Source organism: Azospirillum cavernae, from assembly GCF_003590795.1.
GTDB classification, from domain to species: domain Bacteria; phylum Pseudomonadota; class Alphaproteobacteria; order Azospirillales; family Azospirillaceae; genus Azospirillum; species Azospirillum cavernae.
Genome location: NZ_QYUL01000001.1, coordinates 2,256,992 through 2,369,255 on the forward strand (window position 1 = coordinate 2,256,992; position 112,264 = coordinate 2,369,255).

Sequence of the window (112,264 nt, forward strand, 5' to 3'; positions counted from 1 at the left end):
GTTGCGTTGTTCTTCGCCGGATTGTTTGAAATCGGCTGGGCCGTTGGCCTGAAACACACCGAAGGCTTCAGCAAATTCTGGCCCAGCCTGTGGACGGGCGCGGCGATGCTCGTCAGCGTTCTGTTGTTGGGCTACGCCTTGAAAAGCCTGCCGCTGGGCACCGCTTACGCGGTGTGGACGGGGATCGGCACGGTCGGCACGGCGGCGTTGGGGATGATTCTGTTCGGCGAACCGGCGGGGGCCGCGCGGCTGTTGTGCATCGCGGCCATCGCCGGGGGAATCGTCGGGCTGAAGCTGTTGCCGGGCTGACGCGCCCGGCTTCCGCGTCAGGGGGCTTCGACCACCTCGAAATCATGGGTGATCGTCGCCGTCTGCCCCAGCATGATGGAGGCGGAACAGTATTTTTCCGCCGACAGGGCGATGGCCCGCTCCACCTTGGCCGGGTCCAACCCGCGCCCGGTCACGGTGAAGCGCATGTGGATCTTGGTGAAGACCTTCGGGTCGGTCTCGGCGCGTTCGGCCTCGATGCTGGCGACGCAGTCGGTGATCGCCTGACGGCCCTTTTCCAGGATCATCACCACGTCGAAGCAACTGCACCCGCCCATACCGATCAACAGCATTTCCATGGGGCGAATCCCCATGTTGCGCCCACCGGATTCCGGGGCGCCATCCATCACCACGGCATGACCGCTGCCGGATTCGCCGACGAACATCTTGCCGTCCACCCAGGCGACGCGCGCTTTCATGATCCACACTCTCCCAAAACAATCGGTTGACGGGCCTCATCGCCCGTCCGCGCGACGACACTAAGCGGAGCGGCGGCGGTTCGGCAACGCTTTGCCCTTGCCGCGCCGCAATGGCTGGCGATAATGCCGACAGAGTCCGGTCGCCCGCCCCGACCGACCGCCCATCCGTTCCCGGAGGTGCAATGATGCGCCGCTTTCTGACCACCGCCGTTGCCCTGCCGCTCGTTCTCGCCGGAACTCTGACCGTCGGCGCCGCCCAAGCGCAAGAGGTCCCGACCTTCACCGAACAGGCGGTCATCTCCTGCCTCAGCGGGGCCACCGTCAGCGGGCTGACCAGCGGGTTGATCCTGATGCCCTTGGTCAACAGCGGGGTCGCCACCTCCGTCGCCGTGTCGGCGGTCGCCGCGTCCGCCACCATCGGCTGCGGCGCGGGCGTCGCCTACATCGCCGCCTACGCTGGCTACAGTTGGGCGTGGCATGGCATGGGCGAGAAAGCCACGACACAGCCGACAAATCCGATGCCCGCCACAACCGTCAAGGGTTTGATCCATGCCGCATGGTGACGATCACGCTTGCGGCCACGATCATGGCGCCGACGACGCCCACGCCGGTCACAGCCACGCCAAGCCGCATGCGGGCCACTCCCACGGTGGCCACTCGCATGGCGGGTTGGGCGGCGGCCATCACCACGGCCCGGTCTCCTACGACCGTTCTTTCGCGTTGGGCGCGGCGCTGAACATCGGCTTTGTCGTGGTCGAGGCGGTGTATGGCCTGATGGCCAACTCCACCGCGCTGCTGGCCGACGCCGGGCACAATCTGGGCGACGTCATGGGGTTGTTGATCGCCTGGGCGGCGGTGTGGATGGGACGGCGGGCGCCGAACGGGCGCTACACCTATGGATTGGGCAACGCGTCGATCCTCGCCTCGCTGCTCAACTCCATGATCCTGCTGATTGGCGTTGGCGCCATCACCCTGGAATCCATCAGCCGTTTGAGCGCGCCGGAGCCGGTGGCCGAAACCACGGTGATGATCGTCGCCGGTATCGGCATCGCCATCAACGGTTTCACCGCGCTGTTGTTCATGGGCGGACGCCACCAGGACATCAACATCAAGGGCGCCTATCTGCACATGGCCGCCGACGCGGCGGTGTCGCTGGGCGTGGTGCTCGCCGCCGCTTCGATCGGTTTGACCGGCTGGCAATGGTTGGATCCGGCGACCAGTCTGGTCATCGCCGCCGTCATCACCGTGGGCACCTGGGGCCTGCTGCGCGATTCCACCCGGCTGGCGCTGGCCGCCGTGCCGGACGGGGTCGATCACCCCTCGGTCGAGCGCTACCTCGCCGGGCTGCCGGGCGTGACCGCCGTGCACGACCTGCACATCTGGCCGATCAGCACGACCGAAACCGCCCTGACCGCCCATCTGGTCCGCCCCGGCGACGCCCCGGACGACAGCCTGCTCGACAGCGTCGCCAAGACCCTGAAGGAGCGCTTCGGCATCGGCCATTCCACCGTGCAGGTGGAGCGCGACGGCGCCTTCTGCCGCTTGGCCCCGCCCGACGTGGTGTAAGGGTCGATAGGGCGTGAGGGTCGGCAGAATTCTGTCGATGGCCGTCCGCAGGCGGGCTATGTAGGGGGATGACGACAACCGCCCCCACCCCCGCCGATCTTCTGGAACTTTTCCTTGTGACCGCCCCCGGTCTGGAACCCGCCCTGCTGGCGGAGGCCCAAGCCAAGGGTTTCGCCGACGCGGTCGCCATCAGGGGCGGAGTCACCGTCACCGGCGGCTGGCCGGAGGTGTGGCGGGCCAATCTGGAGCTGCGCGGCGCCACCCGCGTGCTCGCCCGCATCGCCTCCTTCCGCGCCCTGCATCTGGCCCAGCTCGACAAGCGGGCGCGCCGCGTGGCCTGGGGCGACACGCTGCGCGCCGACGTTCCGGTGCGGGTGGAGGCCTCCTGCAAGGCGTCGCGCATCTACCACGCCGGGGCGGCGACGCAGCGGATCGAGCGGGCCATCGCCGAGACTCTCGGCGCGCCGATCTCCGCCGAGGCGGACATCTGCGTCAAGGTGCGGATCGACGACGATCTCTGCACCATCAGCCTCGACACGTCGGGCGAATCCCTGCACAAGCGCGGCCACAAGGACGCCGTCCACAAGGCCCCGATGCGGGAAACGCTGGCCGCGCAGCTTTTGCGCCTGAGCGGTTACGACGGGCTGGAACCCGTGGTCGATCCCATGTGCGGGTCGGGCACCTTCGTCATCGAAGCGGCGGAGATCGCCGCCGGTCTCAATCCGGGCCGCACCCGCAGCTTCGCCTTTGAACGCTTTGCCAGCTTCGACCCGGCGGTGTGGGAGCGGATGCGCGCCGCCACTCCCGCCACTCCCCCCACCCAACGCTTTTACGGCAGCGACCGCGACGGCGGCGCCATCGCCATGAGCCGCGCCAACGCCGAGAAGGCCGGGGTGGCCGATTGGGTCCAGTTCGACCAGCACGCCGTCAGCGATCTGCCCCGCCCGGACGGCCCGCCGGGTCTGGTCATCGTCAACCCGCCCTATGGCGCGCGCATTGGCGACCCCAAGGCGCTGTTCCCGCTGTATCAAGCGCTGGGCCGCACCCTGCTGGCCCGCTTCGGCGGCTGGCGCGTGGCCGTGGTGACAAGCGACGCCGCCCTGGCCCGCGCCACCGGCCTGCCCTTCGCCCCCACCCCGCTGTCCTTCACCAACGGCGGCCTGCGCGTGGCGCTCCACACCACGGGGGCTTTGCCGACCGAGGCGACGGCAATCGAATTGGTGGAGCCGGAAGCCACCCCCGAAGACGTGGCTTCAGGTTTGACCGCCTAAGCCAGAACCGCCGCGACGGGCCGCCGCGCGGAAAAAGGCCGCGCGGGGCCGTAGCCGAAACGCATGACAAGGTCAGGGCGGCGCCCCGATACGCCGACGAGCGCCGCGAGTTCGGGCCGGAGGCTGGGAACCTCGACCGGCTGGTTGATGAAGGCGTGTTTCATGCCCAGCGCCGTCGCCTGCAAGGCAAAGCGTTGGCACGCGCGCCCGGCCAGAACCCAATGCTCAGGATCGTTCTTTTGGGCGACGAACACCGCGACGCCAGCGGACGACGCGATCTGACGGGCGTATGTGGCGTTCTCCGCGTCCGCCTTGAAGACAAAATCAAGCAGAAGCGGGCCAAGCCAAGCGGGAAGCGCGGGATTGCCGCTTGTCGCGCTGAACAGGCCATCGCCCGTCTCAATCGCTTGACGCGGGCTGAAGCGAAGCCAGCTCTTCAGCTCCCGCAGGAACGACGGGTCCGCCATTTGCGCGCTGTTGCCCGCGATCACCAGATCGCGGATCCGGTCGATCTGGGCGCGTTCCGTCACCAAGACCAGATCGACGCCCGGAAGCGCCGCCGCCCTGGCAAGCATGGCCAGATCATCGGCGCTGACCGGCCTGCCGTCAAAATCGCCCCGCGTTGATTGCCGTTTCGGGATCGCGTCAAAAAGAGCCGCCTCTCCCGTCGAGCCGTTGCCGAAGGCGAGGGAGACAGCGCCGCCATCCAAGGGGTTGAAGCGGATCGGACCCGATTTCCCGCGCATCGCGGTTGCGATCGCCAGATTCTCCGCCGCGCAGCCCAAACTTGCGAACAGATGATGGTCGTCCGGATCGACGGCGGCCAAGCGCCGCGTCAAATCTGGAAGGATGTCGATGCGGCCTTGATGGACCTTGAAACGCCACGGTTGCGTGTTGTGGCTGTTGGCCGCCAGCGTCGCGCAACGGATGAAATCGCGCGCCTCGGGCGCCTCCACCAGGGCCGCGCGCGTTTCAGCGACGGAATCGTTGTAATCCGTCATCGACCCCATGTTTTGCAGGGCGGCGTACGCCCCGCCCGCCGCCGCGACCGCGACAACGCCCCCACCCAACAGAATTGACCGTCGGTTGACCATGTCCGTCCCCCTTCCCACTCCCGGCCAAACGCCAAGCATAGCCATGAGCAAATGGCTTACAGCAATCGACCGTCAGCCTTCTCGGTTCGGAATTCACTCACGCGGAATGGTCATGCGCGTGAACAAGGAATTTCCATTTTAGAGCGCGTTGATCCGTCTCCAAGCTTTTTTCAACGGTGGGTTTCCTCCGTAATTTATGATATTAAGAGTTACTCGCAACTGATAAGGAATAGCCAAAACCTATCGGTCCCCGAAAAACAATCAATTAGACCTTTGCCGTTGGCGCGCCCATCTTTGGTCCATCGCCCATGTCCCACGACCGTCGCCAGCGTCGTTCAGGAGTTTCCAGCGTGACCGCTTTCTCCCCCACCGCAGGACGCCCCGCCCCCGCTTCGGCTCCGCCGCGCCGGTTTTGGACGATGATGGGACCGGGCTTCGTCGTCGCCGTCGGCTATATGGATCCGGGCAATTGGGCGACCGACATCGCCGCCGGGTCGCGCTTTGGCTTCGCGCTGCTGGCCGCCGTGCTGCTCGCCAGTCTGGCCGGGATGTTTCTGCAAGCGCTGATCGTCCGGCTGACGTTGGCGAGCGGCCAGGATTTGGCCCGGTTGATCCGCAACCGCTTTCCCCGCCCGGTGTCGCTGGCGATCTGGGGCGTGTCGGAACTGGCGATGGTCGCCACCGATCTGGCCGAACTGTTGGGCAGCGCCATCGCCTTGAAACTGCTGTTCGGCGTGCCGATTTTGGGCGGCGTGTTGATCGCGGCGGCGGCCACCTTCGCCATTCTGGCGTTGCCGGGCGCGCGGGGCCGGGCGCCGGAGCTGGTGGTCGGCGTGTTGATGGCGGTGGTGGTGGTCTGTTTCGGTTGGGAGCTGTTGATCGCCAAGCCCGACGCGGGCGCGCTGTTGGCCGGTTTGGTTCCCAGCCTGGACATGGCCCGTGACCCGGAGATGCTGTATTTGTCGCTGGGCATCGTCGGCGCGACCGTCATGCCGCACAATCTGTTCCTGCACTCCGGTCTGGTCCGCTCGCGGTTGGCGGCGGAGGCGAGTGACGCCGAACGGCGGCGCGCCGCCCGTTGGCTGACCATTGATCTGACCGCCGCGCTGGCGCTGGCCGGGCTGGTGAACGGGGCGATTTTGGCGGTGGCCGCCGTCGCCTTCCAGGACGTCGCCGCCACCGGCGCCGTCCCCGGCATCGAAGACGCGCACGCCCTGCTGAGCGGCAACATCGGCGGCGGCGCGGCGTTGATCTTCGCCGTCGCCTTGCTGGCCGCCGGGCAAAGCTCCACCACCACCGGAACCATGGCCGGGCAGATCGTGACGGAGGGCTTTCTCGACATCCGTCTGCGCCCGCTGGTCCGCGCCGCCATCACCCGCAGCGCGGCCCTGGTCCCGGCCTTGGCGATTTTGGGGAGCGCGGGCGATGGCGCGGTCGATGAGTTGCTGGTGATGAGTCAGGTGGTCTTGGCCTTGACCCTGCCCTTCATCCTGCTGCCGATGCTGCTGTTGCTGCGCGACCGCGACGTGATGGGCGGGTTGGCCATGGCCCCGCTGACCCTGCGCTTCGCCAACATCCTGGCTCTGGTGTTGACCGGCCTGTCCGGTTGGATGGCCGGAACCACGGCGCTGACGTCGTAAGCCCGGCGCTCAAAACAAGCGGGTGACGGGGGGCGGGGAATGGTCCATCTTGCCGCCCGCTCTCCGCCACCGACTGGATCCCGCCGCCATGGACCCCGCCCTTGAACTGCGCCTGACCGATCTGGAAAGCCGCGTCGCCCATCACGAGCGCATGGCCGAGGAGATGTCTCAGGTGATCTTCCAGCAAGGCCAGATGATCGACCGCATGACCGCACAGTTGCGCCGCCTGCGCGACCAGTTGGCCGACGCTGAATTCAGCGGGGGCCGCTCCCCACAAGACGACCGGCCCCCGCCCCATTACTGACCCCGGTCAGGCGTAACCGTCATAGACCAACTCCGTCATCATGCCGGTCGCCATGTGCAACAGATTGTGGCAGTGCAGCGGCCAGCGCCCCGGATTGTCGGCGTCAAAGGCGACGGTGACAGTCCCGTTCACCGGCACAAGCACGGTGTCGCGCACCGCCCCGGCGAAGGGCCGCCCGTCGATGGCGACCACCTGGAAATGATGGCCGTGCAGATGCATCGGATGAGACATGTCCGACGCGTTCTCGAACGTCAGAACCACCCGCTGCCCCGGCGAGACGCGCGAGGGCGCGTGCGTGCCGAACGCCCGGTCGTCGAGGCTCCAGGCGTAGGGCGTCATCGAGCCGGTCAGCCGCACCCGCCCCGTCAGATCCGCCGGACGAGCGGCCAGCGACGTCACGGCGGTCAAGGACCGCTCCAGCGCCAGATCGAGCGCGCCGCTGGCCGCCATTGACAGGCCCGACAGCTTGCCCACCGCCGCCCCGGCGGTCGCCAGGATGATCCCGGTGCGCTCCGCCGCCCCCTCGCGCAGCGCCAGAATGGGGAAGGCTCCCCCTTCGGCGGGCAGAGTCAGACGAATGTCCAGCCGCTGGCCCATCGCCATGCCGAAACGGTTGCCCGTCACCGGCTGAACCGGCGAACCGTCCACCGCGATCACCTGTCCGGTCAAAGCCCCCAAATCGATGTGGAAGGCCGTCGAGGTCGCGCCGTTGATGAGGCGCAGCCGCACCCGCCCGCCCCGCTCCACCCGCAGCACCTCCGGGTCGTCGAGCGTGCGGTCGTTGGCGAGATAGGCGTCATACTCCACATCGTTCATGTCCATGCCGGGCATGGAATGACCGGCCATCGCATGCCCAGACATCGAATGACCCACAGGCGGAGCCGCTTTCGCCGCGCCATGCCCCATGGCGCTGTGATCCATGGTTCCGGCGTTCATCCCGCCATGCCCCATCGCGCCATGCTCCATCGCCATCGCGCCGCCGGTCAGCCCGGCCAGCAAGTCCGCCGGGTCGCGAAAGGTGAAGTCGTGCAGCAGGATCACCACCTCCTGCTCATCGGCGCGGAGATCCTCGTCCGTGCGGACGATCAACGGAGCGGCCATCAGCCGCTGTTCCTGCAAACCCAGATGCGAGTGCATCCAGTGGGTGCCGGGCCGCGCCGCGTAATCATAGGAGGCCGACGCTCCATCGCGGATCGCCGGGCGGTTGACGTCCACCACCCCGTCCTGAACATAGGGCGGCGTCTGGCCGTGCCAGTGGATGATCGTGTCCTCGCCCGCCCGGTTGGCGAGATCGACGCGGAAGCGCTGCCCCGGATCCAGGACCAGCCCGGCGGTTCCGTTGGGCTGGCGGATGCCGAACATGGTCGCGGCCTTGCCCTTCACCTCCAACACGCGGCGTTCAACCGTCAGACGGACAGGAGTTTGGGACTCGGTGGCCGACGCGGCCAAGGCGCGGCGCGGCAAGGCGGGCAAAAGCACGGCGGAACCAACGAGCGCCGACGCCGTCAGCAGACGACGGCGGGAAACGGTGAGAGCCATGATGGCCTCCGGCAAACAGGGATGGGGAGTAAGAGAGGCGCGGAACCCGACGCGGGTCGCGCGCGGCGCTTCATCCCCGTCGCGGCGGCGGCAGATCGGGCGGCGCCGCGACCCCCGCGAACAACGGCCCAGCCGCCGGACGATCCGGCGCGCCCACCCCCGCCATCAGCGGAAACAGGCCGACGACCATCAGTCCGACATGCATGGACAAACAGTTGGCCCCGGCGCAGCAAGGCGGAACCGAAGGGGCGGGAGCCGTGTGGCAGGGCGCGCGGTCCATCTCTCCGGCCCAAACACGGACCATGGCCGCCTCGACCGAAACCGGGACGCTGACCGCGTGATGATGCCCCGCATGACCGTCCTGCGAGACATTGCCCGCCAAAGCCGGGCCGGACCACAGGGCAAAGCCCAGCGCCAGCGCGATCATCAGCGCCGCCGCCGCCCCCAGCCGTCCGAACCACGAACCCAGCCGCATCCGCGCGTTTCTCCGGTCTTTCCCCTTCGTCACATAGGCCCATCCGCCCGGCGGGTCAACCGCCCCTGCCCTTCGGCCATGCGGTGAACCGATTGGTGATAGGCGTTTTCCCGAGCATGAAAATGAAACAGTCCGCGCCTATATTGCGGGTCTCTTGAAACCACAGCCTTTGCTCGTCATGTCCAGTTCCGCCCGCAAGGGTCCGATCCCAACCCGTCAACTGCACTGCGCCTGCTGCGGTCGTCCGTTCGTCCGCCCGTCGCTGCGGGGACCGGCGCCGCTTTACTGCTCGCCCGATTGCCAGAAGCAGATGCGCGTCCGTTCACGGGTGTGGAGCCTGTCGCAAGGCGAGACCGCCCCGGCGCCCCGGCGCGCGCGCGCGCTGCTCAAAGCCTCCTGAGTTTCATCACCGCACATCCACCAGGGCGCTGTCGCTGCGCCCATCCGCGTCCAGCACGGTGACGCGCACCGGCCCCGGTCCTTCGGGCCGCCACACCACCTCGCGGGCGATGGGCGACAGGGCGATGCGCCGCCCGTCGATCAACCAGGACAGCGGACGCCGCCCGCCCGTGGCCGAGAAGGTCAGCGGATCGGCCCGGCCATCCGGCCCCAACGCCTCCACCACCATGTCGCCGCCGGGAAACACCAGCCGCAGCCGGTCGGGTTGGCGCACTCCAACCGCTTGCCCGGACTCGCCCGCCTGCAAACGGCGCAGCAGCTCCGGCGGCGCTTCGGCGGTGACGGGACCGGCGGGACGGCCACGGTCGGCGGGCAGCAGATCGAACAGTTGGAACAGCAGCGGGGCCGCCGTGTTGCGGCCATAGCGGTCGGGGCTGGGCGTGCCGTCCGGGCGACCGACCCAGACGCCGACGGTGTAACGCTCCGTCACGCCAAAGGCCCAGGCGTCGCGAAAGCCGTAGCTGGTCCCCGTCTTCAGGGCGATGGGACCGGCCCCGCGCAACGCCTGCGCCTGGACGATTCCGGGCGGCGGCGGGGAGCCTTCCAGAATCGCCCGCACCTGCTGCGCCGCCGAGGGGGAGAGCAGCCGGACGCCCCCCTCTTCCGCCGCGTCGGGCTGAAGCCGCAGCGGGGCGACCATGCCGCCGCGCGCCAAGCCGCTGTAGAGCGTCGTCATGTCCCACAAATTGATCGACGCGCCGCCCAGCGCCACCGGCAGCCCCGGAACCGCGTTGCGCGACGGCAGAACCAGCCGCGCCCCGACCCGACGCAGCGCGTCGGCGAAGCGCAGCGGCCCGACCCGGTCGAGCACCAGCACCGCCGGGATGTTCAGCGAGCGCTGCAACGCCTCCTCGATGGTCAGATCGCCGGTGAATCCCCGGTCGAAGTTGCGCGGGGCGTAATCGCCAAAGCGGGTGGAGACGTCGGCCACTTGGGTCAAGGGGTGGATCAGGCCATCGTCAAAGCCCAGCCCATAGATGAAGGGTTTCAGCGCCGACCCCGGCGAGCGCACCGCCCGCACCATGTCGATCGGGCCGCGCCGGTCCTCGTCCAGCGCGTCGGAACTGCCGAGATAGGCCAGAACCGCGCGGGTCCGGTTGTCCACCACCAGCGCCGCCATCCCGGCCCGCTGGTTCAGCGGCGCGACCTCCCGCCGGGCCAGCGCCTCGACCGCCCGTTGCAGCCCGCCATCCACGGTCGTCGTCAGGATCGTTTCGCCGGAGCGCCGCGCCCGCAGCGCGTCGGCCAGATGGGGGGCGGAGGCGGGCAGCGGTTGGCGGACCGACGGAACCGGCTCCGTCTTCGCCTCCGCCGCCGCTTTGGCCGAGAGAGCGCCCGCTTCGACCGCGCGGTCCAGCACCTTGTCGCGCGCTATCCGCGCCCGTTCGGGGAAACGGTCGGCGCGCAAACGGCTCGGCGATTGCGGCAGCGCGACCAGCAAGGCGGCCTCCGCCGCGTCCAGCTCGGTCGGCGCTTTGCCGAACAGGGTGAGCGCGGCGGCGCGGACGCCCTCGACGTTGCCGCCATAGGGGGCCAGCGTCAGATACATCCCCAAAATCGCCCGCTTGTCGTAGCGCCATTCCAATTGCGCGGCGCGCGCCGCCTCGATCAGCTTGGCCGACAGGCTGCGTGGGCGCGGCTCCAACAGGCGGGCGACCTGCATGGTCAGGGTGGACGCCCCCGACACCACCCGCCCGGCCCCGAGATTCTGGCCGAACGCGCGGAGCGCCGCCAGCGGATCAACCCCGGCGTGGCGGTAGAAGCGCCGATCCTCATAGGCCAGCAGCAGATCGAGGAACAGCGGGGCGACCGCGTCGGCCTCGACCGGCAAGCGCCACGCCCCGGCGGCGTTGGTGTAGACGCGCAGGGGCTGGCCGCTGCGGTCGGCCACCGTCACCGACAGATCGGCCAACCGCTCCAGCGGCGGCGGACACAGCCGGTCGAGCAGCAGCGCCGCGCCCGCCAGCCCGCCGACCGACAGAACGGCCAGCGCCGCGACGACGCGGCCACGGCGCCGCAAACCCCACCCGCGCAAACCCCAGCCCGGCAAGCCTCACTCCGCCGGATGCACGGTGATCCGCCCGACGGCTTGGCGGGCGAAGAAGCGCGGCTTGTACATGTCCTCCACCGACGCGCCGGGCAGCTCATAGACGCCCGGCGTCACGGCGCGGACGATGAAGGCCAGCTTGAAGGACGCCGCCTCTTCCGTCAGATCGAGCGCGGCGACGAAACGGTCGTCGCGGGCCTCCACGCTGTCGGGAAAGGTCAGCTTGTCCAACCACGGCAAGTCATCCGTTCCGCCCGCCCCCAGCTTGGCGTTTTCAATCTCCCAACCGGCGGGCAGCGGGTGGGTGATCGCCAGTTGGTGAAACAGCTTGGTGTTGGCCTCCCCCTCCAGCACGACGACGAAGACGTCGTTCTGGCGAATCGTGTCGAGATTCAGCGGCTCGCCCTTGCGGGTGAAGAAGTTGCGCTTCACGCGCAGCCCCTCGCGCGCCGCCGGTTGGGCGACGGTCGGAACGCCCGACAGCGACACCGCTTGCCACAGCGGCGCGCTTCCACTGTTGACCACCGGCAGCCCGGCGGTCAGTTGCGCCAGGGTGGGCCGCAGATCGACCCGCGCGCCCGCGCGCTTCTCGCCGTTGGGCAAGGTCACGCTGACGCTGGACGGCGCGCCGCGCGCCAGCGCCTCGGCGGCCAGCACCGCCCAGGCCTTTTCCTGCGTGTTGGTGCGGTTGACGGCGAGGTCGGACGCGGGCAGCCGGTCAAGCAAGGCGGGCAGCCGCTTGCCGGTCATGCCGACCTCCGACGCCAGCACGATCAGCGCCGCCGCGTCGCGGATGGTGGAGCCGTAATCGACGTTCCATTCGGCGCGGGCCAGATGATCGACGGCGGAATCAAAGGCGCTCGCCGCCCGTTCGCCGTCGCCCATGCGGGCCAACGCCGCCCCCAACTGCCCCTTGGCCAGCGGCGTCGGCAGCTTGTCGATGGCGGTGTCGTGCAGGTAGCGCGCCGGTCCGGGCAGCGACACCCCACCCAACGCCAGCGCGTGCAGGGCGTAGGCGCGCACCGCCAGTTCCGCCGGTTCGCTGGCCGACGCGATGGCCCGCTTGCGCAGCCAGCCAAGCGCGTCGTTCAGCGGCTTGTCGGGAACCGCGTTGCCCTTTTGCTTGGCGCGAATCAGGAACTCCGTCGCGTAGGCGGTCAGCCATTCGTCGGCCTCGCTCTGGGCGCTCCACAGGCCAAACGCGCCGTCGAAGCGCTGCTTGTCGAGCGTGCGCGACACCGCCTGTTGCACGCGGCCGTCCAACCCGTCGTCGGGCTTGCGGTCGGCCCCCAAGGCCAGCTCGACGTCGCGCACCGCCAGCAGCGGCAGGGCGCGGCTGACCGTCTGCTCCAGGCAGCCGAACGGATAGCGGTCGAGCGCGCGCAAAATGCCGCCGACGTCGAAGGGCGGCGCGTTGCTGAAGCTGACCGACCAACCCGCCGTTCCCGGCACATAGGCGGCCAAATCAGCCGCGCTGAAGCGCATGGTGTCGCCGGGGGGAACCTGCCGGGTGACGAGTTGCGTCTCCACCGCGCGCGCCGGGCGGACGGTGATGGCGTAGTCGTGCGTCACCGCCAGATTGTCCGGCCCGGCCACCGCCAACGACACATGACCGATTCCCGCCCCCACCCCCTTCAGGGGCAGGATCAGCGTCTTGCGTTCCCCCTTCGCCAGCGCGACCGACAGCGCGCCGCCGTCGACCGACACGGCGTCGCGGCCCGTCACGGTGACGGCGTAGGTTCCGGCGGCGGCCTCGACATTGTGCAGCGACAGCGTCACCCGGCTGTCGTCGCCGGGGGCGAGGAAGCGCGGCGTCACGGCGTCGGCCACCAGCGGATCGCGCACCGTCACCGGCCCCGCCGCCGACCCGATCCGGCTGCGGCTGTAGGCCACCGCCATCAGGCGCAACTCGCCGTTGAAGTCCGGCACGTCGAAGGCGATGCGGGCGGTTCCGTCCGGCCCGACCTTCACCGGCCCCTGGAACAGCGACACCACGGTGAAGGGCACCACCGGCAGCCCGACGCCGCTGGAATCGCCGCCCTGGCGCAGCGCGCCGAACGGCCCGTCCAGCGCGTCGATCAGATGGCCGTAATCGTCGCGAATGTCCAAACCCAGCGTGCGCTTGCCGTAGAAATGCTTGGCGGGCTGCGGGCTGACGAAATCGGTCAGCCGCAGGATCCCCTCATCCACAGCGGCGAGCGTGACGTAGACATCCTCCGCCGCGCCCTCGCCGGGCCGCGTCGGCTTGACGCTGACCCCGACCTCCAGACGGCTGCGCGGGCGGATCGTCGCCGGGGCGTCCAGCGCCACGTCGAGCGTGCGCACCGCCGGATCAATCCCGACCCAGGCGACGCCGACGGCGCGCACCGGCTGGCGCTCCTTGCCCGTCACCGGCGGACGGAAGACCGTGGCGGTCACATAGGCGCCCGGCCCCCAGGCGGCGTTGACCGGAACCTCCACCGTCGCCCCGTCGGCGGGAACGCTGATGTTGCGGACCTCGAACAGCCGGTCGGTCGCCACGGTCAACAACACCTCTCCCGCGAAGGGCGGGGTGATGCGGACGCGCGCGGTGTCGCCAGGGCTGTAGGCGGGCTTGTCGGTGGCGATCTCCAGCTTGTCCGGCGTGTTGCCGCTGTCATCCTCGTTCTGCCAACCGGCGGCGAAGCGGTAGGAGGTGGCGACGCCCGCCGCCTTGTCCGTCACCTCGATCCGGTAACGCCCGAACTCCCGCCGTCCCAGCGCCAGAGTCACCGGCTTGTCCGCCGTCGCCGCGATGGTCCCCGACGACAGCGGCACGTTGCGCGTCACCGCGTTGTAGCTGTAACGGCCATTTTGCCGATACCATTGGTAGCTGACCCGCTCCTCCACCAACTCCCAGCTCAGATTGGGCTTGGCGATGGCGGAGCCGTCGGGGGCCAGCGCGACCAGATCGAAGCTCGCCTCCTGCCCCTCGCCGATCCGGCCATCGGAAAAGCGCGGGCGCAGGCCGATGGCGTGCGCCTTGGCGCGGATGGGAACCGTCACCGCCTTGTGGACCGGGCGCCCGCCCGGCTCCGACAAGGCGACGCGGATCTCCGCGCGCAGCGGGCGGGTGGTGTCGGGCAGCGAGGGCAGCGCCACGGCGACGCGCGATTGCCCTAGCCCGTCCGTCACCGGAAACTCCAGCGTGTCGAGCTTGGACTCCACCGTCTCCTGCGTCCGTCCGAAGCGGTAATCCTTATAGGCCGGGTACGGCGTCGGGTCGGGCTGGATCGCCACCTCCGCCGTGCCGGACAGACCGGCGGCGGGCGGGCCGTAGAGGAAACGCCCGTTGGCGACCACCTCGAACGGTTGGCCCGGCGTGAGGACCGGCGCGCTGGCGGTCAAATCGAGCGCCAGCTTGACCGGGACGAAATCCTCCACCTGGAAGGCGCCGCGCCCGACCGGCTCGCCCTTTGGGTCGCCATAGACCAGCACCTGCCAACCGCCCAGCGGCGCCGTGCGCGACAGGGTCAGCGGCAGGAAGAAGCCGCCCGCCGCCTGCCCGGTCAGCGGGCCGGAGAAATACTCAGTGCCGCTGGGGCGCAAAATCTTGACGGTCAGCGGGAAATTCTCCACCGCCTCGGTCTTGTCGTCGCGCAGCAGGATCGACAGATTGACCGTCTCGCCCTGCCGGTACACGCCACGGTCGGCGTAGACGAAGGCGTCCATCGGACCCGGCGCGGCGCGCCCGCCGACCCCACGGTCGCTGAGGTCGAAGGCCGCCCCGGTCAGATCCTGCATGGCGAAATCGGCGCCGAGATAGGCCATCGCCATGTCCGGCGTGTTGCCGCCGGTCTTCAGCAGCCCCGGCGCGAAGCGCGCCCGGCCCAACTCGTCCGTCGTCGCGCGGGCCAGTTCGGCGTTGTTGCGGGCGACCAACGCCACCTCGACCCCGGCCAGCGGCTTGGCCGTGCCGTAGGAGCGGGCGAAAACGGTCAGCCCATCGGCGCCGCGATAGCTGGTCAAGCCGATGTCGGACACCAGCACCCATTGCGTCGCCAGATCGTTCCAGGGGTCGCTCGGCTCCACGTCGGTGGGTTGGGCGGTGACGGCGTAGAGGCCGGGTTTGGGCTGCTCGCCCACGGCCTGCCGGAAGGGCAAGGCCGATTGGGTCTGACGGTTGCGCTCGCCCTTCACCTCCAACGAGCCGGACCACACCAGCTCGCCGTTGCGGTCGGCCAGAGTTTCGGCGGAATTGCTGGTCAGCGGGTTGAACAGCCGCCCGTCGGCCATGCCGGGAACCAGCGCCCGGTCGGTGACGCGGTAGACCGACACCGCCAGCTTGTCCGTGTTGACCGAGACGATGGGGATGCCGTCCGGCCCGCTGCGCGGCAGGATGAAGGCCGATCCCTTGAAGGCGACCATCGGCGAGCGATCCGGCACGCGGACGCGCTGGGTCTCCTCGGCCTTCTGCTCCACCCCATCCTCGCCGGGCAGGCCCTGGCGCAGGGTGACGGCGTAGCTGGCGCCATGGGCGACGCCGCGCAGGCAGAGCGTGTTGTCGCGCGCGTCCACTGACAGCTTGGTCGGCGGCTCCACCCGCAGATAATCGTCAAAGCGCACGCCCTTGCGCGTGCTGAGCCGGTCGGAGAATTGGAAGCAGACCCGCGCCGCCGCGTCGTCCGAATTGACGGTGACGTCGCGCAGCGTCAGCCCGGCCTTGCGGCGCAGGGCGATCCAGCGCTCCTCCAGCTTCGGGGCCAGCGCGTCGAGAACGCCCGGCTCCAGCTTGTCCGCCATGGCGCGGATGGCCCCCAGCGCCTTGGCCGCCTCGTCCGGCTTGCCGAACGACTCGTCCATCAGCGCGGCGACGCGCAGCAGAACCCCGACCCGCTCATCGTCCTTCGGCTCGCCGATCCCGGCCTGAACGGCGCTTTGCAGCGCGCGGTCCTTGTTGGGGGTCGGCAGCGCCATCCAGGCGGCGCTCAACTCCAGCCAGACCGACGGGCTGGCCGCGCCGTTGATGATCGCCTGCTCGTATTTCGGCACGGCGGCGGCGCCGTCCTTGCGGGCCATGGCGGCGCGCGCCTGCTTCAGCGCCGCCTCGCTGACCTGCGGGGCGGGCTGCGGCGGAGCCTTGGCCGTCAGGCCACCGACATAAAGCGTGGTGTCGACCCAGTTCGGCACCGCGTAGGGCTGCCGTTCGGAGGCAAGGGAGGGAACGGCGGTCGAGAGGGCCATCGCCATCACGACCCACGCCAAAGTCAGCAACCGCCTCATCGCACCGCCCCTGCCCGAATTTGCCGATCAGCCCTTATACGCCTGACAACAATCGCTTGACGACAGCGGCGGCGGGCGGATGACCGGATTTCCGCAAGACGGACTGTCCGTCACCCCCGACAGCCGACTGTCGGCGGCGGCGGACAGGCGCGCCGCCGTCACGGGCCGTCCCATCCGGTCAAACCACGTCGGTTCAATGGGTTGCACCGTGGGTTGCAAGAACAACCCATGCGGCATGGTTTTTGCTGCCTACAATCCGCCTTGCGGATGATGGAAACGCCGCCGCAAGGCGCAACGACAAGAACCACCACGCGCGAGGACACCATGGGATTGTTGCGAAGCGTCATCGTCGGGGCGTTCTGCGCCGCCGCGTCCTGGATCGCCATTGGCAGCGGGCAAGAGGCCAAGGCGTTGAGCTGCGGAGGCTTCGCCTACCCGTACTGCCAGGGATCGCAGACGCAATTCGCCGGGGGCTTCGCGCCGGGCGTCGGCTCGGGCGGGTTCGGCGGGGGAAGCTGCACGGCGACGCGCACGCCCATCGTGTTCGTCCATGGCAACGGCGACAGCGCCATCGGTTGGGCCAGCCCGGCCAACACGGCGCCCAGCGGCTACGCCGCGCCGGGCCAGTCGGTGTATGATTACTTCAAGGCCCAGGGCTACAACGACTGCGAGCTGTTCGGCGTCACCTATCTGGATTCCAGCGAGCGCGGGACGCCCGCGCTGAATTACCACTCCTCGGCCAAATACGCGATCATCAAGACCTTCATCGACAAGGTGAAGCTCTACACCGGCAAGACGCAGGTGGACGTCGTCGCCCATTCGCTGGGAACCTCGATGGCGCTGGCGACCTTGAAGACCTACGGCAACTGGTCAAGCGTGCGCCGCTTCGTCAACATCGCGGGCGGGGTGCGCGGTTTGAACTCCTGCCTCTACACCGGCTACGCCAACGCCTACGCCACCACCTGCGGGTCGGAAAACCTGTTCAACAGCAGTGTTTTCGGCTTCTACCCCGACAGCGGCGTCTATGGCTATGGCAACAACCGCTGGACCGGCGCCGGGTCGTCGGGCCTGCGCAACCTGCCCGCCGTCGGCGCGACGGTGCAGTTCTACACCATCGGCGCGGGCCAGCAGGACCAGATCCATTGCTCGACCGCCGCCGGGTGGAGCAGCTGCGCCGCCGGTCCCACCTTCACCGCTCGGTCGAACGTCGTGGCCCAAATCAACATCGGCGCCGGATCGACGGCGGCGGCCATCGACATGAATCTCAGCGACAATTTGTGGACCAACGCCAACGGCGGCGACACCAACGGCGTCGGCCATTTCAAGGCGCGCAACAACAGCGCGACCATCATCCACCGGATGCTGACGACCACCTGCGCCGGGCTGTCCTGCGCGTCGGCCTACAGCTTCGGCCCGAAGGTCTCTTACTGAGACTGAAACTTACGCCGCGCCGTCGTCCTCCAGCGCCAGCCGGATAAAGGCCCGTTCGGCGGCGCTGCGGTGACGGTCGCGGTGGCGCAGCAGATGAAAGGCACGTTCGGGCAGATCCAGCCCGTCCAGCGCCACCACGCGACCGTCGCGCAGCGCGTCGTCCACCACCAGATCGGACAGCACGCTCACCCCCAAACCGGCAAGCAGAGCGTGGCGGATCAGCGCGCCGTCGGGCAAGGTCAGGGCGACGGTCAAGGTCGCCGGGTCCAGCCCAACGGCGCGGATCGCCCGCTCAAACAAAGCGCGGGTGCCGGAACCGGGTTCGCGCAGAATCCAGCGCGCCGCCGCCAGATCAGCGGGCGACGCCGCGCCCCGCATCGCCGCTCCCTCGGTCGCCCAGGGATGATCCCGCCCAGCCAGCAGCAACAGCCGGTCGCCGGGAATCGTCTCGGTCATCAAGGCCGGGTCGCTGACCGCGCCCTCGGCGAGGCCCAACTCGGCGCGGCCATCGCGCACGGCGTCGGCGACGTCCTGCGTGTTGCCGATGGACAGATCGACGCGGATGCCGGGAAAGGCGGCGGCGAAGCGGGCCAGACGCGGCGGCAGCCAGTGATGCCCCACCGTCTGGCTCGCCGCCAAGCGCAGCGCGCCGCGCGTCAGCCCGGTCAGCTCGGCCAGCATCGACCCGGCGTCCTCGACCTTGCGCAGAATGGCCCGCGCCTCGGTCCGCAGCAGATCCCCGGCGGCGGTCAGCTCCACCCGGCGGCCAATGCGGTCGAACAGCCGCAAGCCATGCTCGGCCTCCAGCGCGGCGATGGCGGCGCTGACGGCGGGTTGCGACAGGCGCAGGCTTTCCGCCGCGCGGGTGAAGTGCAGAAGATCGGCGACCGTCACGAAGATCCGCAATTGCTCCAGGGTCATCGGCGGCGAACGCTCCACGGGGTTGGCCTCACGCCAGCCACACAATGCCCAGCAGGCTGAAAGACGCAAGGAACAGAGTCGCCCCCACCCCCAACAGCAGCGGGCGCGGCCCGCGCGCCCACAGCTTGGCCGGGTCGGCGTCCAGCCCCATCGCCCCCAGCGCCATCGCCAGCAGAAAGGGCGCGGCCTGCCCGGCCCAGCCGCGCGCCGTCTCCGGCACCAGACCGACGCTGTTCGCCGCGATCAGGATCAAAAAGCCCGCGACAAACCAAGGCAGCGGCGCTGGGCGCGGCCCCGCCGCCGGGCCGCTCCCCACGCTCCGGGCCAGCGTCGCGCCCATGCCGACCACCACCGGGGCCAGCAACGCCACCCGCCACAGCTTGGCGATGGTCCCGGTCTCCCCCGCCTCCCGCCCATCCTGAAAGGCGGTGGCGACCGCTTGGCCAACCTCGTGGATCGACGCGCCCGCCCACAGGCCGAAAACATGCGGGTTCAGCGCCAGCGCCTCGGCCAGCAGCGGATAGACCAGCATCGACAGGGTGCCGCACAGGGTGACGCAGGCGATGGCGTAGGCGACGTCCTCCTCCTCCGCGCCGGTCACGCTGTTGACCGCCAACACGGCGGACGCGCCGCAGATCGAGGTTCCCGCCCCGATCAGCCGGGCGAGACGCGGCTCCACCCCCAGCGCCCGGCCCAGCCACCCGGTGAACCACAGGCTGGCGAGCAACGACGCGGCGACCACCGCCAGCCCCGCCCCGCCCAACGCGCCGATCCGTCCAACCGTCACCTGCGCGCCCAACAGCACGACGGCGACGCGCAACAGCGGGCGGACGGTGAAGGCCACCCCGGCGCGCGCCGCCTCCCGCCCGCCTGGACCCAGCAAGCGGCGCGCCGTCATCCCCAGCAGCACCGCCAGCACCAGCGGGCTGAGCGCCCGCCAGCCCAACGCCTGGGCCAGCGCGAAGGCCGCGACGGCCAACCCCGCCGACAGGGCGACGCCGGGCGTGACACGAGCAAGAAAGGTGGGAACGGCGCGGAACAGGGCGATGCGGATCATGATGACGGCCTCCAATTTCACAAGGAAACTGGCGGGAAATCGTCAATCCGTCCAATTGATTGAAATTACCGTTTCGATCAGAATTTCAGATCAATCACGCTCTTGGCTCCGTCAGGCGAACAGCCCGGTGAAGGGCAGGAAATCGACCAGATCGCCGGGCTTGATCGCCACCGCCTCGGCGGGCATGTCGACCAGCCCGTCGGCCTCGACCATCGAGGTCAAAACGCCTGAGCTGTTGCTGGGGAATTTGATCGCCAGCGGACGGCTATCGGGCGCGCGCTCCAACCGGGCGCGCAGGAACTCGCGCCGCCCCGGCTTTTTGGTGAAGGAGAAACCGGCCACCACCAGACTGCGCGGGGTCGCCGCGCTCGACGCCCCCGACAGCCGCAACACCAACGGACGCCCAACCAGCAAGAACGTCACCATCGCCGACACCGGGTTGCCGGGCAGGCCAAGGAAGGGCGTGGTCCCGACCCGGCCCAGCGCCAGCGGCTTGCCGGGCTTGATCGCCAAGGTCCACAGATCGATGGAGCCAAGCGCGCTGACCGCCGCTTTGACATGGTCCTCCTCCCCCACCGACACGCCGCCGCTCGTCACCAGCAGATCGGCCCGCTCCGCCGCCTCGGCCAGCGCGGCGCGGGTGGCGTCGGGACGGTCGGGCAGGATGCCAAGGTCGATCACCTCGACCCCCAGCGCGTCGAGCTGGGCGGCCAACGTGTAACGGTTGGCGTCGTAGATGGCGTGGTCGGGCTTGGGCGTTCCCGGCTCCCGCAGCTCGTCGCCGGTGGAGAACAGCGCGACGCGCAAACGCGTGCGCACGGTGACGGTGGAGCGCCCGACGGCGGCGGCCAAGCCGATTTCCTGCGCGCGCATTCGCTGGCCCGGACGCAGAACCACCGACCCGGCGGTCATGTCCTCCCCCAGCGGGCGGATGTTGGCGCCGGGCTTCAGCCGGGCGGGAACCCAGACCGCCACGCCGTCCGCCTCGGCCCGGCAATCTTCCTGCATGGCGACGCGATCGACGCCGGCGGGAATCGGCGCGCCGGTGAAGATGCGCACCGCTTGCCCCGGCGCGACGACGCCCGCGAAGGACGATCCGGCGGGAACCCGCCCGGCCACGCTCAAGCGCCGCTCGCCCTCGCCCATGCCCTCGCCCGCCGCGAAGCCCCAGCCGTCCATCGCCGACACGGCGGCGGGGGGAACGTTGACCGGGGCCGTCACCTCCTCCGCCAGCACGCGGCCCAGCGCGGCGCGCAGGGGCGCCGCCTCCGTCCCCGTCACCGGGCCATAGCCCTGGTCGATGCGGGCCAGCGCCGCGTCCAACGACAAGGCGGTGGGGCCGTGAGCGGTGCAGTCGTCCATCAGAATCGTCCTTATGCCGGGCAAGCGCGGCGGGTTGCGGGTCCAGCCTCTTTAACGCACAGCCGACACCGGCCCCTTGTCCAAGGTCAAGCCCTCAGACTCGCGTGTCTGGGGCGAATCGGCGGAATGGACGCCCCCAACCTTGCCGAGTCTGGATTGTCTCCCCATACTCCTCCAAACAGCATAATGTCGGGCGTTGGTTTTGGAGGGCAGTCTGTGGTTGGTCGTGTCGTGTCGGTGGTTTTGGCGGCGTTCATCGCCCTGACCGCGCCCGCTGTTTTCGCGGCGGAGAAACCGGCGCCCAACGTCGCCCAATTGGCCGCGCCAATCACGCCCATGGCGGCCAAGCGCGTGTCGGATTGCGAGGCCGCCGAACAGGGCGACCCCAACGCCGCCTATCGTCTGGCTCGTCGCTATCTGTTCGGCATCGGGGTTGGCCGCGACCGGCGGCTTGGCACGGCATGGCTGCGCGCCGCCGCCTCGCGCGGGCACAGCGAAGCCCGCCGCATGGTCAATTACGTTCCCGGCGGCATGGGCCGCATCCGCCCCTGGTGCCGCCCCGGCGGCGCGCCGGTGCGCAACGTCGCCCCGCCCCCGGCGGAAATCGTCCGGTTGGTCGAAGCCATCGCCCCTCGCCACGGCGTCGATCCGGCCCTGGTCCTGGCGGTGATCCAGGCGGAAAGCGCCTTCCGCACCGACGCCGTGTCGCCCAAGGACGCCGCCGGTCTGATGCAGTTGATCCCCGGCACCGCCGACCGTTTCGGCGTGTCCGACGTCTTCGACCCCGCCCAGAACATCACCGGCGGCGTGCGCTATCTGCGCTGGCTGCTGGCCTATTTTCAGGGCGACGTGACGCTGGCGCTGGCCGGTTACAACGCCGGAGAGGGCGCGGTGGACCGTTACAAGGGCATCCCGCCCTATGAGGAAACCCAGAATTACGTGCGCATCATCCGCCGGATTTACGGGGCGACCCATCACCCGTTCGACCAGCGCGTGGTCGATCCGTCTCCGGCCCTGTCCGGAGAGGCTGCGGAGTTGCCACGCACCGGGAAATCATCGAAAAAGGGCTGAGCCGTTTCCGTTCCCCCCTGTTGGGAGTTCCCGCCCCGTGCCGATGTCCGAACGCAGCTTTCTCGGCCTCAGCGCCGCCGGGTTTCACCGGGTCGCCTACACCCAATGGGGCCGCGACGACGCGCCCGCCGTCCTGTGCGTCCATGGCCTGACCCGCAACGGGCGTGATTTCGATCCGCTGGCCTTGGCGCTGGCCGACCGCCGCCGGGTCGCCTGCCCCGACGTGGTCGGGCGCGGCAAAAGCGCTTGGCTGCCAGTTCCGGCGCTCTACGGCTACCCGCAATATTGCGCCGACATGGCGGCGTTGATCGCCCGGATGGGGGTGGATCAGGTCGATTGGGTCGGCACCTCGATGGGCGGCTTGATCGGCATGACGCTGGCCGCCCAACCCAACAACCCGATCCGTCGTCTGGTCATCAACGACGTCGGCCCGCTGATTTCCAAGGTCGGGTTGCAGCGCATCGCCGATTACGTCGGCAAGGACCCGGTGTTCGAGGACGTCGCCGCCGTCGAAGCCTATCTGCGCTTCACCCTGATGGGCTTTGGCCGTTTGACCGATGGGCAATGGCGCCATCTGGCCGAGCACAGCGCCCGCCAGCGGCCCGACGGCCTGCTGGGCCTCGCCTATGATCCCGGCATCGCCGACGCCTTCAAGGCGCAGCCGATGCAGGACGTCGATCTCTGGGCCTTGTGGGACCGCGTGACCTGCCCGGTTCTGGTGCTGCGCGGCGCCGAATCCGATCTGTTGACGGCGGAGACCGCCGAGGAGATGACCCGGCGCGGCCCCGGCGCCCGGATCATCGAGATCCCCCACACCGGCCACGCCCCCGCTTTGATGAGCGAGGAGCAAATCGCCGTCGTCCGCTCCTTCCTGTTGGACGCGTAGGCCGGGCGATGGGAGGCGGGGCAATGCGGCGCGCGACATTGATCGGCGCCCTGCTGGGCGGTTTGGCCGCCGCCCCGCCCGCCGCCCTGCCCGCATTGGCGCAGGACGGGCCGAAGCGCGACGCGCTGGATTGGCTGGCCGGGGAGCCGATGACCCTGCTGGATTGGGGAATCGCCCGGCTGCGCAACGATCTGGATTTTGCGGCGGCGGACGCGGCGGCGGCGGGACGCTCCACGCTGGGGCGCAGCGGCGTGTTCTACCGCCCGCAGGACCGCAAGATCGTCGGCTACGCCAGCTTCGTCGAACCGGCGGCCAACCGGACGGACGCGGTCTGCGTCGAGCTGTTCGCGCGGGTGGTCGGCGCGCTCGTCCATGGCGCGCCGCAAGGATCGGGCGGGGCGAGCTGGTATCTGGAAAGCCTCTTCGGGCACGAGACCCGCACCGCCACGCGGCCCCAGGATTTGGGCGACCAGATGGCCGAGCGCGTCGCCCTGCAAATCACGGTCGGCCCCCGCCCCGCCGCCGCGTTCGAGGATTCCCGCCGCGTCGTCTGCACCGGGCGACTCGACTCGCCGCCCGCCGGTCTGGCCTTGCGGATCGAGGGCTGAACGCAATCCGGCTGCTGACGCGCGAGCGCCCTTGGGCTTATAAGACGGGATGACCGACCCGACCGCTCTTCCGGCCCCTGCGCCGACGTTCGACCCGCACGCCTTGCCGCCGCTGCGCGAGGTGATCGCCCGTTTTGGCCTGGACGCCAAAAAGTCGATGGGACAAAATTTCCTGCTCGACCTGAACCTGACCGGACGCATCGCCCGATCCGCCGGGTCGATGACGGGAATCACCGCGATTGAGGTTGGTCCCGGCCCCGGCGGCCTGACCCGCGCGCTGCTCGCCACCAACGCCCCGCGCGTCATCGCCATCGAGCGCGACCGCCGTTTCATCGACGCGTTGCAGGATGTGGTCGAGGCCTCCCACGGGCGCTTGACCATCGTCGAGGCCGACGCGCTGACCGTCGATCCCGAACAATTGGCCCCGGCCCCGCGCGCCATCGTCGCCAACCTGCCCTACAACGTCGCCACCCCGCTGCTGCTGGGCTGGCTGGCGCGGATCGAGGCCTATGTCAGCCTGACCTTGATGTTCCAAAAGGAGGTCGCCGACCGGCTGGTCGCCAAACCGGGCAGCAAGGCCTATGGCCGCCTGTCGGTCATCACCCAATGGCGGGCCGACGCGCGGGTTCTGTTCAACCTGCCGCCGCGCGCCTTCACCCCGCCGCCCAAGGTGGAATCGACCGTCGTCCAACTGGTGCCGCGCGCCAACCCCGAACCGGCGGAGTGGCGGATCCTGGAAAAAGTCACCGCCGCCGCCTTTGGCCAGCGCCGCAAGATGCTGCGCCAGAGCTTGAAATCGCTGGGCGACGCCGAAGCCCTGCTGGAGCAGGTCGGCATCAGCCCGACCTCGCGCGCCGAGGAGGTGGACGTCGCCGGTTTCGCCGCGCTGGCCCGCGCGGTCCAGGCGCGAGAGGCCGCAAACCCGCCATGCCCCTGATCCGCGTCACCCACCGGATTTCCATCGACGAGAACGAGTTGGAGGAATCCTTCGTTCGCGCCTCGGGTCCGGGGGGCCAGCATGTCAACAAGACCGATTCGGCGGTGCAGTTGCGCTTTGACGTCCGCAACTCCCCCAACCTGCCCGACGACGTGCGCGGGCGGCTGGTCCGGCTGGCCGGGTCGCGGTTGACGCTCGACGGGGTTCTGGTGCTGGTCGCCGACCGTCACCGCTCGCAGATGCGCAACCGGGTGGACGCGCAGGAACGGCTGATCGACCTGATCCGCGAAGCCGCCGCCCCGCCCCCGCCGCCCCGCCGCGCGACCAAGCCGACCAAGGGTTCCAAGCAACGCCGCCTGGACGGAAAAGCCATCCGGTCGGAGGTGAAGAAAATGCGCGGGCGCGGCGGAGAGGATTGAAAGGCCGGAGGGTCGTCGTCGCTTTCCCCCTCCCCGACCCTCCCCCGCTTAACAGCGGGAGAGGGGGACAGGAGCCTTGTCAACGCGCGGCCATGTTCCCTCTCCCGCACAGCGGGGGAGGGTTAGGGAGGGGGCGACCATCGCCGAACCTTTCCGCCTAAGCCGCCGCAGGCAGGCAAACCGTGACCGTGGTGCCAAGGCCGACGCGGCTGTCGATGGCGATTTGGCCGCCCAACGGGCCGACCACGGCGTTGTGGACTATGGACAGCCCCAACCCCGCGCCGCCGCCGATGGCGCCGTCGGTGTAAAAGGGATCGAACACCCGCTCCAGATGCTCGGGCGCGATGCCGCAGCCGTCGTCGGCGACGGTCAGCGCCACGCGGCCCTCCGGCTCCGGGCGCGCCCGCACCGTCACGGCGCCCGCCCGACCGTCGGGGAAGGCGTGGCGCGCGGCGTTGCTGACGGTCTGCTGAAGAACGACGTCGAGCAGATTCGGCGCGCCCAGAACCCGCAACCCGGCGGGGGCGTCCAACACCAGCGCGACGCCCGGCGGCATCATCGCCTCGATGATCGGGCGGTTGCGGGCCAGCAGGTCGCGCAGGTCCACCACCCCCATGTCCTGCTCCGCGCCGACCTCAAGCTGTTTGAGAGCGTCGACGAGGTTCGCCATCCGTCGGGCGTTGTCCAACAGGATGGATCCAGACTCGCGCGCCGTCTCGACGAATTCCGCCAAATCCGCGCGGCGCACGGCGCCCCCGGCCATCGTCCGAGCAAAGTTCTCCGTCGTGTCGGCGAGATGGCTGGCCAGACTGATCTGGATGCCGACGGGCGCGTTGATCTGATGCGCCAGACTGGCCACCAGCCGCCCCAGCGCCGCGCTCCGCTCCACCGTGACCAGTTGCGCCTGGGTGTCCTTCAGCGTCGCGTGAGACTCCTCAAGCTCCTGATGCGCGTGTCGGAGATTCTCGTGTGACCGCGCCAGATCACGCTCGACCAAAAAGCTCCGCCGCCAATGCTGATCGAAAAACCAACTCGCCAGCAGCGTGATCGCGGCGACGATTCCGCCGCTGAACAGGCGCGTTCCCGCGCTCAAAACGTCAAGACCAAGCAAGGGCATGTGGACAAACGAAATCGTCACGACCACAACGCCAACCAGCGCCGCAAAGCGAAGACTGAAGGAAAAGGGAGCAAGCAAGAGAAGGGCGATGCCAACGGTCGAATTCACCAATGGTCCCTGCCAGGGAGCCACGGCGTAGGCCGTGGCCATAAACCCGGATCCCAGCAAATACCCCACGCCGACCACCAGATGCAGATACCCATAGGTGACGCGATGGAAGGACGCCACGAACAGAATTGAAAAACAGGCGATCCCCAACAGTCGGAACAGGATTCCTTCAGGTCGAAGATCTGGAATCAGGTGCATGTCAAAAAGCAGACGGGACATATGGCCAGAAACCACCAGCGTCGCGACGACGCGAAGTGCGATCTGGTCACGACGGCGCGCCCGGTCGCGATAAGCGGCGGCATCCTCCCCACGCAGAGTTACGCGGTTCGTCAGACAGGATGGCGCCCGCATCGGACCTCCGCCGCATCGCTCAACACGGTGCCCGCCTCCCCTGGCTTGGCCGCTCCTGGGTTGGCGGCTCCTGGTTTGACGGTTGTGCGCGCCGTTTGCGCGCCTCACCGCAATGATTAATTCGAGGTTGTCCAGGCGGCAAGCGTCATACAACAGCTCATCATCAAACGTCGCAGGCGGAGCGCCGCAAAACGCTCTGGCCAACGCCAAAAATCTGGTCCAAGCCAAAAGGCAACGGGGTGGCGGCATGACACAGTCATAGGATCGACCGAAAGAATGGACGGCCAAACAAGGCCGAATCAACGACGGCGCCGTTGTTTGGGTGTCACTGCCCTTTCAAAAACATCGGAGCCACCCAACATGCGCCGCAACCTCATCGCCGCCGCCACCACGCTGGTTCTTCTGTCCGGCGCGGCGGTTGCTCAATCCACCACGCCGACCACAACCATGCCGGCGGCCCCCAACCTGTCGGTCGCCGCCGTCGGCCCGGCGGTCAGCGCCGACTCGCTGATCGGAAAGACGGTCTATGGCCGCGACAACAACAAGATCGGTGAAATCGACGACGTCATCCTCGATTCCAACGGGCAAGCCAAACAGCTCGTCATCGGCGCCGGCGGCTTCCTCGGCATGGGCGAGAAGAAGGTCGCCATCGACTACGCCGTGGGCGTCTGGGACCGGGCGCAGGACCGCATGAACCTGACCGGCCTGATCCGCGAGGATTTCAAGACGATGCCGGACTTCAAGTATGACGACGCGATGAAGTCGATCAACCGCAACAAGAAGCCCGCCGAGACCACCACCGTCAAATAACCGCTCAAAACCGACCACGCGCCCCTTTCCCCAACCGGAGAAAGGGGCGTCATGGTTTCAATCAACCGCGCAGCAAATCCACAAAGCGGCGGCAATCGGCGATGTCGGCGCGCAGATTGACCCGGCGCTTGGTCGATTCCGAATCCTCGCCCCAATGCTCGATCTGATAGGTTTCGTCGAGCTGCGCCGCCTCGAACGCCTCGTCGGGGCTGATCCGGCCCTCCAGCAGCGCCAGCGCCACCACCAGCGAGCCGCAGGCCCCGGTGACGGTCTGCAAGGCGACCAGTTCCCAATCATCGCGCGTCTCGACCACCGCGCGCAGGGCGCGCAAGGCTTCCGGCGGTTGCGGCTTCGGCATCAGCCCGTGACAAACCTGCAAGGGCGCGTCGTGCTGCAAGGCCACCCAATCCAACAAGGGCTGCCATACCCGCGCCTGCCGTTCGACCAGCGTTTGCGGGTGTTCGGCGTGATAGCACACCAGATCGGTTTCCGCGTAGGCGGCGACCGCGTCGATGATCTCGCCGCGCTTGACCGGAACCAGATCCACCGCCGTGCTGGACAGTTGCATCAGCGGCATGGCGTGGGGATCGACCTTGTCGCCCTGCGCGTCCCATTCCGCCGCCACGCCACGGGCCAACGCCTCCGACGGGAAGACCAGCGCCGCCTTGGCCGGGCTGCGGATCGGGCGGCCGTCAAGCTCGACCTGGAAACCACCGGCGGGCGCCGCCGCGACGCCCGCCGCCGTGTAGAAACGCTTCATCGTCCGTTCTTCTCCAACAAGCCCAGCACCGCTCCGGCGACCTCGCGCCCGCGCTGAACGATGCGGTTGGCCCCCGCCGCTTCCAGTTCCGTCACCAGATGATAGCCCCAGGACACGCCAACCGACGCCACCCGCGCGTTGCGGGCCATTTGAATGTCATAGGTGGTGTCGCCGATCACCACCACCCCGGCCTCCGCCACGCCGGTTTCGGCCAGCGCGCGCTGGACCATGTGCGGGTTGGGCTTGCCCGGCCCGGCGTCGGCGGTTTGCAGGGTGACGAAACGGTGCGTCAACCCATGCTCCTTGAGCACGGCGTCCAGCCCGCGCCGCGACTTGCCGGTCGCCACGCCCAGCAGCACGCCCGCCGCCTCCAGCGCGTCCAGAGATTCGAGGATGCCGGGGAACAGCGGCTCATCGACCTCGCCCCGGCGACGGCTGGCGGCGAAGGCGTTCTTGTAGCTTTCCGCCACGGCGACATGCTCCGCCGCCGAACGCTCCGGCAGCAGCGCCGCCACCGCCTCGACCAGCGACAGGCCGACGATGCGCCGGACCTCCGCCGGGTCGGGTTCGCCCAAACCATGCTCGACCCAGGCCCTGGTCATGGCGTCGATGATGGCGAACTGGCTGTCCACCAGCGTGCCGTCGCAATCGAACAGAGCCAGACGCGGCAAGCCGGTCATCGCCCCGCTCACTCCACATCCTCGAACGGGTCGTCGCGCAGGTTGGCGCTGTAGCCCAGATATTTCCAGGTCGCCAGCATGTGGTCGGGCAAGGGCGCCGTCACGTCGATGGTTTTGCCGCCGCGCGGGTGCGGCAGGATCAGGCGGCGGGCGTGCAGATGCAGCTTCTTCGCCACCTCGGCCCCCGGCAGATTGGCGCCTTGGCCTGCGTATTTGCCGTCGCCCAGAATCGGCGTGCCGATGGCCGCCATATGAACGCGAAGCTGGTGGGTGCGCCCGGTGCGCGGCCACATGGCGACGAAGGCCGATTGCTTGCCCGCGTTTTCCAGCACCGAATAATAGGTGACGGCGCGTTTGCCCTCTTCCTTGTTTTCGGCGACACGCTCGCCGTTCGGGCCGCCTTCCTTGGCCAGCGGCAGATCGATCTTGCCCTGATAGGGCTTCGGCACGCCGACCGTCGCCGCCCAATAGGTTTTGCGCACGTCGCTGCCCCGGAACATCTCCGTCAGCTTGGTGGCGGCGAAGCTGGTGCGGGCCAGCAGCAGAACGCCCGAGGTGTCCTTGTCCAGCCGGTGGACCAGCTTGGGCCGCTCATGCCCGTCGAAACGCAGCGCGTCGAGCATGGCGTCCAGATGCTTGGCGGTTCCCGTGCCGCCCTGCACCGCCAGACCGGCGGGCTTGTTCAGCGCGATGACGTCGGCGTCCTTGTAGAGCACCAGCGCCTGAAGCTCGGCGGCCTGCTTGTCGGAGATCGCCGGTTTCGGCTTGCCCATGGGAACCGCGCTGCGGGTCGGCGCCGCCCAATCGGCCAAGGGCGGCACGCGCACCACCTGCCCCGCCGCCAGCCGGTCGGAGGTTTCCGCCCGCTTGCCGTCGATGCGCACCTGCCCCGTGCGCAGCAGCTTTTGCAGATAGCTGTGGTTGACGTCGGGGAAATGGCGCTTGAACCAACGGTCGAGGCGCATGTCGGCCTCGTCCCCCGTCACAGTGCGGTTTTCCACCCGGCTTTCGCCCGCAGGCTTGGCCTCGGGCTTCGCGTCGGGTTTGGCGGCAGGCTTGGCAGAGTCAGTCATTACAGAGACACCGAAACAAGAGAACGCACGGCCCACAGGCCGGCAAAAAAGCCCAGGATGGTCAACACCACCGAGGCCAGAAGATACGCAAGCGCCGCCGCCAATTCGTCCCGCCCCACCAGCCCGCCGAGATCCAGCGTGAAGGAGGAAAAGGTGGTGAAGCCGCCCAACACGCCGACCAAAATCAGCGCCCGCATCTCGGTGGACGGCGCCCAGGTCAGCGCCGCCAGTTCCGACAACACGCCCATGGCGAAGCAGCCCAGCACGTTGACGATCACCGTGCCGAAGGGGAAACGCGCGCCGATCCACTGGCCGACCGCCAGAATCAGCAGGTAACGCGCCACCGATCCGGCGGCGCCGCCCACGGCGACCGCGAGCAGCGAGACAGGCGAAGCGAGCACGGCCCCTCCAAAACAGGACGTCGAACTGGAAACGGATGGCGGCGATTGCGATCCGAGGCGGATTAGAGCCAGAAATGCGCCCACTTGTCACGCGGCGGACGCTTCGGGCAAGATGGCGGGCATGAAAAGCTTGCCCGCAAACGCCGCCCTGCTGGTCATCGACCTGCAAAAGGCCATCGACGATCCCCGTTGGAGCCGCGTCGGCCCGCGCAACAACCCGCAGGCCGAACGCAACGTCGCCGCCCTGCTGACCGCGTGGCGCTGGCGCCAGCGCCCGCTGGTCCACATCCGCCACGATTCGGTCGAGCCGGATTCCGCCTACCGCCCCGACCGCCCCACCCACGCTTTCAAGGAGGAGGCCGCGCCGCTGCCCGACGAATGCGTGATCGGCAAATCGGTGAACAGCGCCTTCATCGGCACGATCCTGGACACATGGCTGCGCGACAAGGGCATCGACACGCTGGTCGTCACCGGCGTCATCACCAACAACAGCGTCGAGGCCACCGTCCGCAACGCGGGCAATCTCGGCTACGACGTCCGGCTTGTGCAGGACGCCACCTACACCTTCGCCATGCGGGATTGGTCGGGGCGTCTGCGCACGGCGGAGGAGGTTCACGACCTGTCGCTCGCCAACCTGTCGGGCGAATACGCGACGATCACCGACACGGCGGACATTCTGGCGGCGCTCGCTGGGTGAGTCGTTATTTTCTCCACCGATCATTTTCCGCGCCAGCTTCGCCGCCCCGCCCCGTGAAACGGTCGCAACGGTTGGGATGGAGCGTCGTTTCTCGAACGACGTCCGCCCCGCCGCCGCGTGCCGTTGAACAGGGAGTCTCCGATGGCTGGACAAAACACCCGCGCGCCGGAATGGAAGACCAAGATGGGCTTCATCAAGGACGCGCTCGATCAGTATGAGGCGAAGAAAATCAGCCGTTGGCAGGTCATCAACCGCCTGCTGCATGTCGGCGTCTCGGCGGACGACGCCAACCAGATCGCCGACCGGGGAACGATTCCGCACAGCCTGACCCGCATGCTGCTGGAACCCTACAGAACGCCGTAACCGTCCGATTGGGACATCCCCACCCCGAAAATCCAGCCCTCCAGCCGTCGCGCCCGCTCATCCAGCGCGGGCGGCGTCCACACATCGGGTTGGGCCGCCAGCCAGCGCAGCCCCGCCGCTGACGCCAGCGCGTCGGCCGCGTGGTCGCTGACCGCGCCGCTCAAGCCCAAGGGGCGCGACGTCAACCGCGCCAACGCGGCGTCAAGCTCCACCCCGTCGCGGATTTTGCGCTGGCCGAATCCGGCCTGTTTCAGGAACAGGCGCGGGTAAATCTCGGTCAGCGCGGTTTGCCCCGGCTTCACCGCGTCAAAGGGCCAGACCGCCACCGCGTCGGGCGCCGCCGCGCGCAAGGCACGCAGCACCCGCATTCCGGCCAGACCGCCCTTTCCCACCTGTTTGGCGCCGATCAGCTTGTAGGGGCTTTGCGGGCTGCCCAAGCCATCGGCGCGGCAGGCGATTTCCGTCGCCCGGTGGGGATCGTCGTACCAATCCGGTTGCGGCCCGCCCCGCCAGAATCCAACGCCATGGATCGGGTGTTCGGCGAAGGGCGCGCCGCCGAAATCGGGTTCGTCGGCGCAGATCTTTTCGATCTCGTTCCAAAGATCGAAGACGCCCGCGCCGGCGGGCAGCGTCCGCCCGGCCACCGCGAAGGGCAGCGAAAAGGCGCAATCAATCCCGACCAGCGCCGCCCCATCCGCCAACCCGGCGCGCAGCCAGTCAAACACCGCCGTCCGCGACCACCAGCCGCCGGGCGGCTCCACCAACCGGGGCGCGGCGTCCCCCACCCCGCACTCCGCCACGGCGATTCCGGCGTAGCGCTTGCCCCGCGCCCCGGACCAGTCGATGGCGACGAAGCGGTCGAAAGGCAACAGAGTCACGATTCACACCACGATGTCGGCATGTTCTTTCAACTCGACCGGAGCGTTGGCGCCCAACGGATCCAGGACGATCCGAACGCCTTCCCGACGGGCGAATTTGAACGCCGGTATGAAATCACGATCCGCCGTGACAACAATGATGCAACGGACCATTTCACGCAAAGCCAAGCGGGCAATGTCCATGCCGATGCGCATGTCCACGCCCTTTTGCTCCACATTCAGCTCAAAATCACCGTCTTCAAGCGTTCGTCCGCTCTTGACCAACGATTTTCGCGCGTCGCCTTTCAGGATCCAGCGGTTTTCGCCGAGATAGGTCTCGCCAAGCCGCAAAGCCATGTTCGGTTTGAGCTTCAGCTTGTCGTACAGACTTTGCGCGTGGCGATGACGCTCCGACGCCCCCAAGGCCCAATTCGCTCCCGTCACCGGGCGGGCGACGTTCCCCGACAAGGGGGGAGCGTCGTAATAGTAAATCCGCAAAAGCTCGTAATCCGCCACCCACGCCAGATTTTGCAAGCGCGCGCATTCCGATTCAATGTCGTCTGCGCTGGTAAAGGTGGCGTCGCCAGCGGCCCGCTTGCGCGAATTCAGGATCTTCGTGGCAAAGCCGCCATCAATCATGATGGCGTAACGGGCCTTGAGCATGGAGCCTGCGCAAAAAAAATGGGGCCAACGCATTCCTCCGCGACATGCGTCGCTTCATCGGAAAGACGTTGGCCCGCTCGTTTATGCCGTTGGGAGCGCAATCAGCGCACCCTATGACGCCACTTTAGCGCGTGCCGACGAAAAGACCAATCAAAAGATTGGCCGGACGAAGGGTTACAATTCCACCACCTCGACCACCCCCGGCACCGCCTTCAAGGCGGAACGGCTTTGCGCGGTGATGGCGTAGGAGCCGGGGAGTTCGATCTCCACCTCCTTCAGCGGTTCGATTTCGACCAGGACGTTGATCTTGCTCTTGCCGCGCGACAGGCGCTCCAGGGTGCCGCGCATCGCCTCGATCGGGCGTTCGTCGCGCAGGACGACGCGCAGACCGGCGCTGACCGACGCCACCGCCTCGTCCAGCGGTTTGATCTCCTGGCAGGTCAGGCGGACCTCTTCGCCGTTCAACTGGGCGTCCACGGTCAGCAGCACCGGGGTTCCCGGCTCCAGCATCGCCCGGTTGACCGCCAGGATCTCCGAAAACAGCGTCACCTCATAGCCGCCGGTGGCGTCGGACAACTCAACGAAAGCGAAACGATTCCCGGATTTCGAGGTCTTTTCCTTCTTCGAAACGATAATGCCCGCCATCTTGTAGCGGGTGGAGCCGCCCTTTTTCATCGCCACCGCCAGATCGGCGGAGCGCACCACCTTCATCCGCCCCAGCGGACCGGAATAGGCGTCCAGCGGGTGGGCCGACAGGTAAAAGCCGATGGCCGAGAACTCATGCTTGAGCTTGTCGAGCGGCTCCCAATCCTTGACCTTGGGGAGGTCCGGTTCGGGCAAGCCGCCGCCCCCGCCGCCGAACAGATTGCCGATGCCGCTGTCGCGCTCGGCGGCTTCGGCCTGGGCGTAGCGGATGATGGTTTCCAGGGCGGCGTGGACCTGCGCCCGGTTGGGGTTCAGCCCGTCGAAGGCCCCGGCGCAGGCCAGATTTTCAAGCTGCCGCTTGTTGATCGTCTTCAAATCCAGACGGCGGGCGAAGTCGAACAGGCTCTTGTACGGGCCGTTCTTCCGCCGCTCCTCCACCACCGCCCGCATGGCCGGGGCGCCCACGCCCTTGACGGCGGCCAGCGCGTAGCGCACCGCCTTCACCCCCTCCCCCAATTGTTCGACGCCAAAGATCGCGTCGGATTTGTTGATGTCGGGGGTCAGCAGCTTGACCTTCAGCCGGGCCAGTTCCTGCCGGAAGATGTTCAGCTTGTCGGTGTTGCCAAGGTCGAGCGTCATCGACGCCGCCATGAACTCCACCGGGTGGTTGGCCTTCAGATAAGCGGTGTGATAGGCGACCAGCGCATAGGCGGCGGCGTGGGATTTGTTGAAGCCGTAACCGGCGAATTTCATCACCTGATCGAAAATCAGGCTGGCCTGTTCGGCCTTCACCGCGCGCTGTTCGGCCCCATCGCAGAAGATCTTCCGCTGGGCGTCCATCTCCTCCTTGATCTTCTTGCCCATGGCCCGGCGCAGCAGATCGGCGCCGCCCAGCGAATAGCCGGACAGCACCTGGGCGATCTGCATCACCTGCTCCTGGTAGATCATGATCCCGAAGGTTTCCTTCAGGATGCCTTCCAGGGAGGGATGCATGTAATCGGCGGGTTCCTCGCCGTTCTTCACCCGGATGTATTTTGGGATGTTGTCCATCGGGCCGGGTCGGTAGAGCGAGACCAGCGCGATGATGTCCTCGAACCGATTGGGCTTCAGCCGCCGCAGCACGTCGCGCATGCCGGAGCTTTCCAACTGGAACACGCCCGTCGCCTCGGCGCGGCTGAGAAGCTGGAAGCTCTTTTCGTCGTCCAGCGGCACGATGGTCAGATCGGGTTTTTCCGGGATCAGATTGACCGCCACTTGCAGCACGGTCAGCGTCTTCAAACCCAGAAAATCGAACTTCACCAGCCCGGCCTGTTCGACATACTTCATGTTGAACTGGGTGACGGGCATGTCCGAACGCGGATCGCGGTACAGCGGCACCAGATCATGCAAGGGCCGGTCGGCGATCACCACGCCCGCCGCGTGGGTGGAGGCGTGGCGGTACAGCCCTTCCAGCTTCAGCGCGATGTCGATCAGATGGCGCACCGTGTCGTCGCCGTCGCGGGCGGCGCGCAGCATCTCTTCGCTGTCCAGCGCCTGTTGCAGCGTGACCGGGTTGGCCGGGTTGTTCGGCACCATCTTGCAGATCTTGTCCACCTGCCCATAAGGCATCTGCAAGACGCGTCCAACGTCGCGCAGCACGGCGCGGGCCTGAAGCTTACCAAAGGTGATGATCTGGGCGACGCGGTCGTACCCGTATTTGTCCTGAACGTAGCGAATGACCTCTTCGCGGCGATCCTGGCAAAAGTCGATGTCGAAGTCGGGCATTGAGACGCGCTCGGGATTCAAAAACCGCTCGAACAGCAGGCCGAAGCGCAGGGGATCCAGATCGGTGATGGTCAGCGCCCAGGCGACGACGGACCCGGCGCCCGACCCACGGCCCGGCCCCACCGGAATGTCCTGATTTTTCGCCCATTTGATGAAGTCGGCGACGATCAGGAAATAGCCGGGGAACTTCATGTTGACGATGACGTCCAGCTCGAATTCCAGCCGGTCAAAATACGTCTTGCGGGTTTCGTCCCGCTGTTCCGGCGTCATCGACGGGGTGTAGACGGCCTTTTCCAGCCGCATCTCCAGCCCGGCGCGCGATTGGGCGCGCAGCTCGTCATCCTCCGTCCGCCCGCCTTCGCAGGCAAAGGGCGGCAGGATCGGCTTGACCGGGCGCAGCAGATAGGAGCAGCGGCGCGCGATCACCAGCGTGTTGTCCACCGCCTCCGGAAGATCGGCGAACAGCTCCCGCATTTCGGCGGCGGATTTGAAACGATGGTCGACGGTCAGCCGCCGCCGCTCGCTCTGGCTGATGTAGGCGCCCTCGGCGATGCAGAGCAGCGCGTCGTGCGCCTCATACATGTCGGCGGTGGCGAAATAACAGTCGTTGGTAGCGACCAGCGGCAAATCATGGGCGTAGGCCAGATCGATCAGCGCCGGTTCAATCGCGTCCTCGTTGGCGGCGAAGGGCGCGCCATGCCGCTGCAATTCGACATAGAGCCGTCCAGGAAACAACCGCTTCAGCCGCTCCAGCACGTTGAGCGCCAGATCCTTTTGCCCCTCGCCCAACAACCGCCCGAGCGAGCCGCCAACGCCGCCGGTCAGCGCGATCAAGCCGCCCGAATGCCCCTCCAGCGCGTCCAACGCCACCTGCGGCCCGGCCAGCGGATCGGATTCCAGGAAGGCTTTCGACACCAGAACCATCAGATTGCGGTAGCCCTCCTCGTTCTGGCAGAGCAGGACGAGTTGGTCGGGGGTTGACGCCGCCTTGCCGGGCAGGCCGGGCTTGGTCGCCGCCGGGCCGACGCGGGTGATGCCCAGCACCGTGCCGATGATCGGCTGAACGCCGCTGTCCGCCGCCGCCAGCGCGAATTCCAGCGCGCCGAACAGGTTGCCGGTGTCCGTCACCGCCACGGCGGGCATCTGCTGCTTCTGACAGAGCTTCACAAGCTCCTTCACCTTGATCGCGCCTTCCGACAGCGAATAGGCGGAATGGACGCGCAGATGGACGAAGTCGGCGTGGGGCATGGCAACCATGGGCGATCAGGACGGGTGTACGGGTTCTAGCACAGCCGCCGCCCCCATCTCCACGCCCGCCGCCTGCGCGGTCGCCCCCCGGTTACATTCGTGCTATGCACAAGCAATAGAAACGCCAAGAACGATGGGGAGGATGCCGCGATGGATCGGCTGCGCCTTGGTCGAGCGGTTGGATGGATCACCCTGTCGGCGGCCCTGCTGACGACGGCGGCGTGCCAGACCACGACCGCCCCGCCCGCCTCTCCGGCGGTCAGCGGCTTGGCGAGCGGGCCGGAGCGCCCCTTCCGCAGCGGGCGGGGTTGGACCGTGACCATTCAAAAGCCCGACGGCGGCAAGCCCTTTTGTCAGGCGACGCGCAACCCCGACGCCGCCGCCGACAGCGGGCCGCGCATGGTCTTCCGCACCGCCGCCGCTGAATCGGGATTCGTCCTTTCCGGCGTCAGCCATCCCGCCACGCCCGGCGAGCGGTATGAGTTGACCGCCAGCTTCGACCAGGGGGCCAAGCTGACTCTCAGCGGGCGCGGCCTGCCGGACGGCTCTCTCCACGTCGCCATCCCGTCAAAAAGCTATCTGGACGAGTTGGATCCCTTCGCCCGCAACCGGCGCGTCATTTTCCGCAGCGCGACCTTGGGCGATCTGGGGGCCATGGCGCTGACCGGCACCTCCTGGGCGATCAACGCGTCGGATGAATGCCGCATTCTGAACGCGGATCCCTGACCCGCGCGCCGCGCGGGGTCGGCGCGGATTGACGGGAAACAGCGTGCCTGTCTAGCATCCGAACAATGCGCACTCCCCACATCCTTTTGGCCGTCGCGGTCGCCGCCGTCTGGGGCCTCAACTTCGTGGCGATCAAGGTCGGCCTCCGCGACTTTCCGCCGATTCTCTTCTCCAGCCTGCGCTTCGCCCTGGCCGCGTTGCCCCTGCTGATTCTGGGCCTGCGCGGCGGGCCGCCGGTGCCTTGGCGCTTCATCGTCGGCATCGGCGTGACGCTGGGCGTCGTCAAATTTCCACTGCTGTTTCTCGGCATGGACGTCGGCATGCCCGCCGGGTTGGCCTCGCTGGTGCTGCAATCGCAGGCCTTTTTCACCGCGATCTTCGCCGCCTTCGTCTTGGGCGACCGGCCCGGCCCCAAGCAGGTCTTGGGCATGATCGTCGCCTTTGCCGGGGTCGGCGTGATCGCGACGGAAATGCCAGCGGGCGATTCGCTGTTGGGCCTCGCGCTTTGCGTCGCCGCCGCCGCCGTCTGGGGCGTGTCGAACATCATCATGAAGCGGGCCAAGGCCCCCGATCTGTTCGGCATGATGATGTGGGTCAGCCTGATCCCGCCGATCCCCCTGCTGATTCTGTCGTTTCTGGTCGAGGGGCCGGACCGGATCGCCCACGCCTTCGCCACCTTGAGCTGGCTTGGAGTCGGCGCGCTGGTCTACATCGCGGCGGGGGCGACGCTGTTCGGCTTCGCCGCGTGGGGCTTCCTGATGCGGCATTACCCAGCCAGTTTGGTCGCGCCCTTCTCGCTGCTGGTGCCGATCTTCGGCATGAGTTCCAGCGCGCTGCTGCTGGGCGAAACCTTCTCCACCCTCAAACTTCTGGGCGGACTTCTGGTCTTCTGTGGCCTCGCCCTGTCCGTTCTGAAACTCCCAACCCTGGCCCGCGCCAGGGCGTGACGCGTTCCCTCTCCTGCGCCAGCGGGAGAGGGGCGCGTCAACCGCTCACGCCAGCTTGGCCTTGAGAAAGTCCAGGCTGCGGGTCCAGGCCAGTTCGGCGGCGTCCTTGTTGTAACGCTCCGCCGAGGTGTCGTTGTGGAAGGCGTGGTTCACGCCGTCATACATGTGGATTTGGTGGGCGACGCCCGCCTTGGTCAACGCCTCGTCATAGGCCGGAACCGTGGCGTTGATGCGTTGGTCAAGACCGGCGTAATGCAGCAGAAGCGCCGCCTTGATCCCGCCAACCGCCGTCAGATCGGGAGTCGGCCCATAGAACGCCACGCCCGCCTTGAGGTCCGGCGCTGCGATGGCCAGCCGGTTGACCATGCCGCCGCCCCAGCAAAAGCCGACCGCCCCGACCTTGCCGGTCGCGTTGGCGTGTGCGCCCAGGAAAGCGACGGTCGCCGTCAGATTGGCCACCGTCTTGCCCGCGTCAAGCTGGCCGATCAGGTCGCGCGCCTTGTCGGGATCGGACGGCGTGCCGCCCAAGGGCGACAGCAGGTCGGGGGCCAAGGCCAGGAAACCGGCGGCGGCCAGACGGCGGGCGACATCCTCGACATAGGCGTTCAGCCCACGGTTTTCGTGGATGACGATGACGGCGGGGGCCTTGTCCAGCGCCTTGGGCCGGGCGAGATAGCCCGCCACATCGCCGCCAGCGCCCGGATAGGTGATTTTGGCGGCGGCGATCCGCCCGTCATCCTCGGCCACCAGGGCGGCGTTGGCGTAGTTCGGCTCAATGCTGGCGAGAATCGCCGGAATGGCGGCGGCCCCGCCGACCAGAGCGGTCAGACGCTCCAAAAACACCCGGCGCGCCAGCGGCGCGTGGGTGTATTCGTCGTAGAGATCGATGATGCGCTGGTCCATGACGGAACGCCCCTTCCCCGTTGATTGCGGCCCATTGACGGGCTGGCCCGTTGATCGGCTGGGGTCAAGAGTGGGGACGCGTTCGCCGTCTGGCAATGGCCCTGATCGCAACAATCAGAAGCAACAGCGGCTTTTACGCCGCCGTCTGCTCCACCAAAATCCCGTCGCGCATTTCCAGGATGCGGTCCATCCGGCGGGCCAACTCCATGTTGTGGGTCGCCACCAGCGCCCCGACCCGCGCCTGACGGACGATGGCGGTCAGCATGGCGAAGACATGATCCGCCGTGTGAGGATCGAGGTTGCCGGTCGGCTCGTCGGCGATCAGCAAGGACGGGGCGTTGGCCAACGCGCGGGCGATGGCGACGCGCTGCTGCTCGCCGCCGGACAGGCGGGCCGGGCGGTGGCTGCCCCGCGCGTCCAGCCCGACCATGTGCAGCAGTTCATCGGCCCGCTGCTTGGCCAGCCGTTTGGACACGCCCGCGATCATCTGCGGCAGCACGATGTTTTCCTGCGCCGAGAATTCCGGCAACAGATGGTGAAACTGGTAGACGAAACCGATGGAGCGCCGCCGCACCTCGGTGCGTTTGCCGTCGTCGAAATCCGACACGTCGGCCCCGGCGATGCGGACGACGCCCTCGGTCGGGCGCTCCAGCAGGCCGGCGATTTGCAGCAGGGTTGATTTGCCCGCCCCCGACGGGCCGACCAGCGCCACCAACTCGCCCGGTTGCACCGCCAGATCGGCGCCGCGCAGCACCTCCAGCACCGCGCCGCCCTGCTCAAAGCGGCGGACGATTCCCGTCATCTCCAACATGGCGTCACTCATAGCGCAGGGCCTCCACCGGATCGAGCCGGGCGGCGCGCCAGGACGGATAGATCGTCGCGGCGAAGGACAGGCCCAGCGCCATCACCGTCACCTGCGTCACCTCGCTCCAGTCAATCTTGGCGGGCAGTTGCGACAGGAAATAGATCTCGGCGGAAAACAGGTTGGTGCCGGTCAGCCCCTGGATCGCCTGCCGGATGGTCTCGATGTTCAACGCGAAGGACACGCCCAGCCCCAGACCAAGCAAGGTTCCCGTCACCCCGATGCTGGCCCCGGAGAGGAAAAAGATCCGCATAATCATGCCCCGCGTCGCCCCCATGGTGCGCAGGATGGCGATGTCGCGCCCCTTGTCCTTCACCAGCATGATGAGGCTGGAGATGATGTTGAAGGCGGCCACCATGATGATGAGCGACAGGATCAGGAACATCACGTTCCGCTCCACCTGAAGGGCGGTGAAGAAGCTGGAGTTCGACTGCTGCCAATCGACCACCCGCCCCGACCCGGCGACCACCGACTGCACGGCGTCGCGCGCCGCCCGGATCTGCACGGGATCCTGAACGAACACCTCCAACGACGTCACCGCGTCGCCGGTGCGGAAGAAGGCCTGCGCCTCCTCCAACGGCAAGAAAATGAAGCTGTTGTCATACTCATACATGCCGATGTCGAAGATCGCGCCGATGGGGTAGCTGCGCATCCGTGGCACGGTGCCAAAGGCGGTGACGTTGCCTTGCGGCGCGATCAGCGTGATCGAATCGCCGACCGACAGGCCCAACCGCTGCGCCATCCGCGCGCCAACCGCGACGCGATCCTCGCCAAACTCCTCCGCTGAACCACGCACCACGCCGCGCGCCAACGTCGGGCGCGCCCGAAAATCCTCGGGCCGCACCCCACGCACCACCGCGCCCGAAGCGATTCCGCGCACCGAAACCAGCGCTTGGCCCTCCACCGTCGGCGTCACGTTGGTGACGCCGGGCGTCTCGCGCAGACGGTTGGTCAGAATGTCGAAGTCGGGCAACGGCCCGCCCCGAACGTTGTAGACGTTGAGATGCCCGTTTAGCCCCAGCACCCGGCCCAGCAATTCGGCGCGGAAGCCGTTCATCACCGACATGACGATGATGAGCGTCGCCACCCCCAGCGCGATGCCGAGCAGCGAGAACCCCGCGATGACCGAAATGAACCCCTCCTGGCGTCGCGCCCGGAGGTAACGCATCGCGACCATGCGTTCAAAAGCGTTGAAGATCATGCGGTATACCCGGCGGCCAACAGGCAGGAAAAAACGGCGGTGAAGATCGTGCTTCACCGCCGGGAAGATAGGACAGCTTGCCGCCGCGCGCAAAGGCTGGCTTCTGGAACCGGACATTGTCACCCGATTTCCATCACCTCGGCAAAAGACGCGATCCTGAAAACCCCGCTGGGGCTGTTGGACACATTGATTCGAAGCTGCACCGCCACAGCTCCAGCCATCGTGCTCACGATGGCGTGGTTGACCGGCTGTGATGTCCACGGGGTTGTGTTGGTTCCGGGGATGTGCTGCGCCTCAGTCCCGATCCATGTCCCTGCGGTCACGTCGTACCAGGAGGTCCGGGCGCCCGCGTTGCCGGTGGAAAAGGACCAGGACAAGGCCGACATCAGACGAAACGTCCGGCCTTGAGGCAAGGTGATCGTGTAAGCGGAGATCCCAAGATTCCCCCCCGTCACCGTGTCAAACCGAATCGGACCGTTTACCCCCAGACCGACTGTTTGGTCTACCGACAGACCATAACTTCCCCAGGACTTTACGACCGGAAGCGGTTGGGCGACCGCGCGCAAGCCCATGTCACTCGCCTTCGCCGGTGGTGACGTCGAGAAGCGTGCCGCCGCTGACGCCGACGCCGGTCAAAAAGGCGTTGTCCTTGCGATCAAAGATTTCAACGGTGCGGGCCATGATGGTCAGCGTGTTGGCCGTGGTCGACGCGAAAGACTGGGTGAACTTGATCCGAGCGTCCGACGGGCCGAGGTTGGCGATCCGAACATTGCGGCCAACGCTGGGCAAGGCGTAGGTGCCCGCGCTCGCCGCCGCAAGGGTAAGGCGCTGATTCTCGATGGGGGAAAAGGCAAAGGTCATGACAGTGTCTCCCGTTCCTGGATTGCGTCGCCTTCCCAGCGTGCGACAGAATATTTCCAATCACACGCATGAAAAAACCTTAGGAAGCGTGCCCGAGAGGAGGGGCGCCGTCAAGCATTTTGGGTAAATATGCCTTTGAAAGGATATTATTACCACTACCGATACGCGAACAATCGACGACCCAAACGAAGGTTATGGATCGCGTCAGGCCAATCGTCATAGTCCGCCGCCGACTCAGAAAAAAAGCGCCGGGTTTCCCCGGCGCTTCGCGTCATCCCAAAATGGACGCTGTTCAGGCGGTCAGCTTGGCCAACGCCGCGTCGACCGACAGCTCTTCCTTCACGCCGGTGGCGCGGCGCTTCAACTCGACCACGCCGGACTTCAGGCCGCGCGGGCCGACCACCAACTGCCACGGCACGCCAATCAGGTCCATGTCGGCGAATTTGGCGCCCGGACGTTCGTCGCGGTCGTCGTAGGCGACGTCCAGACCGGCGGCCTGGAGCTTGCCGTACAGATCCAGGCAAACGCGATCCGTCTCGGAATCGCCGACCTTCAGATTGATGAGGCCGACGTTGAAGGGAGCGACCGAGTCCGGCCAGATGATGCCGTTGTCGTCGTGGCTGGCCTCGATGATCGCGCCCATCAGGCGCGACACGCCAATGCCGTAGGATCCCATTTCGACCGGGATCGACTCGCCGTTCGGCCCCGCGACCACGGCGTTCATCGGCTTGGAGTATTTGGTGCCGAAGTTAAAAATGTGGCCGACTTCGATGCCGCGCGCCGACACCAGATCGGCCTCGCCCACCGGGCAGTTCGCCGCGTCGTGCTTCTCGTCCGTCGCCGCGTAGATCGCCGTCGTCGCGTCGAAGAAGGGTTGCAGATCGTCGTCGAAGCCCGGCGCGTTCTTCAGAACGTCCAGATCCATCCAATCCTTGTGGCAGAACACGCCGCTTTCGCCGGTTTCGGCCAGAATGATGAACTCGTGGCTGAGATCGCCGCCGATTGGGCCAGTGTCGGCGCGCATCGGGATCGCCTTCAAGCCCAGACGGGCGAAGGTGCGCAGATACGCCAGGAACATCTTCTGATAGGACCGGCGGGCGCTGGCCGGATCGATGTCGAAGGAATAGGCGTCCTTCATCAGGAACTCGCGGCCCCGCATGATGCCGAAGCGCGGGCGGATCTCGTCACGGAACTTCCACTGGATGTGGTAGAGGTTCAGCGGCAACTGACGGTAGCTTTTGACGAAGGTGCGGAAGATGTCGGTGATCATCTCCTCGTTCGTCGGGCCGAACAGCATGTCGCGGTCGTGGCGGTCGGTGATGCGCAGCATCTCCTTGCCGTAATCGTCGTAGCGACCGCTTTCGCGCCACAGATCCGCCGACTGGATGGTCGGCATCAGCAATTCCTGGGCGCCCGCCGCGTTCTGCTCCTCGCGGACGATCTGCTCGATCTTCTTCAGCACCCGATGGCCCAGCGGCAGCCACGCGTAAATCCCGGCGCTGGTCTGGCGGATCATCCCGGCCCGCAGCATCAGGCGGTGGGAGACGATCTGCGCCTCGGTCGGGGTCTCCTTGAGGGTCGGCATGAAGAAGCTGGACAGCCGCATGGCTCTGCTCTCGTGTACAAGGTTCGGAGTCGCGCGGGCCGTCGGGTCCGCAACGCTGGTCGGGAAGGCGACTTTAGGTAGGACGCCCTCGCTTGTCCACTGCGGCGCGACCGGAAAGGCGCGGGTCAACGCCCCCGGCACAGCGCGACGAGTTCGGCCTCCGACGCGCCGCCCAAGGGTTGGCCGTTCAACAGCAGCCGCCCGCCGTCCAGCGTCATCCGGCCAATCTCCATGGCGCCGGGCAACCCAGCCGTTGGCAGCCCGGCGGTGGGAAGCTTCACCCCCAGGCGGCGCGCCAGATCCAGCGTCAACGGAATCTCGAAACGTTCGGTGGACAGGCTTGATCCCGCCGACCCCGGCAGATCGGCGGGGGCCACCGCCCGCCCCTTGACGTCCACCCCTGGCTTGTAGGCGACGTCCGGGGCCGGTTGATGGCGGGTGAGCGCGCGGCACAGCGCCGGATCGACGGTTGCCCGCCCCTGCTGAGCCTGGGCCGCGCCGCACAGGACCAAAAGGCCCGCCCCCACCATCAAGCCCACGCGCGTCATCGCCGTTCCTTCACAGGGTGTGGGTTTGCTGAACCACCACCGGATTCGACATGGTTTTCCAGTAAACCGTCAAATAGGGCATGCCCTTTTCCGCCTCTTCCTGGGTACGGGCGGATTGGCGGATGTATTTGCCGATGAAGGGCTTGTTCACATGCTCCAAATCCACGGCGGCCTTCAGCACCAGAAACTCGCCGATCTTGTCGGGCAAATTGTAATGCCACTTCTGCAAGCATTCCGACGTGACGCCGGGTTTGGCCTGCTCTTTCTCCGACAGATAGAATTCCTGGTGGTGATACTGGCTGATCTCCTTCCAGGCCTGGGCCAGACGCCCCGGTTTGACGCGCGGCATGCCTTTGAGGATGCGGACGTCGTCATGGAACAGCGGCAGAAATCCCCGCCGGTCAGCCAACTCGGTCAGCATGCTGTGCAGCCCGGCCATCACGATTTCGCCGTCCTCCGTTGACCGCTGATCCTTCTTCGGCTGAGACTTTCGACCAAACAGGCTGCTGAAGAAGCCCTTTTTTTCCTTGTTGGCGCCGCCGCCGGAATCGGCGCTGACCTTGCGTTCGTCCCACAGCGAATCCCAGGCGAAATCCCAGGCGGTGAACACGCCGTTGGAACGGTCGTCCAGCACCGTCAACAAATACTCCCGCCCTTCGCGTTTCCAATCGACGTCACCAACAATCGCCCGAACCGGACGACGGCTGAGAACAACCGGGAGAATGCCGACACGAACCAAATCGGCGTAAAATTCAACGAAGGATGGCGTCTGGATAAATGGCAATTTCGAGCATGGCTGTAGCTCTGGGGCCAGAAGCTCCATGCATTTTTTGGTTCGCTCCAACAGCTCGGTCGCCAAAACCGCAGCGAACTGGTCAAAGCGCTCGTTCTCGTTCGCGGCCATGAACGCCTCGACTGTCCTTCCTTCCGCGCCTGAGCGTGGTTGCTGCTCGCCCGGCTCCGCCGGTCACGTGCTAACCATGTGGTAATCGAAGCAACATTACCAAGTAAACCGTTAACGTTTTCTGCAACGCAAACGGAAAGGAACCAACCGTTGAATTCGTGGGGAATTGACCGGAAACGGACAAAAAAAGACCGCGCGGCGGATGCGGCGCGGCCTTTTGAGTTTAGGGAGGAATCGCCACCAGGCGTCGGACAAGAGGAAACATCGCTATTCCCTCCAATCACATGTGAAACTGTGAACCTGCACTGCCGGGTTGGCAAGATGAAAAGACAGGCAGATCGGCGCTGTGCCTAATATTTTTGCGATTCTGCCGACGCATTGATCGAATGATGAAAAGCACCGCAGCGTATTGCCTGAATTTCAATCAATCGAATCCGCCCTGTCTCGCGTCCGCCGCCAAATCCCGTTGGCCGACCGCGATTCAAGGTCCCCACCGCAAACCCTGCGGTCGGTCATAGGAGCAGGCGGCGCGCCGCCTCGGCGACGGCGTCCGCGATGGCCGTAAAAATCTGGGAGTGACCGCTCACATGTCCTTGATCATGTCGCGGAAGGACACCAAGCCGGACTGGCCGATGGCGTAGATCACCAGCCAGATCACCAAGGCGACCACGGACGTCGCCACGACTTTTTGCAACATGCGTGGTTCGACAGGGGCGCTGGACGCCATGCCGGGTTCGGGGTTGTCCGGTGTGCGAACGCCCCAAGGCAGCACCGCGAACAGCGCCACCCACCAGACCACGATGTAGACGAAAATGCCCGAGATCCAGCCGTCCATCGCGCGCCCCTTATTCGTTCAGGCCTCAGGCCTGTTCCAATTCCACCAGCGTGCCGCAGAAATCCTTCGGATGCAGGAACAGCACCGGCTTGTTGTGAGCGCCGATCTTCGGCTCCCCATCGCCCAGCACCCGCGCGCCCTGCGCCTTCAACTGGTCGCGCGCGGTCAGAATGTCATCCACCTCATAGCAAATATGATGGATGCCGCCCGACGCGTTCTTTTCCAGGAAGGGCGCGATGGGCGATTTTTCGCCGAAGGGATGCAACAGCTCAATCTTGGTGTTCGGCAGGGTGACGAACACCACCGTCACGCCATGCGCCGCCAGATCGACCGGGGCCGACACGGCGGCCCCCAGCGTGTCGCGGTAGAGGGCGGTGGCCGCCGAAAGGTCGGGAACGACGATGGCGACGTGGTTCAATTTTCCGATCATGGTGTCCTCACAAGCTCGTGGCCGCAGGCGGCGGGCCGCTAAACGCGGACCAAATGAACATCCGTGACCGGCTTCTTGCCATGAGACGCATTGAAGCAGCGGCGCACGGCGATGCGCGCCGCCTCCTTCACCTGGGCGTCGTCGGCGCGCGCGGTCTTCGACAAACCGGCCACCGCCTCGCGCACCGCGTCCACGACGTCGAGCAGCATGTCGCGGTCGGCCACCTCGTCGATCAGCCCCATCACCGCCACCTGCGGAGCCGTGACCAACTCGCCGCGCGCCGTCATCACCAGCGTGACCACCGAGGCGCCGTTGTTCACCATGCGGCTGCGCGTGCGCATCATGCCGTTGTCGAGCGGGATCAAGCGCTTGCCGTCCAACGCCATGCGGCCCGAGCGGACATGGGCGACGACGCGGGCCGGGCCGTCGGGGCCAAGCCGGATCAGCTCGCCATTCGCCGGAACGATCTGGTCGGGGATTTGGCAATCCTGCGCCAAGGCCGCGTGCGCCTGCTGGTGGCGCTGCTCGCCATGGACCGGCACGGCGATGCGCGGGCGCACCCACTGGTACATGCGCACCAACTCGTCACGCGCCGGATGGCCGGAAACGTGGATCGCCTCCTCGTCCGCCGTCACCAGCTCGATGCCTTGCGTCACCAACTGATTCTGCATCCGCCCGATGGCGCGTTCGTTGCCGGGAATCTCGCGCGAGGAGAAGACGACGACGTCGCCGCGCGACAGGGTGATTTGCGGATGATCGTTCCCGGCGATGCGGGCGAGCGCAGAGCGCGGCTCCCCCTGGCTGCCGGTGCAGATCAGCACCAGCTTTTCGCGCGGCAGATAGCCCGCGTCATGCTCCGACAGGAATTTCGGCACGTCCTTCAGATAGCCGTTGGCCCGCGCGGCGTCGTTGATCCGCCACAGCGACCGCCCGACCAGCGCCACATGCCGGTCATGGGCCGCCGCCGCCACCGCGATGCTTTCCAGCCGGGCGACGTTGGTGGCGAAGCAGCTGACCGCCACCCGCACATTCGGGTAACGCCCAATCAGATCGGTCAGGCTGGCCCGCACCGTCGCTTCCGACCCGGTCCAGCCGGGCACCAGCGCGTTTGTGCTGTCGCCGACCAGGGCCAACACCCCTTCGTCTCCAATTTCGCGCAACCGCTTTTCGTCGGCCACCGTGCCGATCAACGGATCGGGATCCAGCTTCCAATCGCCGGTGTGCACCACCGTCCCCGCCGAGGTGCGGATGGCGAGCGCGTTCGGCTCCGGGATCGAATGCGTCATGGTGACGTATTCCACCGCGAAGGGACCAGCCTCCAGCGACCCGCCAAGCGGGATTTCGTGGATCGGCACGACGCCGCTCAAGCCCCGCTCGTGCAGCTTGGCGCGCAGAACCGACGCGGTGAAGGGCGTGCAATAGACCGGGCAGCGCAATTCCGGCCACAGATACTGAACCGCGCCGAGATGATCCTCGTGCGCGTGCGTCACCACCAGACCGACCAAATCCTCCCGCCGCTCCACGATGAAGCTGGGATCGGGCATGATGACGTCCAACCCCGGCATGGTGTCGTCGGCGAAGGAAATGCCGAGATCGACCATCAGCCACTTGCCGCGATGGCCGTAGAGGTTGAGGTTCATCCCGATTTCGCCGGAACCGCCGAGCGCCAGGAAATAAAGCGCGTCATCCTCCGGAACGAAGGGGTCCGCCGGACTCTTGGATGCACCGGCGGCTGCCTGGGAGGATTGGGTCATTTGCTCATGTTGCGCTTGTGGATCAGAAGGAGACCGCGAAGCGTCAGCTCGCCGTCAGTGTGTTCGATGACATGGGTCGCCTTGGCGAAAAGAACAGCCAATCCGCCGGTGGCGATCACCGTCATCGGGGCGCCATATTCGGCGCGAATTCGGGCAACCAGCCCTTCGATGAGGCCGACATAGCCCCAGAAGATGCCGGATTGCATGCAGGCGATGGTGTTTTTGCCGATCACCTCGGCGGGCGGCTGGATTTCCACGCGCGGCAGCTTCGACGCCGCCTTCTGCAAGGCCTCCAGCGACAGGTTCAGGCCGGGCGCGATGACGCCGCCACAATAATTGCCCTCGGCGTCCACCACGTCGAAGGTGGTCGCCGTGCCGAAATCAATGACGATCAGCGGAGTCTTGTAGGTCGCCGCCGCCGCCACCGTGTTGACCAGCCGGTCGGCCCCGACCTCTTCCGGGCGGTCCACCAGGGCCTTGGTCCCCAGATCAACCTCGGGCTGGCCGACGATCACCGGCTCGCAGCCGAAATGATCCTTGCACAGCCGCTTCAGGTTGAAGGTGGCCCCCGGAACGACGCTGGCGATGACCGCGCCGTGGATGTCCACCGGCTTCAGCCCCTTCAGCGCCATCAGATGGGTCAGCCACACCATATATTCGTCGGACGTGCGCTTGGGATCGGTCGCGGTGCGCCAGATGCCGCGCTGGCGGTCGCCGTCATAAATGGCGAACACCACATTCGTGTTTCCGGCGTCGATGGCGAGCAACATGGCGAACGTCCGTTTCAGGCTGCGGGCGGTTGAGGGAAAAACACGTCGCCAGCGGTGATCCGCTGGCGGGGGCCACCATCCTGTGGATCAAGCAACAGAACGCCGTCGCTGTCCAGATCCACGAAGACACCGGAGATTGTGCGGTCGGCCAGACGAACCAGAATCGGGTCGCCCAAGCCGCGCGCGCGCTCCAGCCAAGCCGCCCGGATCGGGGCGAAGCCGAACTCCAGCCACCGCTCGTACCAGACGGCCAAATGTTCGGCATAAATTTCCAGCAAGGCCGACGGCGCCAGAACCGGCGCGCCCTCGGCTATCAAGGAGGTCGCGGCGTAATCCGACGTCTCCGGAAAATGGCGCAAATTGACGCCAACCCCCAACACCACCCAGGACACCAGCCCGGACGGCGTCGGTTCCGACTCCAGAAGAATCCCGGACAGTTTGCGCCCATGGATCAGAACGTCGTTCGGCCATTTGCAGCGGACGCCCGACGGATCGGGCAACACCGCCTCCGCCGTCTCGGCGATCGCCAGAGCGGCGACAAAGGAAATCTGCGCGGCGTCGGCGGGCAAGCGGTTGGGCCGCAGGATGATGGAGCTGTAGAGGTTGCCCTCCGGCGAGGTCCAGGCGCGACCGCGCCGACCGCGCCCACCCTCCTGACGCCGCGCCCAGACAACAGTCCCCTCCCCGGCCCCCGAACGCGCCAAAGCCTTCGCTTCGTCGTTCGTGCTGCCGACGGAGTCGAAGGCCTTGATGCGGAAGCCGGGAGGCAGACGCAAGCGCGCCGCCTCCGCTTCGTTTGAACCACCGCTCATCCGGGAATCATCACCCGGCGAACAGCGCGGCCGCCGCAGCAGCGGCGCCGTTCAGGATCGGGGCCGGAGCCACGAAGAACAGCAGCGTGAACAGGCTGGTGACGACCAGGATGCCGGTCATGCCGTCATCCTCGACCTTGTCCACCACCACCAGCGGCTCGTCGAAATACATGATCTTGACGATGCGCAGGTAGTAGAAGGCGCCGACCACGCTGGTCAGCACGCCGATGACGGCCAGCGTGTAATCCTGCACCTCGATGGCGGCCAGGAAGACATAGAGCTTGCCGAAGAAACCGGCCATCGGCGGGATGCCGGCCATGGAGAACATGAAGATCGCCATGGTCGCCGCCAACATCGGGTTGGTCTTCGACAACCCCGAGAAGTCCTTGATCTGCTCCAGCATCAGGCCCTTGGCCTTCATGCTGAGAATGACGGCGAAGGCGCCGATGTTCATGGCGACGTAGAGCGCCATGTAGATCAACACGCCGCGCACGCCGTCCTGGTTGCCCGCCGCCAGACCGACCATCGCGTAACCGACATGGCCGATGGAGCTGTAGGCCATCAGACGCTTGATGTTGGTCTGCATGATCGCGGCGAAGGAGCCGATGAGCATCGACAGCACGGCGGTGGCGACCAGAACCTGATGCCACTGGGCGGTGAGATGACCGAACGGCTCGATCAGAACGCGGGTGAGCAGCGCGATGGCGGCGACCTTGGGGGCGGCGGCGAAGAAGGCCGTCACCGGGGTCGGCGCGCCTTCATAGACGTCCGGCGCCCACATGTGGAACGGGGCCGCCGACACCTTGAAGGCCAAGCCCGTCAGCACGAAGACCAAGCCGATGACCACCCCCGGCGACGCGTGGGCGCCACCGGCGAACAGAGCGGCGATCTTGTCGAAGGAGGTCGTCCCGGCGAAGCCGTAGAGCAGCGAGGCGCCGTACAGCAGCATGCCCGACGACAGCGCGCCGAGAACGAAATACTTCAAACCGGCTTCCGACGACTTCGCGCTGTCGCGGCGGAAGGCCGCGATGACGTACAGCGCCAAGCTCTGCGTCTCCAGACCGACATAGAGAGAGATGAGATCGTTGGCCGAAATCATCATCAGCATGCCAAGCGTGGCGAACAGCATGAGCACCGGATACTCAAACCGCGCCATCTGCTCCCGCTCGTTGAAGCCGAGCGAGAGGATGACGGACAGCGCCGCCGAAACCAGAACCAGCACCTTCATGAAGACGCCGAAGGCGTCCATCACGAACATACCGTTGAAGGTGACGACGCGGCCCGCGCCATAGCCCATCGCCAGAATGGCGGCGAGCAGCATGACGACCACGGTCAGATAGGACACGGGGCGGGTGAACCCGTCGCCGCGAAAAACGCCGATCAGCAGCAGAGCCATCCCCGCAACCGCGAGGAAGATCTCCGGCAGGGCCGGCCAGATGTCGGGAAACACTGCGGTCATGTCGAAGAACCCCTTAGCGCGCGGCGACCGACACGCCGGACGCGGCGTGCGACGCGGCCAGCTTGGTCTGGTAGGTCTGGATCAGATGCTCGACCGACGCCGAGGTCACGTTCAGGAAGCTGCTCGGGTAAACGCCCATCCACAGAACCACGGCGACCAGCGGCACGAAGATGGCGACCTCGCGGGCATTGAGGTCGAACATCGCCTTGACGTCCGGCTTCACCAGCTTGCCATAGACGACGCGGCGGTAGAGCCACAGCGCGTAGGCGGCGCCCAGCACCATGCCCGTCGCGGCCAGCGCGGCGACCCAGGTGTTGTCGCGGAAGACGCCCAGCAGAACCAAGAATTCGCCGACGAAACCAGCGGTGCCGGGCAAGCCGACCGAGGCCATGGTCATGAACAGGAAGATCACGGCGTATTTCGGCATGTTCTTCACCAGACCGCCGTAACGGGCGATCTCGCGGGTGTGCAGCCGATCATAGACGACGCCGACGCAGAGGAAGAGCGCGCCCGAGACGACGCCGTGCGACAGCATCTGGAACACGGAACCCTCGATGCCCTGCTGATTCAGCGCGAACATGCCGATGGTGACGAAGCCCATATGCGCGACCGACGAATAGGCGATCAGCTTCTTCATGTCCTCCTGCGCCAGCGCGACCAGCGAGGTGTAGATCACGGCGATGACCGACAGGGTGTAGATCAGCGGCGTGAAATACTCGGTCGCTTCCGGCAGGATCGGAATGTTGAAGCGCAGGAAACCGTAACCGCCCATCTTCAGCAGCACGCCGGCCAGAATGACCGAACCGGCGGTCGGCGCCTCGACGTGGGCGTCGGGCAACCAGGTGTGCACCGGCCACATCGGCACCTTCACGGCGAAGGAGGCGAAGAAGGCCAGCCACAGCCAGAGCTGCATGTTGCGCGGGAACTGGGTCGCGGTGATCGTCGGGATGTCGGTGGTGCCCGCCACATAATACATGGCCAGGATGGCCAGCAGCATCAGGACGGAACCGAGCAGCGTGTAGAGGAAGAATTTGAACGCCGCGTAGACGCGACGCCCGCCGCCCCAGATCCCGATGATGAGGAACATCGGGATCAGCACGCCCTCGAAGAACATGTAGAAGAGAACGAAATCCAGCGCGCAGAACATCCCGATCATCAGGGTTTCCAGCGCGAGGAAGGCGATCATGTACTCCTTGACCCGCATCTGCACCGATTCCCAGCTCGCCAGGACGCACATGGGCATCAGGAAGCCGGACAGGACGACGAACAGCACCGAAATGCCGTCGACGCCCATGTGATAGGTGATGCCGAAATCCGGGATCCACGGCGCCTTCTCGACCAACTGGTAGCCGGGATTGCGCGGGTCGAAGTTGATCCAAATGAACAGCGTCAGCACGAAGGTGACGAGTGTCGTCCACAGCGCGATGTAGCGGACGTTCCGCACCACATCCGGCGACGTGCCCCTGCAAAACAGCAGGATCAACGCCACACCGACGAGCGGCAGGAAGGTCGTGAACGACAGGAGCGGCCAGCTAGCCATTTTTGTAGTTCCCCCTCAACCGCTCAACCGAACACGGAAAGCCAAGCGATCAGCAGAACGACGCCGATCACCATGGCAAACGCGTAATGATAGACATACCCCGACTGCAACCGGCTGGCGCGGCCCGCGATGTCGCGGGTGGCCGCCGCGACCCCATCGGGGCCGACGCCGTCGATCAGCGCGCCGTCGCCCGACTTCCACAGACCATAGCCCAGGGCCTTGGCCGGGCGGACGAACAGCGCGTCGTACAACTCGTCGAAGTACCACTTGTTGTACAGGAACTGGTGCAGCCCCTTGAACAGCCGCGCGAAGGTCGCGGGCAGGCTCGGGATCTGGATGTAAGCGATGTAGGCGGCGGCGATGCCGATCAAACCGACGACCAGCGGCGCAATCCCGACCCAACCGGGCAGATGATGGTGCGCGGCCTCGATGCTGTCATGCTCATGCAGCGCCAGGATGGCCTTGCCCCAGAACTCCGCCCGGTCATGACCGATGAACCACTGGTGGAAACCGATGCCGGCGAACAGCGCGCCCAGCGCCAGAACCCCCAGAGGGATCAGCATGGTGATCGGCGATTCATGAGCGTGGTCATAGACCGACTTCTCCATGCGCGGCTTGCCATGGAAGGTCATGAACAGCAGACGCCAGGAGTAGAAGGCCGTCAGCAGAGCGGCGGCGATGCCCAGCGCGAAGGCGAAGCGACCGACCGGGCTGCCCGAGGCGTAGGCCGCCTCCAGGATCATGTCCTTGGAATAGAAACCGGCGAAGAAAGGCAGACCGGCGAGCGCCAGATTGCCAATCCACATCACCGCGTAGGTGAAGGGGATCTTGCGCCAGACGCCGCCCATCTTCCGCATGTCCTGCTCGTGATGCAGGGCGTGGATGACCGAACCGGCGCCCAAGAACAGCAGGGCCTTGAAGAAGGCGTGCGTGAACAGGTGGAACATCGCCGCGCCGTAGGCCGAGACGCCCACCGCGAAGAACATGTAGCCAAGCTGGCTCATCGTCGAATAGGCGATGACCCGCTTGATGTCGAACTGAGTGAAACCGATGGTCGCCGCGACGAACGCGGTCAAACCGCCGACCACCGCCACGATTTCCAACGCCGACGGCGCGTATTCAAAGACCGGCGACAGGCGGCACAGCATGAACACGCCCGCCGTCACCATGGTGGCGGCGTGGATGAGCGCCGACACCGGGGTCGGGCCTTCCATCGCGTCCGGCAACCAGGTGTGCAGGCCAAGCTGCGCCGACTTGCCCATCGCGCCCATGAACAGCAGCAGGCAGGCGATGGTCAGGCCGTTGAAGTCCCAGCTCAGGAAATGGAACGTCACCCCGGTGATGGTCGGAGCCTTGGCGAAGATCGCGTCGAACTGGACGGAGCCGGTCAGCACGAAGATCGCGAAGATGCCGAGCGCAAAACCGAAATCGCCGACCCGGTTGACCAGGAAGGCCTTGATCGCGGCGGCGTTGGCCGAGGGCTTCTCGTACCAGAAATTGATGAGCAGGTAGGACGCCAGACCGACGCCTTCCCAACCGAAGAACATCTGCACGAGGTTGTCCGCCGTCACCAGCATCAGCATGGCGAAGGTGAACAGCGACAGATAGCCCATGAAGCGCGGCTTCTGCGGGTCTTCGGCCATGTAGCCGACGGAGTAGACATGCACGCAGGCCGACACGGTGTTGACCACCACCAGCATAACGGCGGTGAGCTGATCGACGCGCAGCGCCCACGACACATCCAGACCGCCGCTGCGGATCCAGGTCGCCAGCTCGATGGTGCGCGGATGCCCGCCGACGGCGACGTCGAAGAACAGCAGCCAGGACAGGAACGCCGAGAGCAGCACGGCGCCCGACGTGACGAACTGCGCCGCGCGGTCGCCCGATGTGGGCGGCGGCGCCACGGCGTGATGGTCGTCGTGACCATCGTCGTGCGCGTCATCATGATGCGCGTGGTCGTCATGACCATGCGCGTGGTGATCGTGACCGTGGTCATGACCATGCCCGTGACCGGCAGCCGACGGCGTGGCCTTCGGCCCGCCGAACAGCGCGATCGATCCGGCGATGAGGAACGCCAGAAGCGGGAGGAATACGACAAGCACTTCCATGGCGCCGCCTCAGCCCTTCATCATGTTGATGTCTTCGACTCGGATCGAGCCACGGTTGCGGAAGTAGACCACCAGGATGGCCAAACCGATGGCCGCCTCGGCGGCGGCCACAGTCAGGATGATCATGGCGAAGATCTGACCGACCAGATCGTGCAGATGCGTGGAGAAGGCGACCAGATTGAGGTTCACCGCCAACAGCATCATTTCGATCGACATCAGGATGACGATGACGTTCTTCCGGTTCAGGAAGATCCCCAAGACACCCAGAGTGAAGACGATGGCCGAGACCGTCAGATAATGCCCGAGACCGATCTCCATGATTACACGCCCTCCCCGGACGAAACCTTGCGGATGGCGACCACCTCGTCCCGACGACGGGCGAGTTGATCGCCAATGTTCTGCTTCCGCACACCCTCGCGATGACGCAGCGTCAGCACGATGGCGCCGATCATGGCGATCAGCAGGACGATGCCGCAGGCTTGGAACAGATAGACATACTGGGTGTACATCAACTGGCCCAAAGCCTGGGTGTTCGTCACCGACGTGATCGCCGGAGTCGGCGCGGCGGCGAGCTTTTCAACGCCCGGCGCGACGATCCAGCCGCCGACGACGGCGGCCAGTTCGGCCAGCAGGATCAAGCCGATCAAACCACCCAGCGGCAGCACCTCAAGAGCGCCCTGCCGCAGCTCGCGGAAATTGATGTCCAGCATCATCACCACGAACAGGAACAGCACCGCGACCGCGCCGACATAGACGATGATCAGGATCATCGCGATGAATTCGGCGCCCATCAGCAGGCACAGACCCGCCGCCTGGAAAAAGGCGAGGATGAGATACAAAACGGAGTGAACGGGATTCCGCGACGAGATGACCATCACACCGGAGGCCACCAGCAGCGCGGCGAACACGTAAAAGGCGATGCCTTGCAGTATCATCGAATTTCTCGCTTCCGCTTACCGGTATGGAGCCTCGGCCGCGAGGTTCTGGGCAATCTCCGCCTCCCAGCGGTCGCCGTTCGCCAGCAGCTTCTGCTTGTTGTAGAAAAGCTCTTCACGATTCTCGGTGGAGAACTCGAAGTTCGGCCCCATGACCACCGCGTCCACCGGGCAGGCCTCTTGGCAGAGACCGCAGTAGATGCATTTGGTCATGTCGATGTCGTAGCGCGTCGTCCGGCGGCTGCCGTCGTCGCGCGGTTCGGCTTCGATGGTGATGGCCAGCGCCGGGCACACCGCCTCGCAGAGTTTGCAGGCGATGCACCGCTCCTCGCCGTTCGCGTAGCGGCGCAGCACATGCTCGCCACGGAAGCGGGAGCTGATCGGCCCCTTCTCATACGGGTAGTTCAGCGTGACCGTTGGCTTGAACATATAGCTGAAGGTCAGCGCAAGGCCGCTCACCAACTCGGTCAGGAACAGGCTGCGCGCCGCGCGGTCGAGGAACGCCATGGCCTCTTCGTCTCCTTCCTTGCCGACGGGCCGCGATGGGCGCGTCGGCATCTTCAACGACATTCAGTGATGGGCTTGATCGGACGGCTTACTTGGGCAGCCAGCCGAACGTCACCAGCACACCGGCGGTCAGAACGACCCAGAACAGCGAGAATGGCAGGAAAACCTTCCACCCCAACCGCATCAGTTGGTCATAGCGGTAGCGCGGCATGGTGGCGCGAACCCACACGAACGTGAACAGACACGCCGCGATCTTCAACGCGAACCAGACGATGCCCGGCACCCAGGTGAAGGGCGCGAAGGGCAAGGGCGACAGCCAACCACCCAGGAACAGGATGCTGGTCATCGCGCTCATCAGGATCATGTTGGCGTATTCGCCGAGGAAGAAGAGCGCGAAGGGGGCCGAGCTGTATTCCACCATGAAACCGGCGACCAGCTCCGACTCGCCTTCCGGCAAATCGAAGGGCGAACGGTTCGTCTCAGCCAGGGCCGAGATGAAGAACATGATGAACATCGGGAACAGCGGGATCGCGAACCAAACCTTCTCCTGCGCGTGCACGATGGCTGTCAGGTTGAGCGAGCCGACGCAGAGCAGGACGCTGATGATGATGAGGCCCATCGAGACCTCGTAGGACACCATCTGCGCCGCCGAACGCAGCGCGCCGAGGAAGGCGTAGCGCGAGTTCGACGCCCAGCCCGCCATGACGATGCCGTAGACGCCGAGCGACGAGATCGCGAAGAGGTACAAGACGCCGACGTTGATGTTCGACAGCACGACGCCGTAATCGAACGGGATGACCGCCCAGGCGACCAGCGCCAGGAAGAAGGTTATCATCGGAGCGATGTAGAAGACGACGCGGTTGGCGCCCTCGGGCAGGATCTGCTCCTTGGCGAACAGCTTCAGGCCGTCGGCGAAGGGTTGCAGCAGACCGAAGGGACCGACCAGCGACGGCCCTTGGCGAAGCTGCATCGCGCCCATGATCTTGCGTTCGGCGTAGGTCATGAAGGCCACCGCGACCAGCAAGGGCACGGTGATCGCCAGGATCTTCAGAACCATGATGATGAGCGGCAGCAGGAAGCCGCTAAAGAACTCAGCCATGGGTGCCAGTCCTCTCCTGAGCCGGGCCGACCAGCGCTTCCACGCAGTTGGCCATCGTCACCGACGCCCGGCTGATCGGGTCGGTCATGTAGAAGTTGGTGATCGGCGACACGAAGGGCGCCGAGTCAACCGGCCCTTGCGCGCCGAACGGCGACCAGGTCGCGGGCGTCATCTGGCCGACCGCCGCGAAGATCGGGTTCGCCGCGATCAGACGCTGGCGCAGTTGCGTCTGCGTGTCGAAGGGCAACGTGGCGCCCAGCGCTTCCGACAGGGCGCGCAGGATCTTCCAATCCTCGCGCGCTTCGCCGGGCGGGAAGGCCGCCAGACGGGCGAGCTGCGGACGGCCTTCAGTGTTGACGTAGACCGCGTTCTTTTCGGTGTAGGCGGCGCCCGGCAGGATCACGTCGGCGCGGTGCGCCCCGGCGTCGCCATGGTGCCCCTGATAGACCACGAAGGCCTTGCCCAGCTTGGCCGTGTCAATCTCGTCGGCGCCCAGCAGATAGACGACGTCAATCTCGCCCTTGCTCGCCCCGTCGAGGATGCCGTGCAGGTCGCGACCGCCCGGACCCGGCAGGAAGCCGGTCTCGATGCCGCCCACGCGCCCAGCGGCGGTGTGCAGCACGTTGAAGCCGCTCCAATCGTCGCGGAACATGCCATAGACTTCGCCGGTGATGCGGGCGGCGGCCTGAACGGCCAGTCCATCGGCGCGTTGGAACGCGCCCATGCCGACGATCATCAGCGGGTTCTTGGCGTTGCGCAGCGTCTCGGAGAAGGGGTGCGAGCCGTCGGTGAGCTGCTGGAGCGTCTCCGGCCCCGTCCCGATATGGGCGTAGGGATAGGTCAGATCCTTTTGCTCGCCGATCAACGCGATCTTGACCTGACCGGCCAGATAGCGCTTGCGGATGCGAGCGTTGACCAGCGTGCCTTCCCAGCGCGGGTTGGTGCCGACCAGCAGGATGACGTCCGCCTTTTCGATCCCGGCGATGCCGGAATTGAACAGATAGCCCGCGCGCACCGAGGTGTCGAAACGCGCGCCGTCCTGGCGGCAATCCAGGTTGGTCGATCCCAGACGGCCCATCAGCTCCTTCAGAGCGAATTGGGCCTCCACGTCGGCCAGATCGCCGGAGATCGCGGCGACGCGGTTGCCCGCCACGCCCTTGACCTTGTCGGCGATGGCGGCGAAGGCGTCGGCCCAGCTCACCGCGACCAGCTTGCCGTTCTTGCGCACATAGGGACGGTCGAGGCGCTGGCGCTTCAGCCCGTCATAGGCGTAGCGGCTCTTGTCGCTCAGCCATTCCTCGTTGATGTCGTCGTTGACGCGCGGGAGTACGCGCATCACCTCGGCCCCGCGCGAGTCGACGCGGATGTTCGAGCCGACGGCGTCGAGCACATCGATGGTCTCGGTCTTGCGCAGCTCCCAGGGCCGCGCCGTGAAGGCGTAGGGCTTGTGGGTCAGCGCGCCGACCGGACAGACGTCGGCGAGGTTGCCCGACAATTCCGACCCGATGGCCTTTTCAACGAAGGTGGTGATCTCCATATGCTCGCCACGGTACACGGCGCCCACGTCGGGGACGCCGGCCACTTCGTTGATGAAGCGGACGCAGCGGGTGCAATGGATGCAACGGGTCATGATGGTCTTGATGACCGGACCCATATATTTGTCTTGGACCGCGCGCTTGTTTTCCAGGTAGCGGCCCCGGTCGAAGCCATAGGCCATGGCCTGGTCCTGCAAATCGCACTCGCCGCCCTGATCGCAGATCGGGCAATCCAGCGGGTGGTTGATGAGCAGGAACTCCATGACGCCCTTGCGGGCCTTCAGCACGGTTTCGCTGTTGGTCTTGACGACCATTCCGTCGCCGCAGGGCATGGCGCAGGACGCGACCGGCTTGGGCGCGCGCTCCATCTCCACCAGACACATGCGGCAGTTGGCCGGCACGCTGAGGCGTTCGTGGTAGCAGAAGCGCGGAATCTCGATCCCAAGCTGTTCGCAAGCCTGGAGGATGGAGGTGCCCGGCTCGACCTCGATCTCGATCCCGTCGATGGTAAGTTTCGGCATGGGAACGGGAACTCCTTACTCAGCCGCCAGCGGCGCAGCGTTGCGGTAGGCCTGGATGCGCCGCTCGACTTCCGGGCGGAAGTGGCGGAACAGGCCCTGGATCGGCCACGCGGCGGCGTCGCCCAGCGCGCAGATGGTGTGACCTTCGACCTGCTTGGTGACTTGCAGCAGCAGGTCGATTTCCTCCATCCGGGCGTTGCCCGTCACCATCCGCTGCATGACGCGGCTCATCCAGCCGGTGCCTTCGCGGCACGGCGTGCATTGGCCGCAGGATTCATGCGCGTAGAAGCTCGACAGCCGGGCGATGGCCTTCACGATGTCGGTCGACTTGTCCATGACGATGACCGCCGCCGTGCCGAGGCCGGAGCGGACGTCGCGCAGCGAGTCGAAATCCATCAGAACGGTGTCGCAGATCTCTTTGGTCAGCACCGGAACCGAGGAGCCGCCGGGGATGATCGCCAGCAGATTGTCCCAACCGCCGCGCACGCCGCCAGCGTGACGCTCGATCAGCTCCTTCAGCGGGATGCCCATCTCTTCTTCGACGTTGCACGGCTTGTTGACGTGCCCGGAGATGCAGAAGAGCTTGGTGCCGGTGTTCTTCGGACGGCCAAGACCGGCGAACCAACCGGCGCCGCGCCGCAGAATGGTCGGAACCACCGCGATCGATTCGACGTTGTTCACCGTGGTCGGGCAGGAATAGAGACCGGCCTGGGCGGGGAACGGCGGCTTGTTGCGCGGCTGGCCTTTCTTGCCCTCGATGGACTCGATGAGCGCGGTTTCCTCGCCGCAGATGTAGGCGCCGGCGCCCCGGTGGATGAAGACGTCGTAGCTGTAGCCGGTGCCGCAGGCGTTCTTGCCGATCAACCCCGCCGCATACGCCTCGTCAATCGCGCGCTGGACGTTGGAGCTTTCGTTGTAGAACTCGCCACGGATGTAGATGTAGCAGGCGCTGGCCCCAATGGCGAAACCGGCGATCAGGCAGCCTTCGATCAGCTTGTGCGGATCGTGGCGCAGAATGTCGCGGTCCTTGCAGGTGCCAGGCTCGCCCTCGTCGGCGTTGATGACGAGATAGACGGGCTTGTCGGTCACGTTCTTCGGCATGAAGGACCACTTCATGCCGGTCGAGAAACCGGCGCCGCCGCGTCCGCGCAGGCCCGATTCCTTGACGTTGTCGATGATCCACTCGCGCCCATTCTGGAGAATGGCCGCCGTGTTGTCCCAGTCACCACGCTTGCGGGCCGCCTCAAGACCGAAGTCCTGGAAGCCGTAGAGGTTGGTGAAGATGCGGTCCTCGTCGCGAAGCATCGCGGTCTCCCCCCTCAGTCGTCAGCTTGCGTGGTGAAGGCCGCCAGGGTGGTCGGACCGCCGAGCGGCTCCGACGATTGGCGACCGATCTGCGACCCGGCCTTGGGCTTTTCACCGCGCTTGATCGCCTCGATCAACCCGTCGATGTGCTCCGGCGCGACGTCTTCGTAATAGTCGTCGCCGATCTGGACAACCGGCGCGTTGACGCAGGCGCCCGAGCATTCGACCTCGCCCAGCGTGAACTGGCCGTCCGCCGTGGTCTCGCCCAGCCCGACGCCCAGCTTCTTCTTGCAGGCGTGGACGATGTCGTCCGAACCGCGCAGCCAGCAGGGGGTCGTGGTGCAGACCTGGATGTGGTGCTTGCCGACCGGATTCTTGTTGTACATCGTGTAGAAGGTCGCCACCTCATACACGCGGATGCGCGGCATCCCCAGCAGGTCGGCCACAGCGTCCATGGCGACGCGGGGCAACCAGCCGCCATTTTGGCGTTGGGCGACGTCCAGCAGCGGCATGCAGGCGCTGGCCTGCTTGCCTTCCGGGTATTTGGCGATGATTCGCTTGGCCAGTTCCAGGTTTTCCTGGGTGAAGGCGAAGCTCGTCGGCTCGTGGCCGTGATCGGAAGCGGGCGCGCTCATCGATCGATCTCTCCGAAAACGATGTCCATGGACGCGATGTTGGCGACGGCGTCGGCCAGCATGTGACCCTTGGACATGAAGTCCAGGCCCTGAAGATGGGCGAATCCCGGCGCGCGGATCTTGCAGCGGTAGGGTTTGTTCGTGCCGTCGGACACCAGATACACGCCGAACTCGCCCTTGGGCGCTTCGATGGCGGTGTAGGTCTCGCCCGCCGGAACGTGGAAGCCTTCGGTGAAGAGCTTGAAGTGATGGATCAACGCTTCCATCGACCGCTTCATCTCGCCGCGCGGCGGTGGCGACACCTTGCGGTCCTCAATCTTGTAAGGACCGTCCGGCATCTCCTTGCAGCACTGGCGGATGATGCGCAGCGACTGGCGCATCTCTTCCATGCGCACCAGATAGCGCGCCCAGCAATCGCCCGTCAGCCCGACCGGAATGTCGAAGTCCATGCGGTCATAGACCTCATAGGGCTGCGACTTGCGCAGATCCCAGGCCACGCCGGAGCCGCGCAGCATCGGGCCGGTGAAGGCCCAATCAAGCGCCTGCTCCTTGGTGACGATGCCGATGTCGACGGTGCGCTGCTTGAAGATGCGGTTGTCGGTCAACAGATTGTCGACGTCTTCCATGAATTTCGGGAAATTCTCGGTGAACGCCCAAATATCCTCAAGCAGGCCATCCGGCAGGTCCCAGGCGACGCCGCCCGGACGGAAGTAATTGGCGTGCAGACGCGCGCCCGACACCCGCTCGTAAAACTCCATCAGCAGCTCGCGCTGCTCGAAACCCCACAGCGGCGGGGTGATGGCGCCGACGTCGATGGCGCCCATCGTGACCGCAAGAATGTGGTTCAGGATGCGGGTGATTTCGGAGAACAGCACGCGGATGTATTGCGCGCGCAGCGGCAGCTTGATCTGCAACAGATTCTCGATGCCGAGCACGAAGGCGTGCTCCATGCACATCGGGCTGACGTAATCGAGGCGGTCGAAATAGGGCGTCGCCTGGATGTAGGTCTTGTATTCGATCAGCTTTTCGGTGCCACGGTGCAGCAGGCCGATGTGCGGGTCGCAGCGCTCGACCACCTCGCCGTTCAGCTCCATCACCAGACGGAGCACGCCGTGGGCCGCCGGGTGCTGCGGCCCGAAATTCATCGTGTAGGGCTTGATCTGCGTCTTGGCGGCCGGGCCGCCAGGGCCAGCCACGACGACGCCGGTCGCCGTTTCGCTCGTCACGGTCGTCATGCTCACGGCTTCTTGCTCCCGTCCTGGAGGGCGGCTTTCTCGTCACCGGGCAGCATGACGTTGGTCATGCCTTCCCACGGGCTGAGGAAGTCGAAGCTGCGGAAATCCTGCGTCAGCCGCACCGGCTCGTAAACCACGCGCTTCTGGTCTTCGTCGTAGCGAACCTCGACGTAGCCGGTCAGCGGGAAGTCCTTGCGGAACGGATGCCCCTCGAACCCGTAATCGGTGAGGATGCGGCGCAGGTCCGGGTGGTTGTCGAAGAAAACGCCGAACATGTCCCAGGTCTCGCGCTCGAACCAGTTGGCCGCGCTGTAGATGGACACCGCCGACGGGACGGGCGTGTCCTCGTCGGTGGTCAACTTCACGCGCATGCGCCGGTTGTGCTTGTAGCTGAGGAGTTGATAGACCACCTCGAACCGCTCGACGCGATCCGGGTAATCCACCGCTGTGACGTCGGTCAACTGCTCGAACGAGCAGGCCGGATCGTCGCGCAACGCGGTCAGCACAGCGAGGATGGCGGCCCGCTTGACCGTCACCATCAGCTCGCCGAGCTTCACCTCAACCGTCAGGACATCGTCGCCGCATTTGGCGGCGATGACGTCCCCGAGTTCCTTCAACGCCTGTTCGGACATGGGCCGTACCCTGCCTTCTGACTGGTCTTAGCGAGCGATGCGGTTGCCGCGCCGGATCTTTTTCTGAAGCTGGAGGATGCCATAGACCAGGGCTTCCGCCGTCGGCGGGCAACCCGGAACATAGATGTCCACCGGCACGATCCGGTCGCAGCCGCGCACCACCGCGTAAGAGTAATGGTAGTAGCCGCCGCCGTTGGCGCAGGATCCCATCGAGATGACCCAGCGCGGTTCCGGCATCTGGTCATAGACCTTGCGCAGCGCGGGGGCCATCTTGTTGGTCAGCGTGCCGGCGACGATCATGCAATCGGACTGGCGCGGGCTGGGACGCGGAATCACGCCGAAGCGGTCCAGATCATACCGGCTCATGTAGGCGTGGATCATCTCCACCGCGCAGCAGGCCAGACCGAAGGTCATCGGCCACAGCGAGCCGGTGCGCGCCCAGGCCAACACATCCTCGTACTTGGCCAGCACATAACCCTTGTCCTGGATCTCGTCGGAGACGGCGCGGATGTACGCGTCCTGTTCCGGTCCGGGCGGAATTGGCGCCAGCGGCTTGGCGACCTCTACTCCCATTCCAGCGCTCCTTTTTTCCACTCGTAAATGAAGCCGATGGTCAGGATGCCCAGGAACAGCATCATCGACCAGAAGCCGAACAGCCCGATGTCGCCCAGCGCGATGGCCCAGGGGAACAGGAAGGCGACTTCCAGATCGAAAATGATGAACAGGATCGAGACCAGATAGAATCGAACATCGAACTTGGTGCGGGCGTCCTCGAACGGCTCGAAACCGCATTCGTAGGGGGAGACCTTTTCGGCGTCCGGGTTCTTCGGGCTGATGATGTAGGACGCGCCCACCATCACCACGGCCAGCGCGATACCGATCAGCAGAAACACCAGGATCGGAAGATACTCAATGATCAGCGGAGTCGACACCGCGTTCCTCCCATAAGCCCACAGCCACGGACGCCGTTCCAACCGCTTGATCGGTGGACGCGCGCGACGCGGCAGGAATGCCTTGGATTAGCCCATCAGACGGGCCGGAATATATGCCGAGAGTGAGAGCAAGGAAAGGGCTTTGAACGCTTCCCACAACGCAAAAGGGGCTGCTTGATTGCAGAATTACCCTTGGTAATACCACGCTTTACGCGCCGTTGAGGGAGAAAGAACGCAAATGCAAAAAGGCCCGCGAAACGCGGACCCTTTGAAAATTATTCGCAAGAGACTTTTAAATTTCAAAAGAGAGAATGGCGCGAGTGACGGGACTTGAACCCGCGGCCTCCGGCGTGACAGGCCGGCGCTCTAACCAACTGAGCTACACCCGCGCTGAGCGACTGTGGAATTCGGCTAACGCCTTGAGGCGCCTTCCGTTTTCCGAGGGCTTCGTGGCCCCGTCGTTCGGTGGGCGGTTTTTAGACGCCAACCCTTCCCCTGTCAATCACAAATTTGAAAAAATTTTAGACCCTTGTTTTTGCTCATCCTGCGGCAATCGGGCGCAAGGCCGTTCAAGACAGGCTGTGTTCGGCCCGGCGCAATTCGTCCAGCTTCTCGAACGCTTGGATCATGCCTTCGGACAGATCGCGATGGTCCACGGCGTCCGGGCCGCCGAATCGCGTCAAGGCGTCTTCCAGCGCGCGCGCCAAATGCTCGGCCACGTCCAGATGCCGTTGCTCCACCGCCAAATCCAGCGCGGCCAGGATGCGGTCTCCCAAGCGGCGTTCGTTCAAGGTCATGATCGTTTCCCCCAATCCCGGTTGTTTCGGCGTCACCGAAGACTATCAGAATCAGCTGTGGCGCGCCGGGGATTTGTGAATCGTGACGCGGCTTAACCGGCCTTGATCGAGCGCCGTCGGGGGGCTTTCGACCACATCCGGCGCGTGCCATACTGTGGGCATGCAACAGTCCCTCCCCGCCCCCGCCGCCCGTTTTCTGGGCGGCACACCCTGGCGATCCCTTGCCGTCGCGCTTTGTCTTGTGGCCGTCGCGCCCAGCCTGGCCAGCGCCGCCGCCAACGTGTCGGCGGGGCAAGCCGAAGCGAAGGAGGTCGCCAAATCGCAAGGGAATTGCACCCCCGCCAAGGTTGACGTCATGCGCTATGCCCCCGGACGGGAAGGAAGCACCGTGTTCAAGATCGGCTGTTCGGAAGACAAGGACGCCTTTGTCCTGGTCCAATGCCGCTCACGGATTTGCGCGCTGCTCCGATAGAGCCATTTAGGAGTTGTTAATCACGTTGGCGCGCAATGCGACGATTGGGGATGGAGTCGGCCTCCAGCGCAGGAAAGCCGCCACGCACGTCACGGATCGGGATGAGCAGAATGAAAACCGCAACGACGCGACGCGGCCCCCCCCCGGTCTGGATGGCGGTTTTGCTGGCGTCTTGGCTGGCGCAGAGCGGTTGCACCGCGACTCAGTTGACCGGCGCGGCGGTCGGCGTCGACGTGGTCAGCTTGAACACCACCAAAAAAACCATTGGCGATCATGTGGTGTCCGGCATCACCGGGCAGGATTGCTCGATCATCAACCTGACCGAGACGGGAACCTATTGCCCGGAAAAGCTCGTCGTTGACCGCTCGCGGCTCTATTGTTACCGGACCTTGGCCGATGTGGAATGCCACCACATCCCCGATCCCTACAAGAACGGCTACACCGCGCTCGCCAGCCCGCCGCCGGATCTCAAACCCGCCGCCCCAAAGGCCAAAGGCTGGTTTGACGATTGAGCCGGAGCGCGGCGTTCGCCGCGCCCATCAGCGGATTTTCTTGGCGACGAAAGCCTTGGCGATGGCCATCATCGCCTTTTCGTGATTGGGGCCGCCAGCGGCGGCGGGTCCCGTTGAGCGCTGCGCGTCGTCGACCGGAGCCGCTCCACGCGACGACGCCCCGCCATCCCCGTCTCCCGCCTCGCGCCCCAACTGGTTCAGCACATTTTCCAGCGCATCCCGGCTCAATCCCGAGGCCGACGGACGCGCGCCGCCCGCCGCCGCGCCCGACCGGGCGCGCGTGGGCGCGCTGGATTGTGGACGCGCCGCCCGCTCGATGGCGGCGGCGACAATGGCCTTTAAAAAGGGTTGCGCCATGCCGCGCAGCAAATCGGGATCGCTCGCCGCCCAACTCATCAGGATTTTTTGCGCCAGCGCCCGGCTGCCCTTCGACGCCAGGATCGCTTCGCGCACTTTGCCGTCAACGTAGGAATTGCTCATCGCCCGCGCGCCCTTGACACGACCGCGACCAAGACGCCGGGGCCGGGTTCGACTGTCGGTCCATATCGGTTAACAAAGTGTTGCGATGAACTAATCGTTGCCCATCGGCGCCCGCGCGGCGATAGTGGTGGGCATGCTGATCGAAACCTTCGCCGATCTGATTTGCCCCTGGTGCTACATCGGCAAGAACCGATTGGCCCGCGCGCTGGACTCGCGGCCCGGACTTCGCCCCGACATTCGTTGGCAGCCTTTCCAGCTCAACCCGGACATGCCGCCGGGCGGGATGGCGCGGTCCGACTATCTGGCGCTGAAGTTCGGCGGGCCGGAGCGGGCGCGGCAAATCCACCGGATGGTCGAGGACACCGCCGAACGCGATGGCTTGCCGCTGGCGCTCGACCGCATCCGCCGCACGCCCAACAGCTTTGACGCGCACCGGGCGATTCGCATCGCCGGGCGGCAAGGGCAGAGCAACGCCATGGCCGACGCGCTGTTCACCGCCTATTTCGTCCAAGGGTTGGACATCAGCGATCACGAGATTCTCGCCGCCACCGCCGCCGCCCTTGGGCTGGACGGGGCGGAGGTCAAACGCCTGCTCGCCACCGACGCCGAAAGCGCGACGGTTCAATCCGCCGACGCGCTCGCCCGTCAAATGGGCTTGCAGGCGGTCCCCTGCTACATCTTCAACCGGCGTTACGCGCTGTCGGGGGCGCAGGAACCGGCCAGCTTCCTGCCGCTGCTCGATCTTGGCGTGGATGACGCCGAGCATTTGTCTGTGGTCGGCGGCTGAAAAAGGCCGCCCTGCCCGCCCCTTACGCCCGCTTGTCCCAACCGCCGCGTTCGTTCTGCTGCCAATAGGTCAGGCCGTGGCCGGCGGCCTTGCAGGTTTTCCAACGGTCGCGCGCCGCCAGCACCGCGTCCTCGTCGTTGCCGTCAAACAGGTCGCACACCAGATCGAAGCCGTCCATCCGGTCGCTGACCGATCCATCGACCACCACCAGCACGGTGGCGTTGTTCGGATTTTCATCCTCCGCCGTCAGCCAGATCGGCTGTTTGTCGGCGAAGCCGTCACGGGCGGCGCCGTGCGGCAGGAACGAGTTGGGATCGTAGGTCCACAAAAGCTGATTGAGCGCGTCCACCCGCTCCGGCGAGGCCGCCAGCACCACGGCGCGCCAATTCCGCTCCAAAACCTTTTCCAGGATCTTGGGCAGCGCCTGTTCCAGCGTGCGGCGTTGCAGATGATAAAAGCGGACTTCGGTCATAGTGAAATGGTCGCGTTCTCGCTCGGTCAACGAAACGCCCCGCCGCCAGACTCACCGGCGGCGGGGCGATCCATCATCTCACGATCTCAGCCCCCGTGGAATCAGGCTTCGTGGAATCAGGCTTCGTGGAAATCAGCGACGAAGCGGTCGAGCAGACGCACGCCGAAGGCCGACGCGCCCTTCGGCACCGTGCCGCTGTCCTTCTTCGCCCAGGCCACGCCCGCGATGTCGATGTGCGCCCACGGCACATCGTTGACGAAACGCTTGAGGAACTGCGCGCCGACGATGCTGCCGGCCCCGCCGCCCGACCCGACATTCTTCATGTCGGCGGCGGGGGTTTCGATTTCCTTGTCGTAGGCGTCGTTCATCGGCAGGCGCCACACCGGCTGACCGACCTTCAGACCGGCGGCGGTCAGATTCTGCGCCAGCTCGTCGTTGTTGGCGAACAGCCCCGCGTGCTCATGACCCAGCGCGACGATGACCGCGCCGGTCAGGGTGGCGAGGTCGATCATCAGCTTGGGCTTGAAGACGTCCTGCGCGTACCACAGGCAATCGGCCAGCACCAGACGGCCTTCGGCGTCGGTGTTGATGACCTCGATGGTCTGGCCCGACAGCGAGGTGACGATGTCGCCGGGGCGCTGCGCCGTGCCGGACGGCATGTTTTCCACCAAACCGACGATGCCGACAGCGTTGACCTTGGCCTTGCGGGCGGCCAACGCGTGCATCGTGCCGATGACGGTCGCCGACCCGCCCATGTCCCACTTCATGTCCTCCATCCCGGCGGCGCCCTTGATGGAGATGCCCCCGGTGTCGAAGGTCACGCCCTTGCCGATGAAGGCCAGCGGGCGCTGGTCCTCGCCGTCGCCGTTGCCGTTGTAGCGCATGACGACGACGCGCGCCTCGCGCGCGCTGCCCTGGGCCACGCCCAACAGCGCGCCCATGCCGAGCTTGCGCAGCTTCTTCGGCTCCAGAATCTCGACCTCGACGCCCAGTTCCTCCAGCGCCTTGGTCCGGTCGGCGAGGCTTTCCGGGTAGATGACGTTCGCCGGTTCCGACACCAGATCGCGGGTGAAGAACACCGCGTCGGCCAGCGTATCGAGCTTGGCGAAGGCCTTCTTGGCCTCGTCCGCGCCGTCGGCCAGCAGCGTCAGCTTGCCCAGCGACGGCTTCGGCTCTTTCTTCTCGGCCTTTTTGTCGTTGGTCTTGTATTTGTCGAACTTGTAGGAGCGCAGACGCGCGCCAAAGGCGATTTCGGCGGCGGCGGCCGCGCCGGTCAGCGCCGCGCCCTCCGACAGATCGACCAGCACCGACGCCTCGTCGCCCGCCTTGTCCAGCGTGACGAACAGCGTGCCGCCGACCGATTGCAGGGTCAGATCGGTGATCTCCTCGGCCTTGCCGACGCCGACCAGCAACACGCGCTCCAGCTCGACCCCCGACGGGGCCAGCAGAGTCAGCGTCTCATCCTTCTTGCCGGTGAAGCGGGCGGCGGCCATGGCGCGGACGAGCGCGCCGCCGGTCTTCTGGTCAAGCTCCTGCCCGAGCGCGCCGAGGCTGCGGTCGGTGGCGACGGTGACGGCGAGGATGCCGGGCTTGCCCAGCGCCGACGACAAGGACGGCTTCGCGAAGGAGAACTTCATGTGGTCCTCTTGAATTGGCCCGACAACGCCGACGGCGCCCGGAAGGAAGACGGCGCCGACGGCGCCCGGAGGAAAATGGCGGGTGAAACCCTAACCCAGCGATAAAGGCCGCGCCACCCCGCCTGTCAAGGCCGGGGGCGGAGATTGGATTGGTTCTGCGCCGCCATGCCCCCTCCCCAGCCCTCCCCCGCTGCGCGGGAGAGGGAGCATGGGAAAGCAGGTGCCAGTCCCCTCTCCCGCGTTCGCGGGGGAGGGTTAGGGAGGGGGCAAACCGGAGCGCGGTTCAAACCACAAGCCGCTCAGGCGTCGGTCGCCGTCGCGATGTCTTGCGGATCGACCTCGCCCAGTTCGGCGCCGTCCAGATCGGCGACTTCAAACTCAGCGGCCTCCGCGTCATCCGCCGCCTCGTCCGTCGTCTCCGCCGCGACCTCTTCAGCCTTGCGGTCGAGGATGGCGGCGAAGAAGCCGTCGGTGTCGTGGCGGGCTGGGGTCAGGCGCAGATAAGGGCCATCGCAGGGAACGGGGCCATAGGCCTCTTCCGCCCACACGTCGGCCACCGGCTTGACGGTGAATTCCGGGTGGGTTTCCAGGAAATGGGCGATCTGCCCCTCATTCTCGTCAAACAGCATGGAGCAGGTGGCGTAGATCAACCGCCCGCCCGGCTTCACCAGCCGCGCGGCGCTGTCCAGAATGTTGGCCTGCAACGGCACCAGTTCGCTCAGGCCCGGCCCGAGTTGCCGCCAACGGCTGTCCGGGTTGCGCCGCCAGGTGCCGGTGCCGGAGCACGGCGCGTCCACCAGAACGCGGTCGAACTTGCGCTTGTGGCGCTTTACCCAGGGATCGCGCTCGCTGGTCAGCGGGTGCGCCTCGATGTTGTGCAGACCGGCGCGGCGGAACCGCTCGGCGGCGCGCTTCAGGCGACCGGCCAGCACGTCGCAGGCGACGACGCGGCCCTTGTTCTTCATCATGGCGGCGATGGCCAGCGTCTTGCCGCCCGCGCCCGCGCAGAAATCAACGACCTGATGGCCCGGCTTCGCGGCCACCGCCAGCGCGACGAGCTGCGAGCCTTCGTCCTGGATCTCGACCAGACCGTCCTTGAACGCGTCAACGCCGCCCAACGGCGGACGGCCCTTGACCCGCAGGCCAAACGGCGACCATTGCGTGACTTCGGCGACGATCTGCGCCTTGGCCAGCGCCTTGATGGCGCTCGCCTGGTTGGCCTTCAGCGGGTTGATGCGCAGGTCGAGCGGCGCGGCGTCGAGCAGCTTTTCCATCTCCACCGCGAAACGGTCGCCCAGCGAGGCGCGGATCGGACCCTCGGCCCAATCCGGGCATTCGACGCGCACCGCTTCCGGCATCTCGGGATGCTCCAGCGTGTGGGTGTCGAGCGCGCCGACCAGCGCCAATTCGTTTTCGGTCATGCGTTCGGGCGCGAATTTGCCGCCGCTGAACATCTCCAGCACGACGCCCGCGTTGCGGCGCTCTTCCAGCAGCGCGTAGGCCAGCGTGCGGGCGCGCGGCGTCGGGCGATGCCCGGCGCGCTCGATCCACCAGCTCAGCCGCGCGTGACGCCGCAGGATCGCGTAGGTGGTCTGCGCGACGTTGCTGCGGTCCTTCGAGCCAATGTAGCGACGGTTGCGAAAATACGCGCTCATCACCGCGTCGGCGGGGCGGGCGATGTCGTCGATCTCGGTCAACAGCTCGATGACCGCCTGAAGGCGGGCGGCGGGTGTCATGGTGGCGGAATCCTTCGGGGGGCAAATGCGGCGGACGCAAAACGGCGTCGGCCCACCCTGTCGATACCGCGTTTTGCGGTCGTTTGTCACGTCTTGCGCGCGACGGCGCTTGGCGGGGCTGTCATCGGAGGCCGTGACATCGGCGCGCGGGGACCGGAACCAGGGCAAACAGCCGTTGACGCTGCCGACGCCGCTCGGCACAAACGGGCCGGGGATGTGACTTTGGCGTGACAAGCCGGGACGCGCCCCAAGGACTTTGAAACAGCGCGTCTTGGGCAAGGGGTGGCGTGATGGCGGTTGCGGGCTGGATGACAGTGCGTCGAGTGATCGGGCGCGCGGTTGGGTTGGGCGCGGTCTTGGCCCTGGCGGCTTGCGCCGGAACCACGCCCATCGCCCACCTGCCGGGCGGCGGCAAACGGCCCTATGTCAGCCCTGAACAGATCGCCCCGGATTTCCGGGGGCTGGCCGGTTGGGGCGAGGACGATCACGCCGAAGCCCTGCCCGCCGTGCAGCGCACCTGCGGCTGGGTGAAAAGCCAACCACCGGGCAAGCCGTTGGGCGCGCACCGCGCCGCCGGAACCACCGACGATTGGCGCGCCATCTGCGCCGCCGCCAACCGCTTGGCCCCCAACGACCCGGAAGCCGCCCGCCTGTTTTTCGAGGCGAACTTCACCCCGGTGACGCTGGGCGCGGGGCAAGAGGGGCTGTTCACCGGCTATTACGAAAGCGAATTGCGCGGCAGTTGGACGCGCAGCGAGCGTTTCAACACCCCGCTCTACCGCAAGCCAAACCAAGGAAACCTGCCGTCGCGCGCGCGCATCACCAGCGGCGCGTTGAACGGCCGGGGCCTGGAACTCCTGTGGGTGGACGATCCCATCGACGCCTTTTTCCTGGAAATCCAGGGATCGGGCCGGGTGCGGATGACCGACGGCTCTTACGTTGGCCTCAGCTTTGGCGGGCAGAACGGCCACAGCTATTACCCGATTGGCCGCCACATCCTCGACCGGGGCGACGCCACGCCGGACCAGATGTCGCTGCAACTGATCCGCCGCTGGCTGAAGGAGCATCCGGGCGAGGCCAACGACGTGATGAACCTCAACCCCTCCTACGTCTTCTTCAAGCAGCGCACCGAAGGCGGACCGCGCGGCGCCCGCAACATGGAGCTGACGCCGGGCCGCAGTCTGGCGGTGGACGTCGAGCATGTGCCGTTGGGCGTGCCCCTGTGGCTGGAGGTGCGCGAGGCGCCGGTGCCGGGCGGCGGCTTCAAACGGCTGGTGCTGGCGCAGGACACCGGCGGCGCCATCAAGGGGGCGGTGCGCGGCGATCTGTTCTGGGGCGCCGGGACGGAGGCCGAAGAGGGTGCCGGAGTGATGAAGGCGCGCGGGCGCTTCACCATGCTCGCCCCGCGCAACGCGGCGTTCCAGACGGCGCAGGTCCCAACGAAGTAAATGCGGCTGGTCCGTCTGACCGATCTGGCCGACCAAGAATCGGCGTTGGACGCGCTGGAGGCGATCTTTTTCGCCTCCACCACCCGCACGGACTTCGCCAACGCGGCGGAGCGCGCCGCCTTTCTGGCGACCTGGACCGGCTGGTTCGTCGCCCACGCCCCCGCCGATCTGTGGTTCGCGGTGGCGGAGGACGGGACCATCACCGGCTATCTGACCGGCTGCAAGGACAGCGCCGGGGCGACGCCGCTCGACCGGACCATCCCGAAATACGAGGTCTTCGCCGATCATTTCGCCGCCTACCCGGCGCATTTCCACGTCAATGTCCGGCCCGGCTGGCGCGACCGGGGAATCGGGCGTCTGTTGGTGGACCGCTTCGCCGAGGATTGCCGGGCCGACGGCTTGCCCGGCCTGCACCTCGTCACCGGGATCTTCGCCCGCAACATCGCCTTCTACCAGCGCGCCGGATTCACCGACGCCCTGCAACGCGGCCCGCTGCTGTTTTTGGGGCGGCGGCTGTGCTAACACGACCATAGAAGCTTTGGCGTCGCTTTCCCCCTCCCTACCCCTCCCCCGCTTCGCGGGAGAGGGAACTCCGCTGAACGCCGACAAAGCCGACAAAGCTCAAGGCCCCCTCTCCCGCGCAGCGGGGGAGGGTTGGGGAGGGGGCCATCCCGCCAACTGCCCGCCCGAAAGCCCGCCGCATGACCCGCCCGCCCCTGCTCATCGAAAGCCCGCAGAACCCGCAATTCAAGCTGTGGGAATCGGCGTTGGACGGGCGCGGGTTGAAGAAGAACGGCAAATTCCTGCTGGCCGGGCTGAAAACGGTGCCGGAGGCGCTGCGCCAGCGCCCCGACCGTTTCGAACGGCTGCTGTTCACCGATCCCGCCCAGATCGCCGGGTGGCCGCTGCCGGCGGGGGTCGAGCCGGTGCAACTGGCCCCCGCCCTGTTCCGGGCGCTGGACGTGTCGGGAACCGGCTTCCCGCTGCTGGTCGGCAATGTGCCGCGTTTCCCGATGATCGACCTGAGCCAGCCGCCGCAGGGGTTGGAACTGCTGTGCGCGTTGGGCGATCCCAGCAATCTGGGGGCGTTGCTGCGCAGCGCGGCGGCCTTCGGCGCGTCGCGCGTCGTGTTGCTGGAGGGCGCCGCGCACCCCTTCCACCCGAAATGCCTGCGGGCGGCGTCCAACGCGCAATTCTCGCTGACCCTGCTGCGCGGCCCGCGCTGGGCCGAGGTCAACGCGGCGGCGGGGCCGCTCTACGCGCTCGACGGCGGCGGAACCGACCTGACCCGCTTCGATTGGCCGACCGATCTGCGGCTGATTTTGGGGGAGGAAGGCCAAGGCGTCCCGGCGGACTGCCCGGCGGTTCGCCTGTCGGTGCCGACCACGGGCAATGTGGAGTCGCTCAACGCCACCGTGGCCGTCAGCGTCGCCTTGTTCGCGCGGTTCGCGGCGCTGCGATAAAAAGAAAATCCCTCCCCCGCGCGAGCGGGAGAGGGAGACGCAAACCATCAGCCTCGCGCCCAATCACCCCTGACGGTAGTTGGGCGACTCATTGGTGATGGTGATGTCGTGGACGTGGCTTTCGCGCAGGCCCGCGTTGGTGATGCGGACGAACTGGCACTTCTCGCGCATCTCGGCGATGGAGGCGCTGCCGGTGTAGCCCATGGCGGCGCGCAGGCCGCCGACCAACTGGTGGATCACCGCCGACACCGGCCCCTTGTAAGGAACGCGGCCTTCGACGCCTTCCGGCACCAGCTTCATGGTCGAAACCTCCTGCTGGAAGTAGCGATCCGCCGAGCCGCGCGCCATCGCGCCGACCGATCCCATGCCGCGATAGCTCTTGTAGGAGCGGCCCTGGAACAGGATGACCTCGCCGGGGCTTTCGTCGGTGCCCGCGAACAGGCTGCCCAGCATGGCGACGCTGGCGCCGCCCGCGATGGCCTTGGCCAGATCGCCCGAATATTTGATGCCGCCGTCGGCGATCACCGGAATGCCCTGCTTCTCGCACTCCTCCACCACGTCCATGACGGCGGTGAGCTGCGGCACGCCGACGCCCGCGATGATGCGGGTGGTGCAGATCGACCCCGGCCCGATGCCGACCTTGACGGCGTCGGCGCCCGCGTCGATCAACGCCTTGGCGGCTTCCGCCGTGGCGACGTTGCCCGCGATGACCTGGGTGTAGTTGGACATGGCGCGCGCGGCGCGCACCTGCTCCAGAACCTTCAGCGAATGGCCGTGCGCGGTGTCCACCACCAGCACGTCCACGCCCGCGTCGAACAGAGCCTCGGCGCGGGCCAGACCGTCGTTGCCGGTGCCGGTGGCGGCGGCGACGCGCAGACGGCCACGGGCGTCCTTGCAGGCGTTCGGGTGGGCTTGCGCCTTTTCAATGTCCTTGACGGTCAACAGGCCGATGCAGCGGTAATCCTCGTCCACCACCAGCAGCTTTTCGATGCGGTGTTGGTGGAGCAGGCGCTTGCCCTCGTCCTGGCTGACGCCCTCGCGCACCGTGACCAGATCCTTGGTCATCAGCTCGCTGATCGGCTGGCGGGGGTCGTCGGCGAACCGCACGTCGCGGTTGGTCAGCATGCCGACCAGCTTGCCGACGCCGCGCGCGTCGCGGCTTTCGACCACCGGAATGCCGGAAATCTTGTGGTGGGCCATCAGGTCCAGCGCGTCGGACAGCATCGCGTCCGGCGTGATGGTGATCGGGTTGACCACCATGCCCGATTCGTACCGTTTGACCTTGCGGACCTCTTCGGCCTGCTGTTCAATGGTCAGGTTGCGGTGGATGACGCCAAGACCACCGGCCTGCGCCATGGCGATGGCGAGGTTGCTTTCCGTGACCGTGTCCATCGCGGACGAGATCAGCGGGATGCCCAGTTCGATGGTCTTGGTCAACCTTGTCCGGGTGTCCACATCGTTCGGCAGGACGGAGCTTTCGGCTGGAACCAAAAGGACGTCGTCGAAGGTCAGGGCTTCGCGAATTTTCGTGACGCGCGCCATGGTGTGGATCTCCCGCAAGAAAAACGTGGCGCACTATACACAAGCCCATGGGCTTGTGAAGCCGTGCGCACACTGCATCTGTTATGCAAAGGCGTAACGCGGCTCAGCGCGCGTCGCGGCCCTCATCCTGGTCATCGTCCCCGCCCTGGTCCCGGTGATCGCTGGTCTTGACGCCCCGGAAGCCGGTGGCGACCACATAGGTTTCCGAGGATTCGGCCCGGCTGGCCGCCGGTTTGGCGTGCTTGACCACGGCGAAGGCCTTCTTCATCCGGTCGAGCAGATCGCGTTCCGCCCCGCCCTGGAACAGCTTGGCGACGAACACGCCGCCCGGCGCCAGAACCTCTTCGGCGAAGTCATAGGCCGCTTCGGCCAGACCGGCGATGCGCAGATGGTCGGTCTGCTGGTGGCCGGTGGTGGGGGCCGCCATGTCGCTCAACACGATGTCGGCGGGACCGCCCAGCGCCTCTTTCAACCGAACCGAGGCGCTTTCCTCCAGAAAATCGGCCTGCATGGTGACGGCGCCGGGGACGGCGTCCATCGGCAGGATGTCCAGCCCGACGACCTTCCAGCCCTCTTTGCTGGTTTGCACCTTCTCCACCGCGATCTGCGTCCAGCCGCCAGGCGCGGCCCCCAGATCGACCACCCGCATGCCGGGCGCGAGGAAATGGAACTTCTCGTCAAGCTGCAACAGCTTGAAGGCCGCGCGCGAGCGATAGCCGCGCTTCGTCGCCTCGACCACATAGGGGTCGTTGAGGTGACGCTCCAGCCAACGCTTGGAGGATTCCGACCGTTTGCCCGCCGTCTTGACACGCACCGTGGCTTGGCGCCCACCCGGACGCGACGACGGAGTCTTTTGCACCATAATGCTTCACTGCCCTTGGTTACTCGCCGGTGGCCCCGATCAGGTCCACCAGAATGCCTTCGCGCAAACCACGGTCGGCGATGCGCAGACGCTCGACCGGCCAGACGTCGCACAGCGCGTCCAGCACGGCGCAGCCCGCCACCACCAGATCGGCGCGGTCATAGCCGATGCAGGGATGACGCGCCCGGCCGTCAAAGTCCAGCCCGACGAGATGTTCGATCACCGTGCGGGCGTGGTCGATGCGCAGATAGCTGCCGTCCACCGCCCGCCGGTCGTAACGCCCCAGCCCCAGATGCACCCCGGCCAGCGTCGTCACCGTGCCGGACGTGCCGAGCATCTGCACCTGCCCGGCGGCGACGCGGTCCTGGATGCGGTTGCGCGCCTCGAACGGGGCGATGGCGTCGGCCACCGCGTCGATCATGCGGTTGTACATGGCGGGGGTGACGTCCGGCCCGCCGAACTCTTCGGTCAGGCCGATGACGCCGCAGCGGATGGAGATTTGATCGAGGATGCGCGGCGGCCGCCCGTTTTCCAGCGCCAGCCACATCAATTCGGTCGATCCGCCGCCAATGTCGAACACCAGCGCGTAGGGAGGGCTGCGCTCCAGCAAAGAGGCGCAACCGGCCAGCGCCAGACGCCCTTCCTCTTGGCTGGAGATGATTTCCAGGGCGATGCCGGTTTCCCGCTCCACCGCCGCGACGAATTCCGGGCAATTGACGGCGCGCCGACAGGCCTCGGTCCCCACCGCGCGGGCGGAGGTGACGCCGCGCCGCTCGATCTTCGATCCGCAAACCCGCAACGCGGCGATGGTGCGCTCCATCGCCGGATCGGACAGCCGGTCGTTGCGGCTCAGCCCCTCGCCCAAACGCACGATGCGGGAAAAGGCGTCGATGACGCGAAAGCCGCCGCCGGGGGCCGATTTGGCGATCAGCAGACGGCAATTGTTGGTGCCGAGATCCAGCGCGGCGAAAACCGGACGCAGCAGCGCGGGCGAACGCAACCGTCCGGTGTCGCTCTGCCGCTCGCTGTGCACCTGAAGATCCACGAACCCCGTCCCGCCGCGCGTAAAGAGCGGAGCATAACCCGGATTGCGGTCCGGCGGGAACCCCCCATCCGGGATTTGCTCCCGGATGAAAGGAAACCGCCCTTTGGTCCGGGCCGGTTACTTGCCGGTGATGAAGGGACAGGCGCTTTTTTCCAACGGCAAAAAGGCCTCCGCCGCCGGAATGCTGCGGACCTGGGTGTAATAGTCCCACGGGGCCTTGCTCTCCGCCGGGCTTTTCACCTGATAGAGCGACAGGTCATACAGGACACGGCCATCCTTGCGGACGCTGCCCGGCGTGCCGAAATAATCGGTCGGCATCGCCTTCATCGCCGCCGTCACCGGCTCCGCTTCCGTCCCGCCCGCCTGCTGAACCGCCTTCAGCCAGTGGGTGGTCGCCAGATAGGTGTTCGCCTGCTCCTTGCTGGGCATTTTGCCGTGACGGTCAAAGAAGCGCTTGGACCAGGCCCGCGTCTTGTCGTTCTGGTCCCAATAGAAGCCTTCGGTCACATACAGCCCCTTGGCCAACTCCAGACCCAGCGAATGGACGTCGGTGATGAAGACGATGTAGCCAACCATGCGTTGACCACCGGCGATCAGGCCGAACTCGCCCGCCTGCTTGATCGCGCCGATGGTGTCGGCCCCGACGTTGGCCAGCGCCACCACCTTCGCCCCGCTGCCCTGGGCGTTCAGCAGGTAGGATCCGAAATCGCTGGTCCCGATGGGGTGTTTGACCCCGCCCAGCACCGTCCCGCCCGCCGCCTTGATCGCCTCGGTCGCCGCCTTTTCCATCGCCGTTCCAAAGGCGAAATCAGCGGTGATGAAGTACCAGGACGTGCCGCCCGCCTGCACCACCGCGCGGGTCGCGCCCACCGCCAGCGACGCCGTGTCGTCCGCCCAATGGATGGTGTAGGGCGAGCATTGACTGTTGGTCAGCTCCGTCGTGGTCGCGGCGCTTATCATCAGCACCTTTTTCTTTTCACGCGCCACCGCCTGGACCGCCAGCGCCACCGACGACACCGGGATGTCCGTCACCATGTCCACGCCATCCACGTCGAACCAGCGGCGGACGATGTTCGACGCGACGTCCGGCTTGTTCTGCATGTCGGCGGCGATCACCTCGATGGGGCGGTCCAGCACCTTGCCGCCGAAATCCTCCACCGCCATTTGGGTCGCCAGCGTCGCTCCCTTGCCGCCGATGTCCGACGCGAACCCCGCCTCGTCCACCAGAACGCCGATCTTGACCGGCTTGACGCCCTGCCCCCAGGCCATGGTCGCGGTGGTCGCCAGCAACGCCGCCGCCAGGGCGAAGGGCCGTATTGAAACGCTCAAGGCTTCCTCCCATAGGATTTTTTTGGTCACAGGATTTTTTGGTCTTGCGCTGTCCGACCGCCGACGCCCGACCCGCGACATGATGGATTTATGAAACTATCAGCGATCACGAACAGTATCGTATGAAACCTTATCGCTGTCGAGCGTGTTCAACGCCCCGGCTTTCGGGCATGAGCGGCGGCGAAGGGTTGACCGCACGCAAAAAGAAACCCCCGCGACGATGGCGGGGGTTTCCGAAACGGATATGGGACATCCGCTGAACGATCACCAATCGGGCCAAAAACCCCGATCAGTCGAAGGTGCCTTGAAGATTGCGTGTTGAAAACATCGACTTCATCAAGTAAGCGCCGGTGGAGTCATGATCTTACTCACCCTCCCTGGTTTCGGGATCACCATCAATCTCAAGACAGGATGCTTGAGAGACGTCAAGAACGCGAAAGCCGTTTTCTTCACCTCGACGATTACTGTAAGACAAAGACTGCGCCTGTTCCGAAAGACTGTCAAGCCGGTGTTGGCGCTTCTTTTGAAGATTTTTGACAACAAGCCAAAGACAACAAAAAGAAACCCCCGCACAATCGGCGGGGGTTTCTGTTGCGGGCATCCGTAGCCCACATGTCGGTCGCCATCAGGCGAAATAATTCCAAATTGTCAGGGCCGAACAGATCGGCATGTTCAAGTAAGCGTCGGTGGAGTCATGATCTTACTCACCCTCCCTGGCTTCGGTTTGAACGATGGACACCCAAGACGGACCGCTTGAGAGACGTCAGAACCCCGGAAACCGTTTCAATCACCTCAGCGATTACTGTAAGACGGAGCCTGCTCCTGTCTGGCTGGACTGTCAAGAGCCTGTGTGGCGACAAAAACGCTCTCAATCGCCCCTCAGTTGGGCGCCCCTCAGTTGGACGCCCCGCAGTTGGGCGGTGCGCCACGTCAGGGTGGCGCTGACGGCGAAGGCCCCGACGGTCAAGGCCAGACACCACAGCAACAGGCCGAACGCCCCGCCGTCGCGTTGGATCGCCAGCCCCAGGGCCGCCGCCGCGCACACCGCGCCGGACAGGCGCAACCGCTGGACCGTGCGGCGCAATGGGCCGTTGCGCCGGTCCACCAGATCGCGCCAATGGCGATCCAGCGTCATCGCCAACGCCGCGCACCCCAGATAGAGCAGCGCGAACACCGCCAGCAGCGTCAACGCGTCACGCATGTTTGGCCTCCTCCACACCAACCCGGCCTTTCGCCGGGCGACCAAGCCGCAACGCGGCGGCGAACGCCAGCGCGGCGGTCAGCAACAGAACCGAATCCACCCCAAACACCGCCATCTTGCCATCGGCCAGAGCCTGAAACGGGTGATCGCCCGTCGTCAGCCCGTTCAGCGCCACGCAGGCGACGGCCAGCCCCGCCGCCGCGCCGGTCTGGCTCCGCCAGGGCGGCCCCCCGGCGCTGCGCGCGCCCGCATGAATGGCGCTGGCGATCCAAACCCCGAAAAACACCGCGACCTCCATCATCGCGCGCGACGGCGCGTCAGCGGGCAGCGCGCGGTTGGCCGCCATCATCGCCAGCGTGGCGAGCAGCAACCCGACCGTGGTGGCGCAGGACATCGCCGCGACCACCCGCCAGCCGACCCCGGCGCGGACTCCATGGGCGGCCCGTCGCTTCTCCAGCCAACACAGCAGCCCGCTGCCGATCAGGGCGCAGCCCGACAGGCCAAGCAGGAAATACAGCCACCGCAACGACCAATGATGAAACGCCACGATGTGCAGGCCCGAAAGAAAGCGTTGCGCCGCCACCACCGGCCCCAGCGGCGCGTGCTTCACCACCGCCCCGGTCACGCCGTCGAAGACCACCGGCTCGTTGTTCAGGCTGATGCGGTCCTCCGTGCTGCGGCTGACCCGCACATAGGCGGCGGCGTCGCCCGGATGGAGAACCTGGACGTAACCGACCTTGCCGCCGCCCCAAAGCCGCCGCGCCTCCGCCACCATCGGGTCCAGCGGGGCGAGCGGCGCCGCCGCCCCGGCGCGCGGGCGGTCGAAGCCGCCGATGGCGTCGTTGTAAAAGCCCTCGATCCCGCCGCCATACAGCGCGTTCACCCCCGACGGCAGCACGATGGGCGCGATGATGACGACGCCGGTGAAAGAGATCATCAGATGGAAGGGCAGCGCCAACACCCCGGTCAGATTGTGCAAATCCAGCACCGACCGCCGGGTCTGCCCCCAGGACCGGAAGGTGAAGAAATCCTTGAAGATCCGCGCGTGGATGATGACGCCCGAAATCAACCCGACCAGCATCGCCACCGTGGCGAAGGACACGATCCAGATGCCGATGAAGCCCATCCGCAGATGCAGGCTGTAATGCAGCGGGTAGAAGAAGGAGGAGGCGCCGAGCGTGCCGACCGGCGGCAGCATCGCGCCATCGGCGCTGGCGACCCCGTCAATGACGCCGCCCTCCGCCCGCAGCCGCAGAGTCAGAACGGGATTGCGCTCCTCCGGCAGCCGCACGAACCAGCCTTGGACGGTTCGCCCGGCGGACAGGCGGTCCACCAGTGGGCGCACCGCCTGATCGAGCGACACCGGCCCCTCCGGCGCCGCCAGCCGGGTGGACGGCATCATCCAGCGGTCGATTTCCGGCGCGAAGACCGACAGCGATCCCATGAAAAAAATCACCATCAGCATGCCGCCCAGCGTCACCCCGGCCCAGGTGTGCGGCCACAGCATCGCCAGACGCAGCGCCGGTTTGATGAACGGCGTTTTCTTCATGGCGCCGCCGTCCGCATCAAGCCGCCCAACAGCGTCAAGGCCGCGCCGCCGCCGCCCAGCGCCAGCCACCCCACCGCCGCGCGGGGAACGGCGAAGGCCCACAGGGAGGCCAGCGGCAGGACCAGCAACCCGATCAGGCTGGCCAGCATCACCGCGTCCGCCGGAGACAGGCCCGACCACACGCCCAACGGCGCGCCGAACGCGGCCAGCCCCCAGGCGAGGCCATAAGCGCCGAAGATCGCCGCCGTCGCCCGCGCCGCCATCCTCATCCGGCCCCTGTCGCCGCCCCGGCTCACAGCTTGGCCCGCAGGGTCAGCATCACCGAACGCGGATCGCCATAGATGTTGCCGGATTGCGGCGTGCCGACGCGCTGGTAATAGACCTTGTCGAACAGGTTCTTGACGTTGACCGCCGCCGTCACCTTCGGGGTCAGGTCATAGGCGACGCGCGCGTCCAATGTGGCGTAGCCCCCTTGCGTCAGCCGGGCGCCGCCCAGCGTGGGGAACTCGTTGTACATCGCCGTTTGCGCGTTGACTCCCGCCCCCACACTCAGCCGGTCGTCGATGGTTTCCGGCAGACGGTAGCTCGCCCACAGTTTCGCCTGATGGGTTGGGGCGATGGCGGTGAAGGCGCTGGCGGCGTTGGCGCTGCTGTCCAACGCCTTGGCGCGGGTGAAGGTGTAACCGGCGAACAGGTCCAGGCCGGGCAGGACGGTTCCCGAGACGTCAAGCTCCAGGCCCCGGCTCTGCGCCTTGCCCGAGGCCAGATAGATGGACTGGTTGGGGTAACGCGGATCCGACTGGGGCCGATTCTCCTCGACAATGTGGAAGAGGGAGGCGGTGGCGTGCAGCGCGCCGCCGAAGAGATCCGCCTTCACCCCCGCCTCATACTGACGCCCCTTCAGCGGCTGCAAAATCTTGCCGGAGGCGTCGACGTAGGATTGCGGCTCGAACACTTGCGAGACGCTGGCGTACAGGGCGTAGACGCTGTTCACGTCATAGACCAGCCCGGCGTAGGGCGTGACCTTGCCCGTGATCGACGCGCTGGTTTGGGCGGTTCCGACGGGAATGTCGGTGTCCACCCGCGTGTCCCACCAATTGACCCGACCGCCGACGATCAAGCGCAGCGGTTCGGCCAGACGGAAGCGCAGCACGCCATAGCCACCCCAACTGTCCGTGCTGGTGGTGGCGTCGCGTTGCCAATTGGCCCAGGCGGGTTCCGCCGCCGTCGAGACGGGAGCGAAGATGTTCTGCGTCGCCGACCAGGTTGTCGATGGGTTGGCCGAGCGGGCGCGGAAGACCGTGCGTTCGTAATTGGCGCCGACCGCCGCCTCGTGGGTTTGCCCGAACAGGGCGAAGGGGCCGGTGGCCGACAGATCGACGCCGGTCTGCTGTTGGTCGTACCGGACCTTTTGGGCGTAGAGCGTCGTCCGGTTGACGCCCGGCGTGACCGGGGAATAGGCGTAGGCCATCACCCGGTCCATCTGGTTGTCGATGTGATGGGCCGCCAGCGTCATGGACCAGCCGCTGCCGCCGAAACGGTGTTGAAGATCGCCAAAACCTCCTTTCGTGGTGAAGACGTCGCGATTCCACTCCTCCCCCAGCGAGGTCGAGCGGGGAAGATTCAGCAAGCTCAACTGCGTCTTGCCATTGACCGTGCTGACGGCGCCCGGCAGGTTCCAGGCCCCCTTGTAGCTCATGCGCTGATACCAGGCCCCCGCCGTCAGGGTGGTGTCGGGCGTCAGATCGGCGGCGAGGCTGCCATAGCCCATGGCCCGCTCTTGGGTGGTCCAATCCTGGAAGCCGTTGCGGTCCTGATAGGCGCCGACGAAACGCCCGCGCAGGCTGCCGGACTCGTTGAGCGGGCCGGTGACGTCCCCCTCCCCCCGGTAATTCGCCCAGCTTCCGGCGGACAGTTCGCCATAGCCTTCCAGCGTCTTTTTCGGGGTTTTGCGGACGATGTTGACCGCGCCGCCCGGCCCGCCCATGCCGTTGAGCAGCCCCGCCGGTCCCTTCAGCACCTCGACCCGCTCGAACATCGCCAGATCGGGCGGCACGAAAATACGGTCGTCCAGCGTCGTCGGCACGCCGTCATACTGAAGGTTGGTGATCTCGAAGCCACGGGCGTAGAAATTCAGACGGTTGCCGTCGATCGGCTCCACCGTCACGCCCGGAGTCTGGCGCAGCGCGTCTTCGAGGGTGAGCAGCTTTTGCTCCTCGATCCGCTGGCGGGTGACGCTGGTCACGGTCTGCGGCACTTCGCGCGGGGCCAGCGGCAGTTTGGAGCCGACGGCGGTGGCCGGGTTGGCGTCGTTCACCGGCTTGGCGTTGACGTCGATGGCGGGCAAGGTCAGCGCGTCGGGCGTGGACGCCGTTTGCGCCAGGGCGGCGACCGGCAGCAACAGCCCGATCAACGCCACCGAGCCAAACATGCGGCCTCGCCGCCCCGCGCTGGTCCGATCCCCGCTCTTCCGCGTCACGCTCACCATCCCCCAAGCCCCTTTCCGTCAGTCCGTCTTCGACCTCCCTCCAACCCCAAGAGAGAGACGATATGCAAATAAGAGTTATTATCATTTTATGGCCCGGATCGGCATGATGCGTCGATCCGGGCCAGGCGTGCTCCCCGGCCTCCTTTTATTGATAACGATTCTTATTTGCAAGTCATATGAACACACGCGCGTCATCAAAATGACGGCGGCGGACTCACACCGGCGTGGCGGCGGCGTCGGGGGGCTTGGTCGCGGCGTGGCGCTTGACCAGACTGTCCATCTCCTTGGCCCAGCCGCTGTAATTGCGGTGATACTCGGCCAAGGCTGGATCATCGCGGGTCCGTTCGGCCAGCGCGTGGAGCAGCGGCGCCTGGGACGCCGCCAGCGCCGCCGCGTCGGGCCGCCGGGTGGCGGTGAGGAAGGAGGACAGGTTGGTGACGAGGTTGCCGCCGGTCGGCTTCGCCGCCAGCGTGGCGAGGCTGTCGAGGACCCAGGGCATGTATTTCAGGACATAGGCGGCGTAGATCCGCATCACCGGGGCCTGTTCGATCAAATCGGCGCGCTCGCGGTCGAAGTCGCCCGGATCGACGATGGCGTGGTCGCGGTACACCTCCGGCGCCGCCGCCGAGGTGTCGCACTCCCACCCCTTGCGCGGGACCAACAGATCGGCTTGGTCCTTTTCCTCGCGGTAGGGGTAGAAGGGCATGGTCCGGCAGCGCGACGGCTTGTCGGCGTGGATGCCGCACAAACGATCCGGCCCCAGTTCCGGGCAGGGGTAGGAGGGCGGCAGATAGGCGGTCGGCGCGATCAAGACCGCCACACTCTTGCGGTTGGGCAAGCGCACCGTCGTTCCCAAACGCCCGGTCAGGTCAAAGGACTTCGCCCCCGACCGCACCGGCGTCCACACCAGCGCCAAGGGAAAGCGCCCGGCGTGGGCAATCGCGTCCTTCAGGGTCAGCGGCAACCAGCCATGGCAGCATTTGCCGCAAGCGGTGCAGGAAAAGCGCGGGGCCATGGCGGTTCTCGGCGGCGGCGGTTGCGGTCAAAAGGCGTGGGTCAAGAGCAGGGCAATCGCTCAAACTGTCAAACATTGCGAAAGCCCTTCTCCCGCAAGGGGAGAGGGGCTTTTTCCGATGTCCTATCGTGCGAGCGATTGCCCTGGGGTCAGGCGCCGCAGCAGGTTTTGAACTTCTTGCCGGACCCGCAGGGGCACGGCTCGTTGCGCCCGACCTTGACGACCCGGCGGGGCGGATCCTTCGGGTTGACCACGCCGCTGACATAGAGCCAGGCCCCATCCACGCGGCGGAAGCTGGCCCGTTCATGGTGGCGCATCTCCTGCCCGTCGCGGCGGAAGCGGATGAGGAATTCGACGGTGGCGTCGTCGCCCTCCTCCGCCGTCTTCAGGATCTCCAGACGCTCCCACGCGCATTCGTCGGCAACCCGTTCGGCCTCGGCGCGGTTGAAATCGTCGCGGACCTCCGGCGCGTGGGTGCGCTCGACATGGTCCAGATCATGGCGGACGAAGGCGGTGTAGCGCGAGCGCATCACCGCTTCAGCGGTCAATCCCGGCGCGCCGCCCAGCAACGGGCCACAACAATCCTCATAAGCGCGGGCGGAGCCGCAAGGGCAATCGGTCATGGAACGGAAAATCCTCAAGAAGCGCGAACATATCCGCCGCACTCTGTCATCTTTGGCCCGGCGAATCCATGCGGCGGAAGCGGCGGCGCGTCCGGATCACCCGCAGACTCCGCAGGCCGCCGACGCCACCCGGTGGGGCGGCTTGATCGCGGGTTTGCGCGGCGGCCAGGGCGCGGCGGCGGTCGGGGCCGCGTCCTCCCCCTCCGGGCGCAGGGACGACAGGCGGCTTTCCGCCTCGTCCACCAGGGCGACCGCGTCGCGCCACGCCCCGGTTTGGAGCAGCCCGCGCCAATCGCAGCCGAACAGGCCGGAAATCAGCCAGCCGCACAGGATGACGACGACCAATTGTTCAGAAAACCCGCCGGTCTTGATGATCGGCAAGGCGAAGGTGCGCCGCCGCTTCAACGGGTAGAGCAGCGGCAAGCCTGATGGCGACAGCAGATCCCCGGCCAGATGGGTCAGATAGCCGACGAGAAACGGCGCGCTGTAGGCCGCATGAACGCCGCTTTCGGAAAACAGCCAGGCGCAACCGGCCACGGCGAACAGCGAATGGGTGATGCCCCGATGGCCGAACACCAGAGAGATCGGCACCGAGATCGGTTTCAGCCGACTGCCCAGGGTCGATTTCGGATGGTCGATGTCGGGGGCGAGCGACCCCAGCACCGCCAGACCGAGTCCCAGCGGCTCCAGCGGCGGCAGGCCGAAACGGGCCGCCAGCCACGTCCAGGTCGCGGCGCCGACAATGATGTGTGAGGACGCCATCATCGCGCGCCGTCCCCCTTCGATGCCCGCACCCTGGAATCCTCTCCGCACGGTCTTCCGCGCGTCATGGGCGCGGAAAACGGAGGGTAATCCTAGCATCGGAACGGAATCAGAACAACCATGCGCCGCGTGTGGCGCGCAAAAGAAAGGCCCCTCTCCCGCAATGGAAGAGGGGCCTTGACGCGTTTGGCGGCGCGCCGACGGTCGGCTTACGCCATGCCGTCGCTGCTCTTGGCGTAGCCCAGCGTCTTCAGGGCTTCGGCGATTTCCGGCAGGATCCCCGGATCGTCGATGGTGGCGGGCATCTTGTAATCGGCGCTGTCGGCGATCTTCTGCATGGTGCCGCGCAGGATCTTGCCCGACCGGGTCTTGGGCAGACGGTCCACCACCAGGGCGCGCTTGAAGTCGGCGACCGGGCCGATCTGGTCGCGCACCAGTTGGACCACCTCCTTGACGATGTCCTCATGCGGGCGGGTGACGCCCGCCTTCAGGCAGACGAAGCCCAACGGCACCTGCCCCTTGAGATCGTCAGCCACGCCGATCACCGCGCATTCGGCGACGTCCTTGTGGCTGGACAGCACCTCTTCCATCGCGCCGGTGGACAGGCGATGGCCCGCCACGTTGATGATGTCGTCGGTGCGCGCCATCACATAGACATAGCCGTCGTCGTCAATGAAGCCCGCGTCGCCCGTCTGGTAGTAACCGGGGTAATCGGCCAGGTAGGATTTCTTGAACCGCTCGTCGGCATTCCACAGCGTCGGCAGCGTGCCGGGAGGCAGCGGCAGCTTGACGCAGATGGCGCCGATGTCGCCGCGCGGCACCTCTTGCAGTTCGGCGTTCAGCACGCGGACGTCCCAGCCCGGCATCGGGCGGGTGGCCGAGCCGTATTTGATCGGGAACAGATGGACGCCCAGCGGGTTGCCGGAAATCGCCCAGCCGGTTTCCGTCTGCCACCAATGATCGATGACCGGAACCTTCAGATTGTCCTCGGCCCAATGCAGGGTGTCGGGATCCGACCGTTCGCCCGCCAGGAACAGGGCGCGGAAATGCGACAGATCGTATTTCTTCAGCAGCAGCGCGTCGGGATCCTCGCGCTTGATGGCGCGGAAGGCGGTCGGCGCGGTGAAGAGCGTGCCGACCTTGTGCTGTTCGATCACCCGCCAGAAGGTTCCGGCGTCGGGCGTGCCGACCGGCTTGCCTTCAAACACCAGGGTCGTCGCTCCGGTCAGCAGCGGCGCGTAGACGATGTAGGAATGGCCGACCACCCAACCCACGTCCGACGCCGCCCAATAGACCTCGCCCGGCCCGACGTTGTAGATGTTCTTCATCGTCCAGCGCAGCGCCACCGCGTGGCCGCCATTGTCGCGCACCACGCCCTTGGGCTGCCCCGTCGTGCCGGACGTGTAGAGGATGTAGAGCGGATCGGTCGCCGCCACCGGCACGCAATCCGCCGGTTCGACGGTCTTCACCGCTTCGGCCCAATCAACGTCGCGCCCGGCGATCAGCGTCGCGGTTTCCTGCGGGCGCTGAAGGACGATGACGCTCGACGGCTTGTGATCGGCCTGCTCGATGGCGCTGTCGAGCATCGGCTTGTATTTGATGATGCGGTTGGTTTCGATGCCGCAAGAGGCCGAGACGATGGCCTTCGGCGTCGAATCATTGATGCGGGTCGCCAGTTCGTGCGGGGCGAAGCCGCCGAACACCACCGAATGCACCGCGCCCAGACGGGCGCAAGCCAGCATGGCGACGACCGATTGCGGGATCATCGGCATGTAGAGCAGGACGCGGTCGCCCTTGGTCACGCCCTGGTCGCGCAGCACCCCGGCGAAGCGCGCCACCTGATCTTGCAATTCGGCGTAGGTGATGGTCTGGACGGTCTGCGTCACCGGGCTGTCATAGATGATCGCCGCCTGCTGCCCGCGCCCATCTTCGACATGGCGGTCCACGGCGTTGTAGCAGGTGTTCAGCTCGCCGCCGACGAACCAGCGGTAGAACGGCGCGGCGCTGTCGTCCAGCACCTTGTCCCACGGCTTGAACCAGGTGATCTCTTTGGCCGCGTCACCCCAAAATCCTTCGGGATCCGACAGGGAACGGGCGTGCATGTCGTCGAAGACGGCGGCTGTGCTTTGGCTCATCGGGGGCGTCCCTTATATTATAATTGGTTAGCATTTCCTCGCGAACGCGCAACGATCCATCGCGCGCCCCGCTCCAATCTGCTCCAATTGTATAAGCACACGCAAATGTCAGAAGGTCGGGGGTGCGACGGGCTGTCGCATCCCCCAATCATCCCAACCACGCACAGCCGTCAGAACCCGACGCAGGCCGGGCGCAGGACGATGGCGACCGCCTGCTGTTTGAAGCGCTTTTTGTAGATGTCGGCCAGCTCGTGAATTTTGGCGAGCGACGCCGGATCCTGGCCGGTCAGCAGGGTCAAAATCTTGCTCGGCTCGCGCACAAGCCGCCCGGTGGCGCTGTCGCGCCAATGGCCCGCCGCGTCCTGGATGGTCAGCCCGTCGGGAAAGCGCGGGGCGATGTCCTTGGTCACGAAGCGCGCCCACGCCTTGTCGGTCACACCCAGCCGGTCGCCGATGTTGCGGCCAAAGAACAGCCGCGCCTCCACCATCGGGCTGCCCGACAGCAGGGCGCAGTCGGGGCCGGACGGCGGCGTTTCCGCCGTGGTTTGAGCCAGCGCCCCGCCGCCAAGCGACACCGGAACCAGCAAGGCCAGAGACAGCAAAGCCGCGCGCATCCTCATCGTCGCCCTCCTGAAAAAGCCTGTCGATGATAGGCGCTTTCCCGTCGCCCGCGAAGCCCGCCGACCAACCGGCGCACAAAATGTTGAGCCTTGCGGGCGCTCGCCGAAAAAAAACCACAAACGCCGCAGGAGCGCCAACGCCCCTCCGTACAAATCTCAGATCAACGCCGCGCCCGAAGTCAAAACAAGACCACCGTCCAAACGCCCAGAATCCGCCGGACAAGGAGCCGTTGCTTTATGCTGCCTTCACTGCGGAATCAGCCCATCGCGGAACGTCTGGAAACTGGGTTGCGTCTTCACGCCGCCGGAAATCTGCCGGACGCGGCGGCGATTTACACCTCGGTGCTTGAAAAGGACCACGACAACGCCGACAGCCTGCATCGGCTGGGGATGATCTTTCATCAGGTGGGGCATGTGCAGATCGCCGTCGCCTGCTTTGAACGGTCGCTCGATCTGGCGCCGTCGGTGGCCAACTGCCACGGCAACTTCGCCTACGCGCTGCGCGACCTTGGCCGCCTCGACGAGGCCGTCGCCCATTTCGCGCTCGCCGCCCGTCTGCGCTGGGATTCGCCGCAGATCCTGTGCAACCTCGCCACCACCCTGTGCGAGGCGGGGAAAGCGGACCAAGCGATGGCCGCCTACCGCCGCGCCTTGGCGCTGGATCCGGCCTTGACCGAGGCGTGGTTCAATCTGGCCGCCCCGCTGGCCGCCGCCGGAGACCCGGATCGGGCGGAGCGTTTTTACCGCCGCGCGCTGCGCCTGGATCCCGGCTTTGCCGACGCCGCCTTTCAACTGGGCAACCTTCTGTTCCAGTCCCGCCGCCTTGACGCGGCGGAGGCCGCCTTCCGCGCCGCCATCGGCGCGCGCCCCGGAATCGCCGATCACCACAACAATCTGGGCGTGGCGCTTCAGGAGCAATCCCGGCTGGAGGAGGCCGCCGCGCGCTACGCTGAGGCGCTCGCCCTCAACCCCGACCACGCCGACGCCGCGTTCAACCGGGGCAGCGTCCTCCTCGCCCAAAATCGGCTGACCGAAGCGACCGCCGGATTTGAACGGCTTTTGGAGCGTCATCCCCACCACGCCGCCGCGAAATTTGCCCTCTGCATGGGCCAATTGCCGGTTCTCTACGCCACGGCGGAGGAGATTCCGGCGCGTCGCCGCGCCTACGCGGAGCGGTTGAACCGGCTGGCCGAAAGCGCCGGGCCGGACGCCCAGGCCCTGGCCGACGCCATCGGCTCCAGCCAACCCTTTTTCCTGCCCTACCAGGGCGAGAACGACCGCGACCTTCAGAGCCTTTACGGGGCCATGGCCTGCCGTCTGCTGGCGGATCCGCGCCCCTTGGCGGCGCGGCGGCGGCGCCGGCGGCCGGGCGAGCGGATTCGGGTTGGCGTCGTCAGCGGCTATTTCCACGAGCACACGGTGTGGCGGCTGTTCATCGACCGTTGGTTGAGCCAGATGGATCGGACCCGCTTCGCCCTGTTTGGCTATCACACCGGGCTGACGCGCGACGCGCGCACCGACGAATCCGCCCGCCTGTGCGACCGCTTCGTCGAGCGTCGGCAGAGCGGCGCGCAGTGGCGCCAAACGATCCTGGCCGATTCGCCGGACGTGCTGCTGTATCCAGAGGTCGGGATGGATCCGATGGCCGGTCATCTGGCGGCCCAGCGCTTGGCCCCGCTGCAATGCGTGGCTTGGGGGCATCCCAACACCACCGGCATGCCGACGATGGATTGCTTTCTGACCAGCGCCTTGATGGAGCCGCCGGACGCCGACGCCCATTACACCGAAAAACTGATTCGCCTGCCCAATCTGGGCGTCTGCTATGGCGCGCGGGACTGGTCGCCGACTCCACCGCAGCGGGCGGCGCTGGGGTTGCGCCCGTCGGCGATGGTCTATTGGTCGGGGCAAGCGCTGTACAAATATCTGCCGCAGCATGACGCGGTCTTTCCGCGCATCGCCCGCGCGGTCGGCGATTGCCAATTCGTCTTCATCGCCTTCGCCAAGAGCCAAGCGGTGACGGATCTGTTCCGCGCGCGGCTGAAGCGCGCCTTCGCCGCTTATGGGCTGCGCGCCGCCGACCATTGCGTGATTCTGCCCTCGATGCCCGAGGAGCGCTTCATCGACGCCGTGCGCCAATCCGACGCGCTGCTCGACACCATCGGCTGGTCGGGCGGGAAATCGACGCTGGATTGCCTGTCGGCACACGACGCGCCCATCGTCACGCTGCCGGGGGACTTTCTGCGCGGTCGCCACAGCGCCGCCATCCTGACCCGGCTGGGCGTGACCGACACCATCGCCGAGTCCCTCGACTCCTACGTCGCCATCGCCGCCCGTCTGGGACTGGACGCGCAGTGGCGGAGGGACCTCCGCCGCCGGATGGCCGCCGCCCGCCACCGGGCCTTCGACGACCGCGCCTGCGTGGAGGCGTTGGAGTCCTTCCTCGTCGACGCGGTGGAGCGCGCCGGGGACAGCGTCCCGGTCCGGGCGGATCCGCGTTTCTCTTGAAGCGGTTCGCGCCCCTTCGCGCTGGTCAGACGCCCGCCGGGCGGCTATGCATGGCCCATGGCTTCCGACCCGCCCATCACCGGCATTCGCCCGATCCTCACCGTCGTTCAGAGCAACGGCGAACGGCTGATCGTGGCCCGGCTGACCAATCTGGGCGGCGGCAGCCAATCGAACCGCTTCGTCCTGCGCCAATCCGATTTCCGCCCGCCCTGGACCCACCCGGACAAGGGTTATTTCGGTTACGCCGAGGTCGCCCGCGCGCTGGACGCCAACGGCTGGCGCGGCTGCAAGATCGAAGCGATGCCCACCGCCGACCTGGAAGAGCGGCGCGCCCGCCTGCTCGCCCGCAAAAAGCTGCATCTGCAATGCGTCGAGGCCGCCATTCGCCGCGCGCAGGAAAGCATCGCGACGTAATCGTCACGCGAAGCCTTCCGGTCGCCGCCGACTGCGCCTATATCCCTGACACCGTTTGTCTGGAGGGATTTTGATGACCAGCAGTGCCGCCTTGGCTGCAACCGACAGCCCCGATTTGGGCACGCTCCCCGCCTGGGATTTGAACGACCTCTACCCCGGCATGGACGCGCCGGAGTTGAAAGCCGACATCGACCGCGCCGACGCGGCGGCCAAGGCGTTTCAGGAGCGCTACGCCGGAACCCTGCCCGGCCTGTCGGGCGACGCGCTGGCCGAGGCCATCGCCGCCTATGAGGCCATCGACGAAACGCTGTCGCGCGTCATGTCCTTCGCCAGCCTGACCTACAGCGGCGACATGGCCGATCCGATCATCGGCAAATTCTACCAATCCATGCAGGAGCGGGTGAACGGCGTCTCCACCCAACTGATCTTCTTCACGCTGGAGATCAACCGGCTGGACGAGGACGACGTGACGGCCAAGCTCGCGGCCTCGCCCGCGCTGGCGCGCTACGCCCCCTGGCTGCGCGACGTCCGCCTCTACCGCGACCACCAGCTTTCCGACGAGGTGGAGCGGCTGCTCCACGAGAAATACGTCGTTGGCCGCGCCGCCTGGAACCGCCTGTTCGACGAGACCATGGCCGGGCTGCGCTTCCCCATCGACGGCAAGGAGCTGACCAGCGCCGAGGCGTTGAACCGCCTGTCCGACCGCGACCCGGCCAAGCGCCGCGAGGCGGGCGAGGTGGTGGGCCGCGTCATGGGCGCGAACGCGCGCCTGTTCGCGCTCATCACCAACACGTTGGCCAAGGACAAGGAGATCGAGGACAACTGGCGCCATTACCCGTCGCCGACCTCGGCCCGCAACCTGTCCAACCGGGTGGAGGATGAGGTGGTGGACGCCCTGGTGGCCGCCGTCAAGACCGCCTACCCCGACCTGTCGCACCGCTATTACGCGATGAAGGCGAAATGGTTCGGCCAGGATCATCTCGATTACTGGGACCGCAACGCCCCCCTGCCCAACGACGCCGACCGGACCATCCGCTGGGACGAGGCGCGCGACATCGTGCTGGGCGCCTATGGCCGCTTCTCGCCGGATCTCGCGACTCTGGGCAAGCGTTTCTTCGACAACCCGTGGATCGACGCGCCGGTGCGCCCCGGCAAGGCGCCGGGCGCCTTCGCCCATTCCACCGTGCCCAGCGTCCACCCCTATCTGCTGGTCAATTTCCAGGGCAAGACGCGCGACGTCATGACCCTGGCGCATGAGCTGGGGCATGGCGTTCACCAGATCCTCGCCGGGCGGCAGGGGCATTTCCTGTCCGACACGCCGCTGACGCTGGCCGAAACAGCCTCGGTCTTTGGCGAGATGCTGACCTTCCGCGCCCTGTTGGCGGCGGAAACCGACCCGGCCCGCCGCCGCCTGCTGCTGGCGGGCAAGGTGGAGGACATGCTGAACACGGTGGTCCGCCAGATCGCCTTCTTCGATTTTGAACGGCGCGTCCACACCGAACGGCGCGAGGGCGAATTGACCGCCGAGCGGATCGGCGAAATCTGGATGGCGGTGCAGAGCGAGAGCCTGGGTCCGGCCCTGCGCTTTGACGAGGGCTATCGCCATTACTGGTCCTACATCCCGCACTTCGTCCATTCGCCCTTCTACGTCTACGCCTACGCCTTCGGCGATTGTCTGGTGAACTCGCTCTACGCGGTCTATCAGGACGCCGAACAGGGCTTCGCTGAAAAATATCTAGCGATGCTGACGGCGGGCGGCACCCTGCGCCACCAGGACCTCCTGGCCCCCTTCGGCCTGGACGCCTCCGACCCGGCCTTCTGGCAAAAGGGCCTGACCGTGATTCGCGGCTTCATCGACGAACTGGAAGCCACCCCCGCCTAAATCGGGTCAATCCCAGCGCCTTAAAATCCCTCTCCCTATGGGAGAGGGATTCGCACATCCACCCGTTTGGCAAAACAGCGGAACAGAATGACGTTTGGCTTCGTCACTCCCACGAAGGCGGGGATCCAGGACTAACGTCGGCGAGAAACAAACCAACCTTCCTTTTCAGCTGTATACGCAACAGGCTTGATCGCCTTACGCGCCTGCCCCGTTATATGCGCGACAGCCTCATTCCATAGAAGCGCTGGATAGGCATCTGGGTTAGCAACCACCTCTTCTATCACATGATCAGGTAAAGAAGCGCGAGCACCATTACCCGTAATCCGAATAATCGAGAAAGTCGCATCACAATTGTAAGTGTCTCGAACTATTTTCAAAGCCTTTTCCCAGCTAATTTTCTGATTTATCGCAGCCATTAAAGCATAGACTTGCTGAAATTCAGCAAATTCCCTCTTGATCGGCGCTGAATTATTAAACACCAACAGGGAAAAGCTCCCCGCATATTTTAGCGGAAATTTAATAGAGGCCATGAACCCGAGTCGAAGAGAAGAACACATAGCTGGCAAAAGAGGATGATCCCAGTCTTTTGGGACATCGACCGAATGATAAACTAAGTATTCAAATTTAGATTTAAGCGCAATCCACTCAAAATCCTCAAGACTATCTAGGCTATCCGCTAAAATTTCCGCCATTTCTTCTAATATATCCTCAGAGATTGAGAGCCAGAACGCAAAGTGAAACAAGAGAGCATCCTCCTTTCTCTGAATTTGTCCATGCTGAAGCTTCCACCAAGCTGCATTCCTACTCTGGGAGCGAGCGTAGCGGATTCTTTCAACTATGGGAAAACTCAAGTCAAGTAGCTCCATAAATTTATATCGTCCCCTCCTACCTCTTTTAGCTTCACTCAGCGCCATTGCGCAGTCCAGCAAAGCCACACGATCTCCAAATATTTCTCGAGCATCATCAAGGAGGTTTTCCCATGTTTCAATCTTTACCAGGGGAAGCTCGGTCGGACCACTCAAGGTTCTATGTACAATTTCACTGAATTTCCAAGCTTTTGATGCAAAGCTATCTTGCCCATATTCATTGCACAGTTGCGTAATAGATTCCATTTTTGAAAAATCGGACAAGGCGGCACTAAATGCTTCACGTTGGTTCCAGGAGTAATCAAAATTAATAGATCCAGAAACTTCAAGAAATGGAAGGAGAAGAAAAGAAGGATAAGCACACTTCCATTGATTATACCGAACTTGACAATTAAGTATATACCCCCCCATTTTGTCTGACATTTCAACATCACCGGAGAAAAAATCAAATCTCTGATGAGATACAAGAAGAGACAACATTCCTTTTTCCATATCCCCAGACAAATTTTCCACTAGAGAATGGACTGGAGCATGCTCAATACATTCAAGGGCCGACCCTATACGCAGCCACCTTGCTTTATTATGTAACAATCGAGCTTTAGCATCTCCAAGCCACCACTCGATAGTTTCTTGAGGGCTGAGATTGTTCTGGAGAAAGACAATAAAATTTATGAAAGTATCCCAACGCGCCGTCCCACTGATGAGGTGCTCAAAGATACTTGAAACAATGGTATTCCCTCCGCTACGTGCGGGAATCTGCACACTTAAATCAGAGCGATGCCTCGAACGTGAAGGGCAAAGGTACCGAAGAGTTTCTGCCTCAGCTAGGACTGCCGAAATCTCGTTGATTGCCCGAGGGCTTTGTGAAAAGACAGAATCAGCGAGAAGCATCGCCGCAAGCATTGCAGGGTGGTGTGTGCGGCCAATAACGGGATCTCTGGTCAACTCTCGAACTCGGTCAGCGAGATCTAATAGCTCACCCTTACCAAAACAACCACAAAAAAACCTAACCACATTAAGCCAATAGAAATTACGAGCAATTGCATCAAATCTATCTGGTTTGGTTCCTGAACTTTCCAGTCCAGGAGGTGAATACGAGGCTGTGTCATATAAAAAGCGTGCCGCAAAATACTCCTGGAGTGGTTGCACCTCAAACTGGTATGTTCCTTCAACCCGCGATACAAGCATGAAGACTCGAGTCATCATCGCTTGAAATATATCATCAATGATTTTTGTGTCTTGCTGCTCTCTCTCAAGGTATTCTTTTAGCAAAATCTTTAGATCCGAAAGAGCAATCTTCCCTCCGTTTGCAATTTTTTTGCGACCTCGGATGTTTTCAGCTGATGAATGGAGTACCCACGCAACATATCCATGAATATCTTTTAAGAGATCGAGGTATTGGCTAACCACGGCGGTTTTTCCCGCTTCTCGGCTGAAAAACCTATCAACATAGTAATAATATAGGCTTGTTCTTTTATCCGGAAGTGCTGGGCCTTCAGTATGAACTAAACTTAAAAGAATAGCTAGTTGCATTGGGTTTCTTGCCAAATCTCTTATGTGAGGCTCATCAAGTTTTGTCTCAAGCGTCTTGGTCAAGTCAAGCTTCTCTCTCCAATTGAAATTTCTTGCGATCATCCAGCGCTCTGCGTATTTGAAGATTTGTGCTTTTGTAACTGATCCTAATTGAAGAATAGGGTAATGGTTTTGGTCAAAACCAGGCGAGTTTTCAAAATTTGACGGGCGAGAGGTGATTAAAATTTTTAGACCATGACAATTCTCTCGGAGTCGAGGCGCCGCTTTCGTGACCAGCATAACTATGTCCCGTCGCCTCGGGATTTCCGCGACTTCGTCCAACCCATCTAATACGATAAACAAGGGAGCGAGCTTAGACACTTCAAGCAGGTCGTTGACATCAAAATCAATGCCACCACTTTGGTAGCCAATGAGAAAGGCCAAAAAACCTTCAAGAGATCGATTTACTGCGGGCGTAGAAATAACTTCATTTGGAATAAAGGGGTTTACGCCAGAAATCCAAGTGGAGAAATCTCGCAAATCAACTTTAATAGGAAGTCGTAGCGGTGATGTTTTGTGGGCATCGGGCAGTTTCTCGAAATCACTAACCTTATTTAACCAACGTATACGTTGCACTTGACATAAATACTGTACAATAGTTGATTTTCCTTGCCCAGGCGCACCCTCCATCACTATCTGGCTCAGGAGGTCTCCACCGAAGTTACTCAGCAAGAATGTCGCCGTCCCAACCGAGTCTTCTGATTCTGTTTTGTCACATATAATTAATTTTCCGCGCTTTTCGTGTTCGAAGATGCGAAGATACGAAGATACGAAGAAATAATTTTTGAATTATCATCAACAATGCAGTATTTATTACTCACCGCAATGCTAAATGGAAGATCTATAAAAATATCAAGAAGCTTTGTCTGAAAATCAATTTGCCTAAATTTTACTTCTGAATCATCATTATACTGCTCTGCTAAAAATGCTTGCAGAGCATTGCGTCGCCTTGAGATATGCGCTCCATCTTGTTGTTCTAGTATCAATCTGAGGAAATCTTGCCCCGTCATAACATCAGGATATTGAAGTTTTATGTTCCAGTCATTGTCAAGATAAGCATCAATATCGTCTCGCCACATAACACGCGTAGGGATTGAAAATTTATTGGAAATGGCCTTATTGAGCATATCAATCGACCCAACGTCAAGATGAGCTGTGCCCTGTATATTAGTAACAAGGATATAATTTTTTGCACCTCGCGCAATTAATCTCTGAACTTTCTCAAATTCTCCATCAGATATGTTGTCAACCCACTCTCGCGGATTCTCGACATCGCCTTTTCTAACAAACTTTATTTGAAACACATTAAAATCATTAATAGATGCATCTAGATATTGGATAGCATCGCGACCACCATCTGGCTGCCCCACCGGAAAGCACTGAATTCCAGAGTATTTAGAAACTAAGATTGACTGGCAAAGTTGCTGGAACCGCTCAGGCCCAAGGCTTTCAAGATTGTAACGCATTGAGGACCTCCCAAATGAATGTTATACAATCAATTACCGCCTAGAGACGCTATGTCAAGATCGACCTCTGGGTAAAATTGATTCTAACATCAGCGATAGGCTTTATGAGGATGCATAAGACTAAGAAATCAACATATCAGGGTATTCTATCATGCCTGCATGCCTATGATTGTCAGCGGTCATCCTCCCCAACCTCAATTCTACTATGTCATAAACTGAGTGAATAACGACAGCCGGACAGCATTCGTGCAGCCTATGACATAATGGAAGTAAGCGAATGCTGTATCCTCGCACAGAACGACTCAGCCACCAGCCCCAGAAACGCAAAAAGCCCAGCTCAAGGCCGGGCTTTTTGGGAACCGTTGGTGCGGTTCGGAAGATGGTGGGCGCACAAGGACTCGAACCTTGGGCCCGCTGATTAAGAGTCAGCTGCTCTACCAACTGAGCTATGCGCCCATCTGTGTCGTTCGTTTGGCCGCGATCACCCGCGAACCCAGCCGGAACCACACGGCTGTCAAGAGATGGTGGGCGCACAAGGACTCGAACCTTGGGCCCGCTGATTAAGAGTCAGCTGCTCTACCAACTGAGCTATGCGCCCATCTCTTGAGGATCACCAACCGCCGGGTTTGCGTCGCCGCGCCTCCAACCGACTGGTCATCATCCCGGGCCAGCGGTGAAGCCCGCCCGGTGTGGCGCGGTTTATAGCGAAGCCGTCCGGGGCTGTCGATAGCAAAATTCAGCGTCCGGCGGATTTTTTCCGGCGGCCCGTCGCGGGCGGGCCACGGACCCTCGCCGCGTCGGCACGCCCCCTCGCCGCTTGCGCGGCGGCGGCGGCGGCCCCGCCCCCGACCCCGTCAATGAAACACCGCCGCCCCGCCGGGCCGGGGCCTGTTGCACGGCCTGTCGCACGGCGACGGCTCGCCGTCGGTCGCAGGAGGCGCGGCGCCCCAAACGCCGCGCGGGCGCGGAACGGGCCGCTCCGCTGGCTCCAACCCCGCCAAACGCCTGAATTTTCGCCGGATCGTTGCCCCGCCGAACCGACCGCTGTAGGACTCGATGGAGGGTGGTTTCGCGGGGTTCCCCCAGACGAGCCGACCGGGCGGAGGGACGAATGGAACAAGTGAACAGCGCTGGAATGCCCCCCAATTTTGAGACTCTGCTAAAGTGTTCCGGCTCTCTTTGGGAGAGGACGGATGGGAGAGAAGCGAAGTGTTGAGTTCAAGGTTTCTCTGGTTCGTCGGCTTGAGGCTGGCGAGCGGGTGACGGACCTCGAACGAGAAAGTGGTGTGTTCCGTTCGCAAATTTACCGCTGGCGGGCGTCTTTTGCTCGCGATGGGGAGGCTGGGTTGGAGCGCGCTCCCGGTCGTCAGCGTGGCTATCGGCGGTCAGGGGCGGTTGAGGGAACGGCGCCGGAGGTTCCTGCTCCCGGCGCGCCGTCGGAAGCTGCTTTGGCTCAGCTTGGGCCGGAGGCGCGCGCCTGGGTGTCGGCGCTTGAGCGGACGGTCGCGCGTCAACAACTGGAATTGGATTTTTTCAGCGAAGCCTTGCAGCGGGTCGAGGAGTCGCGCCGGTCGATGAACGCGGCTGGCGAGAGGGCGTCTACGCCGCCATCCAGGCGATGACGCAGCGGCAAGGCAGGCTTTCGGTGGAGCGGATGTGCGGCTTGGCCCAGGTGAGCCGGGCCGGTTTCTACCGGCATTGGCGGGAGCGCGCTCCGAGGGCGGAGGATACGGACCTGCGCGACGCGATCCAGCGCTTGGCGTTGGCGCATCGGCATTACGGTTATCGGCGGATCACGGCGCTGCTGCGCCGTGAGGGGCGGCTGGCGAACCACAAGCGGGTGCTGAGGCTGATGCGGGAGGACAATCTGCTGAGCCTGCGGCGGGCGGCGTTCGCGCCGACGACGACGGACAGCCGTCATGACTTTCCGGTTTGGCCCAACCTGGCGCGCCGCCTGGCGTTGAGCGGGCCGAACCAGCTGTGGGTGGCCGACATCACCTATGTCCGGCTGGGCGGGGAGTTCGCCTATCTGGCGGTGGTGCTGGACGCCTGGTCCCGCCGGGTGATCGGTTGGGCGTTGGCCGACCATCTGCGCGCGGAACTGGCGCTGGAGGCGCTGGACGGCGCCTTGGCCGCGCGGGGAACGGGACCGATGGTTCACCACTCCGATCGTGGCGTCCAGTACGCCTGCCGGGCCTACATCGAGCGTCTGGAGGCCCACGGCGTCCAGCCAAGCATGAGCCGCGTGGGCTGCCCTTACGACAACGCCATGGCTGAAAGCTTCATGAAGACGCTCAAGACCGAAGAAGTCGATGGCCGCAGCTACGCCGACATCGCCCAAGCGCGCGCTTGCATCGACCGTTTCATCGACGAGGCGTACAATCGACAACGTCTCCACTCGGCCCTCGCTTACAGCCCGCCGGTCGAGTTCGAGGAAAAATCGCCGCCACCAGGGCCGGGCGGCCGCCCGGCCCTGGTGGCATGACCATGCCGGAACATTTTATCGACGTCTCAAAGATGGGGGGCGGTCCAGCGCGCGGAAAACTGTTTCATACTGTTTCAAACGTTCCATTCACCCCCTCCCCGCGTGGCGGCGCGGCGAGGCCGCTTGTGGGACGGGGCGGCGGCGGCTACACCGTCGCGGCGGAACGGGCGGCGGTTCCGGGGGGACGCCGCGTGGATGGATGGACGGGAGCGCAGGGCATGGGCGATAGGGCGGGCGGTTGGACGGACGGTTGGACGGATGGTTATGTCGGCGGGATCGACTACATCCGCGCCTTTTACCGCGACTGGTCCCCCGCCCTGCTGTCCTTCGCCCTGACGCTGCGGGGCTGGCGCCCGCCCGACGCGCTGCGCGACGGACGTTTCACCATGGCGGAGCTGGGTTGCGGCCATGGGCTGACCAGCGCGGTTCTGGCCGGGGCCAACCCGCAGGCCCGGTTCGAGGCGATGGACTTCAACCCCGCCCACATCGCGGGCGTCCGGCGGTTGGCCGGGGATGGCGGGCTGACCAACGCCCTGTTCCTGGAGGACAGCTTCGCCGAGCACGCCCGGCGCGACGGGCCGCCGCTGGACGTCGCCGCCCTGCACGGCGTGTGGTCGTGGGTCAGCGCCGAAAACCGCGCCATCCTGGTCGATCTGCTGCGCCGCCGTCTGGCGCCCGGCGGAATCGCCTTCGTCAGCTACAACGCCCTGCCCGGCACCCTGGCCCACATGCCGTTGCGCCGCCTGCTGGTCGAACGCTGCGCCGAGGAGTCCGGCCCGCTGCCCGAGCGGATCGAGCGGGCCGTCACCTTCGCCGCCCGGCTGGCCGCGCTGGGCGGCGGCTGGTTCGCCGGGGTGGAGGGGGTGGTGGAGCGCATCGACTCGCTGCGCGGCAAATCGGCCAACTACATCGCGCACGAGTATCTGAACCGCGACTGGACCGCCTTTTACCACGCCGACGTCGTCCGCGAGCTGGCCGCCGCCAAGCTGGAGTTCGCCGGGGCCGCCGTGCCGATGGAGCAGTTGGACGACCTCACCCTCTCCCCCGCCGCGCAAGCCCTGGCGGCGGAGGCGGGCGACCCCGCCCAGGCCGAAACCCTGCGCGACATCCTGACCAACCGCAGCTTCCGCCGCGACCTGTTCATCAAGGGGGGCGAGCGCCTGAGCGCCGCCGAGCGTCGCCAAGCGCTGCGCGCCAGCCGCTTCGCCCTGCTGGTCCCCGCCGACGATCTGCCGGAAAGCGCCTCCACCCCCGTCGGCCGCCTGCCCTTCCCCCGCGCGGTCCATGGCCCCCTGGCCGAGGCGCTGGCCGAAGGGCCGCAGAGCTTGGGCGCGCTGCTCGCCCGCACGGCGCTGGCCGCCCAAGGGGACGACGCGGTGGTCCGCGCCCTGGTGCTGCTGACCAGCCTGGGCCTCGTCGCCCCCGCTCTGGCCGAGGACGCGACCGGCGACCGGCAGGCGCAGGCCGACCGCTTCAACGCGGCGGTGCTGGAGCGTCACCGTTTTGACGACGCGCCCGGCCATCTGGCCGCGCCGTTGCTGGGATCGGGGGTGGCGGTGTCGCGGATCGAGGCGCTGTTCCTGCTGGCCGCCCGCCAGGGCGAGGATCCGGCGGAACGAGCCTGGACCCATCTTTCAGCGGACGGCGCCCGGCTGGGCCGCGACGGCCACTATTGTGAGAGCGCGGAGGAGAACCTCGCCGAACTGCGCCGCCGCCACGCAAGCTTCACAGCCCGGCGGCTGCCGGTGTTGACTCAATTGGGGGTGCGTTGATCGCAAGACAGGAGGGTTACTTGCCCGCGCCGCCGGTCGGTTTGGGCAGCTTTTCGGCGATGCCGTACAGCTCTTCCCGCCGCCGGATCTCGTCGAACACGTCGTTGGGCCGGATGTTCAAGGTCGCCCACAGGACCGACAGATTGTAAAGCAGGTCGGCGCTTTCGTTGATGACGCCCTGGCGGTCCTCGTTCATGGCGTCCAGCGCCACCTCGACCGCCTCCTCCCCGACCTTCTTGGCGATCTTCTTCGGCCCGGCGGCGATCAACCGCGCGGTCTTGGACTCGGCGGGGTCCATGTCCTTGCGCTCAAGAATGGCGTCGTACAGGCGGATCAAGGCGTCGGTCATGGCGGGCGATCGTTTCGAAAACAGGATGGAATGTTTCGGCAGCCTGGACCCGCCGAAACAATTTTTCCATAGTCCTGTCATATAAGGCGCGTTTTTGCCCGCCCGCCGTTGCCGAGAATCACCAATACCCTCAGGCGATCAGGGCGCCGGGTCGCAGGAACGGTCAGCCTTCGGGCGCTCGTCCAACAGGGGCCGCCCGGTGCTGACGTAATGCACCACCTCCGCGATGTTGGTCGCGTGGTCGCCGATGCGCTCCAGATTCTTGGCGATCATCATCAGATGCATGTGGGCGGAGAATTGGCCGGGCGAGGCTTCCGCCGACCGTTCGATCTCGGCGCACAGGCTGGTGTAGAGCGCGTCCACCTCGTCGTCCGTGCTCCAAATCCGCATGGCCGCCGCCGCGTCGTTGTCGACATAGGCGTCGATGACGCTGGTCAGCCGCTCGCGCACCAACCGCCCCAGATTGGGCAGGCCGAGCAGCGGGGCGGTGTCGGGAAACACCTCGATGGCCGCCGCGCGCTTGGCCGAATTGGCGGCGTGGTCGCCAACCCGCTCCAGATTGGCGGCGATCTTCAGGGCGGCGACCACCTCGCGCAGATCGTCGGCCACCGGCTGGCGCAGCACCAACAGGCGCATGCAATGGGCCTCGATCTCATGCTCGAAGGAATCGAGCCGGGCGTCGGCGCGGACGATTTCCAGCGCCAGATCGGGGTTGCGCTGGGTCAGGCAGGTCAGCGCCTGATCGAGCTGGGTTTCCGCCGCGCCCGCCATTTGGACGATGGCGGACTTCAGCCGCTTCAGAGCGTCCTCGAACGCGGACACGATGTGCGGGGTGGAGTTCGTCATCAATGCGGACCTTTCCAAGCGGCGGGCAACAGGATGTTTACCAAGCGGCACCATAGCGACGAAACGTTACCGGACCATGACGGCCCTGACCAGATCGTTGCGCCTCGACACGCTTTGTGAACCAAACTTGCGGGCCGGGAGGGTTGATTTTGCAGCGCAGCACTGTCACAAGGCGGGATATCGGGCGCCAAGGCTTCGGCCACAAGCAAGGCGTCCCGCACCCAAACGCCACGGACGACGATGCTCGCCATGATCGAACGCCGCTTTGAACAGATCATTTTCGCCAGCCGCTGGCTGCTCGCGCCCTTTTATCTTGGGCTGGTGATCGCGTTGGCCCTGCTGTTGGTCAAATTCACCCAAGAGGTCTTCCACATCGTCCCGCATGTGCTGGAGATGGCGGAAAAGGACGTGCTGCTGGCGGTCCTGACCTTGATCGACCTGTCGCTGGCCGGAAATCTGCTGCTGATGGTGATCTTTTCCGGCTATGAGAATTTCGTCTCGAAGATCGACGTCGCCAACCACGAAGACCGCCCGGATTGGATGGGCAAGGTGGATTTCAGCGGGCTGAAGCTGAAGCTGATCGCCTCCATCGTCGCCATCTCCGGCATTCATCTGCTCAAGGCCTTCATGAATCTGCCCAACGTCGCGCATGACGAGCTGATGTGGCTGGTCATCGTTCACATGACCTTCGTCGTGTCGGGCGTGCTGCTGGCGCTGATGGATCGGCTGGAAGGCCATCGCCACGGCCCGAGCAAGGACGCCGGGGAGCATTGAGCGCCAGCCCGCGCCGTCGCTTTTCGTCACAATCCCGTTGCGGCGCAGCATGAATCGGCCTAGACAGGGCCGAGACGAACAAGGGGCGCTTTTGCAGCCTGCGGCTCGCCCCGCTGGCGCCTCCCGCCCCCTTCGCCTCGCCAGAAACGCCATCGCCGCCGCTGGACGCCGTCGTCGGGCGGCGGATCGACGGAGAGAGTTTCGCGTTCGGGCGCACTCGGCGCTTGAGCGTGCCGGTGCATTCGTCTATGGAACCGTCGGCGGACGTGCTATGCCATGCCGCTGACAAGGCCGTCTCAACCGCTTTGAAGAGTCCGTCAACTCCATGCTTTCCAAACTGCTTGGCGTATTGTCCGCCGACATGGCGATCGACCTCGGGACGGCCAACACCTTGGTGTATGTCAAGGGGCGAGGCATCGTGCTGAACGAGCCGTCCGTGGTGGCCATCGCCAACGTGCGCGGCAAGAAGCAGGTTCTCGCCGTTGGCGACGAAGCGAAGATGATGCTGGGCCGCACGCCGGGCAACATCCAGGCCATCCGCCCCCTGCGCGACGGCGTCATCGCCGATTTCGAGGTGGCGGAGGAAATGATCAAGCATTTCATCCGCAAGGTTCACAACCGCCGCAGCTTCGCCAGCCCGCAGGTCATCATCTGCGTGCCGTCGGGGTCCACCGCCGTTGAACGCCGCGCCATTCAGGAATCGGCGGAAGCCGCCGGCGCCCGCCGCGTCTTCCTCATCGAAGAGCCGATGGCCGCCGCGATCGGCGCCGGGCTGCCGGTGACGGAGCCGACCGGCTCGATGGTCGTCGACATCGGCGGCGGCACCACCGAAGTGGCCGTGCTGTCGCTGGGCGGCATCGTCTATTCGCGTTCGGTCCGCGTCGGCGGCGACAAGATGGACGAGGCCATCATCGGCTACATCCGCCGCACCCACAATCTGCTGGTCGGCGAAGGTTCGGCGGAGCGGATCAAGAAGGAAATCGGCTCGGCCTGCCCGCCGGAAGACGGCGAAGGCCGCATCCTGGAGATCAAGGGCCGCGACCTGATGAACGGCGTGCCCAAGGAACTCATCATCTCCGAACGGCAGATCGCCGAGTCGTTGGCGGAGCCGGTCTCCGCCATCGTCGAAGCGGTGAAGGTCGCGCTGGAGCACACGGCGCCGGAACTGGCCGCCGACATCGTCGACAAGGGCATCGTCCTGACCGGCGGCGGCGCGCTGCTTGGCAACCTCGATTTCGTGTTGCGCCACGCCACCGGCCTGCCGGTGTCCATCGCCGACGACCCGCTGTCCTGCGTCGCGCTTGGCACGGGCCGGGCGTTGGAAGAGATGAAGACCCTGCGAAACGTCTTGGTCAGCGCCTACTGATTGGTGTATGTCTCGAAGGCCTCCGGTTCTTTCGCCATAGGTAGGGTGTAAGAGCCGGAGACACCCCCGTATCTGGACGGGAATTTCCTGTGAAGCCTCGCTCCTCCGGCTCTGTCGTGCGTCTTGCCGCTCCGTTGCGGGCATTGGCGCACCGCTTTTCCTTTCTGCTCTTGGTCTTGGCGTCGATTGCCCTGATGATGGTGGGCAAGATCGAATCGCTGTCGGTGGACACCGCGCGGGCGCGCGTGACCGACGCCTTTTCGCCGATCCTCGACGCTATTTCCCGCCCCGCCGCCACCGCCGCCCGCGTTATCGAATCCGTGGTCGAGGTCGAAAACGCCTTTGATGAAAATCAGCGGTTGAAGGCGGAGAACGCGCGTCTGCTGCAATGGAAGCAAGCGGCGCTGCGGCTGGAATCGGAAAACGCCAGCCTGCGCACCCTGCTGCGCGTCACGCCGGAACCGTCGGTCAATTTCATCACCGCCCGCGTCATCGCCACCCCCGGCAGCTCCTTCGTCCGCACCCTGGTGGTGACGGCGGGGCGACGCGACGGAGTGAAGAAGGGACAAGCCGCCTTGGCCGGGGCCGGTCTGATTGGTCGGGTGATTGAGGTGGGCGAATGGTCGTCGCGGGTTCTGCTGCTGACCGACATCAACGCCCGCGTTCCGGTGATTCTGGAAAGCTCCCGCCAACGCGCGGTGCTGGCCGGGGACAATTCCGATCAAGCCAGACTGCTCTATCTGCCGCCGGAATCGCCGGTGCAGGTGGGTGAGCGCGTCGTCACGTCGGGCCATGGCGGGCTGTTTCCCCCCGGTCTGGCGGTGGGCGTCGTGACCTCCGTCAGCGAGCGCGGCGGCGTCCGCGTGCTGCCCAACACCGATCTGTCGCGGGTTGAGCATCTGCGCCTGGTCGATTTCGGCCTGCCCGGCACGGAGTTCGACTCCTCGCCCGAATGGAAGTAAGGCGCGTGGGCGCGAAACCGATGGGCGCAAGCGTGTGGAGATGACCACAACCTTCTGGCAAAGGCTGGACAAGGCGGGGCGCAATCTTGCGCCCTTCGCCGTTACGGCGATGCTGGTGCTGGTCGGCATGATCCGCATCCCCGTCCCGGCCTACGCCCCCGTCGCCCCGAACTTGACGCTGATTTCCGTCTATTATTGGACGATCCACAGACCTGATCTGATGCGGCCGGGGGTGGCCTTTCTGATCGGGCTGTTGCAAGATCTGTTGATCGGCGGGCCGCTGGGCGTCAACGCTCTGATGCTGGTCGTCGCGCAATGGGCGGTGATGAATCAGCGCCGGGTGTTCCTGGCCAGCACCTTTGTTTTGCTGTGGATCGGCTTCGCCATGGTGATGATCGGCGCGGCCTTTCTGCAATGGCTGGCTTTTTCGGTGCTGAACGCCACCATCCTGCCGCTCAAACCGGCCCTGTTCCAAGGGCTGCTGACCGTGGCGATGTTCCCGGCGCTGGGATGGTTGCTGATCCGGGTTCACCGCGCCTTCCTCAACGGGTAACGGGGTTTCCCTCAGGGCTTTATGAGTTCCATTGACCGCGACACCGACCGATCCCGATTGCTGAGCCGCCGCGCCCTGGTGTTGGGCGGGTTGAAGCTGGCTGGCTTGTCCGCGCTGGTCGGACGGCTCTATTACCTTCAGGTGATTGAGTCGGCGCGCTACACCATGCTGGCCGAGGAAAACCGCATCAGCCTACGGCTGATCGCGCCGTCGCGCGGCACCATCATCGACCGTTTCGGCACGCCGCTGGCGATCAACCAGCAGAATTACCGCGTCGTCGTGGTGTCGGAGCGGACGCGCAACATTCAGGAAACGCTGGACAAGATTTCCCGCATCGTGCCGCTGACCGAGGGCGACCGCCGCCGGGTGCTGCGCGAGTTGCACCGCAAACGCCGCTTCGTCCCCGTCACCGTGCGCGAAAACCTGTCGTGGGAGCAGGTGGCGACCATCGAGATGAACACCCCCGATCTGCCGGGCGTGGCCATCGAGGTCGGCGAAATCCGCCATTACCCGCAGGCTGACTCGCTGGCCCACATCATGGGCTATGTCGGCGCGGTGTCTGAGGCCGAGTTGAGCGGCAACAGCGATCCCGTGCTGTCCCTGCCCGGCTTCCGCATCGGCAAGGCGGGCATCGAGAAGTTTCACGAAAAGGTCCTGCGCGGCACCGCCGGAACCAGCCAGTTGGAGGTGAACGCGGTTGGCCGCGTCATCCGCGAATTGTCGCGCGACGAAGGCCAATCGGGCCGCGAAATCCAACTGACCATCGACATGGGCATGCAGCGCTACGTCCAGCAACGTCTGGCGCAGGAGCAAAGCGCGTCCGCCGTGGTGATGGACATCCACACCGGCGGCATCTACGCGCTGTGCTCCCACCCCAGCTTCGATCCCAACCAATTCACCCTGGGCATCAACGCCGAGCTGTGGGAAGAACTGCTGTCCAACCCAGCGACTCCGCTGAACAACAAGGCGGTGGTCGGCCAATACCCGCCGGGTTCCACCTTCAAGATGATGGTGGCGCTGGCCGGGTTGGAATCGGGGGCGATCAGCAACCACCATTCCGTCTTCTGCCCCGGCTACATGGAGTTGGGCGACCACCGATTCCATTGCTGGAAAAAGGGCGGTCACGGCACCGTCGACATCGTCGGCGGCCTGCGCCATTCCTGCGACGTGTTCTTTTACGACGTGTCGCGCCGGGTCGGCGTGGACCGCATCGCCGAAATGGCCCGGCGTTTTGGCTTGGGCGACCGCACCGGGCTGGATTTGCCGCACGAGCGGCCCGGCGTGATCCCGTCCATCGCCTGGAAAAAGGCGACCTATGGCAAGGGCTGGGACATGGGCGAAACGCTGGTCGCCTCCATCGGCCAGGGCTATGTGCTGGCGACGCCGCTGCAATTGGCGGTGATGACCAGCCGCTTGGCCAACGGCGGTTACGCGGTGAAGCCGCATTTGACTCGGCAAATCAAATCGGTCAGCGGTGAACAGACCAGTTGGCCCAGCCTGGGGGTGAAAAAGGAGAATCTCGACCTTGTCCTGCGCGGCATGTATGAGGTTTCCAACGCCCCGAACGGCACCGCCTACAAATCCCGCATCGTCGAGGCCGGGTTCGAACTGGCGGGCAAAACCGGATCGGCCCAGGTCCGCCGCATCTCGATGGCCGAACGCAGCACCGGCGTGAAGAAGAACGAAGACATTCCGTGGCGCGAGCGCGACCACGCCCTGTTCGTCGCCTTCGCGCCCGTCCAGGCCCCACGCTACGCCTGCTGCGTCTTTGTCGAGCATGGCGGCGGCGGCTCCACCGTGGCGGCGCCCATCGCCCGCGACATCCTGCTGGAATGCCAGAAACGCGACCCAGGCCGCGCGTCGGTCGCTGAAAGCCCGCCAAACGGCGTCAAAGCCAGGCCGAGAGGGTAACTGCGTCAACCCTCTCGTCTGTCAACGCCGCGTCGTCGATTGTTTGACGGCGGAGTTGCCCCCATCGGCGAAGAGGGCCAATCCCGCCAGCGCCTAAAACAAACTCCCCTGCACCGGAACCGCGCGCGCCTTCTTGGCGTCCGGCTTCTTCTCCGCCTTGGCCTCGCCGCCATCCACCGTGGCGTCAACGCGGCTGTCGTCGCCAAAGCGCAGAGTCACCGCCAGACCGGGGCTTGTCTGGCTGGCCGAGGTGATCGGTTTGCCGTCGCGGTCCTCCACCAGGGCGAAGCCGCGCGCCAGCACGCTTTTGTGGCTGTAGCTCTCCAGCAATTGGCCCAGCGCGTCGAGCTTCGCGCCGCGTTCGGCGACGATCTTGCCGAAGGCGCGCTCCAGCCGGGGCGACAGATCGGCCAGACGGCGGGCGCCGTCGTCCAGACGGTGGCGGGCCGGGGTCAGCGACAGCCGACCGGCGACGCGCTGATAACGGCTTTCCGCCATCGTCACCGCGTGGCGCAGCGCGCCATCCAGGGCGCGGGCCTCTCCGGCCAGCTTTTGCCCGGCTTGCGCCAACTGGTCGCGCGGGTGGCGCAGGCTCGCCGCCAATTCGCCGACCCGCGTCCGCCGCCGCTCGACCAGCGCCGCCGCCGCCAAAGTCAGTCGCTCCGCCCGGTCGTCCAGCCGTTGGGCGTGGCCCTCCAGCAGGGCGCGGGGATCGCCCAGGCCGCGCGCCAGCCCTTCCACCCGGTTGCGCCGTTCGGCCAGCAGACGCCCGGCGCTGGCCAGCAGGCGGCGTTCGTCGTCCAGAACCTGCGCCAGCAGTTCGCCGCGCACCGGCACCGCCATTTCGGCGGCGGCGGTCGGGGTGGGGGCGCGGCGGTCGGACGCGTGGTCGATCAGCGTGGTGTCGGTTTCGTGGCCGACGGCGGAAATCAGCGGAATGGCGCTGGCCGCCGTCGCGCGGACGACGTTTTCCTCGTTGAAGGCCATCAGATCTTCCAGCGACCCGCCGCCGCGCGCGACGATCAGCAGATCGGGGCGCGGCACCGGGCCGCCGGGCTGGATGCGGTTGAAGCCCTGGATCGCCGCCGTCACCTCCGCCGCCGCCCGCTCGCCCTGAACGGCGACCGGCCAAATCAGGACATGGCGGGGGAAACGGTCGCTCAGACGGTGCAGGATGTCGCGGATCACCGCCCCGGTGGGCGAGGTGATGACGCCGATCACGTCGGGCAGGAAGGGAATCGGTTTCTTGCGCGACGGCTCGAACAGCCCTTCGGCGGCCAGACGGCGCTTGCGCTCCTCCAGCATTTTCAGCAGGGCGCCTTCGCCCGCCAGCTCCATCGATTCGATGATGAGCTGATATTGCGAGCGGCCCGGATAGGTGGTCATCCGCCCGGTGACGATGACCTCCAACCCCTCCTCCGGCTTGATCGCCAGCTTGGACATGGTGCCGCGCCAGCACACCGCCTCGATCACCGCCGTGTCGTCTTTCAGACGCAGATAGCAATGGCCGGAGCTGTGTTTCTTCGGTTGGGAGATCTCGCCGCGCACGCGGACGAAGCCGAACTCCTCCTCGATGCTGCGCTTCAGGCGGCGGGCGAGATCGCCGACCGTGAATTCCGGCAGGTTGGATCCGGGGCGCGGCTCGGGCGCGATGAGCGGCAGGGCGGGCGGCGGGGCGGCATCAAAATCTTGAGTCATGGCGTCGGCATGATACAAGGCGCGCTGTCGGCAACAAGCGCAGAAGGGGCGTTGCGTCATGAAAGTCCTCGTCGTCGGTTCGGGTGGGCGCGAGCACTCCCTGTGCTGGGCCATCGCCAAGTCGCCGCTGTGCGACGCGCTCTATTGCGCGCCGGGCAACGCCGGGATCGCCGACGTCGCGACCCTGGTCGCCATCGGGGCGGAGGATGTGGACGCGCTGGTCCGCTTCGCCCAGGACAACGCCATCGACTTCGTCGTCGTCGGCCCGGAAGGCCCGCTGGTGCTGGGTCTGGTCGACAAGCTGAACGCCATCGGGATCAAGGCCTTCGGCCCCAGCGCCGCCGCCGCCGCCCTGGAAGGCTCCAAGGGCTTCATGAAGGACATTCTGGCCAAATACGGCGTGCCGACCGCCTTTTATGGTCGCTTCACCGACGCGGACGCCGCCAAGGCCTATGTCCGCCAGCATGGCGCGCCCATCGTGGTCAAGGCCGACGGTCTGGCGGCGGGCAAGGGCGTGACCGTCGCCCGCACGGCGGAGGAGGCCTTCGCCGCGATTGACGAGGCGTTGATCGACGGGCGTTTCGGCGCGGCGGGCGCCGAAGTGGTGGTGGAAGAGTTCCTGGACGGCGAGGAGGTCAGCTTCTTCGCGCTGTGCGACGGCGAAAACGCGCTGCCGATGGCCTCGGCCCAGGACCACAAGGCGGTGGGCGACGGCGACACCGGCCCCAACACCGGCGGCATGGGCGCCTATTCCCCGGCCCCGGCGCTGACGCCCGACCTTCAGGACCGCGTGATGCGCGAAATCGTCGTGCCGACGGTCAAGGGCATGGCGGCGGAAGGCCGTCCCTTCAAGGGCGTGCTGTTCGCCGGTTTGATGATCGTGCAGACGCCGGACGGCCCGACGCCGAAGACGCTGGAGTTCAACGTCCGCTTCGGCGACCCGGAATGCCAGACGCTGATGGCCCGGCTGGAGTCCGACGCGCTGGCCGCCCTGGTCGCCGCCGCCGACGGGGCGCTGGACCGCATCGATCTGCGTTGGGCCGAGCAGACCGCGCTGTGCGTTGTGATGGCGGCGCAGGGCTATCCCGGCGATTACCTGAAAAACACCGAAATCAAGGGGCTGGACGCCGCCAACGCGGTGGAGTCGGTGACGGTCTTCCACGCCGGCACCAAGCGCGCCGAAGATGGCCGCGTGCTGTCCGTCGGCGGGCGCGTGCTGGGCGTCACCGCCCTGGCGCCGACCGTGGCGCAGGCGCAGGCGGCGGCCTATCGCGGCGTGGACGCCCTGGACTGGCCGGGCGGCTTCTGCCGCCGCGACATCGGTTGGCGCGCGGTGGGGCGGTAAGGGTGGCGCGATAAGGCTGGCCCGTCTCGTCGCCGCCCCGCTGTCAAACCCCCGCCGCTTGGGCTATTCTGGACGCGTCTTCGCAACGGAGAGGGTCGAGCGCCGTCATGGACACCGCCCCGCAAACCCGCGCGGCTGTGGCCGCCTTCCGCAGCGGCGCCGAACGTCTGTTCGGCCCGCGTCTGCAAGCGGTTTTGCTGTTCGGATCACGGGCGCGCGACGATTATCGCGAGGATTCCGACCTTGATCTGGCGGTGGTGCTGACCGACCGGCCCGACGATCCGTTGGGCGAGGCCGACCGCATCATGGA

At 65.7% G+C, this 112,264-nt stretch carries 105 protein-coding genes and 3 tRNA genes (2 of these 108 cut by a window edge); 37 read left to right on the forward strand and 71 right to left on the reverse strand.

Translation table 11 applies throughout. The features are described 5' to 3' along the window. Window positions 1–309, forward strand: the 3' portion of a protein-coding gene (sugE, locus tag D3877_RS10465) for a quaternary ammonium compound efflux SMR transporter SugE (protein WP_119830522.1). The gene continues 9 nt to the left of window position 1, outside the view; only the last 309 of its 318 coding nucleotides appear in the window; the start codon falls outside the window, past its left edge; the stop codon is at window positions 307–309. 17 nt (window positions 310–326) lie between these two features. Here the strand turns inward: sugE and D3877_RS10470 are convergent, their stop codons facing one another. Continuing rightward, window positions 327–746, reverse strand: a complete 420-nt coding sequence (locus D3877_RS10470; protein ID WP_119830523.1) for an OsmC family protein — start codon at window positions 744–746, stop codon at window positions 327–329. A gap of 182 nt (window positions 747–928) precedes the next feature. Between D3877_RS10470 and D3877_RS10475 the strand changes: the two genes are divergently transcribed. From D3877_RS10475 to D3877_RS10485, 3 genes are all read left to right on the forward strand, one after another. Beyond that, complete coding sequence (locus D3877_RS10475; RefSeq protein ID WP_119830524.1) at window positions 929–1,309, forward strand: hypothetical protein; 381 nt, start codon at window positions 929–931, stop codon at window positions 1,307–1,309. Beyond that, complete coding sequence (locus tag D3877_RS10480; protein ID WP_119830525.1) at window positions 1,296–2,312, forward strand: cation diffusion facilitator family transporter; 1,017 nt, start codon at window positions 1,296–1,298, stop codon at window positions 2,310–2,312. Before D3877_RS10475 ends, D3877_RS10480 begins: the two co-directional genes overlap by 14 nt. 68 nt (window positions 2,313–2,380) lie before the next feature. Next, entirely contained in the window at window positions 2,381–3,583 is a 1,203-nt protein-coding gene (locus tag D3877_RS10485; protein ID WP_119830526.1) for a THUMP domain-containing class I SAM-dependent RNA methyltransferase, read from the forward strand. Here the strand turns inward: D3877_RS10485 and D3877_RS10490 are convergent. After that, window positions 3,580–4,677 carry an Acg family FMN-binding oxidoreductase gene (locus D3877_RS10490; protein ID WP_119830527.1) on the reverse strand — a complete coding sequence of 366 codons (1,098 nt, stop codon included), beginning with the start codon at window positions 4,675–4,677 and terminating at the stop codon, window positions 3,580–3,582. The genes D3877_RS10485 and D3877_RS10490 overlap by 4 nt on opposite strands. Before the next feature lie 350 nt (window positions 4,678–5,027). On the opposite strand from D3877_RS10490, the gene D3877_RS10495 reads away from it, so the two are divergent. Beyond that, the gene (locus D3877_RS10495) at window positions 5,028–6,317 is read left to right on the forward strand and encodes an Nramp family divalent metal transporter (protein ID WP_238474817.1); all 1,290 of its coding nucleotides are present in this window, start codon (window positions 5,028–5,030) and stop codon (window positions 6,315–6,317) included. 88 nt (window positions 6,318–6,405) lie between these two features. After that, complete coding sequence (locus D3877_RS10500) at window positions 6,406–6,621, forward strand: SlyX family protein (protein ID WP_119830914.1); 216 nt, start codon at window positions 6,406–6,408, stop codon at window positions 6,619–6,621. A gap of 6 nt (window positions 6,622–6,627) precedes the next feature. Here D3877_RS10500 and D3877_RS10505 read toward each other — a convergent pair whose 3' ends face one another. Both D3877_RS10505 and D3877_RS10510 read right to left on the reverse strand, forming a co-directional pair. Continuing rightward, window positions 6,628–8,160 (reverse strand): multicopper oxidase family protein, encoded by a 1,533-nt coding sequence (locus D3877_RS10505; protein ID WP_119830915.1) that lies wholly within the window; start codon window positions 8,158–8,160, stop codon window positions 6,628–6,630. A 70-nt stretch (window positions 8,161–8,230) separates the two neighbouring features. Then, window positions 8,231–8,635: a hypothetical protein gene (locus tag D3877_RS10510; RefSeq protein WP_119830529.1), complete on the reverse strand. Its 405-nt coding sequence runs from the start codon at window positions 8,633–8,635 to the stop codon at window positions 8,231–8,233. Between the two features lie 178 nt (window positions 8,636–8,813). Between D3877_RS10510 and D3877_RS10515 the strand changes: the two genes are divergently transcribed. Further along, window positions 8,814–9,035: a hypothetical protein gene (locus D3877_RS10515; RefSeq protein WP_119830530.1), complete on the forward strand. Its 222-nt coding sequence runs from the start codon at window positions 8,814–8,816 to the stop codon at window positions 9,033–9,035. Between the two features lie 6 nt (window positions 9,036–9,041). Here D3877_RS10515 and pbpC read toward each other — a convergent pair whose 3' ends face one another. The 3 genes from pbpC to D3877_RS29375 are packed head-to-tail and all read right to left on the reverse strand — an operon-like array spanning window position 9,042 to window position 16,619. Beyond that, window positions 9,042–11,144, reverse strand: a complete 2,103-nt coding sequence (gene pbpC / locus D3877_RS10520; RefSeq protein WP_238474818.1) for a penicillin-binding protein 1C — start codon at window positions 11,142–11,144, stop codon at window positions 9,042–9,044. 3 nt (window positions 11,145–11,147) lie between these two features. Then, the gene (locus D3877_RS10525; protein ID WP_119830531.1) at window positions 11,148–16,382 is read right to left on the reverse strand and encodes an alpha-2-macroglobulin family protein; all 5,235 of its coding nucleotides are present in this window, start codon (window positions 16,380–16,382) and stop codon (window positions 11,148–11,150) included. 27 nt (window positions 16,383–16,409) lie between these two features. Then, window positions 16,410–16,619 (reverse strand): hypothetical protein, encoded by a 210-nt coding sequence (locus tag D3877_RS29375; protein WP_147395151.1) that lies wholly within the window; start codon window positions 16,617–16,619, stop codon window positions 16,410–16,412. Window positions 16,620–16,706: 87 nt separating this feature from the next. Between D3877_RS29375 and phaZ7 the strand changes: the two genes are divergently transcribed. After that, complete coding sequence (gene phaZ7, locus D3877_RS10530) at window positions 16,707–17,813, forward strand: extracellular native short-chain-length polyhydroxyalkanoate depolymerase PhaZ7 (RefSeq protein ID WP_158599861.1); 1,107 nt, start codon at window positions 16,707–16,709, stop codon at window positions 17,811–17,813. 9 nt (window positions 17,814–17,822) lie between these two features. On the opposite strand, the gene D3877_RS10535 is transcribed toward phaZ7, so the two are convergent. From D3877_RS10535 to D3877_RS10545, 3 genes are all read right to left on the reverse strand, one after another. Continuing rightward, window positions 17,823–18,752: a LysR substrate-binding domain-containing protein gene (locus D3877_RS10535; RefSeq protein WP_338014588.1), complete on the reverse strand. Its 930-nt coding sequence runs from the start codon at window positions 18,750–18,752 to the stop codon at window positions 17,823–17,825. Window positions 18,753–18,762: 10 nt separating this feature from the next. After that, window positions 18,763–19,791 carry a YeiH family protein gene (locus D3877_RS10540; protein ID WP_119830917.1) on the reverse strand — a complete coding sequence of 343 codons (1,029 nt, stop codon included), beginning with the start codon at window positions 19,789–19,791 and terminating at the stop codon, window positions 18,763–18,765. 111 nt (window positions 19,792–19,902) lie between these two features. Then, window positions 19,903–21,153, reverse strand: a complete 1,251-nt coding sequence (locus tag D3877_RS10545; RefSeq protein ID WP_119830534.1) for a molybdopterin molybdotransferase MoeA — start codon at window positions 21,151–21,153, stop codon at window positions 19,903–19,905. A 216-nt stretch (window positions 21,154–21,369) separates the two neighbouring features. On the opposite strand from D3877_RS10545, the gene D3877_RS10550 reads away from it, so the two are divergent. The 5 genes from D3877_RS10550 to arfB are packed head-to-tail and all read left to right on the forward strand — an operon-like array spanning window position 21,370 to window position 25,074. Continuing rightward, window positions 21,370–22,224 carry a lytic transglycosylase domain-containing protein gene (locus D3877_RS10550; RefSeq protein ID WP_238474819.1) on the forward strand — a complete coding sequence of 285 codons (855 nt, stop codon included), beginning with the start codon at window positions 21,370–21,372 and terminating at the stop codon, window positions 22,222–22,224. 43 nt (window positions 22,225–22,267) lie between these two features. Next, window positions 22,268–23,110 (forward strand): alpha/beta fold hydrolase, encoded by an 843-nt coding sequence (locus D3877_RS10555; RefSeq protein ID WP_199720773.1) that lies wholly within the window; start codon window positions 22,268–22,270, stop codon window positions 23,108–23,110. A gap of 23 nt (window positions 23,111–23,133) precedes the next feature. Beyond that, window positions 23,134–23,718, forward strand: a complete 585-nt coding sequence (locus tag D3877_RS10560) for a hypothetical protein (protein ID WP_119830537.1) — start codon at window positions 23,134–23,136, stop codon at window positions 23,716–23,718. A gap of 49 nt (window positions 23,719–23,767) precedes the next feature. Then, on the forward strand, window positions 23,768–24,655 hold the full coding sequence (rsmA, locus tag D3877_RS10565; protein WP_119830538.1) for a 16S rRNA (adenine(1518)-N(6)/adenine(1519)-N(6))-dimethyltransferase RsmA: 888 nt from the start codon (window positions 23,768–23,770) through the stop codon (window positions 24,653–24,655). Further along, window positions 24,652–25,074, forward strand: a complete 423-nt coding sequence (gene arfB / locus D3877_RS10570) for an alternative ribosome rescue aminoacyl-tRNA hydrolase ArfB (protein WP_119830918.1) — start codon at window positions 24,652–24,654, stop codon at window positions 25,072–25,074. The genes rsmA and arfB overlap by 4 nt, the downstream gene beginning before the upstream one ends. A 157-nt stretch (window positions 25,075–25,231) precedes the next feature. Here arfB and D3877_RS10575 read toward each other — a convergent pair whose 3' ends face one another. Then, on the reverse strand, window positions 25,232–26,518 hold the full coding sequence (locus D3877_RS10575; protein ID WP_158599863.1) for a sensor histidine kinase: 1,287 nt from the start codon (window positions 26,516–26,518) through the stop codon (window positions 25,232–25,234). 492 nt (window positions 26,519–27,010) lie between these two features. Here D3877_RS10575 and D3877_RS10585 point away from each other — a divergent pair, with 492 nt between their 5' ends. Beyond that, window positions 27,011–27,460: a PRC-barrel domain-containing protein gene (locus tag D3877_RS10585; RefSeq protein ID WP_119830540.1), complete on the forward strand. Its 450-nt coding sequence runs from the start codon at window positions 27,011–27,013 to the stop codon at window positions 27,458–27,460. Between the two features lie 61 nt (window positions 27,461–27,521). Here the strand turns inward: D3877_RS10585 and D3877_RS10590 are convergent, their stop codons facing one another. From D3877_RS10590 to crcB, 4 genes are read right to left on the reverse strand one after another with little or no spacing between them, the layout of a single operon-like run. Continuing rightward, a complete protein-coding gene (locus D3877_RS10590) occupies window positions 27,522–28,220 on the reverse strand; it encodes an ATP12 family chaperone protein (RefSeq protein WP_119830541.1) in 699 nt (232 codons plus the stop codon). Further along, window positions 28,217–28,900, reverse strand: a complete 684-nt coding sequence (locus D3877_RS10595) for an HAD-IA family hydrolase (RefSeq protein WP_119830542.1) — start codon at window positions 28,898–28,900, stop codon at window positions 28,217–28,219. The genes D3877_RS10590 and D3877_RS10595 overlap by 4 nt, the downstream gene beginning before the upstream one ends. Before the next feature lie 8 nt (window positions 28,901–28,908). Beyond that, complete coding sequence (locus D3877_RS10600; protein ID WP_119830543.1) at window positions 28,909–29,973, reverse strand: RluA family pseudouridine synthase; 1,065 nt, start codon at window positions 29,971–29,973, stop codon at window positions 28,909–28,911. Further along, on the reverse strand, window positions 29,973–30,374 hold the full coding sequence (gene crcB, locus D3877_RS10605) for a fluoride efflux transporter CrcB (protein ID WP_119830544.1): 402 nt from the start codon (window positions 30,372–30,374) through the stop codon (window positions 29,973–29,975). Before crcB ends, D3877_RS10600 begins: the two co-directional genes overlap by 1 nt. A gap of 121 nt (window positions 30,375–30,495) precedes the next feature. Between crcB and D3877_RS10610 the strand changes: the two genes are divergently transcribed. Next, window positions 30,496–31,071, forward strand: a complete 576-nt coding sequence (locus tag D3877_RS10610) for a cysteine hydrolase family protein (RefSeq protein ID WP_119830545.1) — start codon at window positions 30,496–30,498, stop codon at window positions 31,069–31,071. A gap of 141 nt (window positions 31,072–31,212) precedes the next feature. Then, on the forward strand, window positions 31,213–31,434 hold the full coding sequence (locus tag D3877_RS10615) for a hypothetical protein (protein ID WP_119830546.1): 222 nt from the start codon (window positions 31,213–31,215) through the stop codon (window positions 31,432–31,434). On the opposite strand, the gene D3877_RS10620 is transcribed toward D3877_RS10615, so the two are convergent. The 3 genes from D3877_RS10620 to dnaE form a co-directional block, all read right to left on the reverse strand. Then, complete coding sequence (locus D3877_RS10620; RefSeq protein WP_238474820.1) at window positions 31,419–32,312, reverse strand: hypothetical protein; 894 nt, start codon at window positions 32,310–32,312, stop codon at window positions 31,419–31,421. The two genes, D3877_RS10615 and D3877_RS10620, sit on opposite strands and share 16 nt — an antisense overlap. Window positions 32,313–32,315: 3 nt before the next feature. Then, window positions 32,316–32,954 carry an NYN domain-containing protein gene (locus D3877_RS10625; RefSeq protein ID WP_158599865.1) on the reverse strand — a complete coding sequence of 213 codons (639 nt, stop codon included), beginning with the start codon at window positions 32,952–32,954 and terminating at the stop codon, window positions 32,316–32,318. 174 nt (window positions 32,955–33,128) lie between these two features. After that, a complete protein-coding gene (dnaE, locus tag D3877_RS10630; protein ID WP_119830549.1) occupies window positions 33,129–36,611 on the reverse strand; it encodes a DNA polymerase III subunit alpha in 3,483 nt (1,160 codons plus the stop codon). A 150-nt stretch (window positions 36,612–36,761) separates the two neighbouring features. Here dnaE and D3877_RS10635 point away from each other — a divergent pair, with 150 nt between their 5' ends. Together D3877_RS10635 and D3877_RS10640 are read left to right on the forward strand one after the other, a co-directional pair. Continuing rightward, a complete protein-coding gene (locus D3877_RS10635) occupies window positions 36,762–37,337 on the forward strand; it encodes a hypothetical protein (RefSeq protein WP_119830550.1) in 576 nt (191 codons plus the stop codon). Between the two features lie 65 nt (window positions 37,338–37,402). After that, entirely contained in the window at window positions 37,403–38,284 is an 882-nt protein-coding gene (locus D3877_RS10640; RefSeq protein WP_119830551.1) for an EamA family transporter, read from the forward strand. Window positions 38,285–38,329: 45 nt separating this feature from the next. Here D3877_RS10640 and D3877_RS10645 read toward each other — a convergent pair whose 3' ends face one another. The 29 genes from D3877_RS10645 to D3877_RS10785 all read right to left on the reverse strand — a co-directional run bounded on the left by D3877_RS10645 (window position 38,330) and on the right by D3877_RS10785 (window position 65,010). After that, window positions 38,330–39,187, reverse strand: coding sequence for a dienelactone hydrolase family protein (locus D3877_RS10645; protein WP_119830552.1), 858 nt, complete (start codon window positions 39,185–39,187; stop codon window positions 38,330–38,332). 133 nt (window positions 39,188–39,320) lie between these two features. Beyond that, window positions 39,321–40,010, reverse strand: coding sequence for an ABC transporter ATP-binding protein (locus tag D3877_RS10650; protein ID WP_119830553.1), 690 nt, complete (start codon window positions 40,008–40,010; stop codon window positions 39,321–39,323). After that, window positions 40,003–41,250 carry a lipoprotein-releasing ABC transporter permease subunit gene (locus D3877_RS10655; RefSeq protein WP_119830554.1) on the reverse strand — a complete coding sequence of 416 codons (1,248 nt, stop codon included), beginning with the start codon at window positions 41,248–41,250 and terminating at the stop codon, window positions 40,003–40,005. Before D3877_RS10655 ends, D3877_RS10650 begins: the two co-directional genes overlap by 8 nt. Window positions 41,251–41,369: 119 nt before the next feature. Next, window positions 41,370–41,822, reverse strand: coding sequence for a hypothetical protein (locus tag D3877_RS10660; protein WP_119830555.1), 453 nt, complete (start codon window positions 41,820–41,822; stop codon window positions 41,370–41,372). A 1-nt stretch (window position 41,823) separates the two neighbouring features. Further along, window positions 41,824–42,111, reverse strand: a complete 288-nt coding sequence (locus D3877_RS10665; RefSeq protein WP_119830556.1) for a hypothetical protein — start codon at window positions 42,109–42,111, stop codon at window positions 41,824–41,826. 292 nt (window positions 42,112–42,403) lie between these two features. Next, a complete protein-coding gene (proS, locus tag D3877_RS10670) occupies window positions 42,404–43,717 on the reverse strand; it encodes a proline--tRNA ligase (RefSeq protein ID WP_119830557.1) in 1,314 nt (437 codons plus the stop codon). 125 nt (window positions 43,718–43,842) lie between these two features. Continuing rightward, window positions 43,843–44,265, reverse strand: a complete 423-nt coding sequence (locus D3877_RS10675; RefSeq protein ID WP_119830558.1) for a hypothetical protein — start codon at window positions 44,263–44,265, stop codon at window positions 43,843–43,845. 10 nt (window positions 44,266–44,275) lie between these two features. Then, the gene (locus D3877_RS10680) at window positions 44,276–45,169 is read right to left on the reverse strand and encodes a hypothetical protein (RefSeq protein ID WP_119830559.1); all 894 of its coding nucleotides are present in this window, start codon (window positions 45,167–45,169) and stop codon (window positions 44,276–44,278) included. Between the two features lie 583 nt (window positions 45,170–45,752). Continuing rightward, window positions 45,753–46,004, reverse strand: coding sequence for a DUF1467 family protein (locus D3877_RS10685; protein ID WP_119830560.1), 252 nt, complete (start codon window positions 46,002–46,004; stop codon window positions 45,753–45,755). A 25-nt stretch (window positions 46,005–46,029) separates the two neighbouring features. Continuing rightward, window positions 46,030–46,434, reverse strand: coding sequence for a methylmalonyl-CoA epimerase (gene mce / locus D3877_RS10690; protein WP_119830561.1), 405 nt, complete (start codon window positions 46,432–46,434; stop codon window positions 46,030–46,032). A 38-nt stretch (window positions 46,435–46,472) separates the two neighbouring features. Further along, a complete protein-coding gene (locus D3877_RS10695) occupies window positions 46,473–48,188 on the reverse strand; it encodes a ribonuclease J (protein ID WP_119830562.1) in 1,716 nt (571 codons plus the stop codon). Then, a complete protein-coding gene (locus tag D3877_RS10700; RefSeq protein WP_119830563.1) occupies window positions 48,185–48,958 on the reverse strand; it encodes a type III pantothenate kinase in 774 nt (257 codons plus the stop codon). Before D3877_RS10700 ends, D3877_RS10695 begins: the two co-directional genes overlap by 4 nt. 14 nt (window positions 48,959–48,972) lie before the next feature. Continuing rightward, window positions 48,973–49,770 carry a biotin--[acetyl-CoA-carboxylase] ligase gene (locus D3877_RS10705; protein WP_119830564.1) on the reverse strand — a complete coding sequence of 266 codons (798 nt, stop codon included), beginning with the start codon at window positions 49,768–49,770 and terminating at the stop codon, window positions 48,973–48,975. A gap of 10 nt (window positions 49,771–49,780) precedes the next feature. After that, on the reverse strand, window positions 49,781–51,229 hold the full coding sequence (gene nuoN, locus D3877_RS10710) for an NADH-quinone oxidoreductase subunit NuoN (protein ID WP_119830565.1): 1,449 nt from the start codon (window positions 51,227–51,229) through the stop codon (window positions 49,781–49,783). A 13-nt stretch (window positions 51,230–51,242) separates the two neighbouring features. Then, window positions 51,243–52,769, reverse strand: coding sequence for an NADH-quinone oxidoreductase subunit M (locus tag D3877_RS10715; RefSeq protein ID WP_119830566.1), 1,527 nt, complete (start codon window positions 52,767–52,769; stop codon window positions 51,243–51,245). A gap of 23 nt (window positions 52,770–52,792) precedes the next feature. Then, a complete protein-coding gene (nuoL, locus tag D3877_RS10720; RefSeq protein WP_119830567.1) occupies window positions 52,793–54,877 on the reverse strand; it encodes an NADH-quinone oxidoreductase subunit L in 2,085 nt (694 codons plus the stop codon). A 9-nt stretch (window positions 54,878–54,886) separates the two neighbouring features. Then, complete coding sequence (gene nuoK / locus D3877_RS10725; RefSeq protein WP_119830568.1) at window positions 54,887–55,195, reverse strand: NADH-quinone oxidoreductase subunit NuoK; 309 nt, start codon at window positions 55,193–55,195, stop codon at window positions 54,887–54,889. Window positions 55,196–55,197: 2 nt separating this feature from the next. Beyond that, the gene (locus D3877_RS10730; RefSeq protein ID WP_119830569.1) at window positions 55,198–55,812 is read right to left on the reverse strand and encodes an NADH-quinone oxidoreductase subunit J; all 615 of its coding nucleotides are present in this window, start codon (window positions 55,810–55,812) and stop codon (window positions 55,198–55,200) included. Between the two features lie 18 nt (window positions 55,813–55,830). Then, the gene (nuoI, locus tag D3877_RS10735; RefSeq protein WP_119830920.1) at window positions 55,831–56,319 is read right to left on the reverse strand and encodes an NADH-quinone oxidoreductase subunit NuoI; all 489 of its coding nucleotides are present in this window, start codon (window positions 56,317–56,319) and stop codon (window positions 55,831–55,833) included. Window positions 56,320–56,407: 88 nt separating this feature from the next. Then, window positions 56,408–57,418, reverse strand: coding sequence for an NADH-quinone oxidoreductase subunit NuoH (nuoH, locus tag D3877_RS10740; RefSeq protein WP_119830570.1), 1,011 nt, complete (start codon window positions 57,416–57,418; stop codon window positions 56,408–56,410). Further along, window positions 57,411–59,474: an NADH-quinone oxidoreductase subunit NuoG gene (nuoG, locus tag D3877_RS10745; RefSeq protein WP_119830571.1), complete on the reverse strand. Its 2,064-nt coding sequence runs from the start codon at window positions 59,472–59,474 to the stop codon at window positions 57,411–57,413. Before nuoG ends, nuoH begins: the two co-directional genes overlap by 8 nt. A gap of 15 nt (window positions 59,475–59,489) precedes the next feature. Then, entirely contained in the window at window positions 59,490–60,779 is a 1,290-nt protein-coding gene (gene nuoF / locus D3877_RS10750; RefSeq protein WP_119830572.1) for an NADH-quinone oxidoreductase subunit NuoF, read from the reverse strand. 14 nt (window positions 60,780–60,793) lie between these two features. Further along, entirely contained in the window at window positions 60,794–61,414 is a 621-nt protein-coding gene (nuoE, locus tag D3877_RS10755; protein WP_119830573.1) for an NADH-quinone oxidoreductase subunit NuoE, read from the reverse strand. Beyond that, the gene (locus D3877_RS10760) at window positions 61,411–62,559 is read right to left on the reverse strand and encodes an NADH-quinone oxidoreductase subunit D (RefSeq protein ID WP_238474856.1); all 1,149 of its coding nucleotides are present in this window, start codon (window positions 62,557–62,559) and stop codon (window positions 61,411–61,413) included. Before D3877_RS10760 ends, nuoE begins: the two co-directional genes overlap by 4 nt. A gap of 92 nt (window positions 62,560–62,651) precedes the next feature. Continuing rightward, window positions 62,652–63,281 (reverse strand): NADH-quinone oxidoreductase subunit C, encoded by a 630-nt coding sequence (locus D3877_RS10765; protein ID WP_119830575.1) that lies wholly within the window; start codon window positions 63,279–63,281, stop codon window positions 62,652–62,654. Between the two features lie 27 nt (window positions 63,282–63,308). Next, the gene (locus tag D3877_RS10770; RefSeq protein ID WP_199720739.1) at window positions 63,309–63,854 is read right to left on the reverse strand and encodes a NuoB/complex I 20 kDa subunit family protein; all 546 of its coding nucleotides are present in this window, start codon (window positions 63,852–63,854) and stop codon (window positions 63,309–63,311) included. Beyond that, window positions 63,845–64,213 carry an NADH-quinone oxidoreductase subunit A gene (locus D3877_RS10775; protein WP_119830577.1) on the reverse strand — a complete coding sequence of 123 codons (369 nt, stop codon included), beginning with the start codon at window positions 64,211–64,213 and terminating at the stop codon, window positions 63,845–63,847. The genes D3877_RS10770 and D3877_RS10775 overlap by 10 nt, the downstream gene beginning before the upstream one ends. A gap of 312 nt (window positions 64,214–64,525) precedes the next feature. Next, a tRNA-Asp gene (locus tag D3877_RS10780) sits at window positions 64,526–64,602 on the reverse strand. A 180-nt stretch (window positions 64,603–64,782) separates the two neighbouring features. Then, window positions 64,783–65,010 (reverse strand): hypothetical protein, encoded by a 228-nt coding sequence (locus D3877_RS10785; protein WP_119830578.1) that lies wholly within the window; start codon window positions 65,008–65,010, stop codon window positions 64,783–64,785. 160 nt (window positions 65,011–65,170) lie between these two features. On the opposite strand from D3877_RS10785, the gene D3877_RS10790 reads away from it, so the two are divergent. Both D3877_RS10790 and D3877_RS10795 read left to right on the forward strand, forming a co-directional pair. Further along, the gene (locus D3877_RS10790; protein WP_238474821.1) at window positions 65,171–65,482 is read left to right on the forward strand and encodes a hypothetical protein; all 312 of its coding nucleotides are present in this window, start codon (window positions 65,171–65,173) and stop codon (window positions 65,480–65,482) included. A 110-nt stretch (window positions 65,483–65,592) separates the two neighbouring features. Then, on the forward strand, window positions 65,593–65,994 hold the full coding sequence (locus D3877_RS10795) for a hypothetical protein (protein WP_238474822.1): 402 nt from the start codon (window positions 65,593–65,595) through the stop codon (window positions 65,992–65,994). Between the two features lie 27 nt (window positions 65,995–66,021). On the opposite strand, the gene D3877_RS10800 is transcribed toward D3877_RS10795, so the two are convergent. Further along, window positions 66,022–66,474 carry a hypothetical protein gene (locus tag D3877_RS10800; RefSeq protein ID WP_119830581.1) on the reverse strand — a complete coding sequence of 151 codons (453 nt, stop codon included), beginning with the start codon at window positions 66,472–66,474 and terminating at the stop codon, window positions 66,022–66,024. 133 nt (window positions 66,475–66,607) lie between these two features. Here D3877_RS10800 and D3877_RS10805 point away from each other — a divergent pair, with 133 nt between their 5' ends. Beyond that, window positions 66,608–67,261 carry a DsbA family oxidoreductase gene (locus D3877_RS10805; RefSeq protein WP_119830582.1) on the forward strand — a complete coding sequence of 218 codons (654 nt, stop codon included), beginning with the start codon at window positions 66,608–66,610 and terminating at the stop codon, window positions 67,259–67,261. 22 nt (window positions 67,262–67,283) lie between these two features. On the opposite strand, the gene D3877_RS10810 is transcribed toward D3877_RS10805, so the two are convergent. The 3 genes from D3877_RS10810 to D3877_RS10820 form a co-directional block, all read right to left on the reverse strand. Beyond that, on the reverse strand, window positions 67,284–67,733 hold the full coding sequence (locus tag D3877_RS10810) for a DNA polymerase III subunit chi (RefSeq protein WP_119830583.1): 450 nt from the start codon (window positions 67,731–67,733) through the stop codon (window positions 67,284–67,286). Between the two features lie 116 nt (window positions 67,734–67,849). Further along, entirely contained in the window at window positions 67,850–69,370 is a 1,521-nt protein-coding gene (locus tag D3877_RS10815) for a leucyl aminopeptidase (protein WP_119830584.1), read from the reverse strand. Between the two features lie 299 nt (window positions 69,371–69,669). Further along, window positions 69,670–71,106 (reverse strand): RsmB/NOP family class I SAM-dependent RNA methyltransferase, encoded by a 1,437-nt coding sequence (locus D3877_RS10820; RefSeq protein WP_119830921.1) that lies wholly within the window; start codon window positions 71,104–71,106, stop codon window positions 69,670–69,672. A 308-nt stretch (window positions 71,107–71,414) separates the two neighbouring features. Here D3877_RS10820 and mltA point away from each other — a divergent pair, with 308 nt between their 5' ends. From mltA to D3877_RS10835, 3 genes are all read left to right on the forward strand, one after another. After that, window positions 71,415–72,554 carry a murein transglycosylase A gene (gene mltA, locus D3877_RS10825; RefSeq protein WP_238474823.1) on the forward strand — a complete coding sequence of 380 codons (1,140 nt, stop codon included), beginning with the start codon at window positions 71,415–71,417 and terminating at the stop codon, window positions 72,552–72,554. After that, window positions 72,555–73,076, forward strand: coding sequence for a GNAT family N-acetyltransferase (locus tag D3877_RS10830; protein ID WP_119830586.1), 522 nt, complete (start codon window positions 72,555–72,557; stop codon window positions 73,074–73,076). A 179-nt stretch (window positions 73,077–73,255) separates the two neighbouring features. Next, the gene (locus tag D3877_RS10835) at window positions 73,256–74,017 is read left to right on the forward strand and encodes a TrmH family RNA methyltransferase (RefSeq protein WP_119830587.1); all 762 of its coding nucleotides are present in this window, start codon (window positions 73,256–73,258) and stop codon (window positions 74,015–74,017) included. Window positions 74,018–74,080: 63 nt separating this feature from the next. Here the strand turns inward: D3877_RS10835 and guaB are convergent, their stop codons facing one another. The 13 genes from guaB to D3877_RS10900 all read right to left on the reverse strand — a co-directional run bounded on the left by guaB (window position 74,081) and on the right by D3877_RS10900 (window position 89,188). Then, window positions 74,081–75,559: an IMP dehydrogenase gene (guaB, locus tag D3877_RS10840; RefSeq protein ID WP_119830588.1), complete on the reverse strand. Its 1,479-nt coding sequence runs from the start codon at window positions 75,557–75,559 to the stop codon at window positions 74,081–74,083. A 103-nt stretch (window positions 75,560–75,662) separates the two neighbouring features. Further along, a complete protein-coding gene (locus tag D3877_RS10845; protein WP_119830589.1) occupies window positions 75,663–76,421 on the reverse strand; it encodes an RlmE family RNA methyltransferase in 759 nt (252 codons plus the stop codon). A gap of 19 nt (window positions 76,422–76,440) precedes the next feature. Further along, window positions 76,441–77,466 (reverse strand): Ppx/GppA phosphatase family protein, encoded by a 1,026-nt coding sequence (locus tag D3877_RS10850; protein WP_119830590.1) that lies wholly within the window; start codon window positions 77,464–77,466, stop codon window positions 76,441–76,443. A 117-nt stretch (window positions 77,467–77,583) separates the two neighbouring features. Beyond that, complete coding sequence (locus tag D3877_RS10855; protein WP_238474824.1) at window positions 77,584–78,795, reverse strand: ABC transporter substrate-binding protein; 1,212 nt, start codon at window positions 78,793–78,795, stop codon at window positions 77,584–77,586. An 868-nt stretch (window positions 78,796–79,663) separates the two neighbouring features. Beyond that, window positions 79,664–79,996: a DUF3325 domain-containing protein gene (locus D3877_RS10860; RefSeq protein ID WP_119830591.1), complete on the reverse strand. Its 333-nt coding sequence runs from the start codon at window positions 79,994–79,996 to the stop codon at window positions 79,664–79,666. Next, the gene (locus D3877_RS10865) at window positions 79,989–81,545 is read right to left on the reverse strand and encodes a PepSY-associated TM helix domain-containing protein (protein ID WP_119830592.1); all 1,557 of its coding nucleotides are present in this window, start codon (window positions 81,543–81,545) and stop codon (window positions 79,989–79,991) included. Before D3877_RS10865 ends, D3877_RS10860 begins: the two co-directional genes overlap by 8 nt. Further along, window positions 81,542–81,808 (reverse strand): hypothetical protein, encoded by a 267-nt coding sequence (locus D3877_RS10870; RefSeq protein WP_119830593.1) that lies wholly within the window; start codon window positions 81,806–81,808, stop codon window positions 81,542–81,544. Before D3877_RS10870 ends, D3877_RS10865 begins: the two co-directional genes overlap by 4 nt. Before the next feature lie 29 nt (window positions 81,809–81,837). Next, on the reverse strand, window positions 81,838–83,976 hold the full coding sequence (locus D3877_RS10875; protein WP_158599867.1) for a TonB-dependent siderophore receptor: 2,139 nt from the start codon (window positions 83,974–83,976) through the stop codon (window positions 81,838–81,840). A 271-nt stretch (window positions 83,977–84,247) separates the two neighbouring features. After that, window positions 84,248–85,048, reverse strand: coding sequence for a YkgJ family cysteine cluster protein (locus D3877_RS10880; protein WP_119830595.1), 801 nt, complete (start codon window positions 85,046–85,048; stop codon window positions 84,248–84,250). Window positions 85,049–85,197: 149 nt separating this feature from the next. Continuing rightward, window positions 85,198–85,671 carry a YchJ family protein gene (locus D3877_RS10885; protein ID WP_119830923.1) on the reverse strand — a complete coding sequence of 158 codons (474 nt, stop codon included), beginning with the start codon at window positions 85,669–85,671 and terminating at the stop codon, window positions 85,198–85,200. 96 nt (window positions 85,672–85,767) lie between these two features. Continuing rightward, window positions 85,768–86,436 (reverse strand): metal-dependent hydrolase, encoded by a 669-nt coding sequence (locus tag D3877_RS10890; RefSeq protein ID WP_119830596.1) that lies wholly within the window; start codon window positions 86,434–86,436, stop codon window positions 85,768–85,770. Between the two features lie 206 nt (window positions 86,437–86,642). Then, entirely contained in the window at window positions 86,643–88,568 is a 1,926-nt protein-coding gene (locus tag D3877_RS10895) for a propionyl-CoA synthetase (protein WP_119830597.1), read from the reverse strand. 170 nt (window positions 88,569–88,738) lie between these two features. Next, complete coding sequence (locus tag D3877_RS10900) at window positions 88,739–89,188, reverse strand: DUF3574 domain-containing protein (RefSeq protein ID WP_199720741.1); 450 nt, start codon at window positions 89,186–89,188, stop codon at window positions 88,739–88,741. A 237-nt stretch (window positions 89,189–89,425) separates the two neighbouring features. Between D3877_RS10900 and D3877_RS10905 the strand changes: the two genes are divergently transcribed. From D3877_RS10905 to D3877_RS10915, 3 genes are all read left to right on the forward strand, one after another. After that, window positions 89,426–91,693 carry a tetratricopeptide repeat protein gene (locus tag D3877_RS10905; protein WP_119830599.1) on the forward strand — a complete coding sequence of 756 codons (2,268 nt, stop codon included), beginning with the start codon at window positions 89,426–89,428 and terminating at the stop codon, window positions 91,691–91,693. 57 nt (window positions 91,694–91,750) lie between these two features. Beyond that, window positions 91,751–92,107 carry a hypothetical protein gene (locus D3877_RS10910; protein WP_119830600.1) on the forward strand — a complete coding sequence of 119 codons (357 nt, stop codon included), beginning with the start codon at window positions 91,751–91,753 and terminating at the stop codon, window positions 92,105–92,107. A 73-nt stretch (window positions 92,108–92,180) separates the two neighbouring features. Then, window positions 92,181–93,989, forward strand: a complete 1,809-nt coding sequence (locus tag D3877_RS10915) for a M3 family oligoendopeptidase (RefSeq protein ID WP_119830601.1) — start codon at window positions 92,181–92,183, stop codon at window positions 93,987–93,989. A 131-nt stretch (window positions 93,990–94,120) separates the two neighbouring features. Here D3877_RS10915 and D3877_RS29380 read toward each other — a convergent pair whose 3' ends face one another. The 4 genes from D3877_RS29380 to D3877_RS10925 form a co-directional block, all read right to left on the reverse strand. Continuing rightward, entirely contained in the window at window positions 94,121–97,099 is a 2,979-nt protein-coding gene (locus D3877_RS29380; protein WP_147395153.1) for an NACHT domain-containing protein, read from the reverse strand. A 50-nt stretch (window positions 97,100–97,149) separates the two neighbouring features. Continuing rightward, window positions 97,150–97,893, reverse strand: a complete 744-nt coding sequence (locus D3877_RS29385; protein ID WP_147395154.1) for a hypothetical protein — start codon at window positions 97,891–97,893, stop codon at window positions 97,150–97,152. A 380-nt stretch (window positions 97,894–98,273) separates the two neighbouring features. Then, window positions 98,274–98,349 (reverse strand) — tRNA-Lys (locus D3877_RS10920). 66 nt (window positions 98,350–98,415) lie between these two features. Beyond that, window positions 98,416–98,491 (reverse strand) — tRNA-Lys (locus tag D3877_RS10925). A 595-nt stretch (window positions 98,492–99,086) separates the two neighbouring features. On the opposite strand from D3877_RS10925, the gene D3877_RS10930 reads away from it, so the two are divergent. The 3 genes from D3877_RS10930 (at window position 99,087) to D3877_RS10940 (ending at window position 102,150) form a co-directional block, all read left to right on the forward strand. After that, window positions 99,087–99,515, forward strand: coding sequence for a helix-turn-helix domain-containing protein (locus tag D3877_RS10930; protein ID WP_119828928.1), 429 nt, complete (start codon window positions 99,087–99,089; stop codon window positions 99,513–99,515). Continuing rightward, on the forward strand, window positions 99,512–100,378 hold the full coding sequence (locus D3877_RS10935; protein ID WP_119828929.1) for an IS3 family transposase: 867 nt from the start codon (window positions 99,512–99,514) through the stop codon (window positions 100,376–100,378). The genes D3877_RS10930 and D3877_RS10935 overlap by 4 nt, the downstream gene beginning before the upstream one ends. Before the next feature lie 125 nt (window positions 100,379–100,503). Beyond that, window positions 100,504–102,150 carry a class I SAM-dependent methyltransferase gene (locus D3877_RS10940; RefSeq protein WP_238474825.1) on the forward strand — a complete coding sequence of 549 codons (1,647 nt, stop codon included), beginning with the start codon at window positions 100,504–100,506 and terminating at the stop codon, window positions 102,148–102,150. A 16-nt stretch (window positions 102,151–102,166) separates the two neighbouring features. On the opposite strand, the gene hisE is transcribed toward D3877_RS10940, so the two are convergent. Then, entirely contained in the window at window positions 102,167–102,499 is a 333-nt protein-coding gene (hisE, locus tag D3877_RS10945) for a phosphoribosyl-ATP diphosphatase (protein WP_119830603.1), read from the reverse strand. Window positions 102,500–102,637: 138 nt separating this feature from the next. After that, a complete protein-coding gene (gene phoU / locus D3877_RS10950; RefSeq protein WP_119830604.1) occupies window positions 102,638–103,345 on the reverse strand; it encodes a phosphate signaling complex protein PhoU in 708 nt (235 codons plus the stop codon). Window positions 103,346–103,594: 249 nt separating this feature from the next. On the opposite strand from phoU, the gene D3877_RS10955 reads away from it, so the two are divergent. From D3877_RS10955 to mrdA, 5 genes are all read left to right on the forward strand, one after another. Then, on the forward strand, window positions 103,595–104,119 hold the full coding sequence (locus D3877_RS10955) for a TIGR00645 family protein (RefSeq protein WP_199720774.1): 525 nt from the start codon (window positions 103,595–103,597) through the stop codon (window positions 104,117–104,119). Between the two features lie 325 nt (window positions 104,120–104,444). Further along, window positions 104,445–105,485 (forward strand): rod shape-determining protein, encoded by a 1,041-nt coding sequence (locus D3877_RS10960; protein ID WP_014240000.1) that lies wholly within the window; start codon window positions 104,445–104,447, stop codon window positions 105,483–105,485. 89 nt (window positions 105,486–105,574) lie between these two features. Then, complete coding sequence (gene mreC / locus D3877_RS10965; RefSeq protein ID WP_119830606.1) at window positions 105,575–106,447, forward strand: rod shape-determining protein MreC; 873 nt, start codon at window positions 105,575–105,577, stop codon at window positions 106,445–106,447. Window positions 106,448–106,487: 40 nt separating this feature from the next. After that, the gene (gene mreD, locus D3877_RS10970; RefSeq protein ID WP_119830607.1) at window positions 106,488–107,000 is read left to right on the forward strand and encodes a rod shape-determining protein MreD; all 513 of its coding nucleotides are present in this window, start codon (window positions 106,488–106,490) and stop codon (window positions 106,998–107,000) included. Window positions 107,001–107,021: 21 nt separating this feature from the next. Continuing rightward, window positions 107,022–108,911 (forward strand): penicillin-binding protein 2, encoded by a 1,890-nt coding sequence (gene mrdA / locus D3877_RS10975; protein WP_199720742.1) that lies wholly within the window; start codon window positions 107,022–107,024, stop codon window positions 108,909–108,911. Between the two features lie 93 nt (window positions 108,912–109,004). On the opposite strand, the gene xseA is transcribed toward mrdA, so the two are convergent. Continuing rightward, complete coding sequence (xseA, locus tag D3877_RS10980; protein ID WP_238474826.1) at window positions 109,005–110,609, reverse strand: exodeoxyribonuclease VII large subunit; 1,605 nt, start codon at window positions 110,607–110,609, stop codon at window positions 109,005–109,007. 58 nt (window positions 110,610–110,667) lie between these two features. Between xseA and purD the strand changes: the two genes are divergently transcribed. Together purD and D3877_RS10990 are read left to right on the forward strand one after the other, a co-directional pair. Then, complete coding sequence (gene purD / locus D3877_RS10985) at window positions 110,668–111,954, forward strand: phosphoribosylamine--glycine ligase (RefSeq protein ID WP_119830925.1); 1,287 nt, start codon at window positions 110,668–110,670, stop codon at window positions 111,952–111,954. Window positions 111,955–112,061: 107 nt separating this feature from the next. Further along, on the forward strand, window positions 112,062–112,264 hold the 5' portion of the coding sequence (locus tag D3877_RS10990; RefSeq protein WP_119830609.1) for a nucleotidyltransferase domain-containing protein. 127 nt of this gene lie beyond the right edge of the window; only the first 203 of its 330 coding nucleotides appear in the window; the start codon lies at window positions 112,062–112,064; the stop codon falls past the right edge of the window.

What these genes read in the sequence shown, in the direction of transcription:
- D3877_RS10470 (WP_119830523.1), bottom strand. Translation starts at nt 746, where the DNA reads ATGAAAGCGCGCGTCGCCTGGGTGGACGGCAAGATGTTCGTCGGCGAA.
- D3877_RS10475 (WP_119830524.1), top strand. Translation starts at nt 929, where the DNA reads ATGATGCGCCGCTTTCTGACCACCGCCGTTGCCCTGCCGCTCGTTCTC.
- D3877_RS10480 (WP_119830525.1), top strand. Translation starts at nt 1,296, where the DNA reads ATGCCGCATGGTGACGATCACGCTTGCGGCCACGATCATGGCGCCGAC.
- D3877_RS10485 (WP_119830526.1), top strand. Translation starts at nt 2,381, where the DNA reads ATGACGACAACCGCCCCCACCCCCGCCGATCTTCTGGAACTTTTCCTT.
- D3877_RS10490 (WP_119830527.1), bottom strand. Translation starts at nt 4,677, where the DNA reads ATGGTCAACCGACGGTCAATTCTGTTGGGTGGGGGCGTTGTCGCGGTC.
- D3877_RS10500 (WP_119830914.1), top strand. Translation starts at nt 6,406, where the DNA reads ATGGACCCCGCCCTTGAACTGCGCCTGACCGATCTGGAAAGCCGCGTC.
- D3877_RS10505 (WP_119830915.1), bottom strand. Translation starts at nt 8,160, where the DNA reads ATGGCTCTCACCGTTTCCCGCCGTCGTCTGCTGACGGCGTCGGCGCTC.
- D3877_RS10510 (WP_119830529.1), bottom strand. Translation starts at nt 8,635, where the DNA reads ATGCGGCTGGGTTCGTGGTTCGGACGGCTGGGGGCGGCGGCGGCGCTG.
- D3877_RS10515 (WP_119830530.1), top strand. Translation starts at nt 8,814, where the DNA reads ATGTCCAGTTCCGCCCGCAAGGGTCCGATCCCAACCCGTCAACTGCAC.
- D3877_RS10525 (WP_119830531.1), bottom strand. Translation starts at nt 16,382, where the DNA reads ATGAGGCGGTTGCTGACTTTGGCGTGGGTCGTGATGGCGATGGCCCTC.
- D3877_RS29375 (WP_147395151.1), bottom strand. Translation starts at nt 16,619, where the DNA reads ATGCCGCATGGGTTGTTCTTGCAACCCACGGTGCAACCCATTGAACCG.
- phaZ7 (WP_158599861.1), top strand. Translation starts at nt 16,707, where the DNA reads ATGGGATTGTTGCGAAGCGTCATCGTCGGGGCGTTCTGCGCCGCCGCG.
- D3877_RS10540 (WP_119830917.1), bottom strand. Translation starts at nt 19,791, where the DNA reads ATGATCCGCATCGCCCTGTTCCGCGCCGTTCCCACCTTTCTTGCTCGT.
- D3877_RS10545 (WP_119830534.1), bottom strand. Translation starts at nt 21,153, where the DNA reads ATGGACGACTGCACCGCTCACGGCCCCACCGCCTTGTCGTTGGACGCG.
- D3877_RS10555 (WP_199720773.1), top strand. Translation starts at nt 22,268, where the DNA reads ATGTCCGAACGCAGCTTTCTCGGCCTCAGCGCCGCCGGGTTTCACCGG.
- D3877_RS10560 (WP_119830537.1), top strand. Translation starts at nt 23,134, where the DNA reads ATGCGGCGCGCGACATTGATCGGCGCCCTGCTGGGCGGTTTGGCCGCC.
- rsmA (WP_119830538.1), top strand. Translation starts at nt 23,768, where the DNA reads ATGACCGACCCGACCGCTCTTCCGGCCCCTGCGCCGACGTTCGACCCG.
- D3877_RS10575 (WP_158599863.1), bottom strand. Translation starts at nt 26,518, where the DNA reads ATGTCCCGTCTGCTTTTTGACATGCACCTGATTCCAGATCTTCGACCT.
- D3877_RS10585 (WP_119830540.1), top strand. Translation starts at nt 27,011, where the DNA reads ATGCGCCGCAACCTCATCGCCGCCGCCACCACGCTGGTTCTTCTGTCC.
- D3877_RS10590 (WP_119830541.1), bottom strand. Translation starts at nt 28,220, where the DNA reads ATGAAGCGTTTCTACACGGCGGCGGGCGTCGCGGCGGCGCCCGCCGGT.
- D3877_RS10595 (WP_119830542.1), bottom strand. Translation starts at nt 28,900, where the DNA reads ATGACCGGCTTGCCGCGTCTGGCTCTGTTCGATTGCGACGGCACGCTG.
- D3877_RS10600 (WP_119830543.1), bottom strand. Translation starts at nt 29,973, where the DNA reads ATGACTGACTCTGCCAAGCCTGCCGCCAAACCCGACGCGAAGCCCGAG.
- D3877_RS10610 (WP_119830545.1), top strand. Translation starts at nt 30,496, where the DNA reads ATGAAAAGCTTGCCCGCAAACGCCGCCCTGCTGGTCATCGACCTGCAA.
- D3877_RS10615 (WP_119830546.1), top strand. Translation starts at nt 31,213, where the DNA reads ATGGCTGGACAAAACACCCGCGCGCCGGAATGGAAGACCAAGATGGGC.
- D3877_RS10625 (WP_158599865.1), bottom strand. Translation starts at nt 32,954, where the DNA reads ATGCTCAAGGCCCGTTACGCCATCATGATTGATGGCGGCTTTGCCACG.
- dnaE (WP_119830549.1), bottom strand. Translation starts at nt 36,611, where the DNA reads ATGCCCCACGCCGACTTCGTCCATCTGCGCGTCCATTCCGCCTATTCG.
- D3877_RS10635 (WP_119830550.1), top strand. Translation starts at nt 36,762, where the DNA reads ATGGATCGGCTGCGCCTTGGTCGAGCGGTTGGATGGATCACCCTGTCG.
- D3877_RS10640 (WP_119830551.1), top strand. Translation starts at nt 37,403, where the DNA reads ATGCGCACTCCCCACATCCTTTTGGCCGTCGCGGTCGCCGCCGTCTGG.
- D3877_RS10645 (WP_119830552.1), bottom strand. Translation starts at nt 39,187, where the DNA reads ATGGACCAGCGCATCATCGATCTCTACGACGAATACACCCACGCGCCG.
- D3877_RS10650 (WP_119830553.1), bottom strand. Translation starts at nt 40,010, where the DNA reads ATGAGTGACGCCATGTTGGAGATGACGGGAATCGTCCGCCGCTTTGAG.
- D3877_RS10655 (WP_119830554.1), bottom strand. Translation starts at nt 41,250, where the DNA reads ATGATCTTCAACGCTTTTGAACGCATGGTCGCGATGCGTTACCTCCGG.
- D3877_RS10660 (WP_119830555.1), bottom strand. Translation starts at nt 41,822, where the DNA reads ATGGGCTTGCGCGCGGTCGCCCAACCGCTTCCGGTCGTAAAGTCCTGG.
- D3877_RS10665 (WP_119830556.1), bottom strand. Translation starts at nt 42,111, where the DNA reads ATGACCTTTGCCTTTTCCCCCATCGAGAATCAGCGCCTTACCCTTGCG.
- proS (WP_119830557.1), bottom strand. Translation starts at nt 43,717, where the DNA reads ATGCGGCTGTCCAGCTTCTTCATGCCGACCCTCAAGGAGACCCCGACC.
- D3877_RS10675 (WP_119830558.1), bottom strand. Translation starts at nt 44,265, where the DNA reads ATGACGCGCGTGGGCTTGATGGTGGGGGCGGGCCTTTTGGTCCTGTGC.
- D3877_RS10680 (WP_119830559.1), bottom strand. Translation starts at nt 45,169, where the DNA reads ATGGCCGCGAACGAGAACGAGCGCTTTGACCAGTTCGCTGCGGTTTTG.
- D3877_RS10685 (WP_119830560.1), bottom strand. Translation starts at nt 46,004, where the DNA reads ATGGACGGCTGGATCTCGGGCATTTTCGTCTACATCGTGGTCTGGTGG.
- mce (WP_119830561.1), bottom strand. Translation starts at nt 46,434, where the DNA reads ATGATCGGAAAATTGAACCACGTCGCCATCGTCGTTCCCGACCTTTCG.
- D3877_RS10695 (WP_119830562.1), bottom strand. Translation starts at nt 48,188, where the DNA reads ATGACCCAATCCTCCCAGGCAGCCGCCGGTGCATCCAAGAGTCCGGCG.
- D3877_RS10700 (WP_119830563.1), bottom strand. Translation starts at nt 48,958, where the DNA reads ATGTTGCTCGCCATCGACGCCGGAAACACGAATGTGGTGTTCGCCATT.
- D3877_RS10705 (WP_119830564.1), bottom strand. Translation starts at nt 49,770, where the DNA reads ATGAGCGGTGGTTCAAACGAAGCGGAGGCGGCGCGCTTGCGTCTGCCT.
- nuoN (WP_119830565.1), bottom strand. Translation starts at nt 51,229, where the DNA reads ATGACCGCAGTGTTTCCCGACATCTGGCCGGCCCTGCCGGAGATCTTC.
- D3877_RS10715 (WP_119830566.1), bottom strand. Translation starts at nt 52,769, where the DNA reads ATGGCTAGCTGGCCGCTCCTGTCGTTCACGACCTTCCTGCCGCTCGTC.
- nuoL (WP_119830567.1), bottom strand. Translation starts at nt 54,877, where the DNA reads ATGGAAGTGCTTGTCGTATTCCTCCCGCTTCTGGCGTTCCTCATCGCC.
- nuoK (WP_119830568.1), bottom strand. Translation starts at nt 55,195, where the DNA reads ATGGAGATCGGTCTCGGGCATTATCTGACGGTCTCGGCCATCGTCTTC.
- D3877_RS10730 (WP_119830569.1), bottom strand. Translation starts at nt 55,812, where the DNA reads ATGATACTGCAAGGCATCGCCTTTTACGTGTTCGCCGCGCTGCTGGTG.
- nuoI (WP_119830920.1), bottom strand. Translation starts at nt 56,319, where the DNA reads ATGGCGTTCCTCGACCGCGCGGCGCGCAGCCTGTTCCTGACCGAGTTG.
- nuoH (WP_119830570.1), bottom strand. Translation starts at nt 57,418, where the DNA reads ATGGCTGAGTTCTTTAGCGGCTTCCTGCTGCCGCTCATCATCATGGTT.
- nuoG (WP_119830571.1), bottom strand. Translation starts at nt 59,474, where the DNA reads ATGCCGAAACTTACCATCGACGGGATCGAGATCGAGGTCGAGCCGGGC.
- nuoF (WP_119830572.1), bottom strand. Translation starts at nt 60,779, where the DNA reads ATGCTTCGCGACGAGGACCGCATCTTCACCAACCTCTACGGCTTCCAG.
- nuoE (WP_119830573.1), bottom strand. Translation starts at nt 61,414, where the DNA reads ATGAGCGCGCCCGCTTCCGATCACGGCCACGAGCCGACGAGCTTCGCC.
- D3877_RS10760 (WP_238474856.1), bottom strand. Translation starts at nt 62,559, where the DNA reads ATGAATTTCGGGCCGCAGCACCCGGCGGCCCACGGCGTGCTCCGTCTG.
- D3877_RS10765 (WP_119830575.1), bottom strand. Translation starts at nt 63,281, where the DNA reads ATGTCCGAACAGGCGTTGAAGGAACTCGGGGACGTCATCGCCGCCAAA.
- D3877_RS10770 (WP_199720739.1), bottom strand. Translation starts at nt 63,854, where the DNA reads ATGGGAGTAGAGGTCGCCAAGCCGCTGGCGCCAATTCCGCCCGGACCG.
- D3877_RS10785 (WP_119830578.1), bottom strand. Translation starts at nt 65,010, where the DNA reads ATGACCTTGAACGAACGCCGCTTGGGAGACCGCATCCTGGCCGCGCTG.
- D3877_RS10790 (WP_238474821.1), top strand. Translation starts at nt 65,171, where the DNA reads ATGCAACAGTCCCTCCCCGCCCCCGCCGCCCGTTTTCTGGGCGGCACA.
- D3877_RS10795 (WP_238474822.1), top strand. Translation starts at nt 65,593, where the DNA reads ATGAAAACCGCAACGACGCGACGCGGCCCCCCCCCGGTCTGGATGGCG.
- D3877_RS10800 (WP_119830581.1), bottom strand. Translation starts at nt 66,474, where the DNA reads ATGAGCAATTCCTACGTTGACGGCAAAGTGCGCGAAGCGATCCTGGCG.
- D3877_RS10805 (WP_119830582.1), top strand. Translation starts at nt 66,608, where the DNA reads ATGCTGATCGAAACCTTCGCCGATCTGATTTGCCCCTGGTGCTACATC.
- D3877_RS10810 (WP_119830583.1), bottom strand. Translation starts at nt 67,733, where the DNA reads ATGACCGAAGTCCGCTTTTATCATCTGCAACGCCGCACGCTGGAACAG.
- D3877_RS10815 (WP_119830584.1), bottom strand. Translation starts at nt 69,370, where the DNA reads ATGAAGTTCTCCTTCGCGAAGCCGTCCTTGTCGTCGGCGCTGGGCAAG.
- D3877_RS10820 (WP_119830921.1), bottom strand. Translation starts at nt 71,106, where the DNA reads ATGACACCCGCCGCCCGCCTTCAGGCGGTCATCGAGCTGTTGACCGAG.
- mltA (WP_238474823.1), top strand. Translation starts at nt 71,415, where the DNA reads ATGACAGTGCGTCGAGTGATCGGGCGCGCGGTTGGGTTGGGCGCGGTC.
- D3877_RS10830 (WP_119830586.1), top strand. Translation starts at nt 72,555, where the DNA reads ATGCGGCTGGTCCGTCTGACCGATCTGGCCGACCAAGAATCGGCGTTG.
- D3877_RS10835 (WP_119830587.1), top strand. Translation starts at nt 73,256, where the DNA reads ATGACCCGCCCGCCCCTGCTCATCGAAAGCCCGCAGAACCCGCAATTC.
- guaB (WP_119830588.1), bottom strand. Translation starts at nt 75,559, where the DNA reads ATGGCGCGCGTCACGAAAATTCGCGAAGCCCTGACCTTCGACGACGTC.
- D3877_RS10845 (WP_119830589.1), bottom strand. Translation starts at nt 76,421, where the DNA reads ATGGTGCAAAAGACTCCGTCGTCGCGTCCGGGTGGGCGCCAAGCCACG.
- D3877_RS10860 (WP_119830591.1), bottom strand. Translation starts at nt 79,996, where the DNA reads ATGCGTGACGCGTTGACGCTGCTGGCGGTGTTCGCGCTGCTCTATCTG.
- D3877_RS10865 (WP_119830592.1), bottom strand. Translation starts at nt 81,545, where the DNA reads ATGAAGAAAACGCCGTTCATCAAACCGGCGCTGCGTCTGGCGATGCTG.
- D3877_RS10870 (WP_119830593.1), bottom strand. Translation starts at nt 81,808, where the DNA reads ATGGCGGCGCGGGCGACGGCGGCGATCTTCGGCGCTTATGGCCTCGCC.
- D3877_RS10875 (WP_158599867.1), bottom strand. Translation starts at nt 83,976, where the DNA reads ATGTTTGGCTCGGTGGCGTTGATCGGGCTGTTGCTGCCGGTCGCCGCC.
- D3877_RS10880 (WP_119830595.1), bottom strand. Translation starts at nt 85,048, where the DNA reads ATGGCCCCGCGCTTTTCCTGCACCGCTTGCGGCAAATGCTGCCATGGC.
- D3877_RS10885 (WP_119830923.1), bottom strand. Translation starts at nt 85,671, where the DNA reads ATGACCGATTGCCCTTGCGGCTCCGCCCGCGCTTATGAGGATTGTTGT.
- D3877_RS10890 (WP_119830596.1), bottom strand. Translation starts at nt 86,436, where the DNA reads ATGATGGCGTCCTCACACATCATTGTCGGCGCCGCGACCTGGACGTGG.
- D3877_RS10895 (WP_119830597.1), bottom strand. Translation starts at nt 88,568, where the DNA reads ATGAGCCAAAGCACAGCCGCCGTCTTCGACGACATGCACGCCCGTTCC.
- D3877_RS10900 (WP_199720741.1), bottom strand. Translation starts at nt 89,188, where the DNA reads ATGAGGATGCGCGCGGCTTTGCTGTCTCTGGCCTTGCTGGTTCCGGTG.
- D3877_RS10905 (WP_119830599.1), top strand. Translation starts at nt 89,426, where the DNA reads ATGCTGCCTTCACTGCGGAATCAGCCCATCGCGGAACGTCTGGAAACT.
- D3877_RS10910 (WP_119830600.1), top strand. Translation starts at nt 91,751, where the DNA reads ATGGCTTCCGACCCGCCCATCACCGGCATTCGCCCGATCCTCACCGTC.
- D3877_RS10915 (WP_119830601.1), top strand. Translation starts at nt 92,181, where the DNA reads ATGACCAGCAGTGCCGCCTTGGCTGCAACCGACAGCCCCGATTTGGGC.
- D3877_RS29385 (WP_147395154.1), bottom strand. Translation starts at nt 97,893, where the DNA reads ATGCGTTACAATCTTGAAAGCCTTGGGCCTGAGCGGTTCCAGCAACTT.
- D3877_RS10930 (WP_119828928.1), top strand. Translation starts at nt 99,087, where the DNA reads ATGGGAGAGAAGCGAAGTGTTGAGTTCAAGGTTTCTCTGGTTCGTCGG.
- D3877_RS10935 (WP_119828929.1), top strand. Translation starts at nt 99,512, where the DNA reads ATGACGCAGCGGCAAGGCAGGCTTTCGGTGGAGCGGATGTGCGGCTTG.
- hisE (WP_119830603.1), bottom strand. Translation starts at nt 102,499, where the DNA reads ATGACCGACGCCTTGATCCGCCTGTACGACGCCATTCTTGAGCGCAAG.
- phoU (WP_119830604.1), bottom strand. Translation starts at nt 103,345, where the DNA reads ATGACGAACTCCACCCCGCACATCGTGTCCGCGTTCGAGGACGCTCTG.
- D3877_RS10955 (WP_199720774.1), top strand. Translation starts at nt 103,595, where the DNA reads ATGATCGAACGCCGCTTTGAACAGATCATTTTCGCCAGCCGCTGGCTG.
- D3877_RS10960 (WP_014240000.1), top strand. Translation starts at nt 104,445, where the DNA reads ATGCTTTCCAAACTGCTTGGCGTATTGTCCGCCGACATGGCGATCGAC.
- mreD (WP_119830607.1), top strand. Translation starts at nt 106,488, where the DNA reads ATGACCACAACCTTCTGGCAAAGGCTGGACAAGGCGGGGCGCAATCTT.
- mrdA (WP_199720742.1), top strand. Translation starts at nt 107,022, where the DNA reads ATGAGTTCCATTGACCGCGACACCGACCGATCCCGATTGCTGAGCCGC.
- xseA (WP_238474826.1), bottom strand. Translation starts at nt 110,609, where the DNA reads ATGACTCAAGATTTTGATGCCGCCCCGCCGCCCGCCCTGCCGCTCATC.
- purD (WP_119830925.1), top strand. Translation starts at nt 110,668, where the DNA reads ATGAAAGTCCTCGTCGTCGGTTCGGGTGGGCGCGAGCACTCCCTGTGC.